We start from the raw sequence: 102778 nt of genomic DNA on the forward strand, positions 1-102778 counted from the left end.
ATTCGGACCGGGGCAGCCAGTATGCAAGCGAGGAGTACCAGGGATTGCTGGCGCGCCACGGCCTGGTTTGTAGCATGAGCCGGTCGGGCGATTGCTGGGATAACGCCGTAGCCGAACGCTTCTTCCTAAACCTGAAGATGGAGCGGGTCTGGCAGAGGCGGTACACCGACCGGGCCGAAGCCCGGCGCGACATCACACAGTACATCGTGGACTTCTACAACCCGGTGCGCTTGCATTCGACACTGGGCTACGCGTCGCCAACAGACTACGAGGACAAGTTCCAACAGACCACCCTAACACCTGTCTGAAAAAACTTGACCACTACAGTGGATTGCCCGCATCTGAAGCACCAACGGTTTTCTCCTCTCTCCTGCTGCGCGGGAGAGGGGCCGGGGAGAGGGTATTGAGGCTCAAATTGCGACATGCCGAGTCTTGATGCGCCGGGCCCTCTCCCCCAACCCCTCTCACGCAAGTGGGAGAGGGGAGTAAAAACAGTACAGGGACAAGACATGACCCTTCTATCCGTCAACAACATCGAAGTCATCTACGACCATGTGATCCTGGTGCTCAAGGGCGTCTCGCTCGATGTGCCGGAGGGCCGCATCGTGGCGCTGCTGGGTGCCAACGGCGCGGGCAAGACCACCACGCTCAAGGCCATCTCGAACCTGCTGCACGCCGAGCGCGGCGATGTCACCAAGGGATCGATCGAGTACCGCGGCCAGCGCGTGGACCAGCTCACGCCCAACGACCTGGTCAAGCGCGGCGTGATCCAGGTGATGGAAGGCCGCCACTGCTTCGCGCACCTGACCATCGAGGAAAACCTGCTGACCGGGGCCTACACGCGCGGCCTGTCGCGTGGTGAAACGCGCGACGCGCTGGAGAAGATCTACGACTACTTTCCGCGCCTGAAGACGCGCCGCAAGTCGCAGGCCGGCTATACCTCGGGGGGCGAGCAGCAGATGTGCGCGATCGGGCGCGCGATGATGGCCAAGCCGTCGATGATCCTGCTGGACGAGCCGTCGATGGGCCTGGCGCCGCAGATCGTGGAGGAAATCTTCGAGATCGTGCGCGACCTGAACGCGCGCGAGCGCGTGAGCTTCCTGCTGGCCGAGCAGAACACGATGGTGGCGCTGCGCTATGCCGACTACGGCTACATCCTCGAAAACGGCCGCGTGGTGATGGACGGCGAAGCCGAATCGCTGCGCACCAACGAGGACGTCAAGGAGTTTTACCTGGGCGTGGCCGCCAACGACGCCGAAGGCGGCGCGCGCAAATCGTTCCGCGATGTGAAAAGCTATCGCCGGCGCAAACGCTGGCTGGCCTGAATCTCCCCTGGACACCGATATGGCTGAATACTTCGATTCGCTGGAGACGCGCGCGCCTGCGGAGCGCGAGGCCGCGCTGCTTGCCGCCGTGGCGCGCCAGGTCGCACATGCGCGGGCACATGCACCGTATTTTGCCGAAATCCTGTGCGACTTCGACGCACGCGAGATCACCTCGCGCGATGCGCTGGCGCTGCTGCCGGTCACGCGCAAGTCCGAACTGAGCGCGCGCCAGCGCGTGGTGCCGCCGCTGGGCGGGCTCAATGCCACGGCGCTGGGGGGCCTGCGCCATGTGTTCCAGTCGCCAGGGCCGATCCACGAGCCCGATGGCTTTGCCGCCGACTGGTGGCGCACGGCGCGCGCGATGTTCGCGGCGGGCTTCCGGTCCGGCGAGCTGGTCTACAACACGTTCTCGTATCACTTCACGCCGGCCGGGATGATGATGGAATCGGGCGCCCACAAGCTGGGGTGCTGCGTGTTCCCGGCGGGCGTCGGCCAGACCGAATCGCAGGTGCAGGCGCTGGCCAGCCTGCAGCCTGCCGCCTACGCGGGCACGCCATCGTTCCTGAAGCTGCTGATCGAGAAAGGTGACGAGATGGGGCTGCCGTGCGCGAGCCTGTCCAAGGCGCTGGTGTCGGGCGAGGCATGCCCGCCCGCGCTGCGGGGCTGGCTGCAGGACCACGGCGTCACGGCGCGCCAGATGTACGGCACGGCCGATGTCGGACTGATCGCCTTCGAGACCGACGGCGGCGACGGCTGGGTGGTGGACGAGGGCGTACTGGTCGAGATCGTCGAGCCGGGCGGTACGAAGCCGATGCCCGAGGGCGAGGTGGGCGAGGTGGTGGTTACCGTGCTGGGCAACGTCGACTACCCGCTGATCCGGTTTGGCACCGGCGACCTCTCGGCCATCGTGGCGGAGTCCTCGCACCGCGCCAGCCCGTGTGGCCGCACCAATATCCGGCTGAAAGGCTGGCTGGGACGCGCCGACCAGACCACCAAGGTCAAGGGCATGTTCGTGCATCCGGGGCAGGTGGCCGAAGTGGTGCGGCGTCACCCGGAAATCCGCGCGGCGCGGCTGGTGGTGACGGGCACGATTGGCGCCGACGTGATGACGCTCCATTGCGATGCCACGCGCATCGACGAGGGCCTGGCGCTTGCCGTGGCCGATTCGATGCGCGAGGTGATGCGGTTGCGTGGCGAGGTGCGCTTCGCCGCGCCGGGATCGCTGCCGCAGGACGGCAAATCGATCGAGGACGCGCGCAGCTACGACTGATCGCCGTGGGGTGAAGGCCGGCGACGGCGGCCCTACGCTTGCGACGACGGACCGTCGCTGGCCTCGGGGTAGCCGCCGCGCGGCCGCGTGGGCAGCCGTACCATCCAGACCGTAACGGCGACGCCGATGGCGATCAGCGTCAGCGACGACACCGGCCGTGCGCGCAGCAGCCAGGCCGTGATGCTCATCGACGTCCACATCATCGACAGCGCCAGGCACTTGGCGCGGAACGGAATGCTGCGGTGGGCCTGCCAGTCACGCACCAGGGGCCCGAATCGCTCGTGCGTGATCAGCCAGTTGTGGAATTTTTCCGACCCGCGCGCGAAGCACGCCGCCGCCAGCAGCACGAACGGCGTGGTCGGCAGCAGCGGCAGGAAGATGCCGATAAAGCCGAGCACCAGGCTGATGATGCCCAGCGTGACCCAGAACGCGCGGATCACGCGCTCCCGGTGCGTGAGCGTGCCGGCCAGGTGGGTGGGGTCGGTCGGTGTTTCGGGGTCGGAAGAAGGCAACGGTGCAGGAAAAGGGGCGCAGAAACGCCCTTATGCTACCAGCCCCAGCCGGGCGCGCGCCGCATCGTACTCGGCCTTCATGCGCGCCACGATCTCGCCGGCGGTGGGGATGTCGTGGATCTGGCCCACGCCCTGGCCGGCACCCCAGATGTCCTTCCAGGCCTTGGCCTTCGAGCTGCCGCTCGAAAAGTCCATCTTGCTCTTGTCGGCCACCGGCAGGTCTTCGGGGTCCAGGCCCGAGTTGACGATGCTCTCGCGGATGTAGTTGCCGTGCACGCCCGTGAACAGGTTCGTGTAGATGATGTCCGAAGCGGCCGAACTGGTGATCGACTGCTTGTACTCGGCGCTGGCATGGCCTTCCTGCGACGCGATGAAGCGGGTGCCCACGTAGGCGAAGTCGGCGCCCATGGCCTGGGCGGCCAGCACGGCGTCGCCGGTGGCGATCGATCCGGACAGTGCGATCGGACCGTCGAAGATCTTGCGCACTTCGCCGACCAGCGCGAACGGCGACAGCGTGCCGGCATGGCCGCCGGCGCCGGCCGCTACCAGGATCAGCCCGTCCACGCCGGCCTCGATGGCCTTTTCGGCGTGGCGGATGTTGATGACGTCGTGCAGCACGATGCCGCCGTAGCTGTGCACGGCGTCGATCATTTCCTTGGGGGGCGCCCGCAGCGACGTGATGAAGATCGGCACCTTGTGTTCCACGCACACCTTCACATCATGTTCCAGCCGCGCGTTGGAAGCGTGCACGATCTGGTTCACGGCGAGCGGGCCGACGGGCTTGCCGGGATTGGCAGCCCGGAATGCCGCCAGTTCTTCCTGGATCTGCGTCAGCCATTCGTCGAGCAACTCGGCCGGGCGCGCGTTGAGCGCGGGGAACGATCCGACGATGCCGGCCTTGCACTGGGCCAGCACCAGTTCCGGGTAGCTGACGATGAACATCGGCGACGCGATGACGGGCAGGGCCAGGTTCTGCAGGGCTGGCGGAATGTGTTTGGCGGCAGGCATGGTGTCTCCTCGAATCCGTCTGATGAAATGACGCGGACAAGCGGTGCGAAATGCACGGTCGTTCGATTATAGGGAGTTTCGCCTGCCGTGGCGTCACGGTAGAGCGCGGCCTCGGTGGTGGCCGGGGCGAAAAAAAGCCCCGCTGGGTTAGCGGGGCGATTACCACGAAGACTGATAAGAAGAGACGGTCAGGCACCTGCCAATGCCTTACCGTGAGACGAATCTTAGGGGGCGAATATGACCACCAGAAGGCAGTTCCGCGGCAATTCCGGAAAACCCGTGAGCTGACGGGTTTTCCGGCCCGGACTAGATCTTTTCCAGCAGCAGGCCCTTCAGGTATTCGCCTTCGGGGAAGGCGGCCGACATCGGGTGATCGGTGCCGGCCGACAGGCGGCGCAGGATGCGGGCATCGGCGCGGGCATCGGTGGCGGCGCCGGCCACGATCTTCTGGAACAGTTCCATGCTGATGGCACCCGAGCACGAGTACGTGAACAGCAGGCCGCCCGGCCGCAGCAGCTGCATGCCGACGAGGTTGATTTCCTTGTAGGCGCGCGCGGCGCGGTCGATGTGCTGGGCCGACGGGGCGAACTTGGGTGGATCCAGCACGATCAGGTCGAACTGGCGGCCCTCGGCGCGGAATTCGCGCAGCATCTTGAACACGTCCGCATCGAGCCAGGTGGCGCGCCCGGCGTCGAAGCCGTTCAGCGTCACGTTGCTGGCCGCGATCTTGAGCGCCTCGCCCGACGAATCGATCGACGTCACCGACTTCGCGCCGCCACGCAGTGCGGCCAGCGAGAAGCCGCCCGTGTAGCAGAAGCAGTTCAGCACGTCGCGGCCTTCGGCCAGATCGCCCACGAGCTTGCGGTTGTCGCGCTGATCGACGTAAAAGCCGGTCTTGTGGCCGTTGCGCACGTCCACGTAGTAGCGCACACCGTGTTCGGTCACCGACAGCTGCGGATCTGGCTCGGCACCGGCCAGCACGCCGGTGACCAGTTCCAGCCCTTCGCGCTGGCGCACGGCCGCGTCGGACCGTTCGTAGACGTTCGGGCAGCCGGTTTCCTTGACCAGCGCCTGTACCAGGGCGTCCTTCCACTGCTCTACGCCGGCGGCGTTGAACTGGCAGACCAGCTGCCCGGTCTCGCCCTGGCCGTAGTAGTCGACGATCAGGCCGGGCAGGCGGTCGGATTCGCCGAAGATCAGCCGCACCGCGCTGGTGTCGCTGACCCAACGCTGGCGGTGCGCCAGCGCGGCCGACACGCGGCGCTTGAACATCGCATGGTCGACCGGCTCGTTTTCGTCGAACGTCCATACGCGCACCCGGATCTGCGATTCGGGGCTGTAGGCGCCGCGCGCCAGGAAGCGGCCGTCCGCGCTGCGGATGACCACGGTCGAGCCGGCCTCGCAGCGGCCTTCGGTGGAGGCGATGCCCGTGGCGTAGACCCACGGGTGGCGCCGGAGCAGGGATTTTTCCTTGCCGGGCTTCAGGGTAACGACGTTCATGTGGTTACAGCACCACCTTGACCATCGGGTGCGACGTCAGCGCACGGTACACGCTGTCCAGGTGCTCGCGGCTCGTGACGTACACGGTCACGGTCAGCCCCAGGTAGTTGCCGTTGCGCGACGGACGCATCTCCATCTTGCCGGCGTGGAAGTTCGGGTCGAATTCCTGGATCAGCGTCACGATGGCCTCGGCAAAGCCGTCCTGCATGGCGCCCATGACCTTGATCGGGAATTCGCTCGGGTATTCGATCAGCGACTGCTCGGGCGGGATGTCACCCGGGATCAGCGGACCGTTGCTGGAATCTGTCGTCATCTTGCGTAACCTTGTGCGCGCTCAATTGCGCCTGCTTGCGCTTACTTGCGCTTGAACCAGAGGCGGATCGTATCCCACAGGCGGCCGAAGAAGCCTGCCTCGGGCACTTCCTCCAGGGCCACCACCGGGAACTCGCCCACCTTGTTGGCGCCGTCCATCAGCTTGACCGTGCCCACCTGCTGGCCCGCGGCGATCGGGGCGATCAGCAGTTCCTGACGCTCCAGCACCGGCTTCAGGCGGCCGCCGGTACCCTTGGGCACCGTCACGAACGTCTCGTTGGCCACGCCGATCTTCACGATGCTGGCGCGGCCCTTGTAGATATCGGGCGTGGCCAGGACCTGGCCCTTATCGTACAGGCGCAGCGTGTCGAAGAACTGGAAGCCGTAGTTCAGGATCTTCAGGCTTTCCTGGGTGCGGATCTGCTCGGTGGCCGTGCCGATCACGATCGACACCAGGCGGCGCGTGCCATTCGGCACATTGGCCAGCGGGCGCTGGGCCGACGAGATCAGGCAGTAGCCGGCGGACTTGGTGTGGCCGGTCTTCAGACCGTCGACGGTCGGGTCGATGTACAGCAGGCGGTTGCGGTTGGGCTGCCTGATCTTGTTATAGGTGAACTCCTTCTGCGAGTACATTCCGTAGTACTCGGGGAAGTCCTTGATCAGGCGCGTGGACAGCGTGGCCAGGTCGACGGCCGTGGTGTAGTGGTTCGGATCGGGCACCCCGTCGGTGTTCGTGAAGTGCGTACCCTTCATGCCCATGCGCTGCGCTTCGCGGTTCATCATCGCCACGAAACCTTCTTCCGAGCCGCCCACGGCCTCGGCCAGCGCCAGCGACGCGTCGTTGCCCGACTGCACGATCAGGCCCATCAGCAGGTCGTTCACGCTGACCGGCTTGCCGGCCTCGATGAACATGCGCGACTCATCGCTTTTGACCTTGCGCACGATCTCGGTCGGCGTGACGGTCTGGTCCAGCGTCAGGCGCTTTTCCTTGAGCGCCTCGAACACCAGGTAGGCGGTCATCAGCTTGGTCAGCGACGCGGGCTCGATGCGCAGGTCGGCATTCTGCGACGCCAGGGCCTGGCCGCTGGTCACGTCGTACAGCATCCACGACTTGGCGGCCACCTGCGGCATCGGCACGCCCTGCGCCAGGACGGCGGCGGGGGCGGCGGCAAGCACGGTGGCAAGCGTCGCGGCGACGGCGACGGGAGCAAGGGCGGATGCGAAATGCGGCGTGGCTCTGTTCAGCATGGGTAGTGTTCCAACAATAAAGGGATGGCGCGGGCGGGACGGTTCACCGTTCCCACGCGTTGACGACAAGCTGCTTGATCAGGTGCAGCTTGCGGTGAAAAAAATGGTCGGCGCCAGGAATGACGATGACCGGCAGTTCCTGCGGACGGGCCCAGTCCAGCACGCTGGCCAGCGGCACGGTGTCGTCCTGTTCGCCGTGGATCACGATGGTGTCGGCCGGCACGGTGGCCACTTCCCAGCGGCTGGTGGCCGTGCCCACCAGCACCAGCCGCTGCGCGGGCGTGCCCGCTTCGGCCAGGCGGCGTGCCACGTGCGTCTGCACGAAACTGCCGAACGAGAAGCCGCCCAGCGCCAGCGGCAGCGCGGCCACGTCGGGCGACCACGCGGTCTGCGTGCGCATCCAGTCGATCACGGCCAGCAGGTCGTCCTGTTCGCCGATGCCCTGGTCATGCTCGCCGGCCGTGCCGCCCACGCCGCGGAAGTTCGGCCGCACCGTGGCATAGCCCAGCGCCACGAACGTGCGCGCCAGCGTCTGCGCCACCTTGTTGTCCTTGGTGCCGGCAAACAGCGGGTGCGGATGCGCCACCAGCGCCAGGCCACGCACCGGCTCGTTCTGCGGCAGATCGATCGAGATGTCGATGGCGCCGACGGGGCCGGCGATGGTGGTGACCTGGGTATGCGCGTTCATGGCGAGGAGGCAGGAAGGTTCGGCGACAACAACAGCACGACAAAAGCGGCACGACAAAAGCGGCACAACAAAAAACCGGGCAGGCGGCCCGGCGCGGCCCGGCGGGTACCGGATCAGCGATCGACCATCAGGCGTTCGACGGGCTTGCCGTGAATCAGATGGCTGTCGATGATCTCGTCGATGTCCTGCTCGTCGACGAAGGTGTACCAGACGGCCTCGGGGTAGACCACCAGCACCGGACCAAGTTCACAACGGTTCAGGCAGCCGGCCTTGTTGATGCGCACGCGGCCTTCGGCGCCGGCGATGCCCAGCTCCTTGCAGCGTTTCTTGGCGTATTCCTGCATGGCCTTGGCATTGTGGTCGGCACAGCAGGCCTTGCCGTCGTCGCGCTGGTTCAGGCAGAAGAAAACGTGGTGTTTGTAGTAGCTGCTCATGGCGGCGAACTGGACTGCGTGGCGCCGGGCCCACCGGCGTGGTAACGCGGGCGACTGGCGCGGCATGAATCGAGGAAGCTCGGAATTATACGTGGTCGCGCCCCGCGTTCCGCGCAGCGGCGCTGCCCGGAATTCCGGAAATCGCGATGCGCATGGGCGTCGCGCGGAGGACCCGGCGGCCCGAAACGGCCTTCCACATGGCGAACGACGCACTTTTCGGCTCGAAATCCGCCTGAAGCCGTCCGAATTCCCGGAGGCGCCCATTCCGGATTTCCGGAATCCCGGATCGATCCGCCCGCCGCCCCCGATGGCTTCCCTTGCAAATCAAGGGCTTGGCGGCGCCGGCCCCTGTGGCACGGCTGTTGCAAATAGTTACCTTCAGACGCGCCGCCCGCTGCCTTGGGCCAGGCGTGCAACGTGGGCGCCTACCGAGCGCCCGGCACCGGTCAAAACACCGAGGACGACATCATGAGGAAACCCTTTTACAAGATCCTGTACGTGCAGGTCCTGTTCGCGATTGCCGTGGGCATCCTGCTGGGTCATTTCGCGCCGGCCACCGGCGTGGAAATGAAGCCGCTGGGCGACGCGTTCATCAAGCTGATCAAGATGATCATCGGCCCGATCATCTTCTGTACCGTGGTGTCCGGCATCGCCGGCATGCGCGACATGAAGAAGGTGGGCCGCGTGGGCGGCAAGGCGCTGCTGTACTTCGAGATCGTGTCCACGTTCGCGCTGCTGATCGGCCTGATGGCATCGCACGTGCTGAAACCCGGCGTGGGCTTCAACATCGATCCGGCCACGCTGGACACCAAGTCGATCTCGCAGTACGTGTCGAAGGCCCACGGCCAGAGCACGGTCGAGTTCTTCATGCACATCATCCCGGACACGATCTTCAGCGCGTTCGCCAATGGCGACATCCTGCAGATCCTGCTGGTCTCGCTGTTCTTCGGCTCGGCACTGGCCATCATCGGCGACCGCGCGCAGATCATCCACGACATGGTCGACCAGGTGTCGAAGGTGTTCTTCCACATCGTGCACGTGATCACCAAGGTGGCCCCGATCGGCGCGTTCGGCGCCATGGCCTTCACGATCGGCAAGTACGGCCTGGGCTCGCTGATTCCGCTGCTGAAGCTGATCGGCACGTTCTACTTCACCGCCATCGTGTTCGTGCTGGTGGTGCTGGGCACCGTGGCGCGCCTGACCGGCTTCTCGATCATCCGCTTCGTCGCGTACATCAAGGAAGAGCTGCTGATAGTGCTGGGTACCAGCTCGTCGGAAGCCGCGCTGCCGCACCTGATGGAGAAGATGGAAAAGCTGGGCTGCTCGAAGTCGGTGGTCGGCCTGGTGGTGCCTACCGGTTACTCGTTCAACCTGGACGGCACCAACATCTACATGACGATGGCCGTGATCTTCATCGCCCAGGCGACGAACATCGAGCTGACCCTGATGCAGCAGCTGACCATCCTGGCCGTGGCCATGGTGACGTCCAAGGGCGCCAGCGGCGTGACCGGCTCGGGCTTCATCACGCTGGCGGCCACGCTGGCCGTGGTGCCGACCATCCCGGTGGCCGGCATGGTGCTGATCCTCGGCATCGACCGCTTCATGAGCGAATGCCGCGCGCTGACCAACATCATCGGCAATGGCGTGGCCACCGTGGTGGTGTCGGCCTGGGAACGCGAGCTTGACCGCGCCCGCCTGAACCGCGTGCTGCGTGGTGGTGGCGATGACAACGTCGAACTCGCCGACGCCAGCGCCTGACATGTCTGGCCCGGTGCCCGCCGACCCGCTGGACGGCGTCGCGGGCACCCCGCACGATCCTCCCGCTGGCCACACAGACCCCCGGGGCGGCCAGCGGGTATCATCGGCGCGAGAGCTTTCGCCCGCGCCGATGCCCCATTCCGACGATTTCCTTGCCGTGCATGACCCCGCACCGCCTGACTCCGTGCACGCGCCGGAGCACAGTTCGCGCTGGTGGGGCTTTGCCGTTGCGCTGCTGGCCGGCCTGCTGGTGCTGTGCACGCTGACCTGGCTGCTGTCGGTGCAGCGCGGCATCGTCGCGTTGCAGCAATCCACGGCCATGCGTGCCGACCGCTACGCGGGCACGCTCGAATCCACGCTCGACCGCTACGAATTCCTGCCTGCGCTGGTGTCGCTTCACCCGTCCGTGCGCGCGCTGCTGGCATCGCCGCAAGACCCGGCACGCATCGCGGCCGTCAATGACTACCTGGTGGAGGTCAACCGGCGCGCCAGGGCATCCGCCACCTACGTGATTGCGGCGAACGGCCTGGCGCTGGCCGCCAGCAACCATGGCGAGCCGGGCAGCTTCGTCGGCACCGACTATCGCTTCCGTCCGTATTTCCAGATGGCCTCGCGCGGCGAGGTGGGCCGGTTCTATGCCATCGGCGTCACCAGCGACGAGCCGGGCTACTACATCGCCCAGCCGATCGAGGCCGGTGGCAAGGTGATCGGCGTGACGGTGGTCAAGCTGAACCTGGAATGGTTCCAGCGCGCCGGCTCGGGCCGGGGCGAGCCGCTGATGGTGTCCGACGAACACGGCGTGATCTTCCTGTCGTCGGTGCCCGGCTGGCAGTACCGCACGCTGCGGCCGCTGCCGCCGGCGCTGCAGGCCGAACTGCACCGTACGCGCCAGTACCACGATGTGGATGTCACGCCGCTGCCGATGCAGTCGCTGACGTCGCCCGTCATGCGTTGGCTGGCCGACAATACGCTGTCCGATGGCCAGCGGCTGGTGCGGGTAGGCCCTACCGACCGGCGCGATGGCGAGGGCGCGCCCGATGGCGTGGAGGGTGCCGGCCTGAACTTCGGCCTGGCCGACGCCGGGGGCGACCGTTATCTCGAAATCAACCGCGCCGTGGGGCCGGCCGGATGGAACATGCAGGTCATGGCGCCGCTGGACCCGGTGCTGGCCAATGCGCGCAGTGCGACCATCGGCGCCGCGCTGGCGTACGCCTGCATCTGCCTGCTGCTGGTCAACCTGCGCCAGCGCCGCCAGCGCGCGCGCGACATGCTGTACAGCCGCCGCCTGCTGGAAGCCGCCTACGACGAACTGGAACGCCGCGTCGAGGCCCGAACCGCCGACCTGATGGCCATCAACGAACAGCTCGAAGGCGAGGTGGCCGAGCGCACGCGCGCCGAAGGCGAACTGCGCGCAACCCAGGACGAACTGGTGCAGGCCAGCAAGCTGGCCGCGCTGGGCCAGATGGCGGCGGGCATCACGCACGAACTCAACCAGCCGCTGGCGGCGCTGCGCACGTTCTCCGACAACACCCGGGTGCTGCTGGAGCGCGGGCAGCTCGATGCCGCGACGGGCAACCTGTCGGCCATCGCCGACCTGACCGAGCGCATGGGCAAGATCACCGGCCAGCTCAAGCTGTTTGCCGGCAAGGCGCGCCAGCGCCGCAATGCCGTGCGCGTGCGTGCCGCGCTGGATCATGTGCTGCAGCTGATCGCGCCGCGCCTGGGCCAGGTGATGCTGCGCGTACGCGGGCTGGACGGCGAGGCCGCTGACCTGGCCGTGTGGGCCGACGAACTGAAGCTCGAACAGGTGCTGCTGAACCTGGTTGGCAACGCGCTCGATGCCATTGCCGCCGTGGGCCGGGCCGATGGCCGGGTGGAAATCGGCGTCGTCGCCACCGACGAGCAGGTGCGCATCGCGGTGCGCGACAATGGCACCGGCATTGCGCCAGACGCGTTGCCGCACCTGTTCGAGCCGTTCTACACGACCAAGGAAATCGGCCAGGGCCTGGGGCTCGGGCTGGCCATCTCGTCGTCGATCGTGCGCGAGTTCGGCGGCCAGCTGGTGGCGGGCGATGCCGAAGGTGGCGGCGCGGAATTTGTGGTGACGTTGCGGCGGGCGCGCCAGCCCGTGGCGGCGTGATGAGGAAAAGCGAAATGATTGCGATGCAAGACGGGCTGCGCGTGCTGTTTGTCGAAGACGAACCGCTGGTGCGCCAGGCCACGGCACAGAGCCTGGAACTGGCCGGATTCGCGGTGCTGGCGCTGCCGTCGGCCGAGGCCGCGATGCCGCACCTGAGCGCCGACTTCCCGGGCGTGCTGGTGACCGACGTGCGCCTGGGCGGCGCGTCGGGGCTGGACCTGCTGCACCATTGCCGCAACGTGGCGCCGGGCCTGCCGGTGATCCTGGTGACCGGGCATGGCGATATTACGATGGCCGTGCAGGCGATGCGCGAGGGCGCCTACGACTTCATCGAGAAACCCTTCGGCGCGGACCGCCTGACCGACACCGTGCGCCGGGCGCTGGAGCGCCGCGCACTGGAACTCGAAAACGTGGCGCTGCGCCGTGAACTGGCTGGCCCGGCGGCCGGCACGCGCATCATCGGCCGGTCGCCGGCCATCGCGCGGGTGCGCGACCTGATCGCCAATGTGGCCGAAACCGATGTGCCGGTGATGATCAACGGCGAGACCGGCACCGGCAAGGAACTGGTGGCGCGCAGCCTGCACGCGCTGTCCACGCGCCGCGACGCGCCGTTTATCGCGCTGAACTGTGGCGCGGTGCCGGAATCGATCTTCGAAAGCGAAATGTTCGGCCACGAGGCCGGCGCGTTTACGGGCGCGGGCAAGCGCCGCATCGGCAAGCTCGAACATGCGTCGGGCGGCACGCTGTTCCTGGACGAGATCGAGAGCATGCCGCTGGCGCTGCAGGTGAAGCTGCTGCGCGTGCTGCAGGAAGGCACGCTGGAGCGGCTGGGCTCGAACGCATCGCTGCCGATCGACGTGCGCATCATCGCTGCCGCCAAGGGCGACATGGAGTCGCTGGTGGCGCAGGGCGCTTTCCGGCAGGACCTGCTGTACCGCCTGAACGTGGTGACGATTCCGCTGCCGCCGCTGCGCGAGCGCCGCGAGGATATCGTGCCGCTGTTCGAGCACTTCATGCTGGTGGCCGCCGTGCGCTACCAGCGGCCCGCGCCGATCCTGTCCGAGATGCAGCGCCAGCAACTGATGCAGCGCCCGTGGCCCGGCAACGTGCGCGAGCTGCGCAATGCGGCAGACCGGCTCGTGCTGGGCGTGCCCGAAGGCGGGCATGCCGGCAAGGTGGAAGGCGGCGACGATTCGATCCCGCTGCGCGAGCGGATGGAACGCTACGAGCGCGCCGTGATCGCCGATACGCTCGCGCGCACGGGCGGCGCCGTCAGCCAGGCCGCCGATCTGCTGCAGGTGGGCAAGGCGACGCTCTACGACAAGATCAAACGCTACGGACTGTAACGGCTGCGGCAGGACGAATCGGGCGCGGTACACTCTCGCCCGGCCTCGATCCCTACCGCACGCCCCATGACCCACACCGTATGCCAAGCCGCCATTGACGGCTACCAGCTCAGCCCCGAATCCGTCGCGGGCATCGCCCGCGGCAAGTTGACCGCGCAAGTACCGGCTGACGTTCTCGACAAGGTGCGTGATGCCCGCGCGCGCTTCGAGCAAGTCGCGGCCACCAATGTGCCGATCTACGGCGTGTCCACCGGGTTCGGCGAACTGGTCCACAACTGGGTCGATATCGAACACGGCCGCGCGCTGCAGGAAAACCTGCTGCGCAGCCACTGCGCCGGCGTGGGGCCGCTGTTCTCGCGCGACGAGGTGCGGGCCATGATGGTGGCGCGCGCCAACGCGCTGTCGCGTGGCTATTCGGCGGTGCGCCCGGTGGTGATCGAGCAGTTGCTCAAATACCTGGCCGCCGGCATCACGCCGGCCGTGCCGCAGGTGGGGTCGCTCGGTGCCAGCGGCGACCTTGCACCGCTGTCGCACGTGGCCATCACGCTGATCGGCGAAGGCAAGGTGCTGACCGCCGATGGCGGCACGGCGCCTACTGCCGACGTGTTGCGACAGCACGGCATTGCGCCAATCACGCTGGCGTACAAGGAAGGGCTGGCGTTGATCAATGGCACTTCCGCCATGACCGGCGTGTCGTGCCTGCTGCTGGAGACGCTGCGCGCGCAGGTCCGGCAGGCCGAAGCCATTGCGGCGCTGGCGCTGGAAGGGCTGTCGGCATCGGCCGATGCGTTCATGGCACACGGCCATGACATCGCCAAGCCGCACCCGGGCCAGATCAGCTCGGCCGCCAACCTGCGCGCGTTGCTGGCCGGTTCGACGCGGCTGGCCGGGCACGACACGCTCAGCGCGGAGATGAAGCATCGTGCCGGCGACGAAAAGAACACCGGCACGGGCGTGTTCATCCAGAAGGCCTACACGCTGCGCTGCATCCCGCAGGTGCTCGGTGCCGTGCGCGATACGCTGGATCACTGCGCCACCGTGGTGACGCGCGAACTCAATTCATCGAACGACAACCCGCTGTTCTTTGACGATGACGCGCTGTTCCACGGCGGCAATTTCCACGGCCAGCAGGTGGCCTTCGCGATGGACTTCCTGGCCATCGCCGCCACGCAATTGGGCGTGATGGCCGAACGCCGCCTGAACCGGCTGCTGAGCCCGCACCTGAACAACCGCCTGCCGGCCTTCCTGGCCGCCGCCAACGAAGGGCTGTCTTGCGGCTTTGCCGGCGCCCAGTACCCAGCCACGGCGCTGGTGGCCGAGAACCGCACGATCTGCAGCCCGGCCAGCATCCAGAGCGTGCCGTCGAATGGCGACAACCAGGACGTGGTCAGCATGGGGCTGATCTCGGCCCGCAACGCGCGCCGCATCCTCGACAACAACCAGTACATCCTGGCGCTGGAACTGCTGGCCGCCTGCCAGGCGGCGGAACTGGCCGGCGCGGTCGAGCACCTGTCGCCAGCCGGCCGCGCCGTCTTCGCGTTCGTGCGCGAACACGTGCCGTTCCTGGACATGGACCGTTACATGACCGACGAGATCGAACGCGTGGCCGCGCTGCTGCGCGACGGGGCACTGGTGGACGTGGTGCGTCAGGCGGGGGTGGCGCTGGCTTGAGGCCAGCCTACTTCCACATGTTGCGCATGCGGCTGGCGAGATCGACCTGCGGCAGCGCCGGCCTGGCGTCCTGCCCCTCGCCCGGCATCGGCGGGGGCGGCCACGACCGGCTGTAGAAATTCGGCATCACGCGGTTCGGCAGGAAGCGCGTGCGCGACGCGTAGACATGGCGGTCGCCAAAGCCCACCTGGTTGTGCACGTAGAACCGCTGCGGGACGATCACGTCGAGGTGGTCGCGCGCGCGCGTCATGGCCACGTACAGCAGGCGGCGTTCTTCCTCGATTTCCTCGGTGGTGCCGGTGGCCAGGTCTGACGGCATGCAGCCGTCCACGGCGTTGAGCACGTACACGGCCTTCCATTCCTGGCCCTTGGCCGAATGGATGGTGGACAGGATCAGGTAGTCCTCGTCACGCGACGGCACGCCGGATTCGTCGCTGGACGCGCTGGGCGGGTCCAGCGTCAGTTCGGTCAGAAAACGCTCGCGCGACGCATAGGTGGCCGCGATGCGCTCGATCTGCTGCAGATCGGCCTGGCGCGCGGCGGCATCGTCGTGCATGCGCTCCAGATGCGGCACGTACCACGCCACCACCTGCTCGAACTCTGACGGCCACGGCGACGTGGGCGCCATCAGCGTGCGGGCCAGCGCCAGCAGGTCGTCCCATGCGGGCGCGGCGGCCGGCGGGGCCTCGAACGCCTCCAGCGCCACCAGCGGCTCGGTGGCCGCTTCGAGCCCCTCGAGCACGCGCGCGGCGGTCTTCGGCCCGATACCGGGCAGCAGTTGCAGCGTGCGGAAGCCGGCCATGCGGTCGCGCGGGTTTTCCAGCCAGCGCACCACGGCCATCACGTCCTTCACGTGCGTCGATTCGAGGAATTTCAGGCCGCCGAACTTCACGAACGGAATGTTGCGCCGGGCCAGTTCGATCTCGACCTGCGCGCTGTGGTCGGCGGCGCGGAACAGCACCGCCTGCTGCATCAGCGCCAGGCCCGATTCGCGCCGCGCCAGCACCTGCTCGACGACAAAGCGCGCCTGGTCGGCTTCGTCGTTGACCACCACCACGCCGGGCTTTTCGGCCGACTCGCGCAGCGACCAGAGGTCCTTGGTGAATCGCTCGGCCGCCAGGCCGATCACTGCGTTGGCGGCTTGCAGGATCGGCTGCGTGGAACGGTAGTTCTGCGACAGCGTGACCTGTTCGGCCGCCGGCGTGAACTGCGTCGGGAAATCTAGGATGTTGCGCACCGTGGCGCCACGGAAGGCGTAGATCGACTGCGCGTCATCCCCCACTACGGTCAGGCCATGGCCCTGCGGCTTCAGCGCCAGCAGGATCGACGCCTGCAGCGCGTTGGTGTCCTGGTACTCGTCGACCAGCACGTGGTCGAAGCGCGCGCCCATGTCCTGCGCCAGCGCGGGCTCGGTCATGGCCTGCGCCCAGTAGAGCAGCAGGTCGTCGTAATCCAGCACCTGCTGTTTCTGCTTGGCCTCGACATAGCCGGCGAACAGCGCCTTGAGCGCCTCGGCCCACATCGCGTAGCGCGGAAACTGGGTCTTGAGCACCACCTCGATGGGCAGCTGGGTGTTGACCACGCGCGAATAGATGGCCAGGCAGGTTTCCTTGCGCGGAAAGCGCGACGTCTGCTCGGACAGCCCCAGGTCATGCCGCACCACGTGCATCAGGTCGGCCGAATCGCCACGGTCGCTGATCGTGAAGCTCGGGGCCAGGCCCAGCGTCTCGGCGTACTCGCGCAGCAGCCGGGCGCCGATGGCGTGGAAGGTGCCCGACCACTGCAGCGCCGCACGCCCTGCGCCGGACTGCACGCCCAGTGCCTGGTCGACGATGCGCTCCACGCGGCGGCCCATCTCGGCCGCCGCGCGGCGCGAGAACGTCAGCAGCAGGATGCGGCGCGGATCGGCGCCGCCCACCACCAGATGGGCGACGCGGTGCGCCAGCGTATTGGTCTTGCCCGAGCCCGCGCCGGCAATGATCAGCAGCGGCGCCTCGCCCGCATATTCCACGGCGGCGCGCTGCTCCGGATTCAGCTTGGACAGGTAGGCAGCCGCGTCGCCCGTCTCGTGGGAGAGGTCGGCGGGCACGTCGGCTTCAGGGGCGAGATCCGGTAGCACAGCGGGAAGGCAGAGGGGAAGGATTGAGAAAAATCTGGCGCCCACTGTATATCCATACAGCTTCGACTGGCAAGCCGGACGTGCCTGCGCGGCGTCCGGGCAACAAAAAAGGTGCCGCATGGGCACCTTTTCGACGGGAATGGAAGGAAATCAGGCCGCGCTGGCCAGCGCCCCGTCCAGCAGCTTGTGCAGCGCATCCCACTCGGGTTCGCCCACGTAGCGTTTCAGGATCTTGCCGTTCTTGTCGACCACGAAGGTGGTGGGCGTGAGCTGGACGTCGCCGAAGGCCTTGGCCGCCGAGCCGTCCGAATCCATGGCCACCTTGAACGGCAGTTCGCGCGTCTTGGCGTAGTTGGCCACGTACATCGGCGGGTCATAGTTCATGGCCACGGCCACAAAATCCAGGCCCTTGTCCTTGAATTGCTTGTAGGTGTCGATCATCTGCGGCATTTCCTTCACGCAGGTGGCGCAGCTGGTGGCCCAGAAGTTGACCAGGTAGACCTTGCCCTTCAGATCGGCCGTGCTGACCTTCTGGCCCGACAGCAGCGTGAAAGTGGCGTCGGGCACCTTGCTGGCCGGCGACATGGCGCGATAGCCGAAGAAGCCGAGCAGGGCGACGATCACGACCGCGACGGCGAGCGGCCAGCGTTTGCGCGGGGAGGTGGCGGAAGCAGCAGTATTGGACATGGGATAACGGTACCGGGACAGCCATCGGACAGCGGCTATTCTACTGCCGGGCGTGGAAGCCGGCATCGTGGGCGGTCAAGCGCGCCGGGGCTGCGGCAATTCGCCGCAATATTGCAGCGGTGGCCGGCGCTACCGCGGCGCGCCGGACCGGGCGGCCACCCTGGCACGGGCCTCGTCGATGGCCTGCTCCAGGTAGGCACCATAGAAATCGGGCTGCATGCCGCGCAGCGGCTTGGCCAGGTTGCGGCCGTGCGGGTCCAGGAATAGCACGGTCGGGGCGACCGAGATGTTACGGGCCTGCGCCCAGCGTTTGGCGGTGGTCATGGTGCCATCGACGTCACGGATCGGCGTATCGGCCGTCATGTCGATTTCCCGCGCGGCAATGTCCCCGGCCGCCACCTGCGGGCCCAGGTAGTTGCGGCGCACCGTCTCGCAATAGGTACAGCCGGGCAGGCTGACCAGCACCACCAGCGGCTCGCCCTGACTGGCCGCTGCGGCCGACTGGGCGCCGATATCGGTCACCGGCGGCAGGTGTTCGGTGGCAGCCACGGCGCGGAGGCTGGCCACTGCGGCCAGACTGGTCAGCCAGGCTGCGGCAAGGCGGGGCAGGGAACGGAAGGGCATGGTCACCTCACGGAAAAACGGGCGGGCCGGCGCCTGGGTGGGGGGCAAGGGACGATGGGGCGATGCCGGCCACGGGCCGCACATGCGCGGGCGGGCGGCTTCCGGGATAATACCGGCTTGCGCACGAATGCGCCGCCCATGCCGATGCCCCCGCCCACGCTCCGCCCCCGTCCGTCCAGTACGTCCAGTACGTCGAATTCGTCCCGTCCCGGCCTGTTTCGTCCCGGTCATTGTCTCCTGCCGCTGCTCGCCCTGCTGTGGCTGGCGCTGGCGGGCTGCTCGCCGCGCTATGACTGGCGCACCATCGTGTCGAATGACGGCAAGTACACCGCCCTGTATCCGGCCAAGCCGACCAGCGCCGCGCGCGATGTATCGATTGCCGGCCACAAGCTGCCGATGACCATGGATGCCGCGAACATCGACGGCACGCTGTTCGCGGTGGGCGTGGTGACGTTGCCCAGCGACGATGCCGCAATGCGCCGCGAAGCCATCGAAGCCATGCAGGCGGGGCTGGTGGCCAATCTGGGCGCACACCCCGAGGCACCGGCCCAGGCGCACCCCGTCACGATGATGTCGGCGGCCCAGCCGCCCGTGACGCTCGACGGCGTGGAAGTGTCGGTGGCCGGCGTATCGCCGCAGGACAAGGCGCCGCGCCGGCTGACAGCACGCCTGGTGGCGTCGGGCGCCCGCGTCTACCAGGCGGTGGTGCTGGAAGCGGGCGATGCCGCCCGCGATACGCGCCAGGCCGAGCAGGTCGAACAGTTCCTGACCGGATTCCACCCGTTCTGAGGCAGATCCGACCGCCTGATCCGATTGAACCGCTTTTAACCGTTAACCGTTGTTTCCTTCAGGAGTGCCGTGATGCGTTGGGAAGTGTGGCTGGCCTATTTTGCCGCGTGCTGGGTGATCGCCGTTTCGCCAGGATCGGGCGCGGTATTGTCGATGAGCCATGGCCTGTCGTATGGCCTGAAGAAGACGTCGACGACGATCATGGGCCTGCAGACCGGCCTGGTCATCATCCTGCTGGTGGCCGGCGGCGGGCTGGGCGCGCTGCTGCTGGCGTCCGAGGAAGCCTTCCTGGTCGTCAAGACGATTGGCGCGATGTACCTGATCTACCTGGGCGTCCAGCAATGGCGATCCAAGGTGGAGACCGGTCCGCAGGACGGCGCCGACGGCCAGGGCGGGGCGGTACGCACAGCGGTCATGAGCCGTCGGCGCCGCTTTGCCACGGGGCTGCTGACCAATGTCACCAATCCCAAGGGCATCATTTTCATGGTGGCGGTACTGCCGCAGTTCATCGACCCGGGCCACCCGCTGGGCGTGCAACTGGCCATCCTGGCCGCCACGATGTGCTTCGTGGACCTGATCGTAATGCACGGCTACGCGCTGCTGGCGTCGCGCATGCAGGGCCTGTTCCGCAACGCGCGTGCCGTACGCTGGCAGAACCGTTTCTTCGGCGGCGTGCTGGTGGCCGTGGGCACGGCGCTGTTCTTCGTGCGACGGCATCACACCTGAAGCCACCCCGGCGGCCGAATGCCTGGCGTAGTGCGGCAGCGTTTGCTTCAATGGGGAGTGACCCGGCGTACATGGAGCCCCCGATGCACGATGTCCCCCTGACTGCCCACCGCGAACCGCCCCCCGACGAGCCACCCCCGCCGGGCTTCCCGGCGGACCAGCCGCCCATCGAGGAACCGCCCCCGCCGCCGCTGGAACCGCCGGTGTGACATGACGAAGGCCCGCGTAGCGGGCCTTTTGTCTGTGGATACGTCCTGCTTGATGGGTCGGAGGGGTGTCGCTCATGTGGCATTCCTTTTGAATATTGTGCTATCGCACGCTAATCGGAACCCTGGAGCCCGGCTGGATGGCCAGCGCCGTCGTGGGGGTTGCCGCAGATCGTCGCGAACACGATCCACCACCAGAACTCAGAAAACCATTCGAATGCAACGAAAGTAGTCATTGTTCAATCCCCAAGCTAAGCCGACCGCAGCACACGCCGATACTGAATCGCCTCCGCCACATGGGCGGCCGTCAGCACCTCGGCGCCTTCCAGGTCGGCGATGGTGCGGGCCACTTTCAACACCCTGAAGTACGCGCGGGCAGACCAGCCCAGCTTGTCCATCGCCCCGCGCAGCAGGGTCTGCGCGGCGTTGTCGAGCGGGCAGTGGGTGTCGATGGCACGGCCGGAGAGTTCGCTGTTGGGCATGCCCTGGCGCGCCAGCTGGCGGTCGCGCGCGGTCACGGCGCGGGCGCGGACCGTTTCGCTGGGTTCGCCGGGCGGGCCGTCCAGGATTTCGCGCTGGCCCTGGGCGGGCACCTCGATCTGCAGGTCCACGCGGTCGAGCAGCGGGCCGGAGATCCGCGATTGATAGCGTTGCACCTGGTCGGGCGTGCAGCGGCACATGCGGGTGGGGTGTCCCAGGTAGCCGCACGGGCACGGGTTCATTGCCGCGATGAACTGGAAGCGCGCCGGGAAGTCGATTTGCGCCGCCGCGCGGGAAATCGTGATGTGGCCGGTCTCCAGCGGCTCCCGCAGGACTTCCAGCACGCGGCGGTCGAACTCTGGCAATTCGTCCAGAAACAGCACGCCATGGTGGGCCAGCGAGATCTCTCCGGGGCGGGGATTGCCGCCGCCGCCAACCATCGCGGGCCCGCTCGCGGTGTGGTGCGGGCTGCGGAATGGCCGCCGGCCCCACTGCGAAGGCTGGAAACCGCCCGGCGTCAGGCTCAGCACGGCGGCGGCATCGAGCGCCTCGGCTTCGGTCATGGGCGGCAGCAGCCCCTGAAATCTCTGGGCGAGCATCGACTTGCCCGTGCCGGGCGGGCCCACCAGCAGCACGGAATGCTGGCCCGCCGCGGCCACTTCCATGGCGCGCCGGGCCTGCAGTTGCCCGCGTACGTCGCGCAGGTCGGGCGAATCGCCCGTATCGGCCACCCGTTGCGGCGGCCGGGCGCGCCGCAACGCCTGCTCCGGCAGCAGCCCCACGTGGTGGCACACCTCGCGCAGCGTGGTGCCGGCATGCACTGTCAGATCCTCCACCAGCGCGGCCTCGGGACCGTTTTCCATGGCGACGATAAACGCGCGCGGAGGCTGGCCGGCGGCCACCCGCGCCCGGTTGTCGCGCGCCAGACCCATCGCCATGGCCAGGGCGCCGCGCACCGGCCGCAGGTCGCCGGCCAGGGACAGCTCGCCGGCAAACTCGAAGGCATCCAGCCCTTCGACCGGCAACTGCCCGCCAGCGGCCAGGATTCCCAGCGCGATGGCCAGGTCGAAGCGGCCCGATTCCTTCGGCAGGTCGGCGGGGGCCAGGTTGACCGTGATACGCCGGTTCGGAAACTCGAAGTCGCTGTTGAGCAGCGCCGCCCGTACGCGCTCGCGGCTTTCGCGCACTTCGGTATCGGCCAGCCCGACGATGTTGAACGCGGGCAGGCCATTGGCAAGATGGATCTCCACCGACACGGGCGGCGCGTCGATGCCGCTCAGCGCGCGGCTGCGCAAGACTGCAAGGCTCATACGTTTGCGGATTTGTTAAAGAAAAAGGCCACCGGGTGACGGTGGCCTTTCTGGCGATGCGGGGCAGGCGGCTGGCGCCTTGGGGTCATACCCCGGTCGAAGGCGGCGGATTGATGCCGGCGCGGGCTTCCAGGGCTGCCACGCGAGCCTCCAGTTCCTCCAGCCGGGCGCGGGTACGCGCCAGCACCTGCGATTGCACGTCGAACTCCTCGCGCGTGACCAGATCCAGGCGCGCAAAGCCCTGGGTCATCATGCTGCGAACGTTTTTCTCGATGTCCTTGGCCGGCGAATTGCGCAGCGCCTCGCTGACCTTTTGCTGCAGGTCGTTGAAGAGATCGGTCGGTTTCATGGTGAAGCTCCTGTTGTGACCAATTTGGATCGTTCGGGTCAGGCCGCGCCGGGGCAGGCATTCGCCGGGCGCCCGGCTGTGGCGATTCGGCCAGTCATGCACCGCATTGGGGCGGTAGCCAGGGGCATCCGGCACACCGGACCGGCAGGTCGATGCACCCGACTGGGGCGTATCGCGCCGCTTGCCCGCCGGGCCGGCCCGGCTTTCTCACTGGTACGCCAAGCACGCAGCACTTGACCCTTCATGACGCGGATTATGGCGCTTCGGCGCCCGCCATGAAAGCTCTGACAAGGGCTGGTCACATCTTTTAACGCTTTCCGGGCGCGGCGATGGGACCGCCCGCTCTCCTTCCATGTGGTTCCGGAGCCCCGCGAAGGCCACTGCCGACATGCGCCGCCGCAGGGCGAGGAGAGCTGGCACGGCAGTTGCAGTATCGATTGCCAGGAGCGTCAACACCACAAAGCAATAAAGCAGCAGATCCTCAAAACGAGCCCGCGAAGATTTCAAGGAAAAGGAGAGAACCAGATGAAGACGTCGAGCCTCGCAGCCAGCGCCGCTGCGGTCCTGTTCAGCCTGGCAGCCCCGATGGCGTTCGCGCAGACCGCCCCGGACGCCGCCGCGCCCGCAGCCGCACCCGCCGCCGAGCCGGCATCGCCCCACACGTTCAGCGCCAACGTGTCGCTGGTGTCTGACTACCGCTATCGCGGTATCAGCCAGACCAACCTGCGTCCGGCCATCCAGGGCGGGTTCGACTATTCGCACGAGAGCGGCTTTTATGTCGGCAACTGGAACTCGAGCATCAGCTGGCTCGAGGATGCGGACTCGTCGGTCTCGGCGCCCGTGGAAATGGACTTCTACGGCGGCTACAAGAACAAGTTCGGGGTAGGCGGCGAGGAATTCAATTACGACGTCGGCGTGCTGCAGTACTACTACCCGGGCGGCTACACGACCACCCGCCCGTACACGACCGAGCTCTACGCCGGCATCGGCTGGGGCCCGGTGTTCCTGAAGTACTCGCACGCGGTGACCAACCTGTTCGGCATCGACGACAGCAAGAACAGCTACTACGTCGACCTGTCCGCCAACGTGCCGCTGAATTTCTGGGACCTGACGCTGAACGCGCACGTGGGCTACCAGGGCGTGACGCATCACAGCGACGCGTCGTACACCGACTGGAAGATCGGCCTGACCAAGGACCTGGGCAAGGGCTTCGCGCTGTCGGTGGCCTATGTGGACACCAACGCCAAGGAGTCGTTCTACACCAGCGCCAACCGTGGCCGCTACCTGGGCAAGGCAGCCGCCTGGGCTTCGATTACCAAGACTTTCTAACTCGAACAGCACACATCCCAGCCGGGCGGCCTGAGCCCATCGGGCTGCCTCAAGGAGAACCCCAATGAAAATGATCATTGCAGTCATCAAGCCGTTCAAGCTCGACGAGGTGCGCGAGGCCCTCTCGGACGTGGGCGTGTCGGGCATCACGGTTACCGAGGTCAAGGGCTTTGGCCGCCAGAAGGGCCACACCGAACTCTATCGGGGCGCCGAATACATCGTCGACTTCCTGCCCAAGGTGAAGATCGAGGTGGCCGTGCCCGACGATGTGGTGGAACGCGCCATCGAGGCCATCGAGAAGTCGGCCCGCACCGGCAAGATCGGCGACGGCAAGATCTTTGTCGCCCCGGTTGAACAGGTCATCCGCATCCGCACCGGCGAGACCGGCGGCGACGCGCTGTGACGACAGAACTACGAGAGACAGAGGTTAGACCCATGAAAACCTGGTTCAAGCGATTCCTGACGGCTGGCGCGATGGCGCTGGCGCTCGGCACGGCCGGTCTCGGCCTGTCCACCCATGCCGTGGCGCAGGACAAGCCCGCCGCCGAGGCTTCGGCCCCGGCAGCGGCCGCCGCGTCCGCAGCGGCCCCGGCTGCGGCGGCAGCGGCTCCGGCAGCCGCGGCGCCGGCTGAAGCCGCGCCCGCCGCCGCGCCGGCCCCCGTTCCCAACAAGGGCGATACCGCCTGGCTGCTGGTGGCCACGGCGTTCGTGATCCTGATGACGCTGCCCGGCCTGGCGCTGTTCTACGGCGGCCTGGTCCGGTCGAAGAACATGCTGTCGGTGCTGATGCAGTGCCTGGTGATCTTCTCGCTGGTGGCGATCCTGTGGGCCATCTACGGCTACAGCTTCGCGTTCACCGAAGGCAACGCGTTCTTCGGCGGCACCGACCGGCTGTTCATGAAGGGCCTGAACGTGGATGCCGTGGCGGCCACCTTCAGCAAGGGCGTGGTGATCCCGGAACTGGTGTTCTTCGCGTTCCAGTGCGCGTTCGCCTGCATCACCTGCGGCCTGATCATCGGCGCCTTCGCCGAGCGCGCCAAGTTCTCGGCCGTGCTGGTGTTCGTGGTGCTCTGGTTCACGTTCGCCTACATCCCGATGGCTCACATGGTCTGGTTCTGGCCGGGCCCGGACGCCTACACCGACGCCGCTGCCGCAACCGCAGCCACGGCCAAGTCGGGCTGGCTGTTCCAGAAGGGCGCGCTGGATTACGCCGGCGGTACCGTGGTGCACATCAACGCCGCCGTGGCGGGCCTGGTGGGTGCCTTCATGTTCGGCAAGCGGATCGGCTTCGGCCGCGAGGCAATCCGCCCGCACAGCCTGACCTTCACGATGGTGGGTGCGTCGCTGCTGTGGTTCGGCTGGTTCGGCTTCAACGCCGGTTCGGGCCTGGAAGCCAACGGCGGTGCCGCGCTGGCCTTCGTCAACACGCTGCTGGCCACCTGCGCCGCCGTGCTGGCCTGGACCTTCGGTGAGTGGATCGGCAAGGGCAAGCCGTCGATGCTGGGCGGTGCCTCGGGCGCCGTGGCCGGCCTGGTGGCGATCACCCCGGCAGCCGGCTTCGTCGGCCCGATGGGTTCGATCGTGATGGGCCTGGTCGCTGGCCTGCTGTGCCTGTGGGGCGTGACCGGCCTGAAGCGCATGCTGGGCATGGACGACTCGCTGGACGTGTTCGGCGTGCACGGCGTGGGCGGTATCGTCGGCGCGCTGCTGACCGGCGTGTTTGCGGCGCCGAGCCTGGGTGGCGTGGGCATCTACGACTACGTGGCCAACAAGGTGGCTGACGACTATTCGATCGCGGGCCAGCTGTGGATCCAGTTCGAAGGCGTGCTGACCACGATCGTGTGGTCGGGCGTGGTCTCGCTGGTGGCCTACAAGCTGGTGGACATGCTGATCGGCCTGCGCGTGCCGGAAGAGGAAGAGCGCGAAGGCCTGGATATCACTTCGCATGGCGAAACGGCCTATGAAGGTTGATATCCGCAACAGAGTTGTGCTGGAGAGCTGATTGGGAATCTTCTCTCAGGAGTTTTGCCCCGGCCTTGTGCCGGGGCTTTTTTATTCCCGGCACGCGGAATCCGTGTGTGATGGCCGACCAACATTCCGCGCTGCGGGACCGCCCGATTTGCACGAACCCAATGGGGACAAGGGCTGGCGGCGTTATTCGCAGGGTGCTTAAATCGGATCTTAAAAAGTCTCAATTGTATTTAATGGGGTGCGCGCATAGAGTGCCAATGAGGCAGTTTCCTCCACCTGCAGAACGCTCCCCGTATCTGTCAGGCCATTTGAAAGCGCGGCACCACGCCGCGCTTTTTTTTTTACCCGCGGCCATTCGGGGCCCGGCGCGGCCACTCCCGGCCGGCCATTCCGGCGGTCGGGGTTTGAAAACCCTCGATCGGCCCCATATCCCCCATCCCTGGCCAGACTCCGTATAAGGTTATGCAAGGCGAGCCTGCAGCCAGATAGCCGTTCCCTTACAATCGGGGCGGACAATAAAGCTGATTCCTTAGGATGGATATGGTCCCGCATCTCATCACCGCGCTGAACGGTCCGCTGCTCGAACTGGAAAAGAAGATCCTGGACGCCACCCCGTCCATCGAGCGCTGGTTCAGGCTGGAATGGCAGGAACATACCCCGCCGTTCTACTGCTCCGTCGACCTGCGCAATGCCGGCTTCAAGCTGGCTCCGGTCGACACGAACCTGTTCCCGGGCGGTTTCAACAACCTGGCGCCCGAGATGCTGCCGCTGGCCGTGCAGGCTGCCATGGCCGCGATCGAGAAGATCTGCCCGGACGCCAAGAACCTGCTGCTGATCCCGGAACGCCACACCCGCAACATGTTCTACCTGCAGAACGTGGCGCGGCTGTCGCTGATCATGCGCCAGGCCGGCCTGAACGTGCGGCTGGGTTCGCTGTCCGAGGAAATCACCGAACCGACCCCGATCGAGCTGCCCGACGGCCAGACGCTGGTGGTCGAGCCGCTGGCGCGGCTGGGCACCAAGGGCCGCCGCCTGGGGCTCAAGGATTTCGATCCCTGCTCGATCCTGCTTAACAACGACCTCTCGGCCGGCATTCCGCCGATCCTGGAGAACATCAACGAGCAGTACCTGCTGCCGCCGCTGCATGCCGGCTGGTCCACGCGCCGCAAGAGCAGCCACTTTGCCGCCTACGACGAAGTGGCCAAGAAGTTCGCCAAGCTGATCGACATCGACCCGTGGATGGTGAACCCGTACTTCGCGCGCCAGTCGGGCGTGAACTTCCACGAGCGCATCGGCGAGGAAGAACTGGCCGATTCCGTGGAAGGCGTGCTCAAGAAGATCGCCAAGAAGTACCGCGAGTACGGCATCAAGGAAACGCCGTATGTGGTGGTCAAGGCCGATGCGGGCACCTACGGCATGGGCATCATGACCGTGCGCGATCCGTCCGAGATCAAGGGCCTGAACCGCAAGGAACGCAACAAGATGAGCGTCGTGAAGGAAGGCCTGGAGGTCTCCGACGTCATCATCCAGGAAGGCGTGCACACGTTCGAGAAGGTCAACGAGGCCGTGGCCGAACCGGTGGTCTACATGATCGACCGCTACGTGGTGGGCGGCTTCTACCGCGTGCATACGGGCCGCGGCAACGACGAGAACCTGAACGCGCCGGGCATGCACTTCGTGCCGCTGGCGTTCGCCCCGAACGGCATTCCGGACAGCCACGCCAAGCCTGGCGCGGCGGTACCGAACCGCTTCTACATGTATGGCGTGGTGGCTCGCCTGGCGCTGCTGGCGGCCTCGGTGGAGCTCGAAAAGACCGATCCCAACCCGATCCTCTGACCTGCGGCGCCCGCCGCCTGTCACGCACGCCCCCGGTCCGGCGAGGTCGATCCGAACCCGCCGGACGCTTTTCACCTGACGCCAACGCGACGAGCCATCATGCGCATCCTTTTCATCACCGACCCGCTGGAAACCTTCAAGACGTACAAGGATTCCACCTACGCCATGATGACCGAGGCGGCGGCGCGCGGGCACGAGCTGTTCTTCTGCCTGCAGCCGCAGGTGTCGCTGTCGGCCGGCGTGGTCGAGGCCGTGGCGCGGCCGCTGACGCTGCTCGACGATGCGCACGACTGGTTCCGCCTGGGCGAGGCCGCGCTGCTGCCGCTGGCCACCTTCGATGCGGTGCTGATGCGCAAGGATCCGCCGTTCGACATGGAATACGTGACCAGCACCTGGCTGCTGGAACTGGCGGAAAAGCAGGGCGCGCGCGTGTTCAACAAGCCGCAGGCCATCCGCGACCATTCCGAAAAGCTGGCGATTGCCCAGTTTCCGCAGTTCGTCACGCCGACGCTGGTCACGCGCGACGCGGGCCGCATCCGCGCCTTCCACGCCGAGCACAAGGACATCATCGTCAAGCCGCTCGATGGCATGGGCGGGATGGGCATCTTCCGCGTGGGCGCCGATGGCATGAACCTGGGCTCGATCGTCGAGACGCTGAGCGACAACGGCGCCCGGACGCTGATGGTCCAGCGGTACATCCCCGAAATCAAGGCGGGCGACAAGCGCATCCTGCTGATCGGCGGCAAGCCGGTGCCGTACTCCCTGGCGCGCATTCCGCAGGGCAGCGAAATCCGTGGCAACCTGGCCGCGGGCGGCGTGGGCCGCGCCCAGGAACTGAGCGCGCGCGACCGCGAGATCGCCGAGACGCTGGCGCCGGGGCTGTTCGAGCAGGGCCTCCTGCTGGTGGGCCTGGACGTGATCGGCGACTACCTGACCGAGGTAAATGTGACGAGTCCGACCTGTTTCCAGGAAATCACCCAGCAGACCGGCTTCAACGTAGGCGCGATGTTCATCGACGCGCTGGAGGAAGCCGTGGCCAGCGACCGCCGCTGAGCTGGCAGGCAGGGAACCGCACGCCGGGGTTGATGCGAAGGCGCCACAGTCCCGGAGGCGCGCACAAACACGGGAGAGGCCGCAAGGCTGCCTGCTACAATTTGGGCAGTCCAACGGATTCACCATCATGGCAGGAATTCTGATCATCGCGCACGCGCCGCTGGCTTCGGCGCTGCGTGATTGCGCTGCCCACGTCTACTGTGGCCAGCCGCCCCGGCTGGCAGCCATCGATGTCGTCGCCGACGCCGATCCGGCCGCGGTACTGGCCGAGGCCCAGCGCAGCCTGGCCGCGGTATGCGAAGAAAACGGTGCCCTGGTGCTGACCGATATCTTTGGCGCCACGCCCGCCAACATTGCCGCGCGCCTGGCCGAGCCGGGCCGCGTCAAGGTGCTGGCAGGCGTGAACCTGCCGATGCTCGTGCGTGCGATCTGCTATCGCGCCGAAAAGCTTGACCAGCTGGCCACCAAGGCACTGGCCGGCGGCTCGCAAGGGGTGCTGCAGATCGGCACGACTGCAGTCCAGAATCAAACCGCAAATCATCCCGACAAATATGCTGCAGAGGGACACAACCATCATCAATAAGCTCGGGCTCCATGCCCGTGCATCCGCCAAGCTGACCCAGCTGGCGGGCAACTTCAAAAGCCAGGTCAAGATGTCGCGGAACGGCCGCCAGGTGGATGCCAAGAGCATCATGGGCGTCATGATGCTGGCCGCCGGCATTGGCTCGACGGTCACGATCGAGATCGACGGCCCCGACGAGCAGGAGGCGATGGACGCCGTGCTGGCGCTGATTGCGAACCGCTTCGGCGAAGGCGAGTGAGGCCTGGCGCCACACCCAGAATTCCTTAACGTTCCTGACGGAGCGGGTCATGCCCTTTGCCTTGCACGGCATTCCGGTTTCTCGTGGGGTCGCCATCGGGCGGGCCCATATCCTGGCGCCGGCTGCGCTGGATGTTTCGCACTACCTGGTTGACGAAGACCGTCTGGACGCCGAGGTGGAGCGATTACGCGCCGCGCGCGCGGCCGTACGGGCGGAACTGGTGACCCTGAAGCGCGACCTGCCGCGCGACGCGCCCGAGGAAATGGGCGCGTTCCTGGACGTCCACGCGATGATCCTCGACGACGAGGCGTTGTCGCGCGAGCCCGAGGAACTGATCCTCCAGCGCCGTTACAACGCCGAGTGGGCGCTGACCACGCGGCTTGAAGAACTGATGCGCCAGTTCGACGAAATCGAGGACGAGTACCTGCGCGAGCGCAAGGCCGACATCCAGCAGGTGGTGGAGCGGATCCTGAAGGTGCTGGCCGGCGCGCCCGTGCTGGCCCCGGCGCCGGTGCCGGCCCTGGCGCCCGATGGCGAGGCCGCGCCGGGCGTGATCGTGGTGGCTCACGACATCGGCCCGGCCGACATGCTCCAGTTCAAGCACACGGTGTTCCACGGGTTCGTGACCGACCTGGGCGGGCGCACGTCGCACACCGCGATCGTGGCGCGCAGCCTGGACATCCCGGCCGCCGTGGGCGTCAAGAGCGCCAGCGAGCTGATCCGCCAGGACGACTGGATCATCATCGACGGCGATGCCGGCCTGGTCATCGTTGATCCGTCGGCCATCATCCTGGAGGAATACCGCCACCGGCAAAGCGAACGCGCGCTGGAGAAAAAGCGGCTGCAGCGACTGCGGCACATGCCCGCCGTCACGCTGGACGGCCTGGAAATCGAACTCCTGGCCAATATCGAACTGGCCGAGGATGCCGGTGCCGCGCTGGCTGCAGGAGCGGTCGGCGTGGGCCTGTTCCGCTCGGAATTCCTGTTCATGAACCGCCGGAACGAAATGCCCGACGAGGACGAGCAGTTCCAGGCCTACCGCAATGCCGTGGAGGCCATGCACGGCCTGCCCGTGACGATCCGCACGATCGACGTGGGCGCCGACAAGCCGCTCGACGGCCTGGGCGACGACTTCGAGACCGCGCTGAACCCGGCGCTGGGGCTGCGGGCCATCCGCTGGTCGCTGTCGGAGCCAGCCATGTTCCTGACCCAGTTGCGCGCGCTGCTGCGGGCGTCGGCGTTCGGGCCGGTACGGCTGCTGATCCCGATGCTGGCCCACGCGAGCGAGATCGACCAGACGCTGGACCTGATCGCGCAGGCCAAGCGCCAGCTGGACGAGCGCGGCCAGCCGTACGATCCGGGCATCAAGATCGGGGCGATGATCGAGATCCCGGCGGCCGTGCTGCTGCTGCCGCTGTTTCTCAAGCGGATGGACTTCCTGTCGATCGGCACGAACGACCTGATCCAGTACACGCTGGCGATCGACCGGGCCGACAACGCCGTGGCCCACCTGTACGACCCCCTGCATCCGGCGGTGCTGCAGCTGATTGCACGCACCATCCGTGATGCCAACCACGCCGGCGTGCCGGTGGCGGTCTGCGGCGAAATGGCTGGCGATCCCGCGATGACCCGCCTGCTGCTGGGCATGGGCCTGCGCGAATTCTCGATGCATCCCGCCCAGTTGCTGCGGGTGAAGCAGGAAGTCATCCACGCCGACTGCGAGCGCCTGTGCAAGGTCGTGGACCAGATCCTGAACTGCTACGAGCCCGAAGAACAGGCAGCGGCGCTGAAGCTCTTGTCGGCATAGCACAACCCTTAAAACCTTAGGGTTTTTGGCTTGATGTTGGTGGTTATAACGCCACTTTTTCGCACAAAAAGTGGCTTTTCAAGCGGCTTTGCAGATCGCTTCACCGACGCTGTGCACGACGCTTCCCATGTGGATTAATGGGAATTGTTATCATTTTCGATCTCTGTTATTCTGCCTCTCATCGCGTGCGGCATGCCGGTGCCGCCAGCCCTCAGGAGGCAAGTTGTGTACGTCTGCATCTGCAATCAGGTTACCGACCATGAGATTCATGGTGCCGCTCATCTTGGCGTGACCACGCTCGACGAGCTGGCCGAAACGCTAGGCGTGGGAACCTGCTGCGGCCGTTGCCGCGACTGCGCGAAGCAAGTGCTTTGCGAAGGCGTTGCCGCCGTCCAGACGATCAAGGCCTCCGCCATCTCGACCATCCAGGTCGTCGACATTTCAGCCTGTTCGCCGGCTGCGTCACATGCCATAATGGACGCTCGTGACCCGGCAGTCGCGAACGACCAGCGTACCGCGCTGGTTGCCTGAGTCAGCATAGCGTTCTCAACCGAACAACGCGTGGATTGAAAAGCGCGCCCACGGATTCGTCCGCGGCGCGTTTTGTCGTTCCCCACCGTTGTCATTCGTTGCGTTCCATCACCTTCGTCCATTCGCCGGGTCCGTTTGTTGTCTGCAACATCCGCATCAGGAGCCCCGAATGAAAGGTGACAAGAAGGTCATCCAGCATCTGAACGCACAGCTCAAGAACGAGCTGACCGCGATCAACCAGTATTTCCTCCACGCACGCATGTACCGCCACTGGGGCCTGAAGAAGCTCGGTGATGTCGAGTACAAGGAGTCGATCGGCGAAATGAAGCATGCCGATCGCCTGATCGACCGCATCCTGATGCTCGACGGGCTGCCCAACCTGCAGGACCTGCACAAGCTGCTGATCGGCGAAGACACGCCCGAAATGCTCAAGTGCGACCTGAAGCTGGAGCAGACCGCGCACGCCACGGTCAAGGAAGGCATTGCGTACTGCGAATCCGTTGGCGACTACGTCAGCCGCGAACTCCTGGTCGATATCCTCACGGACACCGAAGAGCATATCGAGTACCTGGAGACGCAGCTGGACCTGATCGACAAGGTCGGCCTGCAGAACTACCTGCAGTCGCAACTGGAGCCGGGCGAGCAATAAGCGCGCTGGCATCCGACCCCGCCGCGGCCTGACCGATCACTGGCAGGCGCGGCCGGGCAAGCGCGTGGCGCAGGATGGCGCCGCGCCCCGTACGGAGCGGGTTAGTAACCCTTCTCATTCGGATTCTTGTCTCCATCCAGTCACATCGCGCCAAAAAATGGCGACCCGGGGGGAGGGGGCTCCACCGCGGGTCGCCAGGATTTCCGGGCGACATTTCTGCGACTATCCGCGACTATCCGCGACTCTTTGCGCCCTTCGCGTTTCCTGCGCGCTCTGCCTCGCCGGGCCTAATGCGCCTGTCCGCAGACCTCGCAGCCGGGCGTGCGCGCCAGGCGCATCGTGGTCCATTCCATCGTCATCGCATTGACCATCAGCAGCCGGCCGGCCAGCGTTTGTCCCACGCCGGTCAGCAGCTTCAGCGCCTCGGCGGCCTGCACCGTGCCGACCATGCCGACCAGCGGGGCGAACACGCCCATCGTGGCACAGGCCGCTTCCGGAGCCGGTTCCGATGGCGGGAACAGGCAGCCGTAGCACGGCGCCTCCGGGTTGCGCAGGTCGTACACACTGACCTGGCCGTCGAAGCGCAGCGCCGCGCCCGAGACCAGCGGCCGGCGATGCTGCAGGCAGGCCCGGTTGACGGCCTGGCGCGTGGCAAAGTTGTCGCAGCAATCGAGCACGACATCGGCCTGTGCCACCAGCGCATCCAGTTCCACATCGCCCACGCGTTGCGCCACCAGCCGGATATCGACGTCCGGATTGATGCGCAGCAGCCCTTCCCGGGCCGACTCCACCTTGGGCCGCCCCACGTTGGCAGTGGTATGCAGGATCTGGCGCTGCAGGTTGGTCAGGTCGACGTCGTCGTCGTCGACGATCGTGATGCGGCCCACGCCGGCCGACGCCAGGTAGGGCAGCGCGGCCGCACCCAGCCCGCCGGCACCAATCACCAGAGCGTGGCCAGCCAGCAGGCGCTCCTGGCCCTCGATGCCCAGTTCATCCAGCAGGATATGGCGCGAATAGCGCAGCAGCTGATCGTCGTTCATGGTTCGGCGGCAAATGAAAAACGGCCCGACGGTGGCATGCCGCGGGCCGCAGGGTGAGGGGAAAGCGCGCCGCGCGCCGGGGCGGGCGGCGCGGATCCGTTACTTCTGGCCGGTCGGCGTGCCCAGCGGCTGCCCGATCGGCGCGCTCGCCGGCGGCTGGCTGGCGGGACCGGGCTTGGCCGGAGCCGGCGCGGGCTTGGCGGCCGGCTTGGCCGGGGGCTTGCCTGCCTTTTCTTCCTTGGTGTCGGGCTTGCCGGCCGTGCCGGTGGCTTCCAGACGCGACTTCGACTTCTGCACCGGCTTGCCGTCGAGCTGGGCGATGGCCTGCTGCAGCATGAAGTCCTCGGCCGAACCGAATTCCACCGGCTTCTTCTTGCGATCCTTCTCGCGTTCTTCCGGCGTCTTCTTCGAGTTTTCCTCTTCCAGACGGCGCAGTTCGTCCACGCGGCGCTGTTCGCGCTCGTTCATTTCCGGCTCTTCCGACTCCTGCTTGTTGTGCAGGTGGCGCTCGGTGTCGATCTCGCGCGTGATCAGGGCGTCATCCGGATCGCCTTCCGGGTTCTGGTCGACCGGGATGTCCGGGCGGATGCCCTTGGCCTGGATCGACTTGCCCGACGGCGTGTAGTAGTACGCAATCGTCAGCTTGATGCCGGTGTCGTTGGTCAGCGGGCGCACGGTCTGCACCGAACCCTTGCCGAACGTGGTCTTGCCCATGATCAGCGCGCGCTTGTGGTCCTGCAGCGCGCCGGCGACGATTTCGGAGGCTGATGCCGAGTAGGCATTGGTCAGCACGATCATCGGCAGCTTCTTGAACTGCGCGGGCAGGTCCTTGAGCGGATCGTCCTCGAGCGACGACAGGCGGTAGTTGTTGAACGTCGCCTTGTAGACGCGCTTGGCATCGGGCACCTGGCCGTTGGTCGACACCACGGTCGCGTCGTCCGGCAGGAAGGCTGCCGCCACGCCCACTGCGCCCTGCAGCACGCCGCCGCCGTTGTTGCGCAGGTCCAGGATGATGCCCTTCAGGTTCGGGTTCTTGTCCGCCATGTCCTTCAGGCGGCGGCCCAGGTCGGCCACGGTGCGTTCCTGGAAGCTCGTCAGGCGCACCCAGCCGATGGTGTTGTTGTCGAGCATCTTGGTCTTGACCGACTGCACGCGGATTTCGGCGCGCGTGATCGAGACCGGGAACGTGCGTTCCTCGCTCTTGCGGTAGATGGTCAGCGTGACCTTGGTGCCCGGCTCGCCGCGCATGCGCTTGACCGCCTGTTCCAGCGGCAGGCCGCGCACGGGCTTGTCGTCGATACGGGTGATGAGGTCGCCCGGCTGGATGCCGGCGCGGAAGGCGGGGGTGTCCTCGATCGGGTTGATGACCTTGACCAGACCTTCTTCCTGCGAAATCTCGATGCCCAGGCCGGCAAAGCGGCCGCGGGTGCCTTCCTGCAGTTCCTTGAAGTCCTTCTCGTCCAGGTAGGCCGAGTGCGGGTCGAGGCTGGCGACCATGCCCTTGATGGCTTCGGTCAGCAGTTTCTTGTCGTCGACCGGCTCCACGTACTCGCGCTTGATCTGCCCGAAGATGTCGGACATCAGCCGCAACTGGTCGAGCGGCAGCGGTCCCGAGCTGTTCTGCGCGGTGGCCGAGATTTGCAGCGTGGCCAGCACGCCGGCGACGACGCCGACTGAGACGAGGCTAATGTTCTTGAGCGTCTTACGCATGAGGGCTGCCTGAGCTTTTGTGGATGATGCGGAAGGAAAATGCCCGGCCGGACGGGTTACGCCCCGGCTGGATTGACCGACAGTATAAGAGGGTGCGCAGAAAAAGACCTGCGGGCCACCACACCATGGTGGGGGCGGCCACAAAAGGCCGTGGCGCGCCTACCCGGATGCAGCCCGGGCCGGCGCGTTTGCGCACCGGTGGCGGTCAGCGGGACTTGCCCTGGTTGGCCACGGCGGCCAGCGAAGCGGCAATCGCTTCCTGGTCGCCCAGGTAATAGTGGCGCAGGGGGCGCAAGTCGGCGTCCAGCTCGTAGACGAGCGGGGTGCCGTTGGGGATGTTGAGGCCGACGATATCGTCATCCGAAATCTGATCCAGATACTTCACGAGCGCGCGAATGCTGTTGCCGTGGGCGGCAATCACGACGCGCTTGCCGGATTTGATGTCGGGGGCGATCGATTCGTTCCACAGCGGCATGACGCGGGCGACCGTATCCTTCAGGCATTCGGTCAGCGGCACCTGCTCGCGCGGCACATTGGCGTAGCGCGGGTCGTTGAACGATGCGCGCTCGTCGGTCGGCTCCAGCGCGGGCGGCGGGGTGTCGTAGCTGCGGCGCCACACCAGCACCTGCTCGTCGCCGTATTTCCTGGCGGTTTCCGCCTTGTTCAGGCCAGCCAGGGCGCCGTAGTGGCGTTCGTTCAGGCGCCATTCGTTGCGCACCGGAATCCACATCAGGTCCATTTCGTCCTGCACGTGCCAGAGCGTCCGGATGGCGCGCTTGAGCACCGACGTGTAGGCCACGTCGAACGTGAAGCCGGCTTCCTTCAGGAGCTGGCCGCCCTGCTTGGCCTGCGCCACGCCGGTGTCGGTCAGGTCGACGTCAACCCAGCCGGTGAAGCGGTTTTCGAGATTCCACGTGGATTCGCCGTGGCGGATGAGGACGAGCTTGTACATTGCAGCTTCCAGGGTAGTAAGTAACCTGCGGCGCGCGGCGCCTGCGTCACGCCCGGGCGTGGCAGCCGCCACCCGAAATAATCGGCGCTGGCGCGAAACCGCGTATTTTATAATGCCGCCGACCCAACCCAACGGAATGCCAACGTGAATTTCTTCGCCGATTACAACAACCTGGCCCTGATCGCGATCGCCGTGGTCTCGGGCGGCCTGCTGGCCTGGCCGCAAATCAAGGCCGGCACGGGCGGCAAGCGCGTCAATACGGCTGCGGCCACGCAGCTGATCAACAAGCGCAACGCCGTGGTGGTGGACATCCGCGACGCCGCCGAATTTGCCAAGGGCCACCTGCCCCAGGCCAAGAGTGCGCCACTTGCCGATATCGGCAGCCGCGCCGCCGGCCTTGCAAAGGACAAGGCGGTCCCCATCATCGTCGTGTGCCAGAACGGCCAGCGTTCGAGCAAGGCTCAAGCAGCCCTCAAGGAAGCCGGTTACAGTGAGGTCTATGCGCTGGAAGGCGGCATGGCTGCCTGGCAGCAGGCCGGCCTGCCGGTGATCAAGTAATACAACAGCCCCATTCAACATGCAGCACGCGGCGCGGTACTGCCCTGGGCGGTCCGCGCCGCTGTTTTTTCAGTCAAGGAGATTCCGCATGGCCCGCGTCGTCATGTACAGCACGGTTGTGTGCCCCTATTGCCAGATGGCCGAGCGCCTGCTCAAGCAGCGTGGCGTGGAAACGATCGAGAAGATCCTGATCGACCGCGAGCCCGGCCGGCGTGAGGAAATGATGACCCGTACGGGCCGTCGTACCGTGCCGCAGATCTATATCGACGAAACCCATGTGGGCGGCTTCGACGACCTGTCCGCGCTGGATCGCCAGGGCGGCCTGGTACCGCTGCTGGCCGCCTGAGCCGGCCGGAAGCTCGCGCCCGGGTGCCGGGCGTGCCCGGCTTCGCTGCGCTGCAGCAGATCAAGCGGCGATTCTGATAATGGCGCGGCACGGTGAATTCGCCATCCGCGTCATGTACCATATGCGCTTTCCAAACAGCCGCCGGGGCTACGGCATCCGGCTGCGCATGGCGCAGCGCGCCCAAACCGATCCATCCGGAAGCCTTTCATGAGCGACCAGCAACAAGCCACCCAGCAGGACGACCAGCCCTTCTTCAACATCCAGCGCGTGTACCTGAAGGACATGTCGCTCGAGCAGCCGAACTCGCCGGCCATCTTCCTCGAATCGGAAGCCCCGTCGGTCGAAGTGCAGGTCAACGTGGGCGCGGCCCAACTGCAGGAAGGCATTTTCGAAGTGGTGGTGACGGGTACCGTGACGACCAAGGTGCAGGACAAGGTGGCATTCCTGGTGGAAGCCCATCAGGCCGGCATCTTCGATATCCGCAACGTGCCGGCCGAGCAGCTGGACCCGCTGCTGGGCATCGCCTGCCCGACCATCCTGTATCCGTACCTGCGCGGCAACATCGCCGACGTGATCACGCGTGCCGGCTTCCAGGCCATCCACCTGTCGGAAATCAACTTCCAGGCGCTGTACGAGCAACGCCTGCAGGCTGCCATGGAAGAGGCGCAAGCCCAGGGCGGCGACTCGGGCATCGTGCTGCCGGACGGCAGCCAGGCTCGCCACTGATCCGCGCCACGGCCGGATTAGACGAAAAACGGGGCTTCGGCCCCGTTTGCGCTTTCTGACGACCCACGGTCCCGTGACATCCATACTGTCTGCATGACCGCGCATCCGTGCGGCCCGATCCTCGATCTGCCATGAAACTGACCATCCTGGGCGCCGGTGCATGGGGCACCGCACTGGCCAGCCACGCTGCCGCCGATACCCGCCACGACGTGGTGCTCTGGGGGCGCGATGCGGACCAGCTGGCCGACATCGCCGCCACAGGCACCAACGCCACCTACCTGTCCGGCGTGACACTGTCGCCCCGGCTGGCCTGCGAAGCCGATTTCGACCGTGCCGTCGACCATGCGCTGGCCGACGCACAAGGCCTGCTGGTGGTGGCCACCCCGGTATCGGGCCTGCGCGAGATGACGCGCCGGCTGGCGGCGCGCCGGCGCGGGCCGCTGACCATGCTGTGGCTGTGCAAGGGCTTCGAGGCCAATACCCACGCGCTGCCGCACCAGATGGTGCGCGAGGAACTCGACGCACTGGGCGTGGCGCCCCGCGAGATCGAATACGGCGTGCTGACCGGGCCCAGCTTTGCCAGGGAGGTGGCGCAGGGCCTGCCGTGCGCGCTGACCGTGGCGGGTTCCACGCACGCACTGGCGGATCTGGCGCAGACGGCGTTTCACCATCACGCGATGCGCATCTATGGCAGCGACGACCTGATCGGCGTCGAGGTCGGCGGTGCGGTCAAGAACGTGCTGGCCATCGCCACGGGCGCCAGCGACGGGCTGGGGCTGGGCCTCAATGCGCGCGCGGCGCTGGTGACGCGGGGTCTGGCCGAAATGACGCGCCTGGGCCTGGCGCTGGGCGGCCGCATGGAAACCTTCATGGGTCTGGCCGGCATGGGCGATCTGATCCTGACCGCCACGGGCGATCTGTCGCGCAACCGCAAGGTGGGTCAGCAACTGGCCAGCGGCAAGACGCTAGAACAGATCCTGCATGACCTGGGCCACGTGGCCGAAGGCGTGCGCTGCGCACGGGCGGTGGCCGACCTGGCCGCGCGCAAGGGCGTGGAGATGCCGATCACGCGTGCGGTTTGCGCGGTGTTGTTCGACGGCTTGCCGGCGGCCGATGCCGTGGACCGCCTGCTGCAGCGCGACGCCCGGGACGAGTAACGCATCGAGTGATGGAACGGCCGGCCCTCTCCCCCGCCCCTCTCCCCCGCGCGGGAGAGGGGCGCACACAGCACGCATGGCAACGGCTGCTGGCTCGCTTTCCGCCATACCGAACACATAGCAAAGGCTGCCGGTTCGCTCCCCCCCGCCTGGCGGGAGAGGGGCCGGGGGAGAGGCCAGCGCATCGAGAACCGCATGGACATATTCACTCGCCGCCGGGTACTTCAGGCCCTGACCACCTGCGCTGCCGCGCTCGCGTGGCCCGCGCTCGCCCACGCCGACACCTGGCCGGCCAGGCCGATCCGCATGATCGTGCCGTTTCCGGCGGGATCGTCGCCGGATCTGATCGCCCGCATCGTCACGGAGAAACTGGCTGCCGTCCTGGGTCAGGCCGTGGTGGTCGAGAACCGGCCCGGTGCGGGCGGCAATATCGGCACGGGGCTGGTGGCCAAGGCTGTGCCCGATGGCTACACGCTGCTGTTCACGATCAACGGCCCGCTGGTGACGGCGCCGTCGCTGTATCGCCATCTGAGCTATGACCCGATGAAGCAGCTGGCGCCGGTGACGCTGGTGGCCACGTCGCCCAACGTGCTGGTCATCGATGCCCGGCTGCCGGTGCATAGCCTGCGTGAGTTCGTCGCCCTGGCGAAGTCGAAGCCGGGGGTGATGAACTATGGATCGGTCGGGAACGGCAGCGCGGCGCACCTGGCGATGGAGCAGCTCAAGGCCATGGCCGGCATCGACCTGCAGCACGTGCCCTATGCGGGATTTCCGCAGATCACGACGGCCATCGTGGGCGGTCAGGTGCAGGCGGGCTTCATGGTGCCGGCGATTGCCATGCCGCTGGTGACGGCTGGCAAGCTGCGGCTGCTGGCGGTGACGTCGTCGGGGCGCACCGGCCTGCTGCCATCGGTACCGACGGTGGCGGAATCGGGCTATCCCGGCTTCGAGGCGATCTCGTGGCAGGCAATTCTGGCGCCGGCCGGGACCCCCGCGCCGATCGTGGACCGGCTCTATCGCGAACTGGTCACGATCATCGGCAGCGCCGACGTGCGTGACAAGATGCGCGCGCAGTATTTCGTGCCGGCCGGTACCGCGCCGGCATCGCTGCGGCAGACGATGGTCAGCGAGAAGGCACGCTGGGACAAGGTGATCCGCGCGGCTCACGTGCAGGCCGAGGATTGACGCGGGACATGTCCGGCGTGGGCGCGCTCAGGCGCCGCCCGCGAAGCCGTTCTGGCGCCAGGCTTCGAACACGACCACGGCGACTGTGTTCGACAGGTTGAGGCTGCGGTTGTTGGGTCGCATCGGCAGGCGGATGCGCTGCGCGGGCGGAAACCACTCGCGCCGCTCGGGCGCCAGGCCGCGCGTTTCCGATCCGAACACGAACCAGTCGCCCGGCTGGAAGCTGACCTGGCCGAACGGCGTGGAGCCGTGCGTGGTCAGCGCGAACATACGGGTGGGGTCGGGCTGTTCGGCCGCCATCAGCGCGTCCCAGCTTTCGTGCACGCGCATCGTCGCGTATTCGTGATAGTCCAGCCCTGCGCGCCGCATGCGCGCGTCTTCCAGCGGAAATCCCAGCGGTTTGACCAGATGCAGCTGCGCGCCCGTATTGGCGCACAGGCGGATCACATTGCCGGTATTCGGCGGGATTTCGGGTTCGACAAGGACGACGTTGAACATGGGATGGCAGCAAAAAACCGGTGCGCAGCTTACCGCGTGCGCCCCGTCGTGTCACGGAGTGCGCAGGGCCACCAGCGCGGTGACGCGGGCCGCGCCCTGCCTTTTCAGCACCCGGGCGGCTTCGCGCAGCGTGGCCCCCGTGGTCATCACATCGTCGATCAGCCCCACATGCAGCCCGCGCGGTGACGTGTCGTGGCTCACGACGAACGCCTGTCGCAAATTGGCCAGGCGCGCGGTCAGGTCCAGCGTGCGCTGGCTGATTGTGTCGCGACGTCGCGACAGCAGCGTGGCCGATGCGCGGATGCCCAGGTGGCGCGCCAGCGGCCGCGCGATTTCCCAGGCCTGGTTGTAACCGCGTTCTGCCAGGCGGGATGGTGACAGCGGAATCGGCACCAGCAGGTCGGGAAGATCGGGCGGGGCGTGACCGGTGCGCGCCAGCATGGCCAGGCGGGCGGCAATCCATCCCGCAGCGGGCAGCCGGGCGCCGAATTTAAGTTGCAGGACCAGCTGGTCGAACGGTGCGGCGTAGTCGCCGAGCGTCAGCGTGGCATCGAGCGGATCGTCGTGCGCGCACAGCCCGCAAGCGCCGTGGCTGCCCGGCGTGGCGCACCGGGGGCAGCGCGATACGGGCCGCGACAACGCATCGGCGCATGCGGCGCATACCACGTCGCGCTGCACGGCCGCGCAGACCAGACAGGCCGATGGCAACAGCGCGCGCCACAACTGCGCCGCCGGCCCGGCAAAGACCCTTCGGGCACGCAGGGGCCCCGGCGCGTATACTTCCGCCGGCCCGCTCCGTGCGGTCTCCGGGGGTGCGACACTTTGCCGCACCTGCTGATTCGACTCTTGCCGCCTCGTCTGTCCGTGTCCCTGCATGCCTCCGACTCCCCAGATGCCTGGTTGCCGCCCGCGCGGCTGACCCGGCTTGCCTTCGATCGCCGTAGCCCGCGCTTCGGCCAGCTCGATTTCCTGCTTGGCGAGATAGGCCAGCGGATGCAGGAGCGGATGGAAGTGGTCAAGCTGTCGCCGGGCCGCGCGCTCGATATCGGCTGCGGCCATGGCCAGGGTCTGGCGGGTTTGCGCGCGCGGTTTCCCGATGCGCAGATTGCCGGGATCGATATCTCCGGCGCGATGCTGCAGCAGGCCGCCGGGCGAGACCCACAGCGCCGGCCCGGCTGGGTGGGGCGCCTGCTGGGCAAGCGCCCAGTGTTCGACCTGGTGCAGGGCGATCTTGCCACACTGCCCTTTGGCGCGGCCAGCTTCGACCTGCTGTGGTCGAACCTGGCGCTGCACTGGCATCCCGAGCCGCACCGCGTGTTCCCGGAATGGCATCGGGTCACCGCCGACGACGGGCTCGTCATGTTCTCGTTGTTTGGCCCCGACACTTTGAAGGAACTGCGGGCCGCATTCGCCGACGTGGACCTCGACGCGCACACGTTGCGCTTCGTCGACATGCACGACATCGGCGACATGCTCGTGCACAGCGGCTGGTCCACGCCCGTGATGGACATGGAGACGCTGACCGTCACCTACGAATCGCCCGAAAAGCTGCTGGATGAAGTGCGCGCCTTCGGCGGCATGCGCCGTCCGGGCCCGGTGGGGCTGCGCGGCCGCAAATGGCATCGCGCCGTGATCGCCGCCCTGCATCGCATGCGCAACGCGGATGGCGTGATCCCGCTGACGTTCGAGATTGTCTACGGCCATGCATGGAAGATCCCGGCCCGTGGCAAACAGGCAACCGACGATCAGGGCCGCGCGATCATCCCCGTCGACAAGATCGGCCGCGCCCAGACGCGCCGCTGAAGCGCGCCAGCAGGACGGTTGCCCGACAATCGGGGCTTGTCGTTTGTGTTGCCTATCGGGGCTAAAAAGCTCATGCACAAATTTGTGCGGATGGCAAGCACTTCGGTCAAATCCTATGTTGTTCGAGTATGCGAAGCGCCATATAATGGGCCGGTTTGTCGCAGTGGTCCCCTGGCACAAGAACGTTCCTGGAAGGCACTCCGCACGTGCGCTCCTGGGGCGGATTTCGTCCCGGGCGTGCATCCGATGCAGAGTGGTTGGCGATGCAAGACTTGGGTATCGCATTCCAGACGGCAGTAGGTGACACCGGCGGAAATCCCGGCGGACGCACCCCCTTGCCGGACAATGACTGGCTGATGAAGCGGAATTGTTCGCTCTCTCCGCGCCAGGTCGGCTGGTTCTACTTCTCCATCGCATGTTTATCCATTGCCATCGCGGCGTTTCTGACCGTGTGGCATGGGGCCTGGCTCGTGCTGCCGTTTGCTGGCCTGGAACTGACCGGGCTGGGGATTGCCCTGCTGGCGTATGCGCGCCATGCGACGGATCATGAACGCGTGAGTGTGACCGACGGCATGCTGGTCGTGGAGACAGCCAGCGCCAGTCGGGTCACGCGGGAAGTATTCAATCCACAGTGGGTGCGGATTGAACTGGGTGAATCGTTCCGGGCGCTCGTGATTCTGCGGTCGGGCAAGCGCACCGTGCGGGTGGGGTCGTATCTGGACCCGCACCGGCGGCGCAAGTTCGCGCAGGAGCTCGCGGCGGCCCTGCATGACGTCCGGACCGGACGTGGTGCGGGGCAGGGCGGGGACAGATTTGAATCTGTAAATTGGGTAGATAAACAATGAAAATGTGGAAGAAGGCATCCGCAGCATGTCTTGCAGGCACGTCCCTGCTTGTCAGCCAGGCGGCCTCCGCGGTCAGTGACATGCCGGGTGGCCCAGCCGTCCGACAGCTGAACCTGGCCGAACCCGTTACAAAGATCGCCGAACAGATTCACTGGCTGAACTGGATGATGCTGATCATCTGCACGGTGATCTTCATCGCCGTGTTCGGCGTGATGTTCTATTCCATCTTCAAGCACCGGAAGAGCAAGGGCGCGAAGTCGGCCTCGTTCCACGAGAGCATCACCGTGGAAGTGGTCTGGACCATCGTGCCGTTCCTGATCGTGATCGCCATGGCGCTGCCGGCGACCAAGACCGTGGTGGCGATGAAGGACACCACGAACTCCGACATCACGATCAAGGCCACCGGCTACCAGTGGAAATGGGGGTACGACTACCTCAAGGGCCAGGGCGAGGGCATCTCGTTCGTGTCCACGCTGACCACGCCGCGCGAGCAGATCAACAACCAGCAGGAAAAGTCGAACACCTACCTGATGGAGGTGGACAACGAGCTGGTGGTGCCCGTCAACAAGAAGATCCGCATCGTCACGACCGCCAATGACGTGATCCACGCCTGGATGATCCCGGCGTTCGGCGTCAAGCAGGATGCGATCCCGGGCTTCGTGCGCGACACCTGGTTCCGCGCCGAGAAGACCGGCGTCTACCGTGGCCAGTGCGCCGAGCTGTGCGGCAAGGAACACGCGTTCATGCCGATCGTGGTGCGCGTGGTGTCCGATGGCGAATACGCCAAGTGGGTCGACGACAAGAAGAAGCTGATGGCCGCGGCCGCCGACGATCCCAACAAGACCTGGACGCTGGACGAGATCAAGGTGCGCGGCGAGAAGGTCTACGCCGCCAACTGCGCGGTCTGCCACCAGCCGACCGGCAAGGGCGCGGGCGCGTTCCCGGCGCTGGACGGCTCCAAGGTCGTCAACGGCCCGAAGGCTGGCCAGATGCACATCCTGCTGGAAGGCAAGGGCGGCATGCCGTCGTGGAAGCAGCTCTCGGATACCGAGCTGGCCGCGGTCATGACGTACACGCGTAACAGCTGGAGCAACAAGACCGGCGAAGTGATCCAGCCGGCGGACTTCTCGCAAGCCCGCGCAGGCAAGTTCCCGGAAGGCGGCGGCGCACAGGCCGCAGCCGGCGACACGGCCCCCAAGAAGGCCGCCACGCCGACCAACGACAAGCAGGCCAGCCTCGCGGGCAACCGCGTCGCAGGCTGACCCGCGGCAGCCCCGCATTCAGGAATTGATGGAGTCATTGCGATGAGTACCGCTACCCCGGAGACACTGGGCCATCCGCACGACCACGCGCACGATCACGACCATGGTCACGGCCATGACGATCACGCGCACGATCATCCGCATGGCTGGCGCCGCTGGCTGTTCGCGACCAACCACAAGGACATCGGCACGCTGTACCTGCTGTTCTCGTTCACGATGCTGCTGTCGGGCGGCGCGCTGGCACTGCTGATCCGCCTGGAGCTGTTCGAGCCGGGCCTGCAGTTCTTCCGCCCCGAACTGTTCAACCAGTTCACCACGATGCACGGCCTGATCATGGTGTTCGGCGCGATCATGCCGGCGTTCGTGGGCTTTGCGAACTGGATGATCCCGCTGCAGATCGGCGCCTCGGACATGGCCTTCGCGCGCATGAACAACTTCAGCTTCTGGCTGATGCCGCCGGCCGCGCTGCTGCTGGTGGGCTCGTTCTTCGCCCCGGGCGGCGCCACCGCCGCAGGCTGGACGCTCTACGCGCCGCTGTCGGTGCAGATGGGCCCCGGCATGGACATGGCCATCTTCGCCATGCACATCATGGGCGCGTCGTCGATCATGGGCTCGATCAACATCATCGTGACCATCCTCAACATGCGCGCCCCCGGCATGACGCTGATGAAGATGCCGATGTTTTGCTGGACGTGGCTGATCACCGCCTACCTGCTGATCGCCGTGATGCCGGTGCTGGCTGGCGCCATTACGATGGTGCTGACCGACCGCCACTTCGGCACGAGCTTCTTTTCGGCCGCCGGCGGCGGTGACCCCGTGATGTACCAGCACATCTTCTGGTTCTTCGGGCATCCCGAGGTCTACATCATGATCCTGCCGGCGTTCGGCATCATCTCGCACGTGGTGCCGGCCTTCGCGCGCAAGCGCCTGTTCGGCTACAGCTCGATGGTGTACGCCACGGCGTCGATCGCCATCCTGTCGTTCATCGTGTGGGCCCACCACATGTTCACCACGGGCATGCCGGTGACGGGCCAGCTGTTCTTCATGTACGCGACGATGCTGATCGCGGTGCCCACGGCCGTGAAGATCTTCAACTGGATTGCCACGATGTGGCGCGGCTCGATGACGTTCGAGACCCCGATGCTGTTCGCGATCGGCTTCATCTTCGTGTTCACGATCGGCGGTTTCACGGGCCTGATGCCGGCCGTCGCCCCGATCGACATCCAGCTGCAGGACACGTATTTCATCGTGGCGCACTTCCACTACGTGCTGGTGGCGGGCTCGCTGTTCGCGCTGTTCGCGGGCTTCTACTACTGGGGTCCGAAGTGGAGCGGGTTCATGTACGACGAGATGCGCGGCAAGATCCATTTCTGGGGCTCGCTGATCTTCTTCAACGTGACCTTCTTCCCGATGCACTTCCTGGGCCTGGCCGGCATGCCCCGTCGCTATGCCGACTACCCGACCCAGTTCACGGACTTCAACGCCGTGGCGTCGCTGGGCGCGCTGGGCTTCGGCCTGATGCAGGTGTACTTCTTCTTCGCCGTGGTGCTGCCGTCGTACCGTGGCGGCCAGGCCGCCGGCGACAAGCCGTGGGATGGCGCCGAAGGCCTGGAGTGGACCGTGCCGTCGCCGGCCCCGTTCCACACCTTCGAAGAGCCGCCGGTGGTGAAGTAAGCGCAGGCGCGTCGTAGTTTTACGAAATATTGCGAAGTAGCGCGAACCGGCCGGGCGCCCACGGGTGTCCGGCCAGCGAGACCCGAATCATGCAGCCCTCAGCAAAAAGCCCGTCGCAACTGGAACGCCAAGCCAGCCAGAAAGCCGCCAACCGGCGCCTGGGATGGATTCTGTTGTCAGTGGCGTTGGTTTTTTTCCTGGGATTTGTAGCCAAGATGAAGTTCCTTGGCGGCTGATCCGATAAAAAACAAGGCAATAGCCGGAGACAAGGCGTGGACGCGCAGGACAAAGCCCTCGAAAAGCGTTTCAACCGCGGGATGATGATGCGGCTGCTGGTCGTGGTGACGCTGATGTTCGGCTTTGGCTACGCGCTGGTGCCGCTGTACAAGGCGATCTGCGACATCACCGGCCTGAACGTGGTGACCACGCGCGACCTGTATGGCGCCGGCGCCGCGGTAAAAAATACCCAGGTCGACACGACCCGCACGATTACCGTGGAGTTCGACTCGAATGCGCGCGGCCCCTTTGCGTTCCGGCCGGTCAGGCATTCGATGGAGGTGCACCCGGGCGAGCTGACGACGATCGTCTACGAAGTGGCCAATGGCCAGTCGCGCGACATCTCGGCGCAGGCGATCCCGAGCTACGCGCCCAAGCAGGCCACGGAGTATTTCAAGAAGGTGGAGTGCTTCTGCTTCAAGCAGCAGACGCTCAAGGCGAACGAGGCGCGCGAGATGCCGGTGGTCTTCGTGGTGGATCCGAAGCTGCCGAAGGATGTGAAGGTCATCACGCTGTCGTACACGTTCTTCGAGATCGGCACGCCGGTGGCGCAGGCGCCGGAAGCCGGGGTGACGGCAACGCAGCAGGGCAGTTGAGGAGGCTGGGCATGGCGACGGATGATCCGGTACATCGCAAGGCGTCATTCGTCCAGACGGTGCGCGCGGTGTTGTGGTCGTTCATCGGGCTGCGCAAGGGGTCGGAGCACGAATCCGACATGGCGCGGCTGAACCCGGTGCATGTGATCATCGCCGGGCTGATCGCGGCAGCGGTGTTCGTGGCGGTATTGATCGCCATCGTGCGCGTCGTGGTCAGCCAGGCATAGCAGGGCAGCAGATACAAAGCGAGCACGCCGCCGGCCAGATGTCGGGGCCGGACGGGCGAAAAACATGAATCGAGACTTTGAGCTGGAGATAGAAGAATGAGTGCGAATCGCGCAAACGCCCCGTACTACTTCGTGCCGGGCCCGTCGCGCCATCCGATCACGGCGGCATTCGGCCTGCTGATGACCGGCGCGGGAGCCGCCGGTTGGGTCAACGGGCAGCCGTGGGCGCCGTACCTGTGCGGCTTCGGGCTGATCTGGTTCCTGTTCGTGCTCAAGAGCTGGTTCGGCGATGCCATCGGCGAATCCGAGGGCGGGCTGTACGGCAAGAACATCGACGTGTCGTTCCGCTGGTCGATGGGCTGGTTCATCTTCTCGGAGGTGATGTTCTTCGCGGCGTTCTTCGGCGCGCTGTTCTACGCCCGCACCATCGCCATGCCGTGGCTGGGCGACCTGAACAACAAGATCATCTGGCCGGACTTCTCGGCCGTGTGGCCGAACACGGGCCCGGCGGGCACCGTGGAGACCTTCCAGACCATGGGGCCGTGGCCGATCCCGACGATCAACACGGCGCTGCTGCTGACGTCGGGCGTGACGCTGACCTGGGCGCACCACGCGCTGCTGGCCGGCAAGCGCAACCAGCTGATCCAGGGCCTGGTGCTGACCATCCTGCTGGGCGCGATCTTCATGTGCCTGCAGGTCTACGAATACATGCACGCCTACCACGAGCTGAACCTGAAGCTCACGTCGGGCGTCTATGGTTCGACGTTCTTCCTGCTCACCGGCTTCCACGGCTTCCACGTGACGATGGGCGCGATCATGCTGGCCGTGGTGCTGGGCCGCGTGCTCAAGGGCCACTTCACGCCGGATCACCACTTCGCGTTCGAAGGCGCCGCCTGGTACTGGCACTTCGTGGACGTGGTCTGGCTGGGCCTGTACGTGGTCGTGTACTGGTTGTAGGACCGGGTGGGTTTTCTACCCTCTCCGCCAACCGCTCTCCCGCGCGGCGGGAGAGCGAAGCCAGCCAGCCACAAACGAAAAGCGCCGCGTGAGGTCAGTCTCAGCGGCGCTTTTTGTTTGGTATCCCGGCGGCTCAGGGCGACATGTGGATGCCGGTGCTCTGAATCCAGCCCATCCAGTGCGAGAACAGGATGAACAGGAACAGTGCGATCGAGAAGCCGACGCGCAGCATCAGCGAGCGCATCATGTTGGGGGTGCGGCCACGGTCGCGCATCATGAAGAACAGCGCGGACGCCAGGCTGCCGATGATCAGGATGAAGGCGACGATGATGACAAAGCGCATGTGGGGGCTCTTTTCGGCAAGCGCCCATTATGGCATCGCCGCCGCCGGAGGAAACCCGTGACGACCCGCAGGCGGTGGCGCGCGCCGGGCGCGGTGCCGATGATTGCCGCGCTGGTCGTGATCGCGGTGACCTGCGCGCTGGGCAACTGGCAACTGGGCCGCGCGCACGAGAAGACCGACCGCGCCGCGCGGCTGGCGGCGCTGGCGGCCCAGGCGCCGGACGATCTGAAGGCAGGGCAGGCCGACGCCGCCGCGCTGGTGGATCGCCAAGTGCGGGCACGGGGCAGCTTCGACGACAGTCGCACCGTGCTGCTGGACAACCGGCCGCATGGCAACGGCGCCGACAGCCGTGCCGGATTTCTGGTGCTGACGCCGCTGCGGCTGGTCGATGGCGGGCAGGTGCTGGTGCTGCGCGGCTGGCTGCCGCGCGACGCGCAGGACCGCACGCGCATCGCGCCCTTCCCGACGCCGGCCGGCGAAGTCACCGTCGAAGGCACCGCGCTTGCCGCCGTGCCGCGCGTGTACAGCCTGGGCCAGGACCCCGCCGCGGAGGCCGGCCGCAAGATACGTCAGAATATCGACCTCGCCGCGTATGCGCGTGAGATCGGTACGCCACTGCTGCCAGTGGTGCTGGAACAGTCGGGCGATACGGGCGATGGCCTGGCGCGCGACTGGGCGCCGGCCGATTTTGGCGCCGACCGCCACTATGGCTACGCCGCGCAGTGGTTCGGCCTGGCCGCGCTGACCGTGGTGCTGGTGGCCGTGCTGGGCTGGCGCCGCGCCCGGCGCGATGCCGGGCCGGCCACGGCCGCCGAATGACCCGAGAGTGATCAGATTGATCGAACGATGAACGTACAGACATCCCCCATGCCGCAGCAAGATCCCTCGGCCACGCCCGACCCCCGCATCGATGCCCGCACGCGCCGTGGCCGTCTGCAAATGCTGATGCTGCTGCTGGTGTGTGCATCGCCGGTGCTGTTCTCGTATTTCACCTATTACGTGATCAAGCCGACCGGCGCCAGCACCAACTATGGCGCGCTGGTGGATCCGCAGCGCCCGATGCCGGCCGTCGAACTGGTCAACGAACGCGGCGAGGCCGTGCCGCTGACGTCGATGCGCGGCAAGTGGCTGATGCTGATGACCGATCCGTCGGCCTGCGGCGAAGCCTGCGCGCGCAAGCTGTTCACAATGCGCCAGATCCGCGCGGGGCAGGGCGAGGACCGCGAGCGGATCGTGCCGGTCTGGCTGATCCAGGACGCCGGTAAAGTGGACGATCGGCTATCTACCGCCTACAACGAACCGTATGCCGGCGTGCGCTTCCTGCGCATGGACCGTGCAGCCATCGCACAATGGCTGCCGGCCGAGCAAGGCGGCCGCGTCGAGGACGCGATCTTCCTGGTCGATCCGCTGGGCAATCTGATGATGCGCTGGCCGAAGGATCCCGACCCGAAGAAGGTGAGCGGGGACCTGAAGAAGCTGCTCAAGTATTCGCGCATCGGCTGACGCACGCTGAACCATCCTGTCGCACCGACCGATCCATCCCGATCGTTTTTTCATTGAATTACCGGCTGTACCGAAATGCTGCTCCAGCTCGCCATCATCGGCATCCTGATCGCCCTGCTGCCACTGTCCTATGTGATGGTGCGCGGCAGCCGTGACAAATATCGCAAGCTCGTGTGGATCACGGCGTTCCTGACGCTGGACCTGATCATGTTCGGCAGCTTTACGCGGCTGACCGATTCGGGCCTGGGATGCCCGGACTGGCCGGGTTGCTATGGCCACTCGAACCCGCACGCGGCAATGGAGCCGATCCGCGCGGCCGAGACGGCGCTGCCGAGCGGCCCGGTAACGCTGGTCAAGGCCTGGATCGAGATGATCCATCGCTATTTCGCCATGGCGGTTGGCGTGCTGATCATCTCCCTGATGGTGCTGGCGTGGGTGAAGCGGCGCGAACTCAGGCAGTCGCCATGGTTTGCCACGGGCGTCTTCGTGCTGGTCTGCGTGCAGGGCGCGTTCGGCATGTTCACGGTCACCATGAAGCTGCAGCCGATCATCGTGGTCACGCACCTGATGCTGGCCATGCTGCTGCTGGCATCGCTGATCTGGCTGGGCTCGCGCAACGATCAGCCGCACGCGGTGGCGCCGCAGGCGGCGTCGCTGCGCTGGGCGGGGCTGCTGGCGATCGTGCTGCTGGCGGTCCAGATCTTCCTGGGCGGCTGGGTCAGCACCAACTACGCGGTGCTGGCCTGTACCGACTTCCCGCTCTGTAACGGCCAGCTGGTGCCCGAGATGGACTTCCGCCATGGCTTCACGCTGTGGCGCCAGCTGGGCATGACGGCCGATGGCGACTACATCCCCCACGCGGCGCTGGTGGCCATCCACTGGGTGCATCGCGGCTTCGCGTTCGTGGTGCTGGGCTACCTGCTGTGGTTCGGCCTGCGCGCCCGCCGGATGGAAGGGCTGGCGCGTCATGGCAAGTGGCTGCTGGCCGTGCTGGCGCTGCAACTGGCCACCGGGATGTCGAACATCGTGTTCGACTGGCCGCTGGTGGCGGCCGTGGCACATAACGGCGGAGCAGCCCTGCTGCTGATGCTGTTGCTCCGTCTCAACTACAATATCGGCCTCGCGACCCGCTCCGCAGGCGCCGCCGCCCAATCCGCAATCGCGGCGCGCGCCACATGAAGGACAAGATGCCCCCCGTGGTTACCGCTACCCACCCCCACTCTTCCGTGGGCCGGATTCGTCACCTGGCCCGCCAATACGCCGCACTGACCAAGCCACGCGTGACGCAGCTGGCCGTGTTCTGCTCGGTCATCGGCATGTTCCTGGCCACGCCGGGCATGGTGCCCTGGTCGGTCCTGATCGGCGGCGCCGCCGGTATCTGGCTGCTGGCCGGCGCGGCCTTCGCCATCAACTGCCTGGTGGAACAGAAGATCGACGCGCTGATGCGCCGCACGGCCTGGCGCCCGTCCGCCACCGGCGAGATCACCACCACGCAGACGCTGGTCTTCTCGGCCATTCTGGGCGGGGCCGGCATGTGGCTGCTGCACGTGTTCGCCAACGACCTGACGATGTGGCTGACCTTCGCCACGTTCCTGGGCTACGCGGTGGTCTACACGATCCTGCTGAAGCCGGCCACGCCGCAGAACATCGTGATCGGCGGCCTGTCTGGCGCCATGCCGCCGGCGCTGGGCTGGGCCGCCGTGGCGGGCACCGTGCCGGCCGAGGCCTGGTTCCTGGTGCTGATCATCTTCACGTGGACGCCGCCGCACTTCTGGGCGCTGGCGCTGTATCGCCGCGCGGACTATGCCAAGTCCGGCCTGCCGATGCTGCCCATTACCCACGGCGAACGCTACACGCTGCTGCATATCCTGCTGTACACGCTGGTGATGATCGCGGCCACCCTGCTGCCGTTCGTCTACGGCATGAGCGGCGTCATCTACCTGGTCGCCGCGCTGGCGCTGGGCCTGGTGTTCCTGGGCTACGCCTGGAAGCTGTTCCGCAACTACTCGGACCAGCTCGCGCAGCGCACCTTCCGTTATTCGATCCTGTACCTGTCGCTGCTGTTCGCGGCGCTGCTGGTGGATCACTACTTCAAGTTCGTGCCGCAGGTCTGACCGCTCTGCCTGCGGCATCTTGCCGCGCCCGGAGGTCACGGCCGGCGTGATCGGCGATACTTTCGGGCGTATCTTGCTTCCCATCGCTCCGACGCATGCCGACCTTCGCCTCTGGCTTCCTCGCCACATTCCGCCGCTTTTGCCTGCTCGCCCTGTGCACCGCGCTCCTGGCCGCCTGCGGGCAGCCGAAGCCGTCGTTCAAAAACGTCGATATCTCGGGCGCCAGCGACTTCGGCAAGGACTTTGCGCTGCAGGATCCCGCCGGCAAGACCCGCACGCTGGGCGACTTCAAGGGCAAGGTGGTGCTGATGTTCTTCGGGTACACCCATTGCCCGGACGTCTGCCCAACCACCATGGTGGAGCTCAAACAGGTGATGGAGCAGCTGGGCCCCGATGCCGACAAGGTGCAGGTGCTGTTCGTCACGGTGGACCCGGACCGCGATACCGGCGCGCTGCTGGGCCAGTACGTGCCGGCCTTCGACGCGCGCTTCCTGGGCCTGCGCCCGGCCGACGAGGCCGCGCTCAAGCAGGTGACCAAGGACTTCAAGGTGTACTACGCCAAGGTGCCGGGTTCGTCGCCGAACAACTACACGATGGATCACTCGGCCGGCAGCTACGTATTCGACCAGAACGGCCAGCTGCGGCTGTTCATCCGGCACGGCCAGGGGCCGGAGCCGATCGCCCACGACCTGAAGGCGCTGATGTCCTGATGGGCATGCCGGGCGTGCGGCCGCGATGCCGGAACGCCGGGGCAAACAAAAAGGCCGGTCAATCGACCGGCCTTTTGCTTGCTGCGCTTGTTGCGCTTGTTGCGTTCCGCGCTACCGCACGGGCGCGGATCAGGCAAATGCCGCCAGCGCACCCTTCATCTTCTTCATCGCGGCCGCCTCGATCTGGCGGATCCGCTCGGCCGACACGCCGAATTCGTCGGCCAGCTCATGCAGCGTCGAGCCGCCCGAGCCGTCGTCGTTGACGTCCAGCCAGCGCGCCTCGATGATGCGGCGGCTGCGCGGGTCGAGCTTGCCCAGCGCTTCTTCCAGCCCTTCGACCTGCAGGCGGTCGTTGTGCTTGGCCTCGATGACCTTGGTCGGCTCGTTGTGGTTGTCCGCAAGGTAGGCGATGGGGGCGAATTCTTCCTCGCCATCGTCGATCTGGCCTTCCAGCGCCATATCGCCGCCCGACATGCGGGTTTCCATCTCCATCACTTCCTCGGGCTTCACGTTCAGCTCGCGCGCAACGGCTTCGATCTGCTCGGGCGTGAAGGTATGCGCACCCTGCTTGTGGCTGCGCAGGTTGAAGAACAGCTTGCGCTGGGCCTTGGTGGTGGCCACCTTGACCATGCGCCAGTTCTTCAGCACGTATTCGTGGATCTCGGCCTTGATCCAGTGCATCGCGTATGACACCAGGCGCACGCCCTGCTCGGGGTCGAAGCGCTTCACGGCCTTCATCAGGCCGATATTGCCTTCCTGGATCAGGTCGGCGTGCGGCAGGCCGTAGCCCAGGTACTGGCGGGCGATCGACACGACCAGGCGCAGGTGCGACATCACCAGGCGGCGGGCGGCATCGACGGATTCGTTGTCGCGCAGGTCGCGGGCCAGGCGCAGCTCTTCCTCGGGGGTAAGCAGCGGAATCCGATGGACCGCCTGGATGTAGCTATCCAGATTGCCCAGCGTGCCGGGAAACGTCAGCGCAAGGCTGTTCGCGGCAGCACTCTGGGGCGCCGTCGGCAGACGGCGGGAAACTTGGTTTTGATCGGCAGACATGACTGCGTTCACTATGACTCCTTTCGCATCCGGCGGTGGGTTGCCGGTGTGTCCCGGAAGGACACCGCATTGCAACGCATATTAGCACTCGAACCGGACGAGTGCTAAGTTAGAGGGTCTATGGGGTTGATAGTTCCGTCACATCGGGGCCGCGATTCCGATAGTATCGGATCGATGTCGGCTTTGGCTCCGGCCCCAGTCCCCACATGGCCTGGCGGGTTGCGTGCCCTCGACAGGAATATTAGAGAGGGCGGTGGTCAATCGGTTTCCGACGAATTCACCGCAATTTCGGGATGGTGAATTGCGGGATTCGCTACACTGAAGTTGTTTTACAGCCGCATTGCACCATTCCTTGGAGACGTTTCCATGTCTGCTATCGAACACTTGCTGAAGCCGCACGTGCGGGATATCGGCGAGTTCACCGTCCGCCGCCTGCTGCCGGCTGCCACGACCCAGACCGTAGGGCCGTTCATCTTCTTCGACCACATGGGCCCGGTGGAGATGGCGCCGGGGCAGGGCATGGATGTGCGCCCGCATCCGCATATCGGCCTGGCCACGGTGACGTACCTTTTCGAGGGCGAGATCATGCACCGGGACAGCCTGGGCAGCGAGCAGGTGATCCGGCCGGGCGACGTGAACTGGATGACGGCCGGCACCGGCATCGTCCATTCCGAACGTTCGCCGGACGCCGCCCGCGAGGCGGGCCCACGCCTGCATGGCATCCAGACCTGGGTGGCATTGCCGCTGGCCCATGAGAACGATCCGCCGTCGTTCCACCACCATCCGGGCGCCACGCTGCCCAAGCTGGAACTGCCCGGCGTGCGGATGACGGTGATTGCCGGCGATGCCTTCGGCGCCGAATCCCCGGTGCGCGTGTACAGCCGCACGCTTTACGTGGCCATCGAAATGGATGCTGGCGCCAGCCTGGTGATTCCGGCGGAACATGTGCAGCGCGGCGTCTATCCGGTGGACGGCAACCTGGAAATGGATGGTGAGACGCTGCCCGCCGAGCACCTGGTGGTATTGACGCCGGGCGAGCCCGTGACGATCACGGCGACCATGCCGTCGCGCGTGATGCTGCTTGGCGGCGATCCGACCGACGGCCGCCGCTTTATCTTCTGGAACTTCGTCGCCAGCAGCAAGGAGGCCATCGAGGAGGCCAGCCAGCGTTGGCAGGACGACAAGTTCCCGCACGTGCCCGGCGAAACCGAACGCATCCCGCTGCCAGTGCGGCGTTAGGCCGCAGGCGGGCCGACGGGTGCCGGCCGCCATTCGGCGGCTAGGGCTGCTTGGGCGGCTAGGGCGGCTAGGGCTGCTTGGGCTGCTTGGGCGGCTTGGGCTGCTTGGGCGGGCCGGCGGTCAGACCGGGCTGGCCCAGGCCACGCGCGTGGCCTGCCGCAGGCAGTCCTTGATCGTGGCGATCTGGGTGGCGATGGGGGCGGGAACCGGCTCCGCGCCATCGAGCACCTTGCGGATCCAGGCCGCCGTGTCGGCCACGTCGGTGCCGGCCGGCAGCGCCGGCACTTCGGCGATGGAACCGGCCACCGGGTCCACCATCGTGCGCTGATGGCCGTCGTGCAGCCAGTCGATGCGCGTGCTGCGGCGGGCATCGGCCACCACCTCGCCCTCGGTGCCCCGGCCCAGCAGCACATTGGCCGGCTCGTGCGAGAAATAATCGGTCAGCGTCTCGCGATACTCGGGGTGGGTGTAGCTGTACAGGCGCAAGGCTTCGGCCGGCGTGTGGGCGCCCACCGGCTGCAGCATCTTGACGATCGTGTGCGACGAATTGCGCAGGCCGATGATGGCGCGCTTGTCGAGCAGGGCGGACAGCGCGGGCGACAGCACGTCGATAGGCAGCACGGCCAGCGGGTTCGATGCCGCACGCAGCTGGTCCTGCGCGGCCTGGGTGGTGGCGCACAGCGGCACGCCCAGCGCGTCGAACAGGGCCATGCTGGTGACGCGGCCATGGAACCCGCGCACGCCGTGCACCAGCGTCGGCACGCCATCGCGCGCCAGCAGCATCGCCAGCAGCGGCACCAGGTTGGGTTGCTTGCGCGCGCCGTTGTAGCTGGGGATCACCACCACGGGCTTGTCAGGCGGCGCCGCCAGCGGCTGGCAATGCTGGTGCGCGGCTTCGAGCATGCCGGCCAGTTCGTGGGGGGCCTCGCCCTTGATGCGGTACGCCATCAGCACGGCGCCCAGTTCGATATCGGAAACGCGGCCCGCCAGCATGGCGTCGAACAGCGCCTGGGCATCCTCGCGCGGCAGCGCGCGGGCGCCGTTGACGCCGCGGCCGATTTCCTTGATGTACTTTGCCGCCAGAAATGGCGAATCTGCTGCAGTGGTCATGATGACTGCCGGAATCGTGGGGGTGGGGTTCATGATAGCCCACGATTCCGCGGCAATGCGTCCCGCAGGGCCTCACGCGGCTTCCTGCAGCGCCGGGTTGCGCTGCTTGCGGTACAGGAAGTCCAGCACGGCCGTGCGGCAGGCGTGGTAGGTCTTGTCGTCGGCCAGCGCCACGCGGTCGCGCGGGCGGGGGATGTCGACGTTCAGGATCTCGCCGATGGTGGCCGCCGGGCCGTTGGTCATCATGACGATGCGGTCGGCCAGCAGCACGGCCTCGTCCACATCGTGCGTGACCATGACGACGGTGCTCTTCGTACGCGCCACGATCTTGATCAGTTCGTCCTGCAGGTGGGCGCGGGTCAGCGCATCGAGCGCGCCGAACGGCTCGTCCATCAGCAGCACCATGGGCTGCATCGCCAGTGCGCGGGCAATGCCCACGCGCTGCTTCATGCCGCCAGATATCTCGTGGGGATACTTGCTTTCGGCGTGGGTCAGGCCCACCAGCGCCAGCGTGTCGTGCGTGCGCGCCTTCAGCTGCGCCTTGCTTTCCTTCGCGCCGAACACGCGCTCCACGCCCAGGTGGACGTTCTCGAAGCACGTCAGCCACGGCAGCAGCGAATGGTTCTGGAACACCACGGCGCGCTCCGGTCCGGGCCCGGCGATCTCGCGCCCGGCGCAGATCAGTGCGCCGGCCGTGGGCGTGGTCAGCCCGGCGATCAGGTTCAGCAGCGTGGACTTGCCGCAGCCCGAATGCCCGATCAGCGTGATGAACTCGCCTTCGGCAATCGACAGGTTGATATCGCGCAATGCCACGAACGGGCCCTTGCGCGTCTTGAACGTCTGACCGACGTTTTCGATGCTGACGAATTTTTCCATGACGGGGCTCCGATCAGGTGTTGCCGTAGCTGAAGCGGCGCGCCAGGGCCAGCAGCAGGTGCTCCAGCACCAGACCCACCACGCCGATGATGAAGATGGCGATGACGATGTGCTCGACCTTGAGGTTGTTCCACTCGTCCCACAGCCAGAAGCCGATGCCGGTGCCGCCGGTCAGCATCTCAGCCGCCACGATCACCAGCCACGCGGTGCCGATGGACAGCCGCACGCCGGTCAGCATGTACGGCAGCACGGCAGGGAACAGCACGCTGCGGAAGATCTTCCATTCGGACAGGTCGAGCACGCGCGCCACGTTCAGGTAGTCCTGCGGCACGCGGGTCACGCCCACCGCCGTGTTGATGATCATCGGCCAGATCGAGCAGATGAAGATGGCCCAGATCGCGGCCGGGTTGGCCGCCTTGAACAGCAGCAGGCCGATGGGCAGCCACGCCAGCGGCGACACCGGCCGCAGCAGGCTGATGACCGGCGCGGCCATCGCGTTCAGGAACGCGAAGCGCCCCAGCAGGAAGCCGGCCGGAATGCCGATCACCGCCGCCAGGCCGAAGCCGGCCGCCACGCGCGCCAGCGACGCCAGCACGTTCCAGCCGATGCCCTGGTCGTTCGGGCCGTTGCGATAGAACGGGTCTGCAAACAGCGGCACGGCGGCATTCCAGGTGGCGCCGGGCGTGGGCAGTGCCGGGATCAGCGTGGCCACGCCGTGCCAGACCAGCAGGAACAGCACGAAGCCGGCCAGCGGCGGCACGCACTTGAGCACGAAGCCGGCTACGGCCTCGCGCCGCGCGGCCTGCTTCGCCTGGACGGCAAGCTCCTGGGCGCGGCGGCGTGTCTGTTCCTTGGCTTCCGTATCGAGGACATCGGCATCCATGGCGGCTCCTTGCGGAGAAGTGGGGGTAACGGCAGAGGCGAGGGCATTCACGGCAGGCTCCTTTCCAGAGGGCGATCAGGTCGCGGACAACGCGTGAGGGTCAGAGGGCACCGGCTTTGATCTTGAAGCCGTCGGCGTAGGCCTTCGGGTCCCTGGCGGCGTCCCACGTCACGCCGTCGATCAGCTTCGCGGTCCGGAAATCGCTCTTGGGCAGCGGCACCTGCGCGGCGGCGGCGGCCTGCTTGAACACGTCGATGCGGTTCACCTGCCTGGCCACGGCCAGGTAGTCGGGGTGGTCCTTCAGCAGGCCCCAGCGTTTCTGCTGCGTCAGGAACCACATGCCGTCGGACAGGAACGGGTAATTGGCCAGCCCGTCCTGATAGAACTTCATCGAATCGGGGTCGTCCCAGGTCTTGCCCAGGCCGTTGCTGTAGCGGCCCAGCATGCGGTCCAGGATGATGTCCATGTCGGTGTTGACGTAGGACTTGGCCGCGATGGTCTCGGCGGTCTTGCGGCGGTTCGAGGCCGATGCGTCGATGAACTTCGATGCTTCCAGGATGGCCGCCACCATCGCGCGCGCCGTGTTCGGATTTTTCTGGACGAAATCCGATGTGGTGCCGAGCACCTTCTCCGGGTGGTCCTTCCAGATGGCCTGCGTGGTTTCGGCCGTGAAGCCGATCTTGTCGGCGATGGCGCGCGCGCCCCACGGTTCGCCCACGCAGAAGCCGTCCATGTTGCCCACGCGCATGTTGGCCACCATCTGCGGCGGCGGCACGGTGATGGCCTTGGCGTCCTGCATCGGATTGATGCCGTTGGCGGCCAGCCAGTAATAGAGCCACATCGCGTGCGTGCCGGTGGGGAAGGTCTGCGCGAACACGTACTCGCGCTTCTCGCGGGTCATCAGTGCCTTCAGGCTGGCGCCATCCTTGACGCCCTTTTCCGCCAGCTTCTGCGACAGCGTGATGGCCTGGCCGTTGTGGTTCAGGTTCATCAGCACCGCCATGTCCTTCCGGGGCCCGCCGATGCCGAGCTGCACGCCGTAGACCAGGCCGTAGAGCACGTGCGCGGCATCCAGTTCGCCATTGACCAGCTTGTCGCGCACGGCCGCCCACGACGCCTCCTTGCTCGGCGTGATCTTGATGCCGTATTTCTTGTCGAGGCCCAGCGTCGATGCCATGACCACCGAGGCACAGTCGGTCAGCGGGATGAATCCAATCCTGACTTCGGCCTTCTCGGGGGCGTCGGAGCCGGCCGCCCAGGCACCGCTGCGCACCAGCGGATCGACCAGTGTCATCACGCTGGCGCCGGCAATGGTGGCCAGCGCGCGGCGGCGGCCATGGCTGGCGGGAGCGTGGTCGGCGGCGGCGTTGGCGGCGACGTTGGGCTTGGCAATCTTGAGGCGAGAGGGCATTGCGATGGCTCCGAGAAAAAAAAGGCGTCCCGACCGCAGCCCCCGGATTCGCCAGAAGCCGGGAGGTGCGGTGCAGGACGCCGTTGTCCGATGCCGCGCGTGCCGTCGTTGGCGCGGGGCATGCATGTTTTGGGTGATACCGGGCAATACAGGGTGATGCCGGCCGTCGTTGGCCTTGCCTGCCACTACGCAAGCGTCATGCCATGCTCGTTGCGGTGCACAAACCGTGCGGCCGGCGGCGCTTTTCACCAGGCAGAGGCGCCACGCTTAGGGACGGTGCGCGGCGGAGCTGGCGGCGTGGACCGGCGGCTCGGACGAAAGGCTCGAAATCGTGCGCGGAAGGGGTTGGAAAACAGTGCGGGTGGCGGGAGTGGTGCAGCGCAGGCCCGTGCATGCACCGGGCTGGCGTGAAGGTGTCGCGAGCGTGGCGCGCCCAGGCAAGCGGGGGCTGTGCGAGCGAGGCCGACGGCGGGCGCGGGCGCCAGCGGGTATCGGGGCGTTGACGGGATGACGGAGTCGAGGCGGCCGGTGCCGTCAGCCCATCACGTCGATCACGCGCTGGGCGGCTTCCACGAGCTTGATGCCGCGCTCCATCGCCATCGAACGGAGCCGCTTGTAGGCCTCGTCCTCGGCGATACTGCGCGACTCCATCAGCAGGCCCTTGGCGCGCTCCACGATCTTGCGCTCGGCCAGCTTGAGCTTGGTGGCGTCCAGTTCGGCGCGCAGCTGCTGGTCGAGTTCGAACCTCGCATAGGCCACGTCCAGCACGGTCTTGACGCGCTCGGCGCGCAGGCCGTCGACGATATAGGCGGTGATGCCGGCCGACAGCGCGGCCTTGATGCGCTGGGAATCGTCGTTGTCGGTGAACAGCACGATCGGGCGCGGTGCGTGCTGGGTGGACACACAGACATGCTCGATGGTGTCGCGGGCGGCCGACTCGGACGCGATGATGACCAGGTCGGGCAGCGTGGCCGCGATCACATCGGGCAGCCGCAGGTCGGCGTCCACGGTCTGCACCGTCGTGAAGCCGGCCTGCGCCAATCCGGCGCGGATTGTCTCCACATTGAGCGGATCGGCGTCGTGCGGGTCGCGCACCAGCAGGATGCTCAGGGTGCGGGAGCCTGCGGCCGGCGGTGGACTGGCAGGTGGGGGCGAGGTGCGGCGGTTCATGGCGGTCGCTGGGTTGCAGTGCAATATGCAAGATTCGCGCCGGGGATGCCTCCACTGTATGCCGCCGTACGCCGGGTGTATGCTTTGCCCCTGCCGCGCCCCCGGTTTCCGCATCGAAACCGGGGCACGCCGAATGCACCGGCGCGGCGTCCCATCAAAAAGAGAAAGCAGGAGAGTTTGGATGACCGAGTTCGTATTCGCCCCGCAGGCCCCCGTCGGGGTGCCGGTTCGCGGCAGCAGCGCAAGCTTCCCCGTGCGCCGGGTCTATTGCGTGGGCCGCAATTATGCCGCGCATGCACGTGAAATGGGCTCGGATCCCGACCGCGAACCGCCGTTCTTCTTCTGCAAGCCGTCCGACGCGGTCAGCTACGTGCCCGACAACACCGAAGGCACGTTCCCGTACCCGCCGGGCACCGGCAACTGCCACTACGAGGTGGAGCTGGTCGTGGCCATCGGCACGGGCGGCAGGGACATCCCCGTGGAACAGGCCGCCAGCCATGTCTACGGCTACGCCATCGGCCTGGACATGACGCGCCGCGACCTGCAGAACGAGTCGAAGAAGACCGGCCGTCCCTGGGAAACCGGCAAGGCGTTCGACAAGTCGGCACCGATCGGCCCGATCGTGCCGGTGTCCGCCATCGGCCACCCCGAAAAGGGCGCGGTGACGCTGGCCGTGAACGGCGTGGAAAAACAGCGCGGCGACCTGTCGGACCTGATCTGGTCGGTGCCCGAAATGGTGTCGTACCTGTCCAGGCTGTTCGAACTGCAGCCGGGCGACCTGATCTACAGCGGCACGCCCGAAGGCGTGGGCCCGGTGGTCAAGGGCGACGTCATGCAGTGCCACGTGGCCGGCGTGGGCGACCTGACCGTCAAGGTGGTCTGACGCCATGCTCGCGCTCCACAGCTACTTCCGCAGCTCGGCCTCGTTTCGCGTACGCATTGCCCTGAACCTGAAGGGGCTGCCCTACGACTACAAGGGCGTGCACCTGCTCAAGGACGGCGGCATGCAGCTGAAGCCCGAGTACCGCGCGCTGAACGCCGACGGCGTAGTGCCGACGCTGGTGGTCGACGGCCGTCCGCTGATCCAGTCGATGGCCATCATCGAGTACCTCGACGAGACCCATCCCGAGCCGGCGCTGCTGCCGAAAGACCCGTTCGAGCGCGCCGTGGTGCGCGGCCTGGCCCAGGAAATCGCCTGCGAGATCCATCCGCTGAACAACCTGCGCGTGCTGAAGTACCTGAAGCACGAACTGAAGGTGCCGGATGAGGCCAAGGACGCCTGGTACCGGCACTGGATCGAGCAGGGCTTCGCCTCGCTGGAGATCAACCTGCAGCAGCTGGGCCACGTGGGCCGCTACGCATTTGGCGATACGCCGACGCTGGTGGACCTGTGCCTGGTGCCGCAGGTGTTCAACTCGCAGCGATTCAACGTGGACCTGACCCCGTTCCCGACCATCGCGAAGATCCACGCCAACTGCATGGAACTCGAGGCGTTCCAGAAGGCGGCACCGGCGGCGCAGCCGGATAGCGAGTAGGTCTCGGCGATTCGGTTGCCAGAAAGAAAAACCCCGGCAGCGATGCCGGGGTTTTTCTTGGGCGATCGGTCGTGCCGGATTGCCGCCTGGGTATCAGCCCAGCAGCGCCTCCGCAAACTCCTCGGCCTTGAACGGCTGCAGGTCTTCCACCTTCTCGCCCACGCCGATGAAGTACACCGGCACCGGGCGCTGGCGGGCGATGGCGGCCAGGATGCCGCCCTTGGCCGTGCCGTCGAGCTTGGTCACGATCAGGCCGGTCAGGCCCAGCGCGTCGTCGAAGGCGCGGGTTTGTGCGAGGGCGTTCTGGCCCGTGTTGGCGTCGATCACCAGCAGGCATTCGTGCGGGGCCGTGGGCATGGCCTTGCCGATCACGCGCTTGACCTTCTTGAGTTCTTCCATCAGGTGCAGCTGCGTGGGCAGGCGGCCGGCGGTGTCGGCCATCACGATGTCGATCTTGCGGGCGCGGGCGGCGTTCACGGCGTCGAAGATCACGGCGGCCGGGTCGCCGCTTTCCTGGGCCACCACGGTCACGTTGTTGCGCTCGCCCCAGATGGTCAGCTGTTCGCGCGCGGCGGCGCGGAACGTGTCGCCAGCGGCCAGCAGCACCGACTGGTGGTAGCTCTGGAAGTGCTTGCAGAGCTTGCCGATGCTGGTGGTCTTGCCCGCGCCGTTCACGCCGGCGATCATCATCACCAGCGGCTGTTCGCGGCCCAGCTCCATGGTCTTTTCCAGCGGCTTGAGCAACTGGACCAGCAGATCCTTCAGCGCGGCCTTGACGCCTTCGGCGGTCTCGATGCGATCGCTCTTGACGCGGCGGCGCAGTTCGCCGAGCAGGTACTCGGTGGCTTCGACGCCGGCATCCGACATCAGCAGCGCGGTTTCCAGTTCCTCGAACAGGGCCTCGTCGACCTTCACGCCGACGAACAGCACGCCGATGTTGCGGCTGGTCTTCGACAGGCCGGCCTTCAGGCGCGACATCCAGCCGCGCTTGGCCTCGGCCGTCTGCGCGGGCGGCGGCACCAGTTCCAATTCCTCGACCACGGGCGGCTCGTAGGCAACCGGGGCGGGCGGGGGCGGCGGCACCTGGGCCGGGACCGGCACCGGGACCGGCACCGGCACGGGCGCCGGGACGGGAACAGGAGCCGGGGCGGGCGCGGGCATCGGCACGGGGACCGGGACCGGAACGGGAACGGGCACCGGCACGGGTGCCGGAGCAGGAGCAGGAGCCGGGGCGGGAAGCGGTGCGGGCGCAGGCGCCGGCGAGGGGGCCGGCGCGGGCGAGGGCGCGGGCGAAGGCGCAGCCGCCGGCGGCTCGACGGGCGCGGGAGCCGGCTCGGCCTTGCGCTTCTTCCAGAAACTAAACATTGGGAAAGGGGTCAATACCCCGGTAGAATCAATCGCCAAAATTCTAGCAGACGGGGTCGCATGAACCATTGCGCTGACTTGTCCCAGGCGGGCGCCGCCCGCATTGCATCGCCGTCCACCGGCACCGCCAGGTTCTCGCGGCGCCTTCTTTCCACCCTGATCGTCGCCTCGCTTGCCGGCCCGCTGGCGGGCACCGCCTGGGCGCAGGCCAAGGGAGAGACCGCCCGGGCAACCACCCCGCAGGGGCCGCCCTCCGGCATGGCCACGGCCGGCCAGGTGGGCCAGAGCGAGGCCGGCACCACGGAATTCCGGCTGTCCAACGGCATGCGCGTGATCGTCAAGGAAGACCATCGCGCGCCCACGGTGGCGCACCAGATCTATTACCGGGCCGGCGGCAGCGACGAAGTCAGCGGCACCACCGGCGTGGCGCACATGCTCGAACACATGATGTTCAAGGGCACGCCCAAGGTGCCGATCGGCGAGTTCTCGCGGCAGATCGCCTTGCTGGGCGGCCGCGAGAATGCGCTGACCAACCGCGATTTCACGCTCTACTATCAGCAGATCGCCAAGCAGTACCTGCCGAAGATGATGGAGCTGGAGGCCGACCGCATGGCCAACCTCATCATCAAGAAGGAAGAGTTCGACCGCGAGATGAAGGTGGTGATGGAAGAACGCCGCCTGCGGACCGACGATTCCCCGCGCGGCAAGGTCTACGAGCAGCTGCTGGCCACGGTCTACACGGCCATGCCGTACCGGCACCCGGTGATCGGCTGGATGGACGACCTGGTCAACATGCGCGTGGAAGACGTGCAGGACTGGTACAAGACCTGGTACGTGCCGAACAACGCGCTGCTGGTGGTGACCGGCGACGTGAAGGCCGACGAGGTACGGGCGATGGCCGAACGCTATTACGGCAAGCTCAAGGCGCGCCCGCTGCCGCTGCGCAAGACACAGCTAGAGGCGCCCCAGCAGGGTATCAAGCGGATCTGGGTCAAGGCACCGGCCGAGAACCCGTACATCGTGCTGGCCTACAAGGTTCCGCGCCTGCATGACGTGGAAAAGGACGTCGATCCGTATGCGCTGGAGGTGCTGTCGGCGGTGCTGAACGGCTATGACAACGCCCGCCTGACGCGCGAACTGGTGCGCCAGCAGCGGCTGGCCGACGACGTGAACGTCGGTTACGACAGCATCAACCGCAACGAGTCGCTGTTCGTGCTCGACGGCACGCCGGCCAGCGGCCACACCACCGAGGAAATCGAGAAGGCGCTGCGCGAGGAACTGCAGCGCATCGCGAAGAGCGGGGTGTCCGAGGAAGAGCTCAAGCGCGTCAAGGCGCAGGTCGTGGCCGGACAGATCTACAAGCGCGATTCGGTGTTCGGGCAGGGCATGGAAATCGGCGTGGCCGAGATTTCGAACATCTCGTGGCGCCAGATCGACCGCATGCTCGACAAGATCAAGGAAGTCACGCCGGCTCAGGTGCAGGCAGTTGCGGCCAAATATTTCAGCGACGACAACCTGACCGTCGCCACGCTGCTGCCGCAGCCGATCGACCCGAACAAGCCCAAGACCGCCGCGCCCGAAGGGCTGCGCCACTGAGGACAGAGTCCAAGGAGAAACAATGTCCCTGTCCGCCATGACCATCGCATCCCCACGTCTGCTGCGCCGCCTGGCTGCCGCCGCCTTCGGGGCGGCCTCGCTGCTGGCCGGCTCGGTTGCCCAAGCCGCCATTCCCATCGAAAGCTGGACGGCATCCACAGGCGCCAAGGTGTTTTTCGTGCCGAGCCCGTCGATTCCGATGCTCGACGTCAATATCGATTTTGACGCTGGCAGCCGCTATGACCCGCCCGGCAAGTCCGGGCTGGCCACGCTGACGGCGGCGCTGCTCGACAAGGGCGCCAACGCGCAGGATGGCCAGCCCGCCCGCAACGAGGCGCAGATTGCCGACGCCTTTGCCGATACCGGCGCCGATTTTGGCGGCGCAGCCGGGGGCGACCGCGGCGGCATCGGCTTGCGTACGCTGACGGCTTCGCCAGAACGTGAGCAGTCACTGCGTCTGGCGGGGCAGCTGATCAAGGCACCGGCCTATCCCGACGCCGTGGTGGCTCGCGAAAAGCAGCGCCTGATTACCGCCATCCGCGAGGGCGATACGCGCCCCGGCGTGATCGCCGACAAGACGCTGTCGAAAGCGATCTACCCGACCCATCCGTATGGCGTGGCGGCCACGCCGGAATCGGTGGGATCCATCACCCGCGACGACCTGCTGAAGTTCTGGCGTGACAACTACACGGCCAGGCGCGCGGTGGTGACCCTGATTGGTGCCATCGACCGGAAGCAGGCCGAGCAGATTGCCGAGGACATGACGCGCGGGCTGCCCGAGGGCACGGCGGCGCCGAAGCTGCCCGACGTGCAGATGACGATTCCGGCCAGCGAGAAGCGTATCCCACACCCCGCGCAGCAGGCCAGCGTGGCCATCGGCGCGCCAGCCATCGCGCGTGGCGACCCCGATTACTTTGCGCTGCTGGTGGGCAACTACGTGCTGGGCGGCGGCGGTTTCAGCTCGCGCCTGACCGACCAGGTGCGCGAGAAGCGTGGGCTCACCTATGGTGTTGACAGCTACTTTGCGCCGTCCAAGCAGCCGGGGCCATTCAGCATCACGCTGCAGACCAAGAAGGAAAACACCAACGAGGCGCTGGGGCTGGTGCGTCAGATCCTGGCCCAGTATGTGGCGCAGGGCCCGACCGATGCCGAACTGAAGGCCGCCAAGGACAACCTGGTCAACGGCTTCCCGCTGCGCATCGACAGCAACCGCAAGCTGCTGACCAACGTGGCCAATATCGGCTGGTACGGGCTGCCGCTCGACTATCTGGATACATGGACCGCGCAGATCAACAAGGTGACGCGCGATCAGGTGCGTGCCGCCTTCCAGCGTCATGTGCACCCGGATGCCATGGCCACGGTCATCGTCGGCGGCCCGGAAAAGTGATCTTCGGGCCGGATCGTGGGGCAGGACACGCCACGGCCCTGTGCCGGGGCGTGTCAGGCTCTACAATCACGGCATGAATCCGCAATCCCGACCTTCGCCCGCACCGCGCGGGCGAACTTCTCTGTCCCGCCAGACACCGGCCCAGGTGCGCATCATCGGCGGCCGCTGGAAACGTTCGCTGCTGCCGGTGCTGGAAGCCGAAGGGCTGCGCCCCACGCCCGACCGCGTTCGGGAAACGCTGTTCAACTGGCTGGGCCAGGACCTGGCCGGCCTGGTGTGCCTGGACCTGTTCGCGGGCTCGGGCGCGCTGGGATTCGAGGCCGCCTCGCGCGGCGCGGCGGCGGTGACGATGGTCGAGGCGAATCCGCGCGTGGCCAGGCAGCTGCGCGACAACCAGTACAAGCTCGACGCCTCGCAGGTGCGGATCGTCCAGGCCGATGCATTCGCCGCGGCCGCACAGATGCCCGCCAGCGGTTTCGACGTGGTGTTCCTGGATCCGCCCTTTGCCGAGGACTGGATCGGACCCGCCCTGGAGCACGCTGCGCGCCTGACCAGGCCGGGCGGCGTGGTCTATGTCGAGTCGGATAAGGCACTCGTCGGCGCCGATGCGCCCGTGCCGGCTTCGCTGGAAATCATTCGCCAGGCGCGCGCCGGCGCCGTGCATTTTCACTTGCTGCAGCACCGCACGGGCAACGGGGCGGACTAGGAAACCAGCCTCGTTGGATGACGCCGGTCATATGACGACTGCCTGGCGGGTTGCCGCGCCGGGCAAGCGTTTGCGGCCTGCTGCAATGCGGCAAAAAGCCGGTCGGGCGCACTTCCAAAAGCTGCGTTTGGGGTTACACTACGCCGCTGTTGTTTGTCCAACGCCCGTCACGCAGACAGTATTCGAGAGCGGCCCCGGCATCGCGGGCCGGCAACGGGCAGCCCCAAAGGAGGAAACATGGTCGTCGCCGTCTATCCCGGTACTTTTGATCCCATGACCCGGGGACACGAGGATCTCGTCCGTCGTGCGTCGAATATCTTCGACGAACTCGTGGTCGGCGTGGCGCACAGCCCCAACAAGCGCCCGTTCTTCTCGCTCGAAGAGCGCATCGGCATTGCCCGCGAGGTGCTGGGCCACTATCCGAACGTCAGGGTCGAAGGCTTTTCGGGCCTGCTCAAGGATTTCGTGCGCAAGAACAATGCGCGCGTGATCGTAAGGGGCCTGCGCGCGGTGTCGGATTTCGAATACGAATTCCAGATGGCCGGCATGAACCGCTACCTGCTGCCCGATGTCGAGACGATGTTCCTGACGCCGTCCGACCAGTACCAGTTCATCTCCGGCACGTTCGTGCGCGAGATCGCCCTGCTTGGCGGCGATGTCAGCAAGTTTGTCTTCCCCTCCGTGGAGCGCTGGCTTCAGGAGAAGATCGGCAAACCGGAATAAAATACGGGCTTCGATTCCGCCGCCGTGGCCAGTCCGGGCGCGGGTGGGATCGCAGGAAGGAACCATCATGGCGCTACTGATCACCGACGACTGCATCAATTGCGACGTTTGTGAACCCGAGTGCCCGAACGAAGCCATCTCGATGGGGCCCGAGATCTATGAGATCGACCCCAACAAGTGCACCGAGTGCGTCGGCCACTTCGACGAACCGCAATGCCAGCAGGTCTGTCCTGTGGCCTGCATTCCGAAGGATCCGAACCGCGTCGAAACACACGAGGTGCTGATGCAACGCTACCGGCTGCTGACAGCAGCCAAGCATGTGGCCTGAAGCCGGAGACACATCCGGCCACTTCGTTCCGGCCCCACCAAGCAGACAGGCAAACGAAAAACCCCGCACGACCGCAAGGTCGGCGGGGTTTTTTTCATGGCGGTTTGCCGCGCGGCGGGTCTAGCGATTCGTGTGCAGTTCCATCATCGCGCGCTCGCTCTCGCCGCGCGCCAGTGCCCCGAGCGGGCCCATGCAGCGGTCGATCGCTTCGTCTATGGCTTGCTGTTCTTCCTTGCGTGGCGGCTTCAGCACAAAATTGACGACGTCCTCGCGCCCGCCGGCGGAACCGCCCGGTGTGTTGCGGGGATGGCCCACGCCCAGGCGCAGGCGCCAGTAGTCCTGCGTAGTCAGGTGGGCGGAGATGTCCTTCAGGCCGTTATGGCCGCCAGAACCGCCGCCGCGCTTGAGCTTGACCGAGCCCGCCGGCAGGTCCATCTCGTCGTGCGCCACCAGGATCTCGTCGGGCAGGATCTTGTAGAAGCGCGCCAGCGACACCACGGACAGGCCCGAGCGGTTCATGAACGTGGATGGCTTGAGCAGCCAGATGTCCTGGTCCCAGAGCCGCGCGCGGCCGGCCAGGCCATGGAAGCGGCCTTCCACGCGCAGCGTGGTGCTGCCCACGCGGGCCAGCTGGTCGACCAGCCAGAAACCGGCGTTGTGGCGGGTGGCCTCGTATTCCGCCCCGGGATTGCCGAGGCCGACGATGAGCTTGATCATGGGCTGAAGAAAGCGAAAAAGCAGGCGTGAAAGGATACGCGAAAACCGCGTACGAAAAAAAACCGCCGGCGAACCGGCGGTCTTTTCGTGAAGCGCGGGCAGCTTAGGCAGCCGGCGTTTCGCCTTCGCCTTCAGCGGCTTCCGACGACTGGGCGCCAGCCGGCAGCGAGATGCTGGCCACGGCCGGGTTGTCGTCGCCGTGGGTGATGGCGGTCACGCCCTTCGGCAGCTTCAGGTCCGACAGGTGAATGGTCTGGTTCAGCTCGGCGGCAGCCAGATCCACTTCGATGAACTCGGGCAGGTCGGCCGGCAGGCACGACACTTCCAGGTCGTTCAGGATGTGGTTCACGATGCCGTGGCCCAGCTTCACGCCAGGAGCGGTTTCCTGGTTCATGAAGTGCAACGGCACCTTCACGTGGATCTTTTCGGTGGCCGACACGCGCTGGAAGTCGACGTGCAGCACCATCGGCTTGAACGGGTGCATCTGGAATGCGCGCAGCAGGGCCTTTTCAGCCTTGCCAGCCACTTCCAGGTCCAGGATCGACGAGTGGAACGCTTCCTTCTTCAGGGCGTGCCACAGGGCGTTGTGATCCAGTTCGATCATCTTCGGCTCGGCGGCGCCGCCGTAGATGATGCCGGGGGTCTTGCCCGAATTGCGCAGGCGGCGGCTCGCACCCGTTCCCTGTACGCTACGCTCGAAAGCGACTACTTTCATGTTCAACTCCAGATGTGAAGAAGGCCGTCCGCGACCAGACAGCCTCGACTGACGATACGACAATCAAACCGTACCGCATGAATCACATTGGCCACCCTGAGGTGGCCAATGCGGTAAACCTAAAATTCTAGCAGGCTTTTGCCTGTCCTGCGCTTGTATACCGATCAGTGATCGGCAAACAGCGACATGATCGAATCGCCCTTGACGATCCGGGTGAAGGTCTCGGCCAGCAGCGGGGCGGTCGAAACCTGGCGGATCTTGCCGGACTGGCGGGCTTCGTCGGACAGCGGAATCGTGTCGCAGACCACCACTTCGTCCAGTTCCGAAGCCGCGATGCGGGCAGCGGCACCGCCCGACAGCACCGGGTGCGTACAGTAGGCAAACACCTTCAGCGCGCCACGTTCCTTCAGCACCTGGGCAGCCTTGCACAGCGTACCGCCGGTATCGATCATGTCGTCCATGATCACGCAGTTGCGGCCGGCCACTTCACCGATGATGTTCATCACCTCGGACACATTGGCCTTGGGGCGACGCTTGTCGATGATGGCCAGGTCGCAGTCGAGCTGCTTGGCCAGCGCACGGGCACGCACCACGCCGCCGACGTCCGGCGAAACGACCAGCAGGTCGCCGTAGCTCTTCTCGCGCAGATCGCCCAGCAGAACCGGCGAGGCGTAAATGTTGTCGACGGGGATATCGAAGAAGCCCTGGATCTGGTCAGCGTGCAGGTCCATCGTCAGGACGCGGTCCACACCGGCAACTTCGAGCATGTTGGCCACGATCTTGGCCGAGATGGCCACGCGGGCGGAACGCGGACGGCGATCCTGGCGCGCATAGCCAAAGTAAGGCATGGCGGCGGTGATGCTGCGTGCCGAGGCGCGCTTGAGCGCATCGACCATCACCATCAGCTCCATCAGGTTGTCGTTGGTCGGCGCGCAGGTGGACTGCAGCACGATGACGTGCTTGCCGCGAACGTTTTCCTGGATTTCTACCTGGACTTCACCGTCGGAGAAACGGCCGACCAGAGCTTTGCCCAGCGGAATGCCGAGGTGCTGTACGACAGCCTCCGCGAGTTTAGGGTTGGCATTGCCGGTAAATACCATCAAGCCTTCGACGCTCATTCGGGGCACCTGTCTTGCTGCTGGGGGAGCTTTGCGCCACCGGCCAGCGCCGGTAGCGATATCTGCATGTCCGTTGGACACTATAGGAAGTAATGGCAGGGGAAGAAGGATTCGAACCTTCGAATGCCGGAATCAAAATCCGGTGCCTTGACCAACTTGGCGACTCCCCTACACAACCTTTAACGTCTGTCGCCGAACCGAACTTTACTTCAGTACTTCGCCAAACGAAAACCTGCTATGCGAATGTTGCGAGCGGGTGGTGAGACAAACTTTTCACACACCTGCCATCCCAATCGGACGGCAACCTTTCCATCACCTTCTGCGCATCCTGCTCGTCTTCAAAACGGGCAAATACGCAGGCTCCGGAACCGGTCATCCTTGCATGCGGACTATATTGTCTCAACCATTCAAGGGCTCGGGCAACTTCGCCGAACTTCGCTGTTGCTATCGCTTGCAAGTCGTTGCGACCGAAAGCGAATTTGTTTGTGCAAGCAGCGAAGTCCGCAACTATAGAGATCGGGGAATCCCTTGTCAAGCGTTCATCGGAAAAAATTGCTGCAGTCGGTACATGCTGGCGCGGATGGATGACCACGAACCAGCTTTCGGGCAGGTCGACGGGCGTCAGTTCCTCGCCCACGCCTTCGGCGAATGCGTTCTGGCCGAACACGAAGACGGGCACGTCGGCGCCCAGCGCAAGACCGATGCGCATCAGTTCTTCGCGCGGCACGCCCGTGCCCCAGAGATGGTTCAGCGCCAGCAGCGTGGTGGCCGCGTCGGACGATCCGCCTCCGATGCCGCCGCCCATCGGCAGGATCTTGTCGATGGCGATGTCCGCGCCGAACCGCGTGCCGCTGGCCTGCTGCAGCGCGCGTGCCGCGCGCACCACCAGATCGGTATCGGCAGGCACGCCGGGGATGTCCGTGACCCGCGCGATCACGCCGTCGTCGCGGCGGCGAAAGTGCAGGGTGTCCGACCAGTCGATCAACTGGAATACCGTTTGCAGCGTGTGGTAGCCGTCAGGGCGGCGGCCCGTCACATGCAGGAACAGGTTGAGCTTGGCCGGCGCGGGGCAGTTGCGCAGTTCGGCGGGTGGCAGGGCGGTGCCTGCGGTCATGGCTTGCGTCATTGTTCGGATTTGGGATCGATCACCAGCCGCACGGACAGCGGCGCTTCGTTGCCGTCGCGCGCCATGTCGATGCGGCGCGGCTGGGCGGAAGGGGCAGGGGTGCCCTCGGGCGCGTCCTGCCAGGTCACGTAGCGCACCGTCCAGCCGTTCTGCTTCAGCGTGTCGGGCCGTCCACTGGTGTCGCGCGTGACGCTGGAAGGCGCGCCAGGCGCGGGCCGCGCATGGAGCCAGTCGCGCATGCCGGAGACCGGCAGCGAGAAGCCCAGCGCCTGCTCCATCAGGCTGTCCACCTCGGGTGCATTGCGCGGCTTTTCGTTGGGCAGGTCGAGCGTGGCACCGGACGGGGTGCTGGTGACCACGGCCAGCGTCTGACCCAGCGGCGAGATCAGGTCGAGCCGCACATTGCGGCCCTGTTCCTGCCAGCGGAAGCTGCCCTGCACGCCCTCGCTGCGGCCGTAGCGTGTGTAGTTGGCGGCAAAGCGCCCGGTGTAGTGCTCGCTGCGCGCGGTCTCGCTGGCGTCGAAACTACGGGATGGCGTGATGGTGCTGCACGCGGCAAGCCAGAGCGGGGCAGCCACGCAGAGCAGGGCCAGGCGTCGGGATCGGAGCATGTGCAAGATGTCGGGAGTTGGACGGCGTTCGATGTTTGCTGGCGACACAAGGCGGCGGTCGGGGCGATGGCTTTACATCGGATGGATCGCCATAACGCAGCGCCCGGGCGCAGGGCCCGGGCGGCTAGGCATGATACCAATGCGGGGCTACTTGGACAGCGATACGCTCTGGTTGTAACGGCGCAGCGTGTCGATCAGCGTCGGATTCTCGGGCTCCACCTTGGCCGCCTCGGTCCACGTCTTGCGCGCTTCCTCGTGCTGGCCCAGTTGCCAGAGCACTTCGCCCAGGTGCGCGCCGATCTCGGCTTCGGGCGCCTTGCTGTAGGCAGTCTTCAGCAGGTCGGCGGCGGGCTGCAGTTCGCCCTGGCGATACTTTACCCACGCCAGGCTGTCCATGATGTACGGATCGTCTGGCCCAAGTTCCGATGCACGTTCAAGCAGCTTGCGCGCCTCGGGCAGGCGCTCGTTGCGATCGGCCAGCGAATAGCCGAGCGCGTTGTAGCCCTGCTTTTGCTCGGGCTGCAGCGCGATGACCTTGCGCAGGCCCTTTTCCATGCTGTCGTAACGCTTTTCGCGTTCGTCGAGCATGGCCAGCTCGTAGAGCCAGTCGGCATTCTCGGGCTCGACCTTCACGCGTTCGTTCAGCACCCTGCGCGCGCGATCGTAGGCCTTGGCTTCGAGCAGTGCGCCCACTTCGGCCTGGCGGATCGCGGTCATGCGCTGGGCGCGCTGCAACGGATCGGAAATATCCTCGGCATCGGCCAGCAGGTCGCCGAACACGGCCTGGGCGTCGTCGAGCTTGCCCATGCGCGCCAGCAACTGGCCGCGCTTGGCCTGCGCCGCGGTGGCCAGGCGGCCGTCCTCGATCTTGTCGAGCCATCCGATGGCCGCCGCGTAGTCCTTCTTTTCCTCGGCGATCTGGGCCAGGTACTGGTACGCGATGTCGGGGCTGGCAGCCGGCGACTTCTCGGCCATCTGCAGGTATTCCTTCAGATAGCGTTCGGCGTCGTCGTAGCTGCGGGCCTGCAGGCTGGTCAGGCCGAGCGCCAGCGGCACGCGCGGATCGTTCGGGGCCACCTTGCGCAGCACCTCGAATTCGGCGCGCGCGGCTTCCATGTCGTTCTTCTGCAGATACAGCCGCGCCAGCGTGATGTGGCCATTGACCGACGACGGCGACTTCGCCAGGAACCGCTTGAGCACCTCGATCGACTTGTCGGTGGCCGACTCGGCCTGCAGTTCGGCCGCCATCAGTGCGGCGGGCTCCAGGTCGGGCTTGATGCGCAGCGCCTGGTCCAGTTCGGCCAGCGCGCCGGCATTGTCGCCGGCGGCCTCGCGTGCACGCGCCAATGCCAGGTGCGTTTCGGCCAGCTTCGCGTCGTTGGCCGTGATGCGCTGGAGCACGCCCACCGCGCCCGTCGGATCGCTGGTACGGGCCATCTGCTGCTGCAGCAGCAGGATCGCTTCGCCGCGATGGTTGGCCGGCGCCGCCGCCAGTTGCTGCACCAGCAGCGGTTCGGCGTCTTCCCAGCGACCGTTGAGTACCAGCAGCGTCGACAGGACCTGCCGCGCGGCAGGCGATTTCGGCGCCAGGTCGGCCCAGAGGCGCGCACCGTCGAGTGCCTGCTGCGCGACGCGCGCATTGAAGGCGATTTCCGTGGCCCGTTGCGCCAGGCGCGGATCGCGCGTTTCCCGCGCCAGATCCATGTAGGTGCGGTAGGCCGGTCCCACCAGCCCGCGCTGCATCGAGATCTCGGCAGCCAGCACGCGGTACAGGATCTCCGGTGTCAGCGCGACGTTCGGCAGCGGCGTGCGTGCGGCCTTGGCGGCGGTTGACGGCGCAGGCACTTCGATGACTTCGTCATCGTTCTGCGCGACCGTTGCCGGAGCGGCGTTGGCCAGCGAAGCAAACGCCAGGCACGCGGCCACGCCCAGGGCGCGCGCATGGCGACGGAAACGGAATGTGTTCATCTGGATGGGTTCCGGGCGCATGGCTTGAGAGGGCAAGATGTTGTCCGGCATGAAAGCAAAGCTCCGGCGCACGGGGCGTGGGAATGGATGGGGGCATTGTAGCCTGCCGCTACAATGCGCTGCTTGCCCCGCGGGGCGCTTACGTATGGGAACCCGCACAATGCAGGCCTGGCGGCAGGGAATTCCCTGCGTCATTGGAGCGCAAAAGCAGCCCATAGGTTCTGCGAGGCTGGGAAAGCGGGGCCGGATTCCGGCCGAAAATCACGGGGTGCCATGCCAGAACTACCGGAAGTCGAAGTCACGCGGCGCGGATTGCTGCCGCACGTGGTGGGGCGCCGCATCGTCCAGGTGACCGTGCGTCATCGCGGACTTCGCTGGCCCGTGGAGCCCGAACTCGAGGCGCGCCTGACCGGCCGCGTGATCGGCCGCATCGAACGGCGAGGCAAATACCTGCTGCTGGAATGCCTGCCGGCGCCCACTGGCGGGCAGGGCCCTGGGCCCGGAGACGATTCGGCAGGCTGGCTGCTTGTCCACCTGGGCATGACCGGCACGCTCCGCGTGTATCCCGACGCGCCCCCGGCGGGCCCCCACGACCATCTCGACCTCGCGCTGGCACCGGCCGACGCATCGGATGAAGCGGAAGCCGGCCCCGTCATGGTGCTGCGATTCCGGGACCCCCGCCGCTTTGGCGCGATCGTCTGGACGCCGCTGGCCGAAGCGGCGCTGTCCGCACACCCGCTGCTGCGCAGGCTCGGCATCGAGCCGTTCGACCCGCGTTTCGACGGCACCTGGTTCCATCGGCTCACACGCGGCCGCTCGGTGGCGATCAAGCAGGCGCTGCTGGCCGGGGAAATCGTCGTCGGCGTGGGCAATATCTACTGCTCGGAAAGCCTGTTCCGCGCCGGCATACGTCCCACTACGCCGGCCGGGAAGATCAGCCTGGCCCGATACGAGAAACTGGCTGCCGCCGTGCGTGAAACGCTGACCGAAGCCATCGCGCGGGGTGGCAGCACGCTGCGCGACTTCGTGGGCAGCGACGGCAGCAGCGGTTACTTCCAGCTCGACTGCCTGGTTTACGACCGCGCAGGCGAGCCATGTCGCGTTTGCGGCACACCGATTCGGCAAATCGTCCAGGGTCAACGCTCGACCTTTTACTGCCCGCGTTGCCAGCACTGACCTGTCGCCCAAGGCCGCTCCCAGCGGTGTTGAGCCGGCAACATTCGGCGCCCGCTGACTCGGGGCCGACCATGGCAATCCGATGGCGAAATATTGTCGCAATCCATTGCCGATGGGTCGGCGCAACACTCCGGTCACAGAAGCACAACAAGGGACGTGAATTCCACAAAATGTGTCCGGAAACCTGTATCGTGTGCGCAGTCATAAAAAGTTACAAAAACTGCCGGATTCGCCCCTATGACAACGGCATCCGGCGGAACGAGTGGCTTCGGGTCCGCGGGTCAACGGACAAAGCCCGGTGCCAGTCGTGCAGTACGCGCCCAAAACCATAAATCCGAGCCGATACAGCGAATCACTCATGACGAGCCTCGCCCAACAATTCGAACAATATGGCGCCTGGAGAACCGGGGTCCTTCAGTCACTCGCCGAATTCCAGTCCTGGCTGCAACAGTACGATCTGCATGACGCCACCGCGGACGACCGCGCCCAGCGCATCCAGAACGTGCTCAAGAGCGACCGCCTCAAGGTGGCGTTCATTGCCGAGTTTTCGCGTGGCAAGAGCGAGCTGATCAACGCCATCTTCTTTGCCGACTACGGTCGCCGCATCCTGCCTTCGTCCGCCGGACGGACGACGATGTGCCCGACCGAGCTGCGCTACGACGAGCACGAACCGCCCTGCATCCGGCTGTTGCCGATCGAAACGCGCCTGCAGGACGCCTCGACGGCCGACTTCATGGAGCCCGGCTCGGCCAATTCGCACTGGACCACGGTGCCGCTGGACCCGTCGTCCCCCGAGGGCATGCTGGCCGCCTTCCAGCACGTGGTGGAAACCACGCGCGTGACGCCGGCCATGGCCGAATCGCTGGGCCTGTACAACGAGAACGATCCCGATGCCGCGTATTCGGTGGACGCCGACGGCATGGTCGAAATCTCGCGCTGGCGCCATGCGGTGATCAACTTCCCGCACCCGCTGCTGCGTCAGGGCCTGGTGATCCTGGACACGCCAGGCCTGAACGCGATCGGTACGGAGCCGGAACTGACGCTGCGGCTGATTCCCGATGCGCACGTGGTGGTGTTCGTGCTGGCCGCCGACGCCGGCGTGACCAAGAGCGATCTTGCGCTGTGGCGCAGCCACGTGGGCGCGGGCCATCGCCGCGGCTGCCTGGCCGTGCTCAACAAGATCGACGGCCTGTGGGATCCGCTGAAGTCGTCGCCCGAGATCGCGGGCGAGATCGCGCGCCAGGTTCGCAGCACGGCGCAGACGCTCGGCATCGAGGAGCGCCGCGTGTATCCGGTGTCGGCGCAGAAGGGCCTGGTGGCCAAGGTCACGCACGACCAGCCCCTGCTGGTGCGCAGCAACCTGATGCAGTTCGAGAACGTGCTGTCCGACCAGCTGATCCCGCAGCGGCGCGAGATCGTGTCCGACCAGGTGCATCGCCTGGTGCAGGAGATGTCGCGCGGTGCGCAGCAGCTGCTGCAGAGCCGCCGGCGCGATATCGTCGAGCAGCTGTTCGAACTGCGCGGCCTGCGCGGCAAGAACCACGCGATGGTCAAGCACATGCTGATGCGCGTGCAGAGCGAGAAGGAAGAGTTCGAGCAGAGCATCGCCAAGTTCCAGGCGCTGCGCCTGGTGTTCGGCCGCCACAGCGCCGACATCATCAAGAGCCTGCAGTTGCGCGACGTGCGCCGCACGATGCGCGACAAGCGCGAGCAGATGAAGGAGCGATTCTTCTCGCGCGGCCTGCGAGAGGACATGGAGGCGCTGTTCGGCCAGCTGGCCGGGCTGATCCAGGACGCCGACCAGAAGATTGCCGGCCTGCATCAGCTGGTGGACAGCATGTATCGCCGCTTCAACGCCGAGCATGGCTTCACGCTGCCGTCGCCGATGCAGTTCGTGACCTCGCGCTACGCGGCCGAGCTGCAGGAGACGCTGGCGCTGGTCAACGCGCACTTCGGCACCGTGAACATGCTGACGCGTTCGCGTCCGCAACTGGTGCAGAATGCGTTCGCGACGATGGCCAGCCGGGTGCTGGAAAACTTCCGCGACCTGAACCGCGACATCGAGATCTGGCTCAAGTCGGTAATGACGCCGCTGGAGGCGCAGGTGCGCGAGCACCAGAAGCAGTTGCGCCGCCGCGTGGATTCGATCGAGCGGATCCACGAGGCCACCGACACGCTGGAAAGCCGCATCGCCGAACTGGAGGACGTGCTGAACGGCCTGGACGAGCGCAGCACCAGGATCGAATCCTTCACGCGCAAGCTGGTGGAGGTGCCGGTCGAGGCTTCGGCGCGCGCTGCATAGCCGTTCCGCCATCGTTGGTATCATGTGGCGCCGCCTTCGAGCGGCGCCTTTTCTTTTCCAGACACCCCGCAATGCCCCGCAAGCCTTCAGCCGTGCCCGTGCTCCACGATGAAACCGCCGTACCCGCCGATTTCGGCATGCGTGTGGTCACATGGCAGCGCCAGCATGGCCGGCATGATCTGCCGTGGCAGAACACGCGCGATCCGTACCGCATCTGGCTCTCGGAGATCATGCTCCAGCAGACCCAGGTGGCGGCCGTGATCGAGTACTTCCGACGATTCGTCGCGGCCCTGCCCACCGTGGCCGCGCTGGCTGCCGCGCCAGCCGACGAGGTCATGGCGCTGTGGGCCGGCCTGGGCTATTACTCGCGTGCGCGCAACCTGCATCGCTGTGCGAAGGTGGTCATGGAAGACCACGGCGGCGTGTTTCCCACCGATCCCGCCGTGCTCGTCACGCTGCCCGGCATCGGGCGCTCGACGGCGGCGGCCATCGCCGCATTCAGCGCGGGCGTACGCTCGCCAATCCTCGACGGCAACGTCAAGCGCGTCTTTGCGCGCGTGTTCGGCATCCACGGCTACCCTGGCGAGCGCGCCATCGAGACGCGCATGTGGACGCTGGCCGGGCAGGCGTTGCCGCCGGCCGGACCGAACCAGGCCGAAGACATGGTGGCCTATACGCAGGGGCTGATGGATCTGGGCGCGACGATCTGCTCGCGTGGCAAGCCGGCGTGCCTGGGCGATGCGGACAGTTGCCCGCTCGCCGTGGACTGCGTGGCGCGCCGGGACGGCCTCACGGCGTTGCTGCCCACGCCCAAGCCGCGTGCCGCGATTCCCGAACGCAGCACGGTGATGCTGATCGTGCGCCATGGCCGGGATGTGCTCGTCAACCTGCGGCCCGACAGCGGCATCTGGGGCGGGCTGTGGAGCCTGCCTGAGATAGCGGTGGACAGCCTGCCGTTCGACGCGGAAGCCGCCGAGGACGCCGCGCTGGAAACGGCGCGGCAATTCGGCCAGCCCGTGCGCGCGCACCTCGCTGGCGAACTGACGCACGTCTTCACGCACTTCCGGCTGCTGATCCGTGCGGTCCGTGTGGACCTGGACGCGGCAACGCGGCCTGCCAACGGCGCAATGGGCGACGCGCGGCGCTGGCTGTCGCTGGACGATCTTGATGCTCTGGGCACGCCCGCCCCCGTGCGGCGCCTGCTCGAAGACCAGGCGCGCATCGGACTTTTCTGAATTCCTGAGTTTCTGGCGTTCCGGCGACCAGTGCCGTCAGACGATGTGGTGCTGCCGCATGTAGCGGTGGACGATTTCGATGCGCATGCCGGCATCGGGCAGCGCCATCAGCATCTGCTTGGCCTTGAGCGGCACGGGCAGCAGTTCGCATAGCCGGTTGGCCACCCAGGTCGGGTCGTCCCAGAGATAGGGTTCGGCAAACGGCAGCCGGGATTTGTCGGGCTGTTCGCTGTGCACCGAAGCCACGATGCGGCGCAGCGCCTCCAGGCACTCGCTCAGCAGCTCCAGCTTGCAGTCGATGACATCGTCGGGCAGCACTTCGGCCTGGGCCACCAGCAGTCCGTCGTCGCGCGTGGCGTGGGACAGCACGCGGAAGCGCCGCCGTCCGCGGGTCTCGATCAGCAGCACGCCCAGCTGCTCCATGTTGCAGTCCACGATCTGCGCCAGGCAGCCGATTTCCTCGGGCACCGTTTCGTGGCCGGCTCGTGCCACTTTCTCGCCGCTGGTGATCAGGCAGACGCCGAACGGCGTGCCATCGCGCATGCAGTTGCGCACCATGTCGACGTAGCGTTTCTCGAACACACGCAGTGGCAGGCGGCCGTCGGGGAAGAGTACCGTGTTGAGGGGAAACAGCGGCAGCGCCTCGATGATGGCGCCGGGGGATGCGGTGTCTGGGGGGAGTGTCGACATGCGATTGGCCGCTCCAGTGGCGGGACGGCGCCGGGGCCGCCCCTCAAGCCCGCGTGTCAGCCGGCCGGGGCCAATTCGCGGTGTCTGACCAGCACATTACCATGCGCCCGGAAATAGTTGGCGAGTCGTTCGGCGATGAACACCGACCGATGCTGGCCGCCCGTGCAGCCGATGGCCACGGTCAGGTAGCTGCGGTTGTCGGCAATGAAACTCGGCAGCCACTTCTCGACATAGGCACGGATGTCCTCGGCCATTGCCAGCACCATCGGCTGGCTCTGCAGGAAGTCCACCACCGGCGCGTCACGGCCGGTCAGCGGGCGCAGGGCCAGGTCGTAGTAGGGGTTTGGCAGCGAGCGCACATCGAACACCATGTCCGCGTCGCTTGGCACCCCGTGCTTGAAGCCGAACGATTCGAACAGCAGCGTGAGCGACTGGCCGCTGGTGCTGTCGTTGCGAATCAGCTCCTTGACCCAGCTGCGCAGCGTGTTGGTGCGCACATTGCTGGTATCGATGCGATGGGCCGACTCGGACAACGGGCTGAGCAGCTCGCGTTCCATTTCGATGGCTTCGATCAGCGACGTGCTGCCCGTTGCGCCCGGGGCGCCTGCGTCGGCCCCCTCCTGGACGCCCGGCTGCACACCGCCCGCGCCCACGTCGACACGGGGCGACAGCGGGTGGCGGCGCCGCGTCTCCGAATACCGCTGCACCAGCGCATCGGTATTGGCCGTCAGGAACAGCACCTGCACCTGATGATGGGCGGAAAGCTCGCGGACGGTGTCCGGCAGCCGCGCCAGCGACTCGCGGCTGCGAATGTCGGTGGCCACGCCAAGATGGGAATACCCCTGGTCGGCCAGATAGGCCGTGAGTTCGGGGATGAACTGGGCCGGCAGGTTGTCGACGCAGTAGTAGCCTGCATCTTCCAGGACGTTCAGGGCGACAGACTTGCCGGAACCGGAAATTCCGGTGATGAGAATGATCCGCATAGCGACGCAAGGATAGCACCGCAAGATAACCGCGTCATGACAGGTTGTCGCAGACAAAAATGGCGAATCGCAGAGGATTCGCCATTTTCGAGGGGAAATCGCCGTAATCGGGTCCGATCAGGTTGCCGGCTTGGCCGACAGGCACTCGCTCTGTGCCTTCTTGTATTCGTCGCCCTTCTTGCCCTTGTTGGCCTTGGAGCAGGCGGCCATCTTTTCCTGCTGGGTCTTCGGCTCGGCGGCGGCTGCGGGGCCGCTGGCCGACAGGCACTCGCTCTGCGCCTTCTTGTATTCGTCGCCCTTCTTGCCCTTGTTGGCCTTGGAGCAGGCAGCCATCTTTTCCTGCTGCGCGGTCTTGCCGGACTTCTCGGCAGCGGCCGGAGCCGAGGCGCCCTGGGCAAACGCGGCCGTGGCGAACAGGGGGGTAACCAGCAAACACATCGCGATCAGCTTCTTCATGCTTCTCTCCTGGCTGTGGAAACACATCGTGGCCGCGCGCCATGCTGGCGTCTGGCGGAACATGGGCTCGGCGCCCATTACAGCACAAAACGGCGGCCGCCCGCAGTTCGTTGACGAAGGGCGACGCCGGGCTTGTAAGCAAATGAAAAACGCCCGCGTGAAGCGGGCGTTTGCATGACGCGGTCGCGGCAACGGCTCAGAGCAGGCGACCCTGGCCGCGCGATACCACGTCCGCCTGCATGGCCGCGCGCTGGCGATCCATGAAGTCGCGCAGGGTATCGATGCCGCGTAGCCGCAGGATCGTGTTGCGCACGGCGGCTTCGACCAGAACGGCCAGGTTGCGGCCGGCTGCCACCTGGATCTTCACCATGTGGATCGGCAGCCCCAGCACGTCGAGGTACTGGGAATCGAGCGGCAGCCGTTCGAATTCGCCATCGTTGCGGCGTACCAGCTGTACCACGAGCTTGAGCTTCATCTTCCGGCGCACCGCCGTTTCGCCAAAGATCGTCTTGATATCGAGCAGGCCGAGGCCGCGCACTTCGAGCAGGTTCTGCAGCAGGGGCGGGCAACGGCCTTCGATGAAGTCGGGCCCCAGCCGGACGAAATCGACGGCATCGTCCGCCACGAGGCCGTGGCCGCGTGAAATCAGTTCCAGGCCGAGTTCGCTCTTGCCCAGGCCCGATTCGCCCATGATCAGCACGCCCATGCCGAGGATGTCGAGGAACACCCCGTGCATCGTCACGCGCGGCGCGGAGATGCGTGACAGGTACAGGCGCAGATGGTCGATCACGGCCGCCGAGGACACCGGCGTGGTGAACAGCGGGGTCGACGAGCGCGTGCAGCGCAGTTCCAGGTCGGGCGGGGGCTCCATGCCGTCGGCCACCACCAGGAATGGCGGCTCCAGCAGGATCAGTTCCCCCATCTGGCGCTTGCGCGGTTCGTCGTCCAGGCGCTGGTAATACTGGATTTCCGGCTTGCCCAGCACCTGGATCCGGTTCGGGTGGATCAGGTTCAGGTGGCCCACCAGATCGGCGGCGGAAGTGGCTTCGCGAGCGAATTCGACGTCGAAGGCGCGGTCGGCCCCTTCCAGACCGGCGACCCACGACAGTTTGATGTCGGCTGCGTTGTCGTCGAAGATCGACTGCGAGGTGACGCCGGTGAGTTCCATTCGGGATGCTTTCTACGAGGGGGGCGGTATGGCTTCAGGCGGCCAGCCAGGCCGGCCTGCGGATCGTCACGGATGCCATTCGGTCAGCAACTGGTGGACGGCTTCGGGCGTGGGCAGCGTCGCCAGGCCTTCGCGCATCTCGCGGTCCGACAGCAATTGTGCGATTTCCGAGAGGATTTCGAGGTGCTGCTGCGTGGCCTGTTCGGGCACCAGCAGGAAAATCAGCAGCGAGACCGGCTTGCCGTCGGGCGATTCGAACGGAATCGGCTCGGCCAGGCGCATGAAGCCGGCCAGTGGCTGCTTCAGGCCCTTGATACGGCCGTGCGGGATGGCCACGCCGGCACCCAGGCCGGTCGAGCCCAGCGATTCGCGGGCGAAAAGATTGTCCGTGACGGTGGCGCGGGCCACACCATGGTTGTTCTCGAACAGGAGCCCGGCTTGCTCGAAGACCCGCTTCTTGCTGGTGACGGTGACGTCGAGGTGGATGTTGCCGGGTGGCAGCAATTTGGCCAAACGATTCATGGGCGATGCACGAGAAGTCAGGTTGGCGATACGGCGCACAAACGCCGTCCCGCCGGATGGGGCAATTCAGGATATCGAGTGCTTGGTGGACGCCCGCATTGGAGCGTCCGGCTCATTATAGAGCAGGGCCACAGCGCGCTTGTGCACTGCAGCGCCGGCGCCGCGGGTGGTGCCGCGGATCGGCCGGCCGGATTGCCCACCCGGATATTGCCGCCGGCGCGTGCATGATCTTCCGTCATGCGGTATGCCGTGCGAGTCACCGGGACCGTTCTGCCTGTCGTTCTTGTATGGCGCAGCATACACCGAGCCGCGCCAGATGCGAACACCTCCGGCGAATCAAATGGTTTCCGCCGTGGTGCTAAGGTAACGGAGAATTTCAGCCCGGCCAGGGCGGGCGGCCATCAAAAAAGCCGCGCAGATGCGCGGCTTTGCTCTCTTCCTGTCAGTCCTCTCGGTGGACGCTGTTGTCCGCCACAAGGGGCAGTTAAGGATTTGCCAGCCTATTGTTGCTGCAGTTGGGCTTCAGCCATCTGGTACTTGACCGCTTCCCGGTCATGACCTTGCACGCGGTCCTTGTAGCGGATCACCTGCCGGTCGAGCTTGTCGACCAGACAATCGATCGCCGCGTACAGGTCTTCATGGTGCGCTTCGACGAAGATGTCCTTGCCCTTGAGATGCAGATTGATTTCCGCGTACTGACGCTTGTCCTTTTCCTTGTGGTTGTCGACAGATAGCAGCACGCTCACGCCAATGACCTGATCGAAATGCCTGACAATTCGCTCCAGTTTCGTTTCCACATACTCACGCAGCGGCGGCGTGATGTCGAGGTGGTGTCCACTGATCTTGAAGTTCATAGCGCTTCTCCTTCTGAAAGAGCCGCACCAGGCAGGCGGTTGCGGCTCGGCTACAAAGACTTGCGGAGATTGACTGCGGGGATCTTCAGTGCTTCGCGATATTTGGCCACCGTGCGGCGTGCGACCACAAAGCCCTGTTCGCCCAGCAATTCGGCGATGCGGCTGTCGGAAAGAGGATTCCTGGGTTCTTCGGCTCCTATCAGTTGCTTGATCAGCGCGCGGATCGCCGTGGAAGAGGCCGCGCCGCCCGTCTCCGTGGAGACGTGGCTACCAAAGAAGTACTTCAACTCGAAAGTACCCATTGGCGTGGCCATGTATTTGTTCGTGGTCACCCGGGAAATGGTCGACTCATGTAAACCGAGTGTATCGGCAATTTCCCGCAAAACCAAGGGGCGCATCGCTATTTCGCCGTGCGAAAAAAAGTTCTTCTGACGCTCCACAATCGCCTGCGCCACACGCAGGATCGTGTCGAATCTCTGCTGGATGTTCTTGATAAGCCACCGGGCTTCCTGCAGCTTCTGCTGCAGTCCCGCAGCCCCCGCTTCTCCTTTTGCACCGCGCAAGATCTGCGCGTACATGTCGTTGATGCGCAGGCGCGGCATCACGTCCGGATTCAGCTGTGCAATCCAGCCGCTGCCGCTCTTGCGCACGAACACATCGGGCACCACGAAATCGGCCTCGGGCCGGCTGTACGCATGCCCTGGGTACGGTGCCAGCGAGCGGATCAGATCGTGCGCCGCCTTTAGTGCAATTTCGTCAACCTGGAGTGCTTTCTTGAGGCGCGTGTAATCCCTGACTGCCAGCAACTCAAGATGATGATTGACGATGGACAGGGCCAGTTCGCGCTGCGGATGCTGCAGCCGCTTCAACTGCAGGCTCAGGCATTCGGCGGCATTGCGCGCGCCCACCCCCGGCGGATCGAAGCTCTGCAGCAGCGTCAGCATGGCCTGCACTTCTTCCACCTCGAATTCCAGTTCTTCGGGCAGCTCGGTGCAGATTTCCTCGAGTGACGCACTCAGGTATCCGTCGTCGTCGAGCGATTCGATCAGGAAGATGGCGAGGCCCTTGTCGCGCGCCGAAATCTTGAGCGGCGTCAGCTGTTCCATCAGGTATTCGCGCAGCGTCGGGTCCGCATCGCGCAACTGCATCGGCGTCTTTTCGTCTTCGTCGTTCTGCGGACGGCGCGCGAAGTCGTCGAGGCTCCAGTCGTTGCCGTAGTCCTCGCCGCCGGAATCGCTGAAGCCTTCTTCGTCGCCGCCGGACGCACGCTCGCTGCGGTCGTCGCCATTGGCCTGCGGCTCGGCCGGGGCCGGCGCGGGGGCGCTCTGCAGGTTGACCGAGCCGTCAGCCGCCACGCGCAAGGGGCTTTCGATCCAGTCGTTCTCGCGTTCCAGCAGCGGGTTTTCCGTCAGTGCCTGTTCCACCTCCTGTTGCAGTTCGAGCGTGGAAAGCTGAAGCAGCCGAATGGACTGCTGCAGTTGCGGCGTCAGGGCCAGATGCTGGGAGAGGCGGAGCTGAAGCGAAGGTTTCATGCGACCTATTCTATGCGCATCTTTCCGTTGTTGGAACGGAATTTGCTACAACCTATCGCTTCGGCGTCCTGATCGGAAACGGCTTTGAAATAACCGTGGGCAAGTGCGGTAAAAATGACCTGCCGGTGACCTGCCGAAAGTGCGGCCGGAGAGGCGGCCGCGGGCTCACATGCGGAAGTTTTCGCCCAGGTAGACGCGTCGTACCGACTCGTTGGCGATGATTTCCTCGGGCTGGCCGGCGGCCAGCACGGTGCCTTCGCTGATGATGTACGCGTGGTCGCAGATGCCCAGCGTTTCCCGCACGTTGTGGTCGGTAATCAGCACGCCGATATTGCGCGCCTTCAGGAAGCTGACGATACGCTGGATTTCGCCCACGGCGATCGGGTCCACGCCGGCAAACGGTTCGTCCAGCAGGATGAAGCGCGGCGACGACGCCAGCGCGCGCGCGATTTCCACGCGGCGGCGCTCGCCGCCCGACAGCGACAGCGCCGGATTATTGCGCAGGTGCGCGATCTGCAGGTCGTCAAGCAGCGAATCCAGGCGGCGTTCGATCTCGGCCTTGGGCAGCGGCTTGCCGTTTTCCACCTGCAGTTCCAGCACCGCGCGGATGTTCTCTTCCACGTTGAGCTTGCGGAAGACCGACGCTTCCTGCGGCAGGTAGGAAAGGCCCATGCGGGCGCGTTCGTGAATGGCCAGTCCGCTGATGTGCTCGTCGTCGAGCACGATGTCGCCTTCGTCCAGCGCCACCAGCCCCACGATCATGTAGAACGACGTGGTCTTGCCAGCGCCGTTGGGGCCGAGCAGCCCCACCACCTCGCCGCTTTTCACATCGAGCGACACGTCCTTGACCACCGTGCGCGTACCGTAGCGTTTCTTCAGGTGACGCACGACCAGCGTGCTGCTGTCGGTGCGGACGGCCGATGCGGAGGACGGGGCAGAGGCGGCGAGCGTGGCGGAATCGTTCATCAGGACTGGCTGGAGTAAGACGTTAAGGCTTGGGCGTGGTGGACGGCTTCAGGTCCAGCGGCGCGCCGGCCGCGGCGGGAGCGCTGGCGTCCGAGCGCGGCGACAGCACCGCGCGCACGCGGCCCGAGGTATTGCCGGCCGTGGTGTTGTTGTCGCCGCCAGCGGCGGTGTAGTACTCGTTGCGGCTGTCGTAGGTAATGACCGCGCCGCGGATCTCGTCGATGATCTTCGCGCCGACGCCCGACACGCGCGCCGCGCGGGCGTGCCCGATCAGCTTGTTGATCTCCGACTTGCCGTCGTATTCGATGCGGTCGCCCCAGCCGTCGATGTACTCGTCCACGCCGTCCCGCTTCTGGCGGATATACGCCTGACGGCCGGGCTTGGACGTGGCGATGGCGTACTGGTAGCCCTCGGGGTCGGTGCGCAGTTCGGCCGCGTCGGACTTCAGCACCATGGTGCCTTTGGTCAGCACCACGTTGCCGGTGAGGGTGTAGATCTGCTTGACGTCATCGTAGCTGGCGTTGTCGGCCTCGAGCACCAGCGGCTTGCCCTGGTCGGCGCGCTCGGCAAAGGCCGGTGCGGCCAGCGTCAGGCCGAGGGCGGCGATGGTCGCCAGCAGGGCGGGCGCGAGGCGGCGACAGGGCGATGTCGTCAGGGATGCAGTCATGGTTGGCGAATGGTGAGATAAAGACGGCGGCCAGGATGCGCCGGAGCGTTTGCGTCCCCCGGGGTCACTGGGTCCTGGCCTGCCCCTGCGGCGAGTTCATGATGATGGTGCCGCGTACGTTACCCAGCAATTGTACTTCGCGGGTGACGTTGTTGAAGATCATGCCGTTGGCTGTCATGACCGACGGGCCGCGCGTCAGCTCCACCGCCTTGTCGGTCTTGACGATGTCGTCATTGACCAGCAGCTGGAAGTATTGCGATGCCGCCGTCATGCGCGGATCCTTGGACGGGTCGATGCCGGCCTGCCGGACCACGAACGCATTGCCGTAGAGATCGATGATCGAACCTTCGGCGTTCATGGTGCCGCGCTGTGAGTTGGCCGTCACGGGCGGGCGGTCCGGCTCGTACGAACGCATCGCCGGCGTGGTCACCTCGTAGGTCTGGTCGTCCTCGAAGTGCACCATCTTGACGCCCGTGAAGCGCAGCTTGGTGGTGCCGTCCTCGGCCAGTTCGGTGGCCGAGAATCGCTCCATCCAGTAGTCGGGCTCATGGCGCTTGGCGCGCGACTGCTCGCTGGCCTCGCGCGGCGAGTTCAGCTGCACCAGCCAGAACGTGCTGCCGGCGACGATGGCCATCAGCAGCAGCGGCAGCAGCCGCATGATCATGCCGGTGAGTCTGGACAGGAAGTCCGGCATCGTTCAGATGACCTTGGCGCGCGTCAGGTCATGGATATGGAGCGCGCCCACCAGGCGGCCGTCGCCATCGACGACGAGCAACTGGTTGATGCGGTTCGTTTCCATGATCTGCACGGCTTCCACGGCGAGCTGGTCCAGATGGACCGTACGCGGGTTGTGGTGCATGACCTCGCCGATCGGGACGGTCTTCCAGTCGCGCGGGGTTTCCAGCAGGCGGCGCAGGTCGCCGTCGGTGAACACGCCCACGGCCCGGCCGTCGGGGTCCACCACGGCGGTCATGGCCATGCCCTTGCGCGTGATTTCCATCAGCGCCTGGGCCAGCGGCGTGCTTTCGCGCACCTCCGGCACGGCGTTGCCGGTGCGCATGACATCGCGCACGTGGGTCAGCAGCTTGCGGCCCAGCGCACCGCCCGGGTGCGAGCGGGCAAAGTCTTCCTCGCCAAAGCCGCGGGCGTCGAGCACGGCCACCGCCAGGGCGTCGCCCAGGGCCAGCGCGGCCGTGGTGCTGGCCGTGGGGGCCAAATTCAGCGGGCAGGCTTCCTGCGCCACGGCGCCGTCCAGGTGGGCGTCCGACAGCTTGGCCAGGTTCGATTCGGGGTTGCCCGTGATCGAAATCAGCCCGGCGCCAATGCGCTTGACGATCGGAACGATCGACAGCAGCTCGGCCGTTTCACCGGAATTCGAGAAGGCGATCAGCACGTCGTCGCGCGTGATCATGCCGAGGTCGCCATGGCTGGCCTCGGCCGGATGGACGAAGAACGATGGCGTGCCCGTGGACGCCAGCGTGGCGGCCACCTTGCGGCCGATATGGCCTGACTTGCCGATGCCCGAGACCACCACGCGGCCCGTACAGCCGAGAATCATCTCAACGGCCCGGGTGAAGGCGGGGGTCAGGCGGCCGGCCAGCGCCGAAACGGCGTCGGCCTCGATCTGGAGGGTGTGGCGAGCGAGCGCGAGTGCTCGATTCGCATCGAAATTGGCTATCATGGCGCTGGAGTATACCAACGAATGCGATGGCGTCTGGCCCGGCAACCCGCCCGGCTGCCCGGACGACCGCCGCGCTTGCCGTCTTTTGCCGGCGGGGTGCAGATGCCGGCTCAGGCGCGTGCCCGGCCGTCGTTTTTGAAGCCTGCCGAATGCATTCTCCGCTGGAACTGACCCTCGTGCTGCTGGCCGCCGCCGTTTTTGGCGTGGTGGCCTTCCGCATGCTGCAACTGCCGCCCATGCTGGGCTACCTGGCGGTTGGCATCCTGATCGGCCCCCACGCACTGGGGCTGGCCAGCGATACGGGTCAGACCAAGTACCTGGCCGAATTCGGCGTGGTCTTCCTGATGTTCTCGATCGGCCTGGAGTTCAGCCTGAGCAAGCTGCGCGCCATGAAGCGGCAGGTGTTCGGGCTGGGCGGGTCGCAGGTGGCGCTGTCGCTGCTGGCCGTGCTGCCGGCCAGCTGGCTTTTCAGCTGGGCGTTCCCGCTGAGCTGGCAGGCGTCGGTGGCGCTGGGCGGCGCGCTGGCCATGTCGTCGACGGCCATCGTCGTGAAGATGCTGTCCGAGCGCATGGAACTGGAAAGCGAGCACGGCCGCAACATCATCAGCGTGCTGCTGTTCCAGGATCTGGCCGTGGTGCCGCTGCTGATCATCATCCCGGCGCTGTCGCGCGACCCCGGCGACCTGGCCTGGGCGCTGGGGCTGGCCACGGTCAAGATCGTGGTGGCCCTGGGCCTGATCTTCTTTGTCGGGCAGCAGCTGATGAGCCGCTGGTTCCACATCGTGGCGGCGCGCCGGTCGCAGGAACTGTTCATGCTGAACCTGCTGCTGGTCACGCTGGGCATGGCCGCGCTGACCGAGCGGCTGGGCCTGTCGATGGCGCTGGGCGCGTTCATGGCCGGCATGCTGATCTCCGAGACCCCGTACCGCCACCAGGTGGAAGAAGACATCAAGCCGTTCCGCGACGTGCTGCTGGGCCTGTTCTTCGTCACCATCGGCATGTTGCTCAACGTGCGCGTGGTGTTCGACCATATCTGGCTGGTGCTGGGCCTGCTGGTGCTGCCGATCCTGTTCAAGCTGGTGCTGATCACCGGCCTGGCGCGGCTGTTCGGGTCGCGCCAGGGCGTGGCCATCCGTACCGGCCTGGGGCTGGCGCAGGCCGGCGAATTCGGTTTCGTGCTGCTGAACCAGATCGACGGCATGGGGCTGGTGGACCCGGTGCTGATCCAGGTGATCCTGGCGTCGATGCTGCTGTCGATGCTGGCCGCGCCCTTCCTGATCCAGTACAGCGACGCTATCGTGCTGCGCTTTGCCGCCAACGAATGGCTGATGCAGTCGCTGAACATGACCCGCATCGCGGCCCAGAGCCTGCAGACCGAAAAACACGCCATCATCTGCGGCTACGGCCGCAGCGGGCAGAACCTGGCGCACATGCTGGAGCGCGAGGGCATTACCTATGTGGCGCTGGACCTCGACCCCGACCGCGTGCGCGAGGCCGCCGCGGCCGGCGACACCGTGGTCTATGGCGATGCCGGGCGGCGCGAATCGCTGATCGCCGCCGGTATCCACCGGGCCGCGCTGGTGGTGATTACGTACGCCAATACGGCGTCGGCGGTGAAGGTGCTGCACCACGTGCAGGAACTGGCGCCCGCGATGCCGGTGATCGTGCGCACCGTGGACGATTCGGAACTCGACACGCTGCAGAAGGCCGGGGCCACCGAGGTGGTGCCGGAAATCATCGAGGGCAGCCTGATGCTGGCGTCGCACGCGCTGGTGCTGCTGGGCGTGCCGATGCGCCGGGTGGTGCGCGGCGTGCAGCAGGCGCGCGACGCGCGCTACAGCCTGCTGCGCGGCTACTTCCATGGCCGCGACGACGAGGAGGACATGGTGGAGCGCGATACCGTGCGGCTGCATTCGGTATCGCTCGGGCCCGAGCATACGGCCGTGGGGCGGCGCCTGGGCACGCTTGGGCTGGAGCGGATCGGCGTGGAGGTCACGGCGGTGCGCCGGCGCGGCATCCGGGCCTTCGATCCCCAGCCCGAAACCGTACTGGAGCCGGGCGACATCGTTGTGCTGCGTGGCACGCCGGAGGCGCTGGAATCGGCCGAAGAACGGCTGGTGAGGCAGTAGGCGGCTGCGTCAGGCGGGGTGTGTTTGCCGTCCGCCCTGGCTGGCCGGTCGGCGGGCGCTGGCGCCATCCACCCAGGACGCGGGCAAATCACTCAAGACCGCCCGGGCGTCGAGCGACCGGATCGGCACGTTGGTATCGGCGGGAATGCGGCCTTCGTTCTGCAGCAATAAGTATCGCATGCAGCACACGCGCAGGAACGACGCGAAGTTGGCGGTGAGCGAGGCCTCGCCGCGATGTTCGGCAAGTTCGTCGTGCAGGCGCGCCAGCAGCTGGTTGACGCTCATGCCGTCGCGCTGCGCCAGTTCTTCCAGCACTTCCCAGAAGAGGGTTTCCAGGCGGATGCTGGTCGCCACGCCGTGCAGGCGCAGCGACCGCGACTGGGTCTGGTACGAATCCGGATTGGCTCGGATGAAGATCTCACACATGCGAACTCCCGTGCGCCGCGGCCGGGCTGGCCGCGTTCGGAAGCCTCTACTCTACGACCCGCGTTCCCAGCACGGCAAGAAACTGTGCCAGCCAGGCCGGATGTGCCGGCCACGCCGGGGCGGTCACGAGGTTGCCGTCGGTATGGGCCTGGTCCACGGGGATGTCGGCGTACTTGCCACCGGCCAGTCGTACTTCGGGCGCGCAGGCGGGGTAGGCCGAGCAGGTGCGGCCTTCCAGCACGCCGGCGGCCGCCAGCAGCTGGGCGCCATGGCAGACTGCCGCGATCGGCTTGCTGGCCTGGGCGAAGTGGCGCACGATCTCGATCACCCGGTCGTTCAGGCGCAGGTATTCGGGCGCGCGGCCGCCCGGAATCACCAGGGCGTCGTAGCTGGCCGGGTTCACGTCGGCGAAGGTGGCATTGAGCGTGAAATTGTGGCCGCGCTTTTCGGTGTAGGTCTGATCGCCCTCGAAGTCATGGATGGCGGTGGCGCAGGCGTCACCGGCCTTCTTGTCGGGACAGACCGCGTGCACCGTGTGGCCCACCATCTGCAGTGCCTGGAACGGCACCATGGTCTCGTAGTCCTCGGCGAAATCGCCGACCAGCATCAGAATCTTCTTTGCCATAGCTGTCTCCTGTATGGTTACGGGTTGCGGACGCCCAAGCGGCCAGGCCATTGTGCGGCGGCCAGGCGGATCGCGGGTGGTAGCCCGTTACCGCATGAACTCTTTCCAGACAGATTCCCCATGGCAGATCCCATCATCCAGTCCCCCGATCTCGGCGATGTCACCGGCTACCTGCGTGACCGCATCCGCACCGTGCCGGACTGGCCGCAGCCCGGCGTCCAGTTTCGCGACATCACCCCGCTGCTGCAAAACCCCAAGACGCTGCGCGTGCTGATCGACGTGTTCGTCCACCGCTACATGGACCAGCAACTGGACCTCGTAGCCGGCATCGACGCCCGCGGCTTCATCCTGGGCTCGATCATCGCGTACGAGCTGAACCTGGGCTTCGTGCCCATCCGCAAGAAGGGCAAGCTGCCGTTCCAGACCGTGGCCGAGGAGTACGAGCTTGAATACGGCAGCGCCACCGTGGAAATCCACGCCGATGCCTGCAAGGCCGGCGACCGCGTGCTGCTGATCGACGACCTGATCGCCACGGGCGGCACCATGATGGCCGGCCGCAAGCTGCTGGAACGCCTGGGCGCCACGGTGGTGGAGGGCGCGGCAATCGTCGATCTGCCCGAGCTGGGCGGTTCGAAGCTGCTGCACGGCAGCGGCCTGCCGCTGTTTACGGTCTGCAAGTTCGAAGGCCACTGACCTCGACGCAACGCTTCGGCGGACGTCGGACCCCGTCCAATTGCCCCGTATGACAGCGGGGCGCATAATGCCCCTTTGATAACAACGCGATGACCGGGCGGCACGCCTCCTGCCACCCGCCGGCACCGGTCACAAGGGACGCACAATGGGCGTACTGCTTCATCTCCTCTCCGGCGTGGCGCTCCTGGTCTGGGGCACCAATATCGTCAAGGTCGGCATCCTGCGCGTGTACGGTGCCAATCTGCGCCATGTGCTATCCGCCAGCGTGTCGAACCGCTTCAAGGCATTCGTGGCCGGCCTGGGCGTGACCGGGCTGGTGCAGAGCAGCAATGCCACCGCCGTCATCGTCAGCTCCTTCGTGGGCCAGGGCCTGATCGCCGTGGCCCCGGCGCTGGCCATCATGCTGGGCGCGAACGTGGGCACGGCCGTGATGGTGCAGGTGTTCTCGCTCGACCTGTCGTGGTTGTCGCCGCTGCTGATCTTTGTCGGCGTGATCCTGCATCTGAGCTGGAAGGGCAGCAAGGCCGGCCACGTGGGCCGGGTGCTGATCGGGCTGGGCCTGATCACGCTGGCGCTGGAGCTGATTTCGATTGCCACGCGCCCGGTCGTGCAGGCCGCCGGCGTCAAGGTGCTGTTCAGCACGCTGACCGGCGACGCGGCGCTGGACATGCTGATCGGCGCTTTCCTGACCATCCTCTGTTATTCCAGTCTGGCCGTGGTGCTGTTCTGCGGCGCGCTGGCGTCGGCCGGCGTGGTGTCGATCCACGTGGCGCTGGCGCTGGTGCTGGGCGCCAACCTGGGCTCCGGCATCTCCGCGCTGCTGACCACGTCGGGCAACAACCAGCCCGGCAAGCGTGTGACACTGGGCAACCTGCTGTCGCGGCTGCTGGGCTGCGTGATCGCTCTGCCGCTGCTGACCCAGGCCGAGGACCTGCTGGCCCATCTGGATGCCGATCCGCAACGGCTGATCGTCAATTTCCACCTGTTGTTCAATGTGGCGCTGGCCGTGGTGCTGCTGGGGGCCACGGCGCCGCTGGCGCGCCTGTGCGAAGCCATCCTGCCCGGCCGCAACACCGGCGACAGCCAGGTGACGCCGCGCCACCTGGACCCCGCCGCGCTGTCCACGCCCACGCTGGCGCTGTCGAATGCCGCGCGCGAGGTGCTGCGCATCGGCGACCGCGTGGAGCAGATGCTCGACAACCTGCTGCGCGTGCTGCGCACCAACGACCTGAAGCTGGCCAACGCCACGTGCCGGATCGACAACGAGGTGGACGACCTGTACACCGCGATCAAGCTCTACCTGACCCAGATCAGCACCGAGGCGCTGGACGAACGCGACGGCCAGCGCTGGACGGAAATCATCTCGCTGACCATCAACCTGGAGCATGCGGGGGATCTGATCGAGCGTGTCATCGTCGACGCCCGGGAGAAGAAGATCGCGCACAACCTGTCGTTCTCGGAGGCCGGCATGCAGGAAATCGCCGAGATGCACGCGCGCGTCGTGGGCAATCTGCGCCTGGGTTTGTCGGTGTTCCTGACCGGCGATATCCGCAGCGCACAGCAGTTGATGGCCGAGAAGGCCAATTTCCGCGACCTGGAACGCAAGTACGCGCGCTCGCACCTGCAGCGCGTGGCTGTCCAGACCGTCGAAAGTATCGAGACGAGTTCGCTGCACCTGGACGTGATCAGCGAAATGAAGCGGCTCAATTCGCTGTTCTGCGCCACTGCCTACCCGGTGCTGGAGCAGGCCGGGCTGATGAACCGCAGCCGCATGAAGGAAGACACGCCCGACAAGATCGGCGACGTGGCGGAGGCGCGCTAGGCACGCCGCCCGCCTGAACCGTCGGGCGCCTTATTTCCGCTTCAGCAGCGGCGCCAGGTACTTGCCGGTAAAGCTCGCCTTGCTGGCCGCCACGGCTTCCGGCGTGCCCTTGGCGATGACCTGGCCGCCGCCCGCACCGCCCTCGGGGCCCATGTCGATCAGCCAGTCAGCCGTCTTGATGACGTCCAGGTTGTGCTCGATGATGACCACGGTATTGCCATGGTCGCGCAGCTTCTGGATCACGGCCAGCAGCAGTTCGATGTCGTGGAAGTGCAGCCCGGTGGTCGGCTCGTCCAGGATGTACAGCGTGCGGCCCGTGTCGCGCTTGGACAGTTCCAGCGACAGCTTCACCCGCTGCGCCTCGCCGCCTGACAGCGTCGTAGCCGATTGTCCAAGCCGGATATAACCCAGGCCCACGTCCAGCAGCGTCTGCAGCTTGCGGCGCACCACGGGCACGGCGCTGAAGAATTCGTGGGCCTGCTCCACGGTCAGGTCCAGCACCTCGGAGATGTTCCTGCCCTTGTACAGCACCTCCAGCGTTTCGCGGTTGTAACGCTGGCCGTGGCAGACATCGCACGGCACGTAGACGTCCGGCAGGAAGTGCATCTCGACCTTGATCACGCCGTCGCCCTGGCACGACTCGCAGCGGCCGCCCTTGACGTTGAACGAGAACCGGCCGGGATCGTAACCGCGCTCCTTGGCTGCCGGCACGCCCGCGAACAGTTCGCGGATCGGCGTGAACAGGCCCGTGTAGGTGGCCGGGTTCGAGCGCGGCGTGCGGCCAATCGGGCTCTGGTCGACGTTGATGACCTTGTCGAAGTTTTCCAGCCCCTCGATCTGGTCGTGCGGCGCCGGTTCGGCCGTCGAGCCATACAGGTGGCGCGCCACGGCGTTGTAGAGCGTGTCGTTGATCAGCGTGGACTTGCCCGAGCCCGACACGCCGGTGATACACGTCAGCAGGCCCACCGGGATCTCGGCCGACACGTTGCGCAGGTTGTTGCCCGTGGCATTGACGATGCGCAGCAGCCGCTCCGGGTCGGGCGCGGCGCGCTTCTTCGGCACCTCGATGCTGCGCTGGCCCGACAGGTACTGGCCAGTCAGCGACGCCGGCGACTGCTCGATCTGCGCGGGCGTGCCTTCGGCCACGATCATCCCGCCATGCACGCCGGCGCCGGGGCCGATGTCGACCACGTAGTCGCAGGCCCGGATCATGTCCTCGTCGTGCTCCACCACCAGCACGGAATTGCCGATGTCGCGCAGGTGCTTGAGCGTGCCGATCAGGCGGTCGTTGTCGCGCTGGTGCAGGCCGATCGACGGCTCGTCCAGCACGTACATCACGCCGGTCAGGCCCGAGCCGATCTGCGAGGCCAGGCGGATGCGCTGGGCCTCGCCGCCCGACAGCGTGTCGGCGCTGCGCTCCAGCGACAGGTAGTCGAGCCCCACGTTGTTCAGGAAGTTCAGCCGCGCCGAGATCTCCTTGACGATCTTGTCGGCGATCTCGCGCTTGGCGCCGTGCAGGTTCAGCGTCAGGAACCACGTGAGCGCGTCGCGCAGCGGCAGGCCGTTGATCTCGTAGATCGCGCGCGCCTGGTCGTCCTCGCCGATCTTCACATGGCGGGCCTCGGTACGCAGGCGCGTGCCGTGGCAGGCCGGGCAGGCCTGGTTGTTCTGGTACTTGGCCAGTTCCTCGCGCACCGCCACCGAATCGGTCTCGCGATAGCGGCGTTCCAGGTTCGGAATGATCCCCTCGAACGCATGCGAGCGTACCGTGGTGCGGCCGCGCTCGTTGATGTACGTAAACGGGATTTCCTGCTCGCCCGAGCCGTGCAGCACCACCTGCTGCACTTCGGCGGGCAGGTCCTCGAATGCCGTCTCGGTGTCGAAGTCGTAAAACGCCGCCAGGCTCTGCAGCATCTGGAAGTAGAACTGGTTGCGGCGGTCCCAGCCCTTGATGGCGCCCGAGGCCAGCGACAGGTTGGGAAAGGCCACCACGCGCTTCGGGTCGAAGAACGTGATCTGGCCCAGGCCGTCGCAGCTCGGGCAGGCGCCCATCGGGTTGTTGAACGAGAACAGGCGCGGTTCCAGTTCCTGCAGCGAATACGAGCAGATCGGGCAGGCAAAGCGCGAGCTGAACATGTGCTCGCGGCCGGTATCCATTTCCAGCGCGAGCGCGCGGCCGTCGGCCAGGCGCAGGGCGGTCTCGAACGATTCGGCGAGGCGCTGCTTGATGTCGGCGCGCACCTTCACGCGGTCCACCACCACGTCGATCGAGTGCTTTTCGGTCTTCTTGAGCTTCGGCAGGCTGTCCACTTCATAGACCTTCGCCTCGGCCTCGTGCGCCGTGCCGCCGCCCGAGCGGATGCGGAAGCGCACGAAGCCCTGCGCCTGCATCGAATCGAACAGGTCGGAATGCTCGCCCTTGCGGTCGGACACCACGGGCGCCAGGATCATCAGCCTGGTGTCTTCGGGCAGCGCCAGTGCGGCATCCACCATCTGCGACACGCTCTGGGCCTGCAGCGCGATGTTGTGGTCGGGGCAGTAGGGCGTGCCGGCGCGGGCGTAGAGCAGGCGCAGGTAGTCGTGGATCTCGGTGACCGTGCCGACCGTGGAGCGCGGGTTGTGGCTGGTGGCCTTCTGCTCGATCGAAATGGCGGGCGACAGCCCTTCGATCAGGTCGACATCTGGCTTTTCCATCAGTTGCAGGAACTGGCGGGCGTAGGCGGACAGCGATTCCACGTACCGGCGCTGGCCCTCGGCGTAGAGGGTATCGAACGCCAGCGAGGACTTGCCGGAGCCGGACAGGCCCGTGATCACCACGAGCTTGTTGCGCGGCAGGTCCAGGTTGATGTTCTTCAGGTTGTGGGTACGCGCCCCACGGATCTTGATTTCTTCCATATACCGTTCGTTCGCCCGGTGGGCGGCCTGCGAGCAGGTCGGTCCCGCGGAAATTCGATGTGCCTGGCCAGACGCCTGGGGCGCCCCGGACAAGGGCGCCAGCCTGCCGCTTCGCGCACATTTCACGCCGATCCAAAGCCGGACGTGATGGAACAAGCGCGAGAAGCAAACCTGCTAATATACCGAACTTCGGTTTCCGGGGTTACCCGGCGCCAAACGGACTGAAGACGGCGACGTGCCGGCGGGGCCGCAGGCATCGCGGCCGCGTCTGTTGCGTGGATGTCTGCGATGCCAGACAAGGCAACGTCCGGGCAACTTCCGGGCGCCAGCGCGTGTCGAAGCTGCCAGGCTGACCGAGCCAGCGACCGAGCCAGAATTCCACCTACGACCGCAATGCCGTCGATCCCCCCTTCCTCACCCAGCCTTTCCAACGAGCCCACCCGCGCCGAACCCGTGCGCGACCGCATGACCCGCGGCGAGCTGCACGCCAGCCTGTCGCTGGCCAGCATCTTTGCCCTGCGCATGCTGGGCCTGTTCCTGATCCTGCCCGTCTTCGCCGAATACGCGCGTTCGCTGCCCGACGGGCACGACGCACAGCGCGTCGGCGTGGCGATGGGCATCTACGGCCTGATGCAGGCCTTCCTGCATATCCCGCTGGGCTGGCTGTCCGACCGCGTGGGCCGCAAGCCGGTCATGGTTGCCGGCCTGCTGCTGTTCGTGGCCGGCGCGCTGGTCGCTGCCTTTTCCGATACGCTGACCGGCATCACGGTCGGCCGCGCGTTGCAGGGCATGGGCGCGATCTCGGCGGCCATTACGGCCTGCATCGCCGACCTGACACGCGAACGGCATCGTACAAAAGCCATGGCGATGGTCGGCGGCAGCATTGGACTGACGTTTGCGCTGTCGCTGGTGATTGCCTCGCCGCTGCTGCACAGCATCGGCATGTCGGGCATCTTCGGGCTGATGGGCGTGCTGGGTGTCCTGGCCATCGGCGTGACCCTGTTCGTGGTGCCCAACCCGCCGCCGCCCCATCCGGTGCAGATGCCATTCCGCAAGGTGCTGCTCAATGCCGACCTGATCCGCCTGAACGTGGGCGTGCTGGCGTTGCATGCCAGCCAGGTGGCGATGTTCATGGTGGTGCCGACGATGCTCAGCGACGCCGGCATGCCGCTGGACCAGCACTGGAAGGTCTATCTGCCCGTGGTGCTGGTGTCGTTCCTGCTGATGCTGGCGCCGATGATGGCCGCCGAACGCTACGGCAAGGTGCGGCCGGTGCTGCTGGCGTCGGTCGCGCTGATGACGGCCGTGCAGCTGATGTTTGCCACCGTGCACGGATTGTGGCCGATCGTCGGCGTGCTGCTGCTGTTCTTCGTCGCGTTCAACGTGCTGGAGGCCATGCAGCCGTCGCTGGTGTCGCGCTACGCGGCCGCCAGCCGCGGCGCCGCGCTCGGCGTTTACAACACGACGCAGTCGCTGGGCCTTGCCCTGGGCGGTGTCGCGGGCGGCTGGCTGCTCAAGCACCAGGGCCGTCCGGCGGTGTTCGTGGCCTGCGCGGCGGTGCTGCTCCTCTGGCTTATAATCGCCTGGAGCATGAAGGCGCCGCCGGCTCGCAGCAAGGATGGCGCCCCGGCAGTGGCGGCTTAGACACACTTTTTCACCTATCCGCAAAAGCCCGACACGCTTTTTCCTGACATCGGCGGTAGCATTCGACACGCGCCCGACGGAGTGTTCCGAACGGCGCGTGATGTCGTTTACGGTCGTCCGGTCATGGGCCTGTGCCGGGTGACGGTCGCGGGCCCGGTTATTTCTTGCGAATCTCGCACTACGTTTAACGCCGCGCTGAAAGGGCGCGGTCCTTGGAGAACTCTTATATGGCATCGGTCAACAAAGTCATCCTCGTCGGCAATCTGGGCGCCGACCCCGAAACCCGCTACATGCCCAGCGGCGACGCCGTGACCAACATCCGGCTCGCGACGACCGACCGCTACAAGGACAAGCAGAGTGGCGAGTTCAAGGAAGCGACCGAATGGCACCGCATCGCCTTCTTCGGCAAGCTGGCCGAGATCGCCGGTCAATACTTGCGCAAGGGTTCGTCGGTCTATATCGAAGGCCGCATCCGCACCCGCAAGTGGCAGGACCAGTCCGGCCAGGACAAGTACAGCACCGAAATCGTGGCTGACCAGATGCAGATGCTGGGCGCCCGCCAGGGCGGCGGCGGCGGCGACGAAGGCGGCTACGGCGGTGGTGCCGGCGGTGGCGGTGGCTACAGCCGCGAATCGCAAGGCGGCGGCGGTGGCTACGGTGGCGGCCGCGCTCAGGGCGGCCAAGGTGGCGGTGGCGGCCAGCAGGGCGGCCAGCGCCGTCAGCAGCAAGCCCCGTCGAACGGCTTCGAGGACATGGACGACGATATTCCGTTCTGACCCCGTGCCTTGCAGGCAGTCTCTGCAAAGAAAAAAACCCCGCCTCCGTGCGGGGTTTTTCTTTGGGGCGGTGGTTTGGGTAGCCACGCCATGCGGGTGGCGACGTTTCGCGCAGCGAGCCGTAGGGCAGCAGGATGCGCGGCGGGTGGGTGCCGGCGCGTGGCGGTTCCAGCTTATAGAGGTCGGGCGTATCCGAGCACCGCATGGACGATATTGGGCAGACCCGCGGTCATCGGACCCTCCGCCTTTGCGCGTCGATGACGGCCTCGCCGTCTTCCTTGGTGAAGGCGCCTTGCTGCGGCGCCGGCAGGATGTCCAGCACGAGTTCCGACGGCCGGCATAGCCGCACGCCTAACTCGGTGACGACGAATGGCCGGTTGATCAGGATCGGATGGGCCAGCATGGCATCGAGCAACTGGTCGTCGGTGAGTGCTGGATCACCAAGGCCAAGCTCGGCATAGGGCGTACCCTTCTCGCGGATCGCTTCGCGCACAGTGAGCCCGGCATCGCGGATCATCGCCTGCAAGGTCTGCCGGTCGGGTGGCGTGTTCACGTACTGGATGACGGTGGGCTCGATGCCCGCATTGCGGATCATGGCCAGCGTGTTGCGCGACGTACCGCACGCCGGGTTGTGATAGATGGTGACGGTCATGGGGTATCTCAGTGCGATTCGTACCAGTGCTGTGAGCGGTTGACCACGCCCACGACGAACAGCATCACGGGGACTTCGATCAGCACGCCGACGACGGTGGCGAGCGCCGCGCCGGATTGGAAGCCGAACAGGCTGATGGCGGTGGCCACGGCCAGTTCGAAGAAGTTGCTGGCGCCGATCAGGGCGGATGGGCCGGCCACGCAATGGGCCACGCCGAGCTTGCGGTTGAGCAGATAGGCCAGGCCGGAGTTCAGCAAGACCTGAATCAGGATCGGTACGGCCAGCAGCAGGATGATCAATGGCTGTTCGACGATGGCATTGCCCTGGAAGCCAAACAGCAGCACCAGCGTCGCGAGCAGGGCGGTGATCGAGTAGGGACCCAGCGCGCAAACTACACGCTTGTAGGTGGCTTCGCCCCGTGCCAGAAGTGCCTTGCGGATGACCTGTGCGATCAGCACCGGCACCACAATGTAGAGGGCCACCGAGGTGATTAGCGTATCCCAGGGCACCGTGATCGACGACAGACCCAGCAGCAGCGCGACGACGGGCGCGAAGGCGACGACCATGATCGCGTCGTTGAGCGCGACCTGCGACAGCGTGAAGTACGGATCGCCCTTGCAGAGCTGGGACCAGACAAACACCATCGCCGTGCAGGGTGCCGCCGCCAGCAGGATCAGGCCAGCGATATAGCTGTCGAGTTGATCCACTGGCAGCCAGCCAGCGAACAGGTGTCGGATGAAGATCCAGCCCAGCAGCGCCATGGAGAACGGCTTGACCAGCCAGTTCACAAAGAGCGTCACGCCGATGCCGCGCCAGTGTCCCGCGACCTGGCCCATGGCACCGAAATCGATCTTGATCAGCATCGGGATGATCATGATCCAGATCAGCACGCCGACCGGCAGGTTCACCTGTGCGACCTCCATGGCGCCAATGGCCTGAAAGACCGGTGGCAGCCATTGACCGAGCAGGATGCCCGCCACGATGCAGAGCGCCACCCAGACGGTCAGGTAGCGCTCGAAGAAGCCAATGGCGCTGGGTTGTGCCGCTGCGGCGGACCGTTGCGCCGTGCTCATTGCCCGGCCTCCACAGGCTGCTCGCCGATGGCGCGCATCTCCTTCTGGATGGCGTTATGGTCCAGCACGTGCAGCGGCAGGTTCACGAACTGGCTGACGCGATTGAGGATCTGACGGAAGACCTGGTCGAACACCTTGCGCTTCTCGTCATCGGAGCCCTGGATGGCGGCGGGGTCCATGAAGCCCCCTTGTGCCGTGATGGGCGTGCCGGGCCAGATCGGGCAGATCTCGCCCGCGGCCTGGTCGCAGACGGTGATGACGAAGTCCATCCTGGGTGCGTCGGGCAGGGCGAACTCATCCCAGTTCTTGCTGCGCAGGCCAGAGGTGTCGTAGCCGATCGACTGGCAGCGCTCGATGGCAAAGGGATTGACCGTGCCAGAGGGATGGCTGCCGGCGCTGTAGGCGTGAAAGCGTCCCTTGCCGAGCACATTGAACAGCGCTTCGGCCATGACGCTGCGGGCGGAATTGCCGGTGCACAGCACCAGCACGTTGAAAGTCTTGTCGGACATGGTGGTTGTTGGGCGATTGAGCGACGTTGGGGCGAGCGGGTGCCTCCTCGCGCGAGGTCCCGATGCGGGAGGCGGGTCAGGGAGTGCTCAGCAGCAGCCGGATTCCGGCGTGCAGCAGGCGGTCTTGGCGGTTGGCTTCGGCGTGGCGCTCAATTGGACCGGCACGCAGCACGCGGCGGCCTCGGCGCTCCGCTCCCGTGACTCACCATAGGTCGGCGCGCCACCAAGCGTGTGAAACGATTCCCAAGCGATCCCCGTTGGGTCCACTGACCAGTGCTTGTTCGAGGTCGCGTAGCAGCAGTTCGTCTCGGACTGGGACTGCAGGGGCAGGTCGGCGCTGGCGAGGCGCGTCTGCGTCTCGGCCAGCTCCGCGTCGGTCTCTACCTGGATGCCGAGATGGTCGACGCCGAGCTTCTCCGTGCGATTGGAGATCGCGAAGTTCACGCGCGGGTCGTCGAGCGCCCACTTGGCGTAGTCGTCCCGGACGACAGTGGGTTCGGCAGCGAACAGGGCCGAGTAGTAGCGGATGCTGGCCGGCAGGTCGGCCACGCTGACGTGGACGTGGAAGCGCTTCATGGTTCAGGACTCCGTGGCGACGGAACAAGAGGACACCGGCGAACACGGATTGCCACCACAGCAGTTCTCCGTGAGATAGCCGAGCAGGGCATTCATGGTCTCGAAGCG

General features: G+C 66.2%; 103 protein-coding genes, 1 tRNA gene and 2 pseudogenes. 54 read left to right on the plus strand and 52 right to left on the minus strand.

Annotated elements, in window-relative coordinates:
* The 3 genes from BLQ58_RS25615 to BLQ58_RS25625 form a co-directional block, all read left to right on the plus strand.
* The coding region (locus BLQ58_RS25615) for an integrase core domain-containing protein (RefSeq protein ID WP_139186176.1) at nucleotides 1–308 on the plus strand (308 nt) is incomplete at its 5' end.
* 201 nt (nucleotides 309–509) lie between these two features.
* Nucleotides 510–1325, plus strand: coding sequence for an ABC transporter ATP-binding protein (locus tag BLQ58_RS25620; RefSeq protein ID WP_092603070.1), 816 nt, complete (start codon nucleotides 510–512; stop codon nucleotides 1323–1325).
* 19 nt (nucleotides 1326–1344) lie between these two features.
* The gene (locus BLQ58_RS25625; protein WP_092603072.1) at nucleotides 1345–2595 is read left to right on the plus strand and encodes a phenylacetate--CoA ligase family protein; all 1251 of its coding nucleotides are present in this window, start codon (nucleotides 1345–1347) and stop codon (nucleotides 2593–2595) included.
* Between the two features lie 32 nt (nucleotides 2596–2627).
* Here the strand turns inward: BLQ58_RS25625 and BLQ58_RS25630 are convergent, their stop codons facing one another.
* From BLQ58_RS25630 to BLQ58_RS25660, 7 genes are all read right to left on the minus strand, one after another.
* Entirely contained in the window at nucleotides 2628–3107 is a 480-nt protein-coding gene (locus BLQ58_RS25630; RefSeq protein WP_254776158.1) for a YbaN family protein, read from the minus strand.
* Nucleotides 3108–3137: 30 nt separating this feature from the next.
* Complete coding sequence (locus BLQ58_RS25635; protein ID WP_092603074.1) at nucleotides 3138–4115, minus strand: NAD(P)H-dependent flavin oxidoreductase; 978 nt, start codon at nucleotides 4113–4115, stop codon at nucleotides 3138–3140.
* 306 nt (nucleotides 4116–4421) lie between these two features.
* Nucleotides 4422–5615, minus strand: a complete 1194-nt coding sequence (locus BLQ58_RS25640; RefSeq protein ID WP_092603076.1) for a class I SAM-dependent rRNA methyltransferase — start codon at nucleotides 5613–5615, stop codon at nucleotides 4422–4424.
* A 4-nt stretch (nucleotides 5616–5619) separates the two neighbouring features.
* Nucleotides 5620–5928 carry a DUF493 family protein gene (locus tag BLQ58_RS25645; protein ID WP_092603078.1) on the minus strand — a complete coding sequence of 103 codons (309 nt, stop codon included), beginning with the start codon at nucleotides 5926–5928 and terminating at the stop codon, nucleotides 5620–5622.
* A gap of 41 nt (nucleotides 5929–5969) precedes the next feature.
* Nucleotides 5970–7175, minus strand: a complete 1206-nt coding sequence (locus tag BLQ58_RS25650) for a D-alanyl-D-alanine carboxypeptidase family protein (protein WP_092603080.1) — start codon at nucleotides 7173–7175, stop codon at nucleotides 5970–5972.
* A gap of 43 nt (nucleotides 7176–7218) precedes the next feature.
* Complete coding sequence (locus BLQ58_RS25655) at nucleotides 7219–7863, minus strand: alpha/beta hydrolase (RefSeq protein WP_092603082.1); 645 nt, start codon at nucleotides 7861–7863, stop codon at nucleotides 7219–7221.
* Between the two features lie 113 nt (nucleotides 7864–7976).
* Nucleotides 7977–8297 carry a (2Fe-2S) ferredoxin domain-containing protein gene (locus BLQ58_RS25660; protein ID WP_092603084.1) on the minus strand — a complete coding sequence of 107 codons (321 nt, stop codon included), beginning with the start codon at nucleotides 8295–8297 and terminating at the stop codon, nucleotides 7977–7979.
* A gap of 468 nt (nucleotides 8298–8765) precedes the next feature.
* Between BLQ58_RS25660 and BLQ58_RS25665 the strand changes: the two genes are divergently transcribed.
* The 4 genes from BLQ58_RS25665 to cmdF all read left to right on the plus strand — a co-directional run bounded on the left by BLQ58_RS25665 (nucleotide 8766) and on the right by cmdF (nucleotide 15212).
* On the plus strand, nucleotides 8766–10055 hold the full coding sequence (locus tag BLQ58_RS25665) for a dicarboxylate/amino acid:cation symporter (RefSeq protein ID WP_092603229.1): 1290 nt from the start codon (nucleotides 8766–8768) through the stop codon (nucleotides 10053–10055).
* A 130-nt stretch (nucleotides 10056–10185) separates the two neighbouring features.
* Nucleotides 10186–12195, plus strand: coding sequence for a sensor histidine kinase (locus tag BLQ58_RS25670; RefSeq protein ID WP_092603085.1), 2010 nt, complete (start codon nucleotides 10186–10188; stop codon nucleotides 12193–12195).
* A gap of 23 nt (nucleotides 12196–12218) precedes the next feature.
* Nucleotides 12219–13541, plus strand: a complete 1323-nt coding sequence (locus BLQ58_RS25675; RefSeq protein WP_092603231.1) for a sigma-54-dependent transcriptional regulator — start codon at nucleotides 12219–12221, stop codon at nucleotides 13539–13541.
* A gap of 66 nt (nucleotides 13542–13607) precedes the next feature.
* A complete protein-coding gene (cmdF, locus tag BLQ58_RS25680; protein ID WP_092603087.1) occupies nucleotides 13608–15212 on the plus strand; it encodes a tyrosine 2,3-aminomutase in 1605 nt (534 codons plus the stop codon).
* Between the two features lie 7 nt (nucleotides 15213–15219).
* Here the strand turns inward: cmdF and BLQ58_RS25685 are convergent, their stop codons facing one another.
* The 3 genes from BLQ58_RS25685 to BLQ58_RS25695 all read right to left on the minus strand — a co-directional run bounded on the left by BLQ58_RS25685 (nucleotide 15220) and on the right by BLQ58_RS25695 (nucleotide 18642).
* Entirely contained in the window at nucleotides 15220–17331 is a 2112-nt protein-coding gene (locus tag BLQ58_RS25685) for an ATP-dependent helicase (protein ID WP_092603089.1), read from the minus strand.
* Between the two features lie 150 nt (nucleotides 17332–17481).
* Nucleotides 17482–18018 (minus strand): TlpA disulfide reductase family protein, encoded by a 537-nt coding sequence (locus BLQ58_RS25690; protein WP_092603091.1) that lies wholly within the window; start codon nucleotides 18016–18018, stop codon nucleotides 17482–17484.
* Nucleotides 18019–18147: 129 nt separating this feature from the next.
* Nucleotides 18148–18642 (minus strand): thioredoxin domain-containing protein, encoded by a 495-nt coding sequence (locus BLQ58_RS25695; protein ID WP_254776160.1) that lies wholly within the window; start codon nucleotides 18640–18642, stop codon nucleotides 18148–18150.
* 138 nt (nucleotides 18643–18780) lie between these two features.
* On the opposite strand from BLQ58_RS25695, the gene BLQ58_RS25700 reads away from it, so the two are divergent.
* The 3 genes from BLQ58_RS25700 to BLQ58_RS29710 all read left to right on the plus strand — a co-directional run bounded on the left by BLQ58_RS25700 (nucleotide 18781) and on the right by BLQ58_RS29710 (nucleotide 20366).
* Nucleotides 18781–19431 carry a hypothetical protein gene (locus tag BLQ58_RS25700; protein ID WP_254776162.1) on the plus strand — a complete coding sequence of 217 codons (651 nt, stop codon included), beginning with the start codon at nucleotides 18781–18783 and terminating at the stop codon, nucleotides 19429–19431.
* A gap of 72 nt (nucleotides 19432–19503) precedes the next feature.
* Nucleotides 19504–20157 (plus strand): LysE family transporter, encoded by a 654-nt coding sequence (locus BLQ58_RS25705; protein ID WP_092603093.1) that lies wholly within the window; start codon nucleotides 19504–19506, stop codon nucleotides 20155–20157.
* 83 nt (nucleotides 20158–20240) lie between these two features.
* Complete coding sequence (locus BLQ58_RS29710; protein WP_302847671.1) at nucleotides 20241–20366, plus strand: hypothetical protein; 126 nt, start codon at nucleotides 20241–20243, stop codon at nucleotides 20364–20366.
* Between the two features lie 248 nt (nucleotides 20367–20614).
* On the opposite strand, the gene BLQ58_RS25710 is transcribed toward BLQ58_RS29710, so the two are convergent.
* Both BLQ58_RS25710 and BLQ58_RS25715 read right to left on the minus strand, forming a co-directional pair.
* Nucleotides 20615–22153, minus strand: coding sequence for a YifB family Mg chelatase-like AAA ATPase (locus tag BLQ58_RS25710; RefSeq protein WP_092603095.1), 1539 nt, complete (start codon nucleotides 22151–22153; stop codon nucleotides 20615–20617).
* A gap of 85 nt (nucleotides 22154–22238) precedes the next feature.
* Nucleotides 22239–22502 (minus strand): accessory factor UbiK family protein, encoded by a 264-nt coding sequence (locus BLQ58_RS25715; RefSeq protein WP_092603097.1) that lies wholly within the window; start codon nucleotides 22500–22502, stop codon nucleotides 22239–22241.
* A gap of 525 nt (nucleotides 22503–23027) precedes the next feature.
* Here BLQ58_RS25715 and BLQ58_RS25720 point away from each other — a divergent pair.
* From BLQ58_RS25720 to bfr, 10 genes are all read left to right on the plus strand, one after another.
* Nucleotides 23028–23831, plus strand: a complete 804-nt coding sequence (locus BLQ58_RS25720) for a TorF family putative porin (RefSeq protein WP_092603099.1) — start codon at nucleotides 23028–23030, stop codon at nucleotides 23829–23831.
* A 64-nt stretch (nucleotides 23832–23895) separates the two neighbouring features.
* Nucleotides 23896–24234, plus strand: coding sequence for a P-II family nitrogen regulator (locus tag BLQ58_RS25725; protein WP_092603101.1), 339 nt, complete (start codon nucleotides 23896–23898; stop codon nucleotides 24232–24234).
* Between the two features lie 32 nt (nucleotides 24235–24266).
* Nucleotides 24267–25802, plus strand: a complete 1536-nt coding sequence (locus tag BLQ58_RS25730; protein ID WP_092603103.1) for an ammonium transporter — start codon at nucleotides 24267–24269, stop codon at nucleotides 25800–25802.
* Nucleotides 25803–26342: 540 nt separating this feature from the next.
* Nucleotides 26343–27638, plus strand: a complete 1296-nt coding sequence (gene gshA, locus BLQ58_RS25735; RefSeq protein WP_066739913.1) for a glutamate--cysteine ligase — start codon at nucleotides 26343–26345, stop codon at nucleotides 27636–27638.
* A 99-nt stretch (nucleotides 27639–27737) separates the two neighbouring features.
* Complete coding sequence (gene gshB / locus BLQ58_RS25740) at nucleotides 27738–28691, plus strand: glutathione synthase (protein WP_092603105.1); 954 nt, start codon at nucleotides 27738–27740, stop codon at nucleotides 28689–28691.
* Nucleotides 28692–28818: 127 nt separating this feature from the next.
* Nucleotides 28819–29274 (plus strand): PTS sugar transporter subunit IIA, encoded by a 456-nt coding sequence (locus BLQ58_RS25745; protein WP_092603107.1) that lies wholly within the window; start codon nucleotides 28819–28821, stop codon nucleotides 29272–29274.
* Nucleotides 29243–29512, plus strand: a complete 270-nt coding sequence (locus BLQ58_RS25750; protein ID WP_092603109.1) for an HPr family phosphocarrier protein — start codon at nucleotides 29243–29245, stop codon at nucleotides 29510–29512. The genes BLQ58_RS25745 and BLQ58_RS25750 overlap by 32 nt, the downstream gene beginning before the upstream one ends.
* Nucleotides 29513–29561: 49 nt before the next feature.
* Entirely contained in the window at nucleotides 29562–31319 is a 1758-nt protein-coding gene (gene ptsP / locus BLQ58_RS25755; protein ID WP_092603111.1) for a phosphoenolpyruvate--protein phosphotransferase, read from the plus strand.
* A 225-nt stretch (nucleotides 31320–31544) separates the two neighbouring features.
* Nucleotides 31545–31850, plus strand: a complete 306-nt coding sequence (locus BLQ58_RS25760; RefSeq protein WP_092603113.1) for a (2Fe-2S)-binding protein — start codon at nucleotides 31545–31547, stop codon at nucleotides 31848–31850.
* A 169-nt stretch (nucleotides 31851–32019) separates the two neighbouring features.
* The gene (gene bfr, locus BLQ58_RS25765) at nucleotides 32020–32499 is read left to right on the plus strand and encodes a bacterioferritin (protein ID WP_092603115.1); all 480 of its coding nucleotides are present in this window, start codon (nucleotides 32020–32022) and stop codon (nucleotides 32497–32499) included.
* 287 nt (nucleotides 32500–32786) lie between these two features.
* Here bfr and BLQ58_RS25770 read toward each other — a convergent pair whose 3' ends face one another.
* The 3 genes from BLQ58_RS25770 to gpmA form a co-directional block, all read right to left on the minus strand.
* Entirely contained in the window at nucleotides 32787–33539 is a 753-nt protein-coding gene (locus BLQ58_RS25770) for a HesA/MoeB/ThiF family protein (protein ID WP_092603117.1), read from the minus strand.
* A gap of 99 nt (nucleotides 33540–33638) precedes the next feature.
* Nucleotides 33639–35249 (minus strand): S41 family peptidase, encoded by a 1611-nt coding sequence (locus BLQ58_RS25775; RefSeq protein ID WP_092603119.1) that lies wholly within the window; start codon nucleotides 35247–35249, stop codon nucleotides 33639–33641.
* 205 nt (nucleotides 35250–35454) lie between these two features.
* Nucleotides 35455–36201, minus strand: a complete 747-nt coding sequence (gene gpmA, locus BLQ58_RS25780) for a 2,3-diphosphoglycerate-dependent phosphoglycerate mutase (RefSeq protein WP_092603121.1) — start codon at nucleotides 36199–36201, stop codon at nucleotides 35455–35457.
* Nucleotides 36202–36345: 144 nt separating this feature from the next.
* On the opposite strand from gpmA, the gene BLQ58_RS25785 reads away from it, so the two are divergent.
* The 5 genes from BLQ58_RS25785 to BLQ58_RS25805 all read left to right on the plus strand — a co-directional run bounded on the left by BLQ58_RS25785 (nucleotide 36346) and on the right by BLQ58_RS25805 (nucleotide 40173).
* Entirely contained in the window at nucleotides 36346–36759 is a 414-nt protein-coding gene (locus BLQ58_RS25785) for a rhodanese-like domain-containing protein (protein WP_092603123.1), read from the plus strand.
* 88 nt (nucleotides 36760–36847) lie between these two features.
* Nucleotides 36848–37105 (plus strand): glutaredoxin 3, encoded by a 258-nt coding sequence (gene grxC / locus BLQ58_RS25790; RefSeq protein WP_066739793.1) that lies wholly within the window; start codon nucleotides 36848–36850, stop codon nucleotides 37103–37105.
* Between the two features lie 207 nt (nucleotides 37106–37312).
* On the plus strand, nucleotides 37313–37831 hold the full coding sequence (secB, locus tag BLQ58_RS25795) for a protein-export chaperone SecB (RefSeq protein ID WP_066739790.1): 519 nt from the start codon (nucleotides 37313–37315) through the stop codon (nucleotides 37829–37831).
* Nucleotides 37832–37962: 131 nt separating this feature from the next.
* The gene (locus tag BLQ58_RS25800; protein WP_092603125.1) at nucleotides 37963–38988 is read left to right on the plus strand and encodes an NAD(P)H-dependent glycerol-3-phosphate dehydrogenase; all 1026 of its coding nucleotides are present in this window, start codon (nucleotides 37963–37965) and stop codon (nucleotides 38986–38988) included.
* A 201-nt stretch (nucleotides 38989–39189) separates the two neighbouring features.
* Complete coding sequence (locus BLQ58_RS25805) at nucleotides 39190–40173, plus strand: Bug family tripartite tricarboxylate transporter substrate binding protein (RefSeq protein ID WP_092603237.1); 984 nt, start codon at nucleotides 39190–39192, stop codon at nucleotides 40171–40173.
* 27 nt (nucleotides 40174–40200) lie between these two features.
* On the opposite strand, the gene trmL is transcribed toward BLQ58_RS25805, so the two are convergent.
* Complete coding sequence (trmL, locus tag BLQ58_RS25810; RefSeq protein WP_092603127.1) at nucleotides 40201–40671, minus strand: tRNA (uridine(34)/cytosine(34)/5-carboxymethylaminomethyluridine(34)-2'-O)-methyltransferase TrmL; 471 nt, start codon at nucleotides 40669–40671, stop codon at nucleotides 40201–40203.
* 51 nt (nucleotides 40672–40722) lie between these two features.
* Nucleotides 40723–41379 (minus strand): ComF family protein, encoded by a 657-nt coding sequence (locus tag BLQ58_RS25815; protein WP_343656733.1) that lies wholly within the window; start codon nucleotides 41377–41379, stop codon nucleotides 40723–40725.
* A gap of 156 nt (nucleotides 41380–41535) precedes the next feature.
* On the opposite strand from BLQ58_RS25815, the gene BLQ58_RS25820 reads away from it, so the two are divergent.
* From BLQ58_RS25820 to BLQ58_RS25850, 8 genes are all read left to right on the plus strand, one after another.
* The gene (locus tag BLQ58_RS25820) at nucleotides 41536–42474 is read left to right on the plus strand and encodes a methyltransferase domain-containing protein (protein WP_092603239.1); all 939 of its coding nucleotides are present in this window, start codon (nucleotides 41536–41538) and stop codon (nucleotides 42472–42474) included.
* A gap of 263 nt (nucleotides 42475–42737) precedes the next feature.
* Nucleotides 42738–43319 carry a DUF2244 domain-containing protein gene (locus BLQ58_RS25825; protein ID WP_092603131.1) on the plus strand — a complete coding sequence of 194 codons (582 nt, stop codon included), beginning with the start codon at nucleotides 42738–42740 and terminating at the stop codon, nucleotides 43317–43319.
* Entirely contained in the window at nucleotides 43316–44581 is a 1266-nt protein-coding gene (gene coxB, locus BLQ58_RS25830) for a cytochrome c oxidase subunit II (RefSeq protein WP_092603133.1), read from the plus strand. Before BLQ58_RS25825 ends, coxB begins: the two co-directional genes overlap by 4 nt.
* Nucleotides 44582–44623: 42 nt before the next feature.
* Nucleotides 44624–46255, plus strand: a complete 1632-nt coding sequence (gene ctaD, locus BLQ58_RS25835; protein ID WP_092603135.1) for a cytochrome c oxidase subunit I — start codon at nucleotides 44624–44626, stop codon at nucleotides 46253–46255.
* Between the two features lie 89 nt (nucleotides 46256–46344).
* Nucleotides 46345–46491: a cytochrome oxidase small assembly protein gene (locus tag BLQ58_RS29245; protein ID WP_175460007.1), complete on the plus strand. Its 147-nt coding sequence runs from the start codon at nucleotides 46345–46347 to the stop codon at nucleotides 46489–46491.
* Between the two features lie 36 nt (nucleotides 46492–46527).
* Entirely contained in the window at nucleotides 46528–47127 is a 600-nt protein-coding gene (locus BLQ58_RS25840) for a cytochrome c oxidase assembly protein (RefSeq protein WP_092603137.1), read from the plus strand.
* A gap of 11 nt (nucleotides 47128–47138) precedes the next feature.
* Complete coding sequence (locus BLQ58_RS25845; protein WP_092603139.1) at nucleotides 47139–47354, plus strand: DUF2970 domain-containing protein; 216 nt, start codon at nucleotides 47139–47141, stop codon at nucleotides 47352–47354.
* 96 nt (nucleotides 47355–47450) lie between these two features.
* Entirely contained in the window at nucleotides 47451–48311 is an 861-nt protein-coding gene (locus BLQ58_RS25850) for a cytochrome c oxidase subunit 3 (protein ID WP_092603141.1), read from the plus strand.
* Between the two features lie 133 nt (nucleotides 48312–48444).
* Here BLQ58_RS25850 and BLQ58_RS25855 read toward each other — a convergent pair whose 3' ends face one another.
* A complete protein-coding gene (locus BLQ58_RS25855; RefSeq protein WP_092603143.1) occupies nucleotides 48445–48654 on the minus strand; it encodes a twin transmembrane helix small protein in 210 nt (69 codons plus the stop codon).
* A gap of 99 nt (nucleotides 48655–48753) precedes the next feature.
* On the opposite strand from BLQ58_RS25855, the gene BLQ58_RS25860 reads away from it, so the two are divergent.
* The 5 genes from BLQ58_RS25860 to BLQ58_RS25880 all read left to right on the plus strand — a co-directional run bounded on the left by BLQ58_RS25860 (nucleotide 48754) and on the right by BLQ58_RS25880 (nucleotide 52981).
* Nucleotides 48754–49473 carry an SURF1 family protein gene (locus BLQ58_RS25860; RefSeq protein ID WP_092603241.1) on the plus strand — a complete coding sequence of 240 codons (720 nt, stop codon included), beginning with the start codon at nucleotides 48754–48756 and terminating at the stop codon, nucleotides 49471–49473.
* 48 nt (nucleotides 49474–49521) lie between these two features.
* Nucleotides 49522–50157: an SCO family protein gene (locus BLQ58_RS25865; RefSeq protein ID WP_254776164.1), complete on the plus strand. Its 636-nt coding sequence runs from the start codon at nucleotides 49522–49524 to the stop codon at nucleotides 50155–50157.
* Nucleotides 50158–50232: 75 nt separating this feature from the next.
* The gene (locus BLQ58_RS25870) at nucleotides 50233–51336 is read left to right on the plus strand and encodes a COX15/CtaA family protein (RefSeq protein WP_092603147.1); all 1104 of its coding nucleotides are present in this window, start codon (nucleotides 50233–50235) and stop codon (nucleotides 51334–51336) included.
* On the plus strand, nucleotides 51333–52271 hold the full coding sequence (gene cyoE / locus BLQ58_RS25875) for a heme o synthase (RefSeq protein WP_092603149.1): 939 nt from the start codon (nucleotides 51333–51335) through the stop codon (nucleotides 52269–52271). Before BLQ58_RS25870 ends, cyoE begins: the two co-directional genes overlap by 4 nt.
* Nucleotides 52272–52366: 95 nt before the next feature.
* Complete coding sequence (locus BLQ58_RS25880) at nucleotides 52367–52981, plus strand: SCO family protein (protein WP_092603151.1); 615 nt, start codon at nucleotides 52367–52369, stop codon at nucleotides 52979–52981.
* A gap of 129 nt (nucleotides 52982–53110) precedes the next feature.
* On the opposite strand, the gene rpoH is transcribed toward BLQ58_RS25880, so the two are convergent.
* The gene (gene rpoH / locus BLQ58_RS25885; RefSeq protein WP_092603153.1) at nucleotides 53111–54046 is read right to left on the minus strand and encodes an RNA polymerase sigma factor RpoH; all 936 of its coding nucleotides are present in this window, start codon (nucleotides 54044–54046) and stop codon (nucleotides 53111–53113) included.
* A 354-nt stretch (nucleotides 54047–54400) separates the two neighbouring features.
* Here rpoH and BLQ58_RS25890 point away from each other — a divergent pair, with 354 nt between their 5' ends.
* Entirely contained in the window at nucleotides 54401–55273 is an 873-nt protein-coding gene (locus BLQ58_RS25890) for a pirin family protein (protein ID WP_092603155.1), read from the plus strand.
* 120 nt (nucleotides 55274–55393) lie between these two features.
* Here the strand turns inward: BLQ58_RS25890 and ybiB are convergent, their stop codons facing one another.
* The 5 genes from ybiB to BLQ58_RS25915 all read right to left on the minus strand — a co-directional run bounded on the left by ybiB (nucleotide 55394) and on the right by BLQ58_RS25915 (nucleotide 60723).
* Nucleotides 55394–56383 carry a DNA-binding protein YbiB gene (gene ybiB, locus BLQ58_RS25895; RefSeq protein ID WP_092603243.1) on the minus strand — a complete coding sequence of 330 codons (990 nt, stop codon included), beginning with the start codon at nucleotides 56381–56383 and terminating at the stop codon, nucleotides 55394–55396.
* Between the two features lie 72 nt (nucleotides 56384–56455).
* Entirely contained in the window at nucleotides 56456–57259 is an 804-nt protein-coding gene (locus BLQ58_RS25900) for an ABC transporter ATP-binding protein (protein WP_092603157.1), read from the minus strand.
* Between the two features lie 13 nt (nucleotides 57260–57272).
* The gene (gene ntrB, locus BLQ58_RS25905; protein WP_175460008.1) at nucleotides 57273–58142 is read right to left on the minus strand and encodes a nitrate ABC transporter permease; all 870 of its coding nucleotides are present in this window, start codon (nucleotides 58140–58142) and stop codon (nucleotides 57273–57275) included.
* A 100-nt stretch (nucleotides 58143–58242) separates the two neighbouring features.
* Nucleotides 58243–59553, minus strand: coding sequence for a CmpA/NrtA family ABC transporter substrate-binding protein (locus BLQ58_RS25910; protein WP_092603161.1), 1311 nt, complete (start codon nucleotides 59551–59553; stop codon nucleotides 58243–58245).
* Between the two features lie 534 nt (nucleotides 59554–60087).
* The gene (locus BLQ58_RS25915) at nucleotides 60088–60723 is read right to left on the minus strand and encodes an ANTAR domain-containing response regulator (RefSeq protein WP_092603163.1); all 636 of its coding nucleotides are present in this window, start codon (nucleotides 60721–60723) and stop codon (nucleotides 60088–60090) included.
* Nucleotides 60724–60904: 181 nt separating this feature from the next.
* Between BLQ58_RS25915 and BLQ58_RS25920 the strand changes: the two genes are divergently transcribed.
* Entirely contained in the window at nucleotides 60905–61606 is a 702-nt protein-coding gene (locus tag BLQ58_RS25920) for a fumarylacetoacetate hydrolase family protein (RefSeq protein WP_092603165.1), read from the plus strand.
* A gap of 4 nt (nucleotides 61607–61610) precedes the next feature.
* Nucleotides 61611–62258, plus strand: a complete 648-nt coding sequence (maiA, locus tag BLQ58_RS25925) for a maleylacetoacetate isomerase (RefSeq protein WP_092603167.1) — start codon at nucleotides 61611–61613, stop codon at nucleotides 62256–62258.
* A gap of 93 nt (nucleotides 62259–62351) precedes the next feature.
* Here maiA and ftsY read toward each other — a convergent pair whose 3' ends face one another.
* Complete coding sequence (ftsY, locus tag BLQ58_RS25930) at nucleotides 62352–63623, minus strand: signal recognition particle-docking protein FtsY (RefSeq protein ID WP_092603169.1); 1272 nt, start codon at nucleotides 63621–63623, stop codon at nucleotides 62352–62354.
* A 60-nt stretch (nucleotides 63624–63683) separates the two neighbouring features.
* On the opposite strand from ftsY, the gene BLQ58_RS25935 reads away from it, so the two are divergent.
* The 5 genes from BLQ58_RS25935 to BLQ58_RS25955 all read left to right on the plus strand — a co-directional run bounded on the left by BLQ58_RS25935 (nucleotide 63684) and on the right by BLQ58_RS25955 (nucleotide 68363).
* Nucleotides 63684–65219: a M16 family metallopeptidase gene (locus BLQ58_RS25935; protein ID WP_092603171.1), complete on the plus strand. Its 1536-nt coding sequence runs from the start codon at nucleotides 63684–63686 to the stop codon at nucleotides 65217–65219.
* Between the two features lie 22 nt (nucleotides 65220–65241).
* Entirely contained in the window at nucleotides 65242–66606 is a 1365-nt protein-coding gene (locus BLQ58_RS25940; RefSeq protein ID WP_092603173.1) for a M16 family metallopeptidase, read from the plus strand.
* Nucleotides 66607–66679: 73 nt separating this feature from the next.
* Entirely contained in the window at nucleotides 66680–67312 is a 633-nt protein-coding gene (gene rsmD, locus BLQ58_RS25945; protein WP_175460009.1) for a 16S rRNA (guanine(966)-N(2))-methyltransferase RsmD, read from the plus strand.
* A gap of 237 nt (nucleotides 67313–67549) precedes the next feature.
* On the plus strand, nucleotides 67550–68035 hold the full coding sequence (gene coaD / locus BLQ58_RS25950; protein WP_092603176.1) for a pantetheine-phosphate adenylyltransferase: 486 nt from the start codon (nucleotides 67550–67552) through the stop codon (nucleotides 68033–68035).
* Nucleotides 68036–68102: 67 nt separating this feature from the next.
* Nucleotides 68103–68363: a YfhL family 4Fe-4S dicluster ferredoxin gene (locus tag BLQ58_RS25955; RefSeq protein ID WP_092603178.1), complete on the plus strand. Its 261-nt coding sequence runs from the start codon at nucleotides 68103–68105 to the stop codon at nucleotides 68361–68363.
* A 120-nt stretch (nucleotides 68364–68483) separates the two neighbouring features.
* On the opposite strand, the gene pth is transcribed toward BLQ58_RS25955, so the two are convergent.
* From pth to BLQ58_RS25990, 7 genes are all read right to left on the minus strand, one after another.
* A complete protein-coding gene (gene pth, locus BLQ58_RS25960) occupies nucleotides 68484–69080 on the minus strand; it encodes an aminoacyl-tRNA hydrolase (protein WP_092603180.1) in 597 nt (198 codons plus the stop codon).
* A gap of 103 nt (nucleotides 69081–69183) precedes the next feature.
* A complete protein-coding gene (locus BLQ58_RS25965; RefSeq protein ID WP_092603182.1) occupies nucleotides 69184–69795 on the minus strand; it encodes a 50S ribosomal protein L25/general stress protein Ctc in 612 nt (203 codons plus the stop codon).
* Between the two features lie 164 nt (nucleotides 69796–69959).
* The gene (locus BLQ58_RS25970) at nucleotides 69960–70913 is read right to left on the minus strand and encodes a ribose-phosphate pyrophosphokinase (protein WP_066739710.1); all 954 of its coding nucleotides are present in this window, start codon (nucleotides 70911–70913) and stop codon (nucleotides 69960–69962) included.
* Nucleotides 70914–71006: 93 nt separating this feature from the next.
* Nucleotides 71007–71083: transfer RNA gene (locus tag BLQ58_RS25975), tRNA-Gln, on the minus strand.
* Nucleotides 71084–71148: 65 nt separating this feature from the next.
* Complete coding sequence (gene ispE, locus BLQ58_RS25980) at nucleotides 71149–72027, minus strand: 4-(cytidine 5'-diphospho)-2-C-methyl-D-erythritol kinase (protein ID WP_092603245.1); 879 nt, start codon at nucleotides 72025–72027, stop codon at nucleotides 71149–71151.
* Nucleotides 72028–72035: 8 nt separating this feature from the next.
* Nucleotides 72036–72650, minus strand: a complete 615-nt coding sequence (gene lolB, locus BLQ58_RS25985) for a lipoprotein insertase outer membrane protein LolB (protein WP_092603184.1) — start codon at nucleotides 72648–72650, stop codon at nucleotides 72036–72038.
* A gap of 147 nt (nucleotides 72651–72797) precedes the next feature.
* The gene (locus tag BLQ58_RS25990; protein WP_254776166.1) at nucleotides 72798–74618 is read right to left on the minus strand and encodes a tetratricopeptide repeat protein; all 1821 of its coding nucleotides are present in this window, start codon (nucleotides 74616–74618) and stop codon (nucleotides 72798–72800) included.
* 273 nt (nucleotides 74619–74891) lie between these two features.
* Here BLQ58_RS25990 and mutM point away from each other — a divergent pair, with 273 nt between their 5' ends.
* From mutM to mutY, 3 genes are all read left to right on the plus strand, one after another.
* The gene (mutM, locus tag BLQ58_RS25995) at nucleotides 74892–75794 is read left to right on the plus strand and encodes a bifunctional DNA-formamidopyrimidine glycosylase/DNA-(apurinic or apyrimidinic site) lyase (protein ID WP_092603188.1); all 903 of its coding nucleotides are present in this window, start codon (nucleotides 74892–74894) and stop codon (nucleotides 75792–75794) included.
* A 358-nt stretch (nucleotides 75795–76152) separates the two neighbouring features.
* A complete protein-coding gene (locus BLQ58_RS26000; protein WP_092603190.1) occupies nucleotides 76153–78096 on the plus strand; it encodes a dynamin family protein in 1944 nt (647 codons plus the stop codon).
* Between the two features lie 71 nt (nucleotides 78097–78167).
* Nucleotides 78168–79331, plus strand: a complete 1164-nt coding sequence (gene mutY / locus BLQ58_RS26005) for an A/G-specific adenine glycosylase (RefSeq protein ID WP_092603192.1) — start codon at nucleotides 78168–78170, stop codon at nucleotides 79329–79331.
* 36 nt (nucleotides 79332–79367) lie between these two features.
* On the opposite strand, the gene BLQ58_RS26010 is transcribed toward mutY, so the two are convergent.
* From BLQ58_RS26010 to BLQ58_RS26060, 11 genes are all read right to left on the minus strand, one after another.
* Nucleotides 79368–80021 carry an LON peptidase substrate-binding domain-containing protein gene (locus tag BLQ58_RS26010; RefSeq protein WP_092603194.1) on the minus strand — a complete coding sequence of 218 codons (654 nt, stop codon included), beginning with the start codon at nucleotides 80019–80021 and terminating at the stop codon, nucleotides 79368–79370.
* A 56-nt stretch (nucleotides 80022–80077) separates the two neighbouring features.
* Nucleotides 80078–81004 carry an RNase adapter RapZ gene (gene rapZ, locus BLQ58_RS26015; RefSeq protein WP_092603196.1) on the minus strand — a complete coding sequence of 309 codons (927 nt, stop codon included), beginning with the start codon at nucleotides 81002–81004 and terminating at the stop codon, nucleotides 80078–80080.
* A gap of 117 nt (nucleotides 81005–81121) precedes the next feature.
* Nucleotides 81122–81460 (minus strand): PsiF family protein, encoded by a 339-nt coding sequence (locus BLQ58_RS26020; RefSeq protein WP_092603198.1) that lies wholly within the window; start codon nucleotides 81458–81460, stop codon nucleotides 81122–81124.
* Nucleotides 81461–81656: 196 nt separating this feature from the next.
* Complete coding sequence (gene hprK, locus BLQ58_RS26025; RefSeq protein WP_092603200.1) at nucleotides 81657–82628, minus strand: HPr(Ser) kinase/phosphatase; 972 nt, start codon at nucleotides 82626–82628, stop codon at nucleotides 81657–81659.
* Nucleotides 82629–82694: 66 nt separating this feature from the next.
* Nucleotides 82695–83150, minus strand: a complete 456-nt coding sequence (gene ptsN / locus BLQ58_RS26030) for a PTS IIA-like nitrogen regulatory protein PtsN (RefSeq protein WP_066739687.1) — start codon at nucleotides 83148–83150, stop codon at nucleotides 82695–82697.
* 500 nt (nucleotides 83151–83650) lie between these two features.
* Nucleotides 83651–84004: a ribosome hibernation-promoting factor, HPF/YfiA family gene (gene raiA / locus BLQ58_RS26035; protein ID WP_066739680.1), complete on the minus strand. Its 354-nt coding sequence runs from the start codon at nucleotides 84002–84004 to the stop codon at nucleotides 83651–83653.
* A gap of 50 nt (nucleotides 84005–84054) precedes the next feature.
* Complete coding sequence (locus BLQ58_RS26040) at nucleotides 84055–85536, minus strand: RNA polymerase factor sigma-54 (RefSeq protein WP_092603202.1); 1482 nt, start codon at nucleotides 85534–85536, stop codon at nucleotides 84055–84057.
* A 165-nt stretch (nucleotides 85537–85701) separates the two neighbouring features.
* Nucleotides 85702–86502 carry an LPS export ABC transporter ATP-binding protein gene (gene lptB / locus BLQ58_RS26045; RefSeq protein ID WP_092603204.1) on the minus strand — a complete coding sequence of 267 codons (801 nt, stop codon included), beginning with the start codon at nucleotides 86500–86502 and terminating at the stop codon, nucleotides 85702–85704.
* 22 nt (nucleotides 86503–86524) lie between these two features.
* Complete coding sequence (gene lptA, locus BLQ58_RS26050; RefSeq protein WP_092603206.1) at nucleotides 86525–87169, minus strand: lipopolysaccharide transport periplasmic protein LptA; 645 nt, start codon at nucleotides 87167–87169, stop codon at nucleotides 86525–86527.
* Between the two features lie 64 nt (nucleotides 87170–87233).
* The gene (lptC, locus tag BLQ58_RS26055; RefSeq protein ID WP_092603208.1) at nucleotides 87234–87863 is read right to left on the minus strand and encodes an LPS export ABC transporter periplasmic protein LptC; all 630 of its coding nucleotides are present in this window, start codon (nucleotides 87861–87863) and stop codon (nucleotides 87234–87236) included.
* Nucleotides 87864–87866: 3 nt separating this feature from the next.
* A complete protein-coding gene (locus BLQ58_RS26060; protein ID WP_092603247.1) occupies nucleotides 87867–88850 on the minus strand; it encodes a KpsF/GutQ family sugar-phosphate isomerase in 984 nt (327 codons plus the stop codon).
* A gap of 149 nt (nucleotides 88851–88999) precedes the next feature.
* Between BLQ58_RS26060 and BLQ58_RS26065 the strand changes: the two genes are divergently transcribed.
* Nucleotides 89000–90979 (plus strand): monovalent cation:proton antiporter family protein, encoded by a 1980-nt coding sequence (locus BLQ58_RS26065; RefSeq protein ID WP_092603210.1) that lies wholly within the window; start codon nucleotides 89000–89002, stop codon nucleotides 90977–90979.
* A gap of 9 nt (nucleotides 90980–90988) precedes the next feature.
* Here BLQ58_RS26065 and BLQ58_RS26070 read toward each other — a convergent pair whose 3' ends face one another.
* A complete protein-coding gene (locus tag BLQ58_RS26070; protein ID WP_092603212.1) occupies nucleotides 90989–91405 on the minus strand; it encodes a ribbon-helix-helix domain-containing protein in 417 nt (138 codons plus the stop codon).
* 46 nt (nucleotides 91406–91451) lie between these two features.
* Nucleotides 91452–92030, minus strand: coding sequence for a DJ-1/PfpI family protein (locus BLQ58_RS26075; protein ID WP_092603214.1), 579 nt, complete (start codon nucleotides 92028–92030; stop codon nucleotides 91452–91454).
* A 120-nt stretch (nucleotides 92031–92150) separates the two neighbouring features.
* Here BLQ58_RS26075 and BLQ58_RS26080 point away from each other — a divergent pair, with 120 nt between their 5' ends.
* Nucleotides 92151–92723, plus strand: a complete 573-nt coding sequence (locus BLQ58_RS26080) for an adenine phosphoribosyltransferase (protein WP_066739657.1) — start codon at nucleotides 92151–92153, stop codon at nucleotides 92721–92723.
* Nucleotides 92724–92868: 145 nt separating this feature from the next.
* The gene (locus BLQ58_RS26085) at nucleotides 92869–94545 is read left to right on the plus strand and encodes a Na/Pi cotransporter family protein (RefSeq protein ID WP_092603216.1); all 1677 of its coding nucleotides are present in this window, start codon (nucleotides 92869–92871) and stop codon (nucleotides 94543–94545) included.
* A gap of 30 nt (nucleotides 94546–94575) precedes the next feature.
* Here the strand turns inward: BLQ58_RS26085 and uvrA are convergent, their stop codons facing one another.
* Nucleotides 94576–97440 carry an excinuclease ABC subunit UvrA gene (gene uvrA, locus BLQ58_RS26090; protein ID WP_092603218.1) on the minus strand — a complete coding sequence of 955 codons (2865 nt, stop codon included), beginning with the start codon at nucleotides 97438–97440 and terminating at the stop codon, nucleotides 94576–94578.
* Nucleotides 97441–97833: 393 nt separating this feature from the next.
* On the opposite strand from uvrA, the gene BLQ58_RS26095 reads away from it, so the two are divergent.
* Complete coding sequence (locus BLQ58_RS26095) at nucleotides 97834–99084, plus strand: MFS transporter (protein ID WP_092603221.1); 1251 nt, start codon at nucleotides 97834–97836, stop codon at nucleotides 99082–99084.
* A 227-nt stretch (nucleotides 99085–99311) separates the two neighbouring features.
* On the plus strand, nucleotides 99312–99860 hold the full coding sequence (locus tag BLQ58_RS26100; protein ID WP_092603223.1) for a single-stranded DNA-binding protein: 549 nt from the start codon (nucleotides 99312–99314) through the stop codon (nucleotides 99858–99860).
* A 100-nt stretch (nucleotides 99861–99960) separates the two neighbouring features.
* On the opposite strand, the pseudogene BLQ58_RS29595 reads toward BLQ58_RS26100, so the two are convergent.
* The 6 genes and pseudogenes from BLQ58_RS29595 to BLQ58_RS29600 all read right to left on the minus strand — a co-directional run.
* Nucleotides 99961–100093: pseudogene (locus tag BLQ58_RS29595) on the minus strand (arsenical resistance protein ArsH); the annotation flags it as partial.
* The gene (arsC, locus tag BLQ58_RS26105) at nucleotides 100090–100512 is read right to left on the minus strand and encodes an arsenate reductase (glutaredoxin) (RefSeq protein ID WP_092603225.1); all 423 of its coding nucleotides are present in this window, start codon (nucleotides 100510–100512) and stop codon (nucleotides 100090–100092) included. The gene arsC and the pseudogene BLQ58_RS29595, both read right to left, overlap by 4 nt.
* 8 nt (nucleotides 100513–100520) lie before the next feature.
* Nucleotides 100521–101585, minus strand: coding sequence for an ACR3 family arsenite efflux transporter (arsB, locus tag BLQ58_RS26110; RefSeq protein ID WP_029051500.1), 1065 nt, complete (start codon nucleotides 101583–101585; stop codon nucleotides 100521–100523).
* Nucleotides 101582–102094, minus strand: coding sequence for an arsenate reductase ArsC (locus BLQ58_RS26115; protein WP_029051501.1), 513 nt, complete (start codon nucleotides 102092–102094; stop codon nucleotides 101582–101584). Before BLQ58_RS26115 ends, arsB begins: the two co-directional genes overlap by 4 nt.
* An 87-nt stretch (nucleotides 102095–102181) precedes the next feature.
* On the minus strand, nucleotides 102182–102670 hold the full coding sequence (locus tag BLQ58_RS26120) for an ArsI/CadI family heavy metal resistance metalloenzyme (protein WP_029051502.1): 489 nt from the start codon (nucleotides 102668–102670) through the stop codon (nucleotides 102182–102184).
* A gap of 3 nt (nucleotides 102671–102673) precedes the next feature.
* Nucleotides 102674–102778, minus strand: a pseudogene (locus BLQ58_RS29600) (transcriptional regulator); the annotation flags it as partial.

Source organism: Ralstonia sp. 25mfcol4.1 (assembly GCF_900104095.1).
Classification (GTDB): domain Bacteria; phylum Pseudomonadota; class Gammaproteobacteria; order Burkholderiales; family Burkholderiaceae; genus Cupriavidus.

Excerpts from the sequence above, each read along its gene's own strand:
- BLQ58_RS26070 (WP_092603212.1), bottom strand. The coding sequence starts at position 91,405 with ATGTGTGAGATCTTCATCCGAGCCAATCCGGATTCGTACCAGACCCAG.
- BLQ58_RS25655 (WP_092603082.1), bottom strand. The coding sequence starts at position 7,863 with ATGAACGCGCATACCCAGGTCACCACCATCGCCGGCCCCGTCGGCGCC.
- BLQ58_RS25775 (WP_092603119.1), bottom strand. The coding sequence starts at position 35,249 with ATGCGTAAGACGCTCAAGAACATTAGCCTCGTCTCAGTCGGCGTCGTC.
- arsC (WP_092603225.1), bottom strand. The coding sequence starts at position 100,512 with ATGACCGTCACCATCTATCACAACCCGGCGTGCGGTACGTCGCGCAAC.
- mutY (WP_092603192.1), top strand. The coding sequence starts at position 78,168 with ATGCCCCGCAAGCCTTCAGCCGTGCCCGTGCTCCACGATGAAACCGCC.
- BLQ58_RS25670 (WP_092603085.1), top strand. The coding sequence starts at position 10,186 with ATGCCCCATTCCGACGATTTCCTTGCCGTGCATGACCCCGCACCGCCT.
- BLQ58_RS25890 (WP_092603155.1), top strand. The coding sequence starts at position 54,401 with ATGTCTGCTATCGAACACTTGCTGAAGCCGCACGTGCGGGATATCGGC.
- BLQ58_RS25730 (WP_092603103.1), top strand. The coding sequence starts at position 24,267 with ATGAAAACCTGGTTCAAGCGATTCCTGACGGCTGGCGCGATGGCGCTG.
- BLQ58_RS25850 (WP_092603141.1), top strand. The coding sequence starts at position 47,451 with ATGAGTGCGAATCGCGCAAACGCCCCGTACTACTTCGTGCCGGGCCCG.
- gshB (WP_092603105.1), top strand. The coding sequence starts at position 27,738 with ATGCGCATCCTTTTCATCACCGACCCGCTGGAAACCTTCAAGACGTAC.
- BLQ58_RS25970 (WP_066739710.1), bottom strand. The coding sequence starts at position 70,913 with ATGAGCGTCGAAGGCTTGATGGTATTTACCGGCAATGCCAACCCTAAA.
- BLQ58_RS25715 (WP_092603097.1), bottom strand. The coding sequence starts at position 22,502 with ATGAAACCGACCGATCTCTTCAACGACCTGCAGCAAAAGGTCAGCGAG.
- BLQ58_RS25870 (WP_092603147.1), top strand. The coding sequence starts at position 50,233 with ATGCTGCTCCAGCTCGCCATCATCGGCATCCTGATCGCCCTGCTGCCA.
- grxC (WP_066739793.1), top strand. The coding sequence starts at position 36,848 with ATGGCCCGCGTCGTCATGTACAGCACGGTTGTGTGCCCCTATTGCCAG.
- BLQ58_RS25690 (WP_092603091.1), bottom strand. The coding sequence starts at position 18,018 with ATGTCCAATACTGCTGCTTCCGCCACCTCCCCGCGCAAACGCTGGCCG.
- BLQ58_RS26115 (WP_029051501.1), bottom strand. The coding sequence starts at position 102,094 with ATGTCCGACAAGACTTTCAACGTGCTGGTGCTGTGCACCGGCAATTCC.
- BLQ58_RS26040 (WP_092603202.1), bottom strand. The coding sequence starts at position 85,536 with ATGAAACCTTCGCTTCAGCTCCGCCTCTCCCAGCATCTGGCCCTGACG.
- BLQ58_RS26020 (WP_092603198.1), bottom strand. The coding sequence starts at position 81,460 with ATGAAGAAGCTGATCGCGATGTGTTTGCTGGTTACCCCCCTGTTCGCC.
- BLQ58_RS25800 (WP_092603125.1), top strand. The coding sequence starts at position 37,963 with ATGAAACTGACCATCCTGGGCGCCGGTGCATGGGGCACCGCACTGGCC.
- BLQ58_RS26100 (WP_092603223.1), top strand. The coding sequence starts at position 99,312 with ATGGCATCGGTCAACAAAGTCATCCTCGTCGGCAATCTGGGCGCCGAC.
- BLQ58_RS26000 (WP_092603190.1), top strand. The coding sequence starts at position 76,153 with ATGACGAGCCTCGCCCAACAATTCGAACAATATGGCGCCTGGAGAACC.
- BLQ58_RS25650 (WP_092603080.1), bottom strand. The coding sequence starts at position 7,175 with ATGCTGAACAGAGCCACGCCGCATTTCGCATCCGCCCTTGCTCCCGTC.
- lptC (WP_092603208.1), bottom strand. The coding sequence starts at position 87,863 with ATGCCGGACTTCCTGTCCAGACTCACCGGCATGATCATGCGGCTGCTG.
- BLQ58_RS25990 (WP_254776166.1), bottom strand. The coding sequence starts at position 74,618 with ATGAACACATTCCGTTTCCGTCGCCATGCGCGCGCCCTGGGCGTGGCC.
- BLQ58_RS25660 (WP_092603084.1), bottom strand. The coding sequence starts at position 8,297 with ATGAGCAGCTACTACAAACACCACGTTTTCTTCTGCCTGAACCAGCGC.
- BLQ58_RS25915 (WP_092603163.1), bottom strand. The coding sequence starts at position 60,723 with ATGAACCGCCGCACCTCGCCCCCACCTGCCAGTCCACCGCCGGCCGCA.
- BLQ58_RS25710 (WP_092603095.1), bottom strand. The coding sequence starts at position 22,153 with ATGAGCCTTGCAGTCTTGCGCAGCCGCGCGCTGAGCGGCATCGACGCG.
- BLQ58_RS25750 (WP_092603109.1), top strand. The coding sequence starts at position 29,243 with ATGCTGCAGAGGGACACAACCATCATCAATAAGCTCGGGCTCCATGCC.
- BLQ58_RS26075 (WP_092603214.1), bottom strand. The coding sequence starts at position 92,030 with ATGGCAAAGAAGATTCTGATGCTGGTCGGCGATTTCGCCGAGGACTAC.
- BLQ58_RS25675 (WP_092603231.1), top strand. The coding sequence starts at position 12,219 with ATGCAAGACGGGCTGCGCGTGCTGTTTGTCGAAGACGAACCGCTGGTG.
- BLQ58_RS25940 (WP_092603173.1), top strand. The coding sequence starts at position 65,242 with ATGTCCCTGTCCGCCATGACCATCGCATCCCCACGTCTGCTGCGCCGC.
- ybiB (WP_092603243.1), bottom strand. The coding sequence starts at position 56,383 with ATGACCACTGCAGCAGATTCGCCATTTCTGGCGGCAAAGTACATCAAG.
- uvrA (WP_092603218.1), bottom strand. The coding sequence starts at position 97,440 with ATGGAAGAAATCAAGATCCGTGGGGCGCGTACCCACAACCTGAAGAAC.
- raiA (WP_066739680.1), bottom strand. The coding sequence starts at position 84,004 with ATGAACTTCAAGATCAGTGGACACCACCTCGACATCACGCCGCCGCTG.
- BLQ58_RS25700 (WP_254776162.1), top strand. The coding sequence starts at position 18,781 with ATGCCGATGCCCCCGCCCACGCTCCGCCCCCGTCCGTCCAGTACGTCC.
- BLQ58_RS26010 (WP_092603194.1), bottom strand. The coding sequence starts at position 80,021 with ATGTCGACACTCCCCCCAGACACCGCATCCCCCGGCGCCATCATCGAG.
- rsmD (WP_175460009.1), top strand. The coding sequence starts at position 66,680 with ATGAATCCGCAATCCCGACCTTCGCCCGCACCGCGCGGGCGAACTTCT.
- bfr (WP_092603115.1), top strand. The coding sequence starts at position 32,020 with ATGAAAGGTGACAAGAAGGTCATCCAGCATCTGAACGCACAGCTCAAG.
- BLQ58_RS25645 (WP_092603078.1), bottom strand. The coding sequence starts at position 5,928 with ATGACGACAGATTCCAGCAACGGTCCGCTGATCCCGGGTGACATCCCG.
- lptA (WP_092603206.1), bottom strand. The coding sequence starts at position 87,169 with ATGACTGCATCCCTGACGACATCGCCCTGTCGCCGCCTCGCGCCCGCC.
- lptB (WP_092603204.1), bottom strand. The coding sequence starts at position 86,502 with ATGAACGATTCCGCCACGCTCGCCGCCTCTGCCCCGTCCTCCGCATCG.
- BLQ58_RS25955 (WP_092603178.1), top strand. The coding sequence starts at position 68,103 with ATGGCGCTACTGATCACCGACGACTGCATCAATTGCGACGTTTGTGAA.
- rapZ (WP_092603196.1), bottom strand. The coding sequence starts at position 81,004 with ATGCGGATCATTCTCATCACCGGAATTTCCGGTTCCGGCAAGTCTGTC.
- BLQ58_RS25665 (WP_092603229.1), top strand. The coding sequence starts at position 8,766 with ATGAGGAAACCCTTTTACAAGATCCTGTACGTGCAGGTCCTGTTCGCG.
- ctaD (WP_092603135.1), top strand. The coding sequence starts at position 44,624 with ATGAGTACCGCTACCCCGGAGACACTGGGCCATCCGCACGACCACGCG.
- BLQ58_RS29245 (WP_175460007.1), top strand. The coding sequence starts at position 46,345 with ATGCAGCCCTCAGCAAAAAGCCCGTCGCAACTGGAACGCCAAGCCAGC.
- BLQ58_RS26065 (WP_092603210.1), top strand. The coding sequence starts at position 89,000 with ATGCATTCTCCGCTGGAACTGACCCTCGTGCTGCTGGCCGCCGCCGTT.
- BLQ58_RS26120 (WP_029051502.1), bottom strand. The coding sequence starts at position 102,670 with ATGAAGCGCTTCCACGTCCACGTCAGCGTGGCCGACCTGCCGGCCAGC.
- BLQ58_RS25720 (WP_092603099.1), top strand. The coding sequence starts at position 23,028 with ATGAAGACGTCGAGCCTCGCAGCCAGCGCCGCTGCGGTCCTGTTCAGC.
- BLQ58_RS25745 (WP_092603107.1), top strand. The coding sequence starts at position 28,819 with ATGGCAGGAATTCTGATCATCGCGCACGCGCCGCTGGCTTCGGCGCTG.
- BLQ58_RS25625 (WP_092603072.1), top strand. The coding sequence starts at position 1,345 with ATGGCTGAATACTTCGATTCGCTGGAGACGCGCGCGCCTGCGGAGCGC.
- cyoE (WP_092603149.1), top strand. The coding sequence starts at position 51,333 with ATGAAGGACAAGATGCCCCCCGTGGTTACCGCTACCCACCCCCACTCT.
- ptsP (WP_092603111.1), top strand. The coding sequence starts at position 29,562 with ATGCCCTTTGCCTTGCACGGCATTCCGGTTTCTCGTGGGGTCGCCATC.
- BLQ58_RS25770 (WP_092603117.1), bottom strand. The coding sequence starts at position 33,539 with ATGAACGACGATCAGCTGCTGCGCTATTCGCGCCATATCCTGCTGGAT.
- ftsY (WP_092603169.1), bottom strand. The coding sequence starts at position 63,623 with ATGTTTAGTTTCTGGAAGAAGCGCAAGGCCGAGCCGGCTCCCGCGCCC.
- BLQ58_RS26095 (WP_092603221.1), top strand. The coding sequence starts at position 97,834 with ATGCCGTCGATCCCCCCTTCCTCACCCAGCCTTTCCAACGAGCCCACC.
- cmdF (WP_092603087.1), top strand. The coding sequence starts at position 13,608 with ATGACCCACACCGTATGCCAAGCCGCCATTGACGGCTACCAGCTCAGC.
- BLQ58_RS25845 (WP_092603139.1), top strand. The coding sequence starts at position 47,139 with ATGGCGACGGATGATCCGGTACATCGCAAGGCGTCATTCGTCCAGACG.
- ptsN (WP_066739687.1), bottom strand. The coding sequence starts at position 83,150 with ATGAATCGTTTGGCCAAATTGCTGCCACCCGGCAACATCCACCTCGAC.
- BLQ58_RS25860 (WP_092603241.1), top strand. The coding sequence starts at position 48,754 with ATGATTGCCGCGCTGGTCGTGATCGCGGTGACCTGCGCGCTGGGCAAC.
- BLQ58_RS26060 (WP_092603247.1), bottom strand. The coding sequence starts at position 88,850 with ATGATAGCCAATTTCGATGCGAATCGAGCACTCGCGCTCGCTCGCCAC.
- BLQ58_RS25725 (WP_092603101.1), top strand. The coding sequence starts at position 23,896 with ATGAAAATGATCATTGCAGTCATCAAGCCGTTCAAGCTCGACGAGGTG.
- gpmA (WP_092603121.1), bottom strand. The coding sequence starts at position 36,201 with ATGTACAAGCTCGTCCTCATCCGCCACGGCGAATCCACGTGGAATCTC.
- trmL (WP_092603127.1), bottom strand. The coding sequence starts at position 40,671 with ATGTTCAACGTCGTCCTTGTCGAACCCGAAATCCCGCCGAATACCGGC.
- BLQ58_RS25920 (WP_092603165.1), top strand. The coding sequence starts at position 60,905 with ATGACCGAGTTCGTATTCGCCCCGCAGGCCCCCGTCGGGGTGCCGGTT.
- BLQ58_RS26085 (WP_092603216.1), top strand. The coding sequence starts at position 92,869 with ATGGGCGTACTGCTTCATCTCCTCTCCGGCGTGGCGCTCCTGGTCTGG.
- hprK (WP_092603200.1), bottom strand. The coding sequence starts at position 82,628 with ATGGAACTCACCGGCGTCACCTCGCAGTCGATCTTCGACGACAACGCA.
- arsB (WP_029051500.1), bottom strand. The coding sequence starts at position 101,585 with ATGAGCACGGCGCAACGGTCCGCCGCAGCGGCACAACCCAGCGCCATT.
- mutM (WP_092603188.1), top strand. The coding sequence starts at position 74,892 with ATGCCAGAACTACCGGAAGTCGAAGTCACGCGGCGCGGATTGCTGCCG.
- BLQ58_RS29710 (WP_302847671.1), top strand. The coding sequence starts at position 20,241 with ATGCACGATGTCCCCCTGACTGCCCACCGCGAACCGCCCCCCGACGAG.
- BLQ58_RS25640 (WP_092603076.1), bottom strand. The coding sequence starts at position 5,615 with ATGAACGTCGTTACCCTGAAGCCCGGCAAGGAAAAATCCCTGCTCCGG.
- BLQ58_RS25825 (WP_092603131.1), top strand. The coding sequence starts at position 42,738 with ATGCAAGACTTGGGTATCGCATTCCAGACGGCAGTAGGTGACACCGGC.
- BLQ58_RS25935 (WP_092603171.1), top strand. The coding sequence starts at position 63,684 with ATGAACCATTGCGCTGACTTGTCCCAGGCGGGCGCCGCCCGCATTGCA.
- BLQ58_RS25620 (WP_092603070.1), top strand. The coding sequence starts at position 510 with ATGACCCTTCTATCCGTCAACAACATCGAAGTCATCTACGACCATGTG.
- BLQ58_RS26080 (WP_066739657.1), top strand. The coding sequence starts at position 92,151 with ATGGCAGATCCCATCATCCAGTCCCCCGATCTCGGCGATGTCACCGGC.
- coaD (WP_092603176.1), top strand. The coding sequence starts at position 67,550 with ATGGTCGTCGCCGTCTATCCCGGTACTTTTGATCCCATGACCCGGGGA.
- BLQ58_RS25855 (WP_092603143.1), bottom strand. The coding sequence starts at position 48,654 with ATGCGCTTTGTCATCATCGTCGCCTTCATCCTGATCATCGGCAGCCTG.
- BLQ58_RS25880 (WP_092603151.1), top strand. The coding sequence starts at position 52,367 with ATGCCGACCTTCGCCTCTGGCTTCCTCGCCACATTCCGCCGCTTTTGC.
- BLQ58_RS25965 (WP_092603182.1), bottom strand. The coding sequence starts at position 69,795 with ATGAAAGTAGTCGCTTTCGAGCGTAGCGTACAGGGAACGGGTGCGAGC.
- gshA (WP_066739913.1), top strand. The coding sequence starts at position 26,343 with ATGGTCCCGCATCTCATCACCGCGCTGAACGGTCCGCTGCTCGAACTG.
- lolB (WP_092603184.1), bottom strand. The coding sequence starts at position 72,650 with ATGCTCCGATCCCGACGCCTGGCCCTGCTCTGCGTGGCTGCCCCGCTC.
- BLQ58_RS25695 (WP_254776160.1), bottom strand. The coding sequence starts at position 18,642 with ATGCCCTTCCGTTCCCTGCCCCGCCTTGCCGCAGCCTGGCTGACCAGT.
- BLQ58_RS25910 (WP_092603161.1), bottom strand. The coding sequence starts at position 59,553 with ATGCCCTCTCGCCTCAAGATTGCCAAGCCCAACGTCGCCGCCAACGCC.
- ntrB (WP_175460008.1), bottom strand. The coding sequence starts at position 58,142 with ATGGATGCCGATGTCCTCGATACGGAAGCCAAGGAACAGACACGCCGC.
- BLQ58_RS25900 (WP_092603157.1), bottom strand. The coding sequence starts at position 57,259 with ATGGAAAAATTCGTCAGCATCGAAAACGTCGGTCAGACGTTCAAGACG.
- BLQ58_RS25865 (WP_254776164.1), top strand. The coding sequence starts at position 49,522 with ATGCCGCAGCAAGATCCCTCGGCCACGCCCGACCCCCGCATCGATGCC.
- ispE (WP_092603245.1), bottom strand. The coding sequence starts at position 72,027 with ATGACCGCAGGCACCGCCCTGCCACCCGCCGAACTGCGCAACTGCCCC.
- BLQ58_RS25705 (WP_092603093.1), top strand. The coding sequence starts at position 19,504 with ATGCGTTGGGAAGTGTGGCTGGCCTATTTTGCCGCGTGCTGGGTGATC.
- secB (WP_066739790.1), top strand. The coding sequence starts at position 37,313 with ATGAGCGACCAGCAACAAGCCACCCAGCAGGACGACCAGCCCTTCTTC.
- maiA (WP_092603167.1), top strand. The coding sequence starts at position 61,611 with ATGCTCGCGCTCCACAGCTACTTCCGCAGCTCGGCCTCGTTTCGCGTA.
- BLQ58_RS25635 (WP_092603074.1), bottom strand. The coding sequence starts at position 4,115 with ATGCCTGCCGCCAAACACATTCCGCCAGCCCTGCAGAACCTGGCCCTG.
- pth (WP_092603180.1), bottom strand. The coding sequence starts at position 69,080 with ATGATCAAGCTCATCGTCGGCCTCGGCAATCCCGGGGCGGAATACGAG.
- coxB (WP_092603133.1), top strand. The coding sequence starts at position 43,316 with ATGAAAATGTGGAAGAAGGCATCCGCAGCATGTCTTGCAGGCACGTCC.